Raw genomic sequence first — 115343 nt, 5'->3', positions numbered from 1 at the left:
TTATTCAACCCACATTAATTCAAGACATAGCAAGAAACGGCTGCGCCGTCCAAAATTTTCTCGGACGGCGCACCGTTTACGCGAATCTGCCTAACTTATTTCTTGTCGTCAACAACTTCGTAATCAGCGTCAACTACGTTATCTCTGCCTTTTGCTTCGCCTGCTTCAGGACCTGCGCCTTCAGCGCCAGCTTGCTCATACAGCTTCATCGACAGCTGCTGCATAATTTCAGTCAATTCATCCGAAGCGGCTTTGATTTGCTCTACATCGTCTGTTGCCAGCGCTGCAGTAACTTTTTCTTTCGCTTCGTTTGCTTTTGCGATTTCGCCTGCGTCTACTTTGTCGCCAAGATCTTTGATCGTCTTGTCAACTGTGTATACGAGCTGGTCAGCGCTGTTCTTCGCTTCAACAAGTTCACGGCGTTTGCGATCTTCTTCTGCGTTAAGCTCAGCGTCTTTCATCATGCGATCGATCTCTTCTTCAGACAAGCCGCCGGAGGAAGTGATTGTAATCTTCTGACTCTTGCCTGTGCCTTTATCAAGGGCAGATACGTTAACGATACCGTTCGCGTCGATATCGAAAGTAACTTCGATTTGCGGTACGCCACGTGGCGCCAGTGGAATGTCACCCAGCGTGAAGCGTCCAAGTGTTTTGTTGCCAGCAGCCATTTGACGCTCGCCTTGCAGCACGTGAATCTCTACGCTAGGCTGATTGTCCGCATATGTGGAGTACACTTGCGATTTGCTCGTTGGAATCGTCGTGTTGCGGTCGATCATCTTCGTGAACACGCCGCCCGCTGTTTCGATACCAAGGGACAGAGGAGTTACGTCGAGCAATACAACGTCCTTCACATCGCCAGTCAGTACGCCTGCTTGAACCGCTGCACCAAGAGCTACAACCTCATCCGGGTTAACGCCTTTGTGCGGGTCTTTGCCGATCAGCTTCTTAACTGCTTCTTGAACAGCTGGGATACGAGTCGATCCGCCGACAAGAACGACTTTGTCGATGTCGCTTGGGGACATGCCAGCATCGCTAAGCGCTTGGCGAGTTGGTCCAAGTGTACGCTCAACGAGCGCTGCGGACAGCTCTTCAAACTTCGCACGAGTTAGGCTCATTTCCAAATGCTGCGGTACGCCGTCAGCCATTGTGATGAACGGCAGGGAGATCGATGAAGTAACCATACCGGATAGTTCCTTCTTCGCTTTCTCTGCTGCGTCTTTCAGACGTTGTACAGCTGCTTTATCTTTAGAGAGGTCTACGCCTTGCTCTTTTTTGAATTCACTTACGAGGTAGTCGATAACTACTTGGTCGAAGTCATCGCCGCCCAGACGGTTGTCACCGCTAGTTGCTTTTACTTCGAAGAAGCCGTCGCCGAGCTCAAGGATCGACACGTCGAACGTACCACCACCAAGGTCATAAACGAGAATCGTATGATCTTCTGTTTTCTCAAGGCCATATGCAAGCGCTGCTGCAGTCGGCTCGTTGACGATACGAAGTACTTCAAGACCTGCGATCTTGCCGGCATCCTTCGTCGCTTGACGTTGGCTGTCGTTGAAGTAAGCAGGAACAGTAATAACCGCTTGTGTTACCGTTTGACCAAGGTATGCTTCAGCGTCTGATTTCAGCTTTTGCAGGATGATTGCGGAAATTTCTTGCGACGAGTAGTCTTTACCGTCGATTACTTCTTTATGGTTTGTACCCATGTGACGCTTGATGGAGCTAATCGTACGGTCTGGATTCGTGATCGCTTGGCGTTTAGCCGCTTCACCGACCACACGCTCTCCGTCTTTCTTGAAGCCAACAACCGATGGTGTTGTACGATTGCCTTCCGGATTCGGGATTACGACAGCTTCGCCGCCTTCCATTACCGCTACGCATGAGTTTGTTGTTCCAAGGTCAATACCGATTACTTTACTCATAATTGAAATTCCTCCTTAGGCTCTCTATTACATAAAATTTAAGTATATAGGCAACTGAACGTTAACCGCTCACTTTCACCATAGCGGGACGCAGCACTTTATCCTTCAGCACATAACCCTTTTGCACTTCTTCCACAACGATGCCTTCTTCATGCTCATCAGACTCCACTTGCATAATCGCTTGGTGGAAATCAGGATTGAACGGCTCACCCACAACATCCATGGCTTTGAGTCCTTCAGCTTCAAGCACTTGCTCGAATTGGCGGAAGATCATGTCCACGCCTTTGGAGAACGATTCGACGTCGCCGCCGCTCTTCGCAGCTTCTACAGCGCGACCGAAGTTGTCGACAACCGGCAGCAGCTGGCTGATCAGCTTCATCGAAGCATATTGGGCGAGATCTTCCTTCTCCTTCATCGTACGGCGGCGGAAGTTATCGAAATCCGCTTGTGCGCGTAAGTAACGCTGCTGATTCTCATCCGCAAGCTTCGTGAGCTCGGCGATACGGGAATCCTCTGTACTTGCTTCTTCATTCTGAGGAGCTGTCTCCTCTGCTGATACTTCTTGTTCTTCCACAGAAGCACTGTTCACTTCATTGATATGTTCCTCATCTGTATGCTGTTCATTCACAGACACGAGTGCGTGCACCTCCTGAAAATAATCCCTGTCTTACTTTACAGATTACATACGTCACTTGTACCATCGACTGAGCAGTACTGCCATATCCTTCGATAAAAGATCGAGCAGGCCAATTACTTTACCGTAATCCATCCTTGTCGGACCAAGTATGCCTATCGTGCCAAGCTGCTGCCCATGTGCCGAATACGTCGCTGTAATCAAGCTGCAATTGTTTATTGCCTCATGAGTATTCTCTGTCCCAATTCGAACCGCAATACCGCTTGGAAGCGAACTGAACATCTGCATAATCGTAGGCGTCTCATCGAGCAGGTCGAGCAGAGTCTTCACTTTGTCGACATCCTTGAACTCAGGCTGTGTCAGCATGTTCGTCGCACCGCTAAAGAATAAGCGGTGATCGTCTTCACTCTTCAGCGCATCATCCAATACCCCAAGCAGCCGTTCGCATTGGTCCGCATAACGTCCAAGCTCTTGGCCAACCTCAGAATAAAGCTTCGATTTCAGCCTTACCATCGGCACACCGATCAATTTCGCATTCAAAATATTAACAGCCTGCTGCATTTCATCCATGCTCATATCAGCCGGAATGGAAATGGTGCGGTTCTCAACATGGCCGGTGCTCGTCACTATGATCGCCACCGCCGTGTCATCGCTGATCGGCACCAATTGAAAATGCTTCAGCGAATTTGCAAACGTCTCAGGTCCCAGCACAATGCTTGTATAGTTCGTCAAGTTGGACAAAATACTTGCAGCATGCTGAATGATCTGCTCCATCTGGTTCATCTTCTCCGTGAAGAAGGAACGAACCTTCTGTACATCATGATCGTTCACCTCGCCCAACCGGACAAGATGATCAACGTAGTACCGATAACCTTTAATGGATGGGATTCGCCCTGCTGACGTATGGGGCTGCTCCAGAAACCCGAGCTCCTCCAAATCAGCCATCTCATTCCGGATCGTTGCCGGTGAGAAGCTGACGTCGCTTCGTTTCGAAATACTGCGAGAACCTATAGGCTCCGCCGAGCGGATATAATCATCAATAATGACGTTCAATATCATTCGCTGCCGTTCAGTTAACATCGCAGTCCCTCCAATTTCGTTATCGTCACATCGTTAGCACTCGTTATCGTTGAGTGCTAATCATTAATACAAAAATACCAAACCGACTTATCGATTGTCAAGTCAGTTTGGCATTTTCGGGACATCTATAAAACGTACATTTTGTGTACGTTAATCCAGCATCTTCAGTACAGCGATTTCATCACATGCATGCTGTTTCGCGCAGTGGATACAATCCGTCCATACTTTCTCTGGGAAGATCTCTTTATTCACTACCGTAAAGCCGTTTTTCTCGAAAAAGCGGACTTCATAGGTCAGTGCCATTATCTTCGGAATCTGCTGCTCTCTTGCTTCAAAGATCAGCTGATCGACGAGCTTGCTGCCAATACCAAGTCCTTTGTAGCCTTCGGAAATGCCGAGCGAGCGAATTTCAACAAGATCGGCTCCAAGCTGAGTTAGAGAACCGCAGCCGACAACCTCGCTTCCAACTTCAGCTACAACGAATGTATCAATCTGGCGCTTCAGCACATCGCGTGATCGCGGCAGCATAATTCCTTTCTCGGCGTAACCTGCTATTAAACCCACTAACACTTCAACATCGTCTTCGGTCGCCTTTCTGCATACCGCTTGCAACGCTTGCACTCGCACTCGCCTCCACCCTTGCTCCGATATTATATTCCCATCATTAATATGAATAAATATACAACATCACTGTTTGGTTCACAAGTACTAATTGCAACGATATTCACTCATTATTCGCCAATAAAAGCGCCAAAAACTTCATTCCCGAGCGGAATGCCCTTCTTCGACAGGCGGTAACCGCCGCCGCGCTCTTCTGTTCGTTCCAGCAGCTCTTGTGCAAGTACCGCTTCAAGCTGTTGACCAAACTCGCTTTCCATCGTCAGCCCAGGGAATTGGCGCGCAAAATCCTCATTGTTCACGCCTTCCAGCATGCGCAGACCAACCATCATGAAGTCTTCCATCGCTTCACGCTCCGGCACCGGGTTCGTCTCAAGACGCGGTAGCCTGCTTAATGAAGCATCAATGAATGGTTGGACTCCTTTAATGTTTACGTGCCTCTCGCCTCTCGCATAGCCATGCGCGCCTGCGCCTAGTCCGTAATAGGGCTCGTTCCGCCAGTAAGTGATGTTATGCTTGCTCTCATGTCCAGGCTTGGCAAAATTGCTGATCTCATAATGATGGAAGCCTTCCGCCTTCAGTGTGTCTATGAGATGCAAATACATGGCAAGCTCATCATCTTCTGTAGGAAGAGGTAATTCGCTTCGTTCATATAGCGCATGGAACAAGGTGTTCTCTTCGACCTTTAAGCCGTACAAAGAATAATGCGGCAGCTCAAGCTTGAGCGCACGGGCGACGCTGTCCGACAGCTGCTCGACCGTTTGGCCCGGAAGACCGAACATGAGGTCGATCGACAGGTTATTAAAGCCCGCCAATCTCGCGTTCTCAATGCTGCGGTATACGTCATCGACGTTATGAATACGTCCGATACGCTCCAGCAAGCCGTTATCGAACGATTGCACGCCCATGCTGATGCGGTTAACCCCGCCTGCCTTCATGGCATGCAGCTTATCGATGTCAACAGTTCCCGGATTCGCTTCCATCGAGAACTCCGCATCCGGATGAATGGGGAAGTAGCGCTTCACCGACGCGAGGAACCTCTCCATCTGCGGTGGCGTTAGTACCGTCGGCGTACCCCCGCCGACAAACACAGTACGAATTTCTTCCGGCGGCAGCAGCTCTACGGTCACCGCCATCTCACGCTCCAAAGCGTCGAGATAAGCATCGACTGGCTGCCCCTTCAGCACATATGAAGTGAAATCGCAGTAATGGCACTTGTTCGTGCAAAAAGGGATATGAATATAAAGCGCCCGAGGCGCGTGCGTAAGCATAGTTCTTGTCTGTACCTCCAATGCTCCCTTGAAATAAAAACAAGGGAGCTCTTATGCTCCCTTAAAAAAGATTGATCAGGACAGGCCGAAGGGTTGGTAAGGAGATGTAGCAACGGTAGTGGTCGCCTTTGTAATTTGATTCCAACATCTAAATGTCTTATAAAATGAAGGAATCAGAATTACAACAGCGAGCGGAATCCCTTACCAATTCGGAGGCACCTAGTCCTCGTCAATCTTCAACACAGCCATGAATGCTTCCTGTGGAACCTCTACGCTGCCCACCTGCTTCATGCGTTTCTTACCTTCCTTCTGCTTATCAAGCAGCTTCCGTTTACGGCTGATGTCACCGCCGTAACACTTAGCAAGAACGTTCTTCCGCATCGCTTTAACCGTCTCACGCGAAATAACTTTGTTGCCGATCGACGCCTGTATCGGTACCTCGAACATTTGGCGAGGAATCAGCTCTTTCAGCTTCTCGCAAATAATTCGGCCGCGGTTGTACGCGCGGTCGCGGTGAACGATAACAGACAGAGCATCGACCTGCTCGTTGTTGAGCATGATGTCCATCTTCACGAGCTTCGATTGGCGGTAGCCGGACAGCTCATAGTCGAACGACGCGTAGCCCTTCGTGCTCGATTTCAGCTGATCGAAGAAGTCGTATACGATCTCGGACAGCGGCATATCGTACGTGAGCGTAACACGGTTCGTATCGAGATATTCCATGTTCACGAACTCACCGCGCTTGCCTTGGCAAAGCTCCATAATCGCGCCGACATAATCGTTCGGAACGATAATCGCTGCTTTGACATAGGGCTCTTCAACATATTCGATCTTGCCGACTTCCGGATAGTTCGACGGGTTGTCAATATCGATCACTTCGCCGTTCGTCAACGTCACTCGATACACAACGCTTGGCGCAGTGGTGATAAGCGGAATGTTGAACTCGCGTTCGATCCGCTCTTGAATAATTTCCATATGCAGCAGGCCAAGGAAGCCGCAACGGTAGCCAAAGCCAAGCGCCGTAGACGATTCTGCCTCGTAACGAAGCGATGCATCGTTAAGCTCAAGCTTCTCGAGCGCATCGCGCAGATCGTTGTAATCCTGCGTTTCAATCGGATATAAACCGCAGAACACCATCGGGTTAATTCTACGGTAGCCAGGGAGCGCTTCAAGTGCTGGCTTCTTCGCATCGGTAATCGTATCGCCGACACGCGTATCCTTCACGTTCTTAATACCTGCAACGACGAAACCTACATCACCGACAGACAGCTCGCCGACAGTACCCATTCGCGGCATGAACGCGCCGACCTCAATAACCTCGAACTCTGCGCCTGTCGCCATGAAGCGGATTTTCTTGCCTGCTTTAATGTGGCCATCGAGTACACGCACGTAGACGATTACGCCTTTGTACGGATCATAGTGTGAGTCGAAGATAAGCGCCTTCAGCGGCTCGTCCGGATTGCCTGTTGGTGCAGGAACCTTCGATACGACCTGCTCCAAAATCTCTTTAATGCCGATGCCGGCCTTAGCCGACGCCAGCACCGCGTCGCTTGCGTCAAGTCCGATAACGTCCTCGATCTCTTGCTTCACGCGCTCAGGCTCTGCGCTTGGCAGGTCGATCTTGTTAAGCACCGGAATAATTTCCAGGTTGTTGTCGAGTGCGAGGTAAACGTTCGCAAGCGTCTGCGCTTCGATTCCCTGCGCTGCGTCAACGACGAGTAGCGCGCCTTCACATGCGGCAAGACTGCGCGAAACTTCATAGGTGAAATCGACATGTCCTGGCGTATCAATCAAGTTCAGGATATATTCTTCGCCGTCATCGGCCTTGTATCCCAGTCGTACTGCTTGCAGCTTTATCGTAATCCCGCGTTCGCGCTCCAGATCCATCTGGTCGAGCACCTGCTCTTGCATTTCACGCGAGGAGAGCGCACCAGTAAATTCAAGAATCCGGTCTGCTAATGTTGATTTCCCATGATCAATATGGGCGATAATTGAAAAATTTCTAATTTTCTTTTGCCGTTCACGTACATCCGACATGCTAAACCCCCAGAGGAACTCTATTGCTAATCATTCTTGTTATTATATCAGTTTGCCGGAATACCATCAATCCGTTACCGATTCGAAAAATGAAACGACCATTCGGATGCCCTTCGACGATACCGATTGCAGCACTCCAGCCGTGCCGTCTGCGACCTTGTTGACCGTCGATTCGCTCTTCAAATCCGGTACACCAGGCAGTCGTTTGTTCAATTCCTCCTGCAGCTTTCGCTCATAAGCGCGGCGTACCTCTTCATCCGTTCGTCCATGCTGCGCATCCGCCACCGTGCGGCGCTCCGGTACGATATAGATTTGATTTTCCGGCAGCTGCTCCTGCTCCGTCACTGTGCTGGATGTATCCGCAGGCAGCTGCTTCGATGTCATGCTTGTCTGCGGATTCACAGCTGTCGCGCCATTGCCGCCGTCAACCGGTCCATAGATTCGCTCGATCCCACTCGAAGCAAGATCGATACCGAACATAATCACAAGCGCTGCTGTCGCCCCGACGATAACCATTTTCATCGAATTTTTGCGCATACTCCATTCGCACCTTTCCAGTTACATTCCTAGTTTTATTTTGAAGCGGATACTTTCTCAGCATCCCAATAAATGTCCGAGATGACCTTTGCCAGAACATCAATGGTGCGGTACGACTCCTTGAGCGTGTTGTCCACACCGCCGACTTCTATAAGCACGCTGTGAGGCGACAGCGATTGGTTGTACTCCCCGTTCCCGCTCGCCTTCGTCTTGCCGAGCACGCCGCGCGAGAGACCGGGATATTTCTTCTCCAGCGCTTCATGAATCTTATTGGCGAGAGCCTCGTTCTCACTCCAATGCGGATTCGCCAGACCAATGACGAGGAACACTTGAGCATACGTGACACCGTCAATCGTAATCGTCGTATTCTTGCGGCGGAGCGAGTCACGGTGGATATCGAAGAAATAGCTAAGCTCTTTGTCTTTAGCTATCGCACTCACGACCGTTTGTTTCGAATATTTATAGGATAGGAGCCAATTGTAGTTTTTAACCGTGGAAGCATAATCTGTGCCAGAAGAAATCGAGCCGATTCCGGATTCCTTGAGCTGTGAGGCGAGCCGTTTGCCGAGCAGCGTAACGTTCTTCACCGGCGATTCTGCGTATTTCTTGCTATTGACCTCGGGAAACCACGATTCTCTACTATGCGAGCTGTAGATGAAGACGACGTTGCGATCGCCTGTTGTTGGTTTAGCAGGCTCTTGCGTGCTTGGCGTATTGTCCGTATCGGACTCCGTACCTTTGTCAGGCACAGCTGGCGTATCGGTACTCGTGCTATCTGGCAACGATGTTGAATCAGAATCATCTGCTGGATTGTCTGAAGTGTTATCTGAAGTGTTATCTGCATCGTCATCTCCAGTGCCCGTTGATGTGTCCAAATCCCCCGCCGGGTGATCTGGCCGATCCGAATCGCCTACAACGCTGCTTGGATTCTCATCGCCTTCCGGTGGAACCGTATCGTGATCCTCAGAAGCGATACTCTCACCAGTACCGGATCCCGATCTGAGAATGACGGTACTGTCTCCTCCTAGCCCCGGGTATTGGCTCGACAGCAAGCTAAGCGGGTCAGCAGGATTAATATTCGTCAGCATGCGGAGAAGAAATGTACTAGCCTGCTTGCCGGTAATCGACCACTTCTTACCCGCTTCACCTGTGCCCGGCATCTCCATCGCAAGCATGTCTGAGAACAAGCCGCTGGACACCGAGGATGCGAAGCCTTTCATCGACGAGATCGGAGAGCTTGCCGTTTTCTCATGTACAATGACGCCAATTCCAACCACAAGGACAAGGATCATCGATCCTAGGGACAGCAGGGCAAAGGTACGGGCCGTGACGAGCAGCTGACGCAGACGTTGGCTGCTCTTACCAAGGTTAAATGTCATGATTAATCGTTTCATTGCGATTTTCTTACCTCCTAAGCTCCATTATTGCGGGGATTCCCTTTTGCACGAGGCTAGTATCACTTTATGAAGACGGTGGAATTAATAGAACCGAAAGTTTAATAGAGTTCATTTGTAAAAAAATAGAATCGCTAGTTTCATAGATACCCGCTAGCAGAAAAAGCAAAAAAACTCCGCCCGCAGAAAATAGCAGGAGGAGCTTAATTGCAAATATTCACTGATTACGAATGCACGTTAGTCCTCGGTTCGGTATCCCAGACAAGCTAGTGCGTGTAAGCCGCAACGTTGTCATGGTCAACCGCTTCATGGAGTGCAGCATTCAGTCCGCTGGCAACAATATTCCCGATATCCTCGATGAATTGGTCAACCTCTTTCGGCGTCACGAGAAGATCATGCCCGAGCGGACCGAGGGCCTCCCGTATGAGCTGAAGCCGCTCATTCTCGTCTATCGAATCGAGCAATCCGAGGAAGTTGTCGGCATTGTTCGCGTGCTTCTTCAAATGCTCCCGCATCAGATCAATGCTGTTGCTAACGATTGTAGATGCGTAGAGCACGGTAGGAACGCCGATCGCAATAACTGGCACGCCTAATATTTCCTTCGTCAGCCCTCTCCGCTTATTCCCGATGCCAGAGCCAGGATGAATACCAGTATCGGCAATCTGAATCGTCGTGTTGACACGCTCTAACGCCTTCGAAGCAAGCGCGTCAATAGCGATAATAAGATCCGGCTTTGAGCGGTCGACAATGCCTTGCACGATATCGCTCGATTCGATGCCCGTAATGCCAAGCACACCCGGCGCAACAGCGCTCACGTTACGGTAGCCCGGGGCCACCTCATTAGGCATCAGCTCGAAGAAATGCCGCGTCACAAGCGCGTTCTCCACAACGATTGGCCCAAGCGCATCGGGCGTCACGTTCCAGTTGCCCAAGCCGACGATCAGCACCTTCGCCGTCTTGCTGATGCCGATCCGATCCAGGAATGTTGCAAATTCCTGCGCTAGCTTCGTTGCGACGCGGTCTTGCAGGCCAGTATCCTGTTTGCGCAGCTCGGGCACCTCGAAGGTGACGTAATGCCCGATCATTTTGCCCATAAGCCTTGAGCCTTCCTCTGTCGTCACTTCCAGCCTCGTTATCGTAATGCCGTCATCCTCGGAGATGTCTGTCAGGACGCCTGGGATAGGTCCCTTCCCCCCGGCTTCGGCCAATTCTTTTGCTTCAAGCGCCAAGTCAATACCTGGGTTAAACTGCTGCAGATCAAGCTCGCTCATTGTATAAGGGCGCTCCTTCCATCGGTTTGTCATTAGTTTGCGATGGGTCAGGATGAATTATGCGGTAACTACAGTCTACCTGACTAACGGATTCATCCTTCTTGTGCTATTGCTTTTTGTGCTTGCCCATGATACACTGTGTCAAGTTGTGTTGTTACAAAGGGATTTCCCTTTTTACAGGAGGTGAATGCAATGCCAAACATTAAGTCTGCTGTCAAACGCGTTAAGACAATCGAGAAACGCCGCGCTTTGAACGCTTCGCAAAAATCAGCTCTTCGCACGGCCGTTAAAGCTGCTGACCTAGCTGTGGTTGCAACTGATGTAGATGCTGCTAAAGCGGCTCTGATCAATGCTACTAAGAAGCTGGATAAAGCTGTAACTAAAGGCCTGATTCATAAAAATGCAGCTGCTCGCAAGAAGTCGCGCCTGGCTAAAAAACTGAACGCACTTAGCGCTCAAGCATAATCAACAAAACAAATGAAAGGCCTGCTCCTCGCTTCTGGCGAGTAGCAGGCCTTTTTTTATTGTTCTTATTACCGCTTATACAGCAAGCGATAATAAGAACAGCTCAAGGCCAAGCGTCTTATCCACGCGGCCGGTCTTCATGTTGTAATCGAGCTCAGCAAGCCGGCTCAAATGCTTGCCGAGCGTCTGCGCACTGAACCGCTTCGCCTTCTCAGCAGCCAGCTTCACAGCGTACGGGTGCAAGCCGATCTGCCCGGCCATCTGCTGCTGCGAGTAGTTGTGCTGCTCTAGCTCCTTCACCTGCAACATAATGCGGAACTGCCTAGCAATGAGCGCAGCGATCTTAATCGGCTCCTCGCGGCGCAGGAGCAGCTCACCGTACAGCTTCAGCGCGCGCTCGACCTGCAGCGAAGCCATCGCATCAATAAGCGCGAATACATCTTCTTCGACTGTGGAGGCGATCAGCTGCTCCACATCCTCGCCGCTAATGCCGCCACCGCTCCCTGCATGCAGACAGAGCTTGTCCACTTCATGCGCAAGCTGCTGCATGCTGGTGCCCGTTCTGGCGAGCAGCAGCTGCGCTGCATCACGGCTCATCGTACGCCCTTGCTCTTCCGCCCGCTTGATCGTCCATTGCAGCAGCTCATTCTCCTGCAGCTCCTGAAACGGCATAAGCGCGTCTTGCTCCTTGAGCAGCTTGACCACCTTGCGGCGCTCGTCGAGCTTCTCCGCCATCACTTGAAAGACGATAACGCTCGTCTCACAGGGCTGCTTCAAGTAAGCGATTAGTGAATCCGTACTATGCTCAAGCTTCGCTTCTTTCCCTTGCGCTGTGGCAAGCACCGAGCTGTCCCGTACAAGGACCAGCTTGCGAGAAGCAAAGAACGGCAAGGTGTCCGCTTCTGCGACAACTTCCTCAATTGCTGTCTCCGATGTATCAAATTTAACGATACCAAGCTCCTGCTCGTCCGGCGGCAGCAGCATCGAAGTGAGTGCTGCTACGAACTGCCGCATCCGATATCGGTCTTTCCCATACAGCACATAGACGGGGCGGAACTGCCCAGCTTTCCATTCCTTCTGTGCATCCTTTAGCTCCATCACGAATTCCCCCTTTAAACCACCAACACTACGATAGCGCCATTCCGGCAAAAACGCAACAAAGGGATGAATGCTGTTTCAGCTTCATCCCTTTGTCCCCGAGCATCTATATAAACAGCCGATCACATACGGTCCATGGTACCGGTGTCGGATGGTCATACGATCGTCTTGGGAGCGTATTTGTTTGACTGCTTCCCTGCTTCTACACCATACGCGAACATCACGTCATGTGTGCATGAGCCGGATTATTTATTACTAGATTGTTGTTGCTCGGAAGCGGACTTCATTTCAATGGCGAATACTTTCTTCGCGCCACCCTCGCCAGATGTTTCGTAAGTCAGCTCCTTGCTGTCCTGCGACCACTTCAAATTCGCAATACCAATGCGTTTATTTCCTTGGAAGACAAGAGCACTATCCTGCACCGTATAGATTTCGATTCGATCCTCCACAATAAAAGCTTGATACTGGCCATTCGGCGATATCGGCGATGCAATGACAGTATTGTTAGTGAAATTCTGATTGGCATTCCTGTCGTCCTTCGTCGTGTCGGTCATCGCAATCGTTCCACCAGTTTCTTTGTTGATGCCATTATTGCTTGCAGCACTGTCATCCGCAGCTTTGGAGTCCCCTGCTTTGGTGTTCGACGCTTTAGTAGTCAAATCGTTTGCGGCAGCAGTCGAATCTGCGGAAGTCCCACCATCGGCTTTGCTGTCCGAACCAGCGTCAGCAGTATCGTCCGAGCCGCTTACTTCAACATTAGGCGCATTCGCGCCTGCCGCAGGAGCATCTTTAGCCGAATCTCCCGTTGCGAGCGGCGGCATAATTTCGCCATCCGGATCGACATTAAGTGCTTGTGGATCCGCGCTCTTCTTCACGGCGTTCGACGAAGCAGATTTGTTCGAAGACGTATCGGACGAACTTGAATCTGCAGCGGAATCCGTGCTTTCTGTCATAAGCGTCTTCTGTTCGATCGCGCTCGTATCCGCAGCGTTGTCGCTTGTACTCATATTGGTACTATTAGCCGCCGCCGAATCTGCAACAGCGGCATTGTCATCAGAGCCGCCTCTCAGAGGATTCGAGCTATAGTTGAACAGGATGAATACAATGACTACAGCCGCGGCTGCAACGCCTGCAAATGCGCCGACCGTATATCGCTCGGTCCACTTGCGCTTGCCGGAGCCACTCTTCGTTGCTCCATCGAATGGAATCACGTTGGCTGGCTCTACCTTCACTTCATCTTCAGCGCCTTCGCCGCTAACATCGAGCTCAGCAAGGCGTGGCAGAATAGCATCCACCAGACTGTAGCTTGGCGTCACTTTAGGTAAATTTTCAAGACCCTCGTTCAGCAATTGAAGCCGCTCCATCATAGCTGCACACTCGGGGCATTGCCGTGTATGAGTCATCAAGATTTCGGTTTCTTCACCATTCAAGTCATGATCTAGCTGACGCTGCATATATTCTGTCACCTCTTGACAATTCATCCTCGGACCCCCCCTCTCTGATAGTCATGCAAGTACGTTTGCAGCTGTTGCCTTGCCCGGAATAAATAGGATTTGACCGTATTTAGCGGCAGATTCAGCGAATCTGCAATCTCATTATAAGAAAAGTCCTGCAAGTACCGCAGCACGACGACCGCTCGATGATGCTCGGGCAGCTTGTCAATCGCCATACGAATATCTTGAGCCGCATAAGAAGTGAGCACTTCCTCCTCGACGGACGTGTGATCCTGGAACACCATATCGTGCTCATCGATAGAGACGGTCGGCTTGTTGCGCCGGAACTTGTCGATGCAAATATTCGTAACGATCCGCTGCACCCAGGTTTTAAATTGCGCCTTCTCTTCATAAGTACCGATCTTCGTATAAATCCGAATAAGCGCTTCTTGCGCAGCATCCATTGCATCCTGCTCATTGCCAACAATATAGTAGGCTGTCCGATAGACGTGATTCTCAATCTCGCGCAATAGAGTAATCAGAGCGTCGCCATCGCCGGCTTGTGCGGCTTTAATAAGGCCTTGCTCTACCACGGAGGATCCCCCCTCATGCAACCTTTCAGACGGAAAGGTTCGTAATAATGTTGCAGCAATCTTATAAATTCTTTATAGATTCTTTATAGAAATTTTAATTCACATAAATTCACATAAATTCTCAGTAAAATTGCGATTAGATGCATGTATGCAAACTACCTCAAAATCATAGCAGAAAACAGAACAGCCGTACACCCTGCTAGGAATTCCCAGTCGATGTACGGCGCTTATCCTATTTGCTCAAACCTGAATCAATACTGGGCCTGCAAGTCTACGATATTTCTTACAACCGATCCGTGTTCACTATAATGTGCCAAATTGTCCAAAATAATCTCAAGCGCCCGGTCCATGTAAGATGCAGTATCACCAGCAATATGGGGCGTTACGATTACCTGCTCCATCTTCCACAGCGGATGGTCTTCTGGCAGCGGCTCTTGCTCGAATACGTCAAGACCCGCTCCAGCAATGATTCCGTTCTGCAGCGCCTCGATGAGCGCAGCCGTGTCGGTCGTTGCGCCTCTTCCAATATTAATGTAGCAAGCTGTGTCTTTCATCGCAGCGAACTCTGCCCCACCGATCAAATGGCGCGTGTCGCTTGTTAGCGGCAGGCAGTTCACAACATAATCGCTTTGCGCAAGCACATCATGGAGTTCATCCATGGTGTACATGCGGTCCACCAAATCAGCTGGTTCGCCGGATTTGCGGATACCCAGCACGTTCATGCTAAACGCTTTGGCAATCTTCGCTGTCTCGAGGCCAATCGCGCCGACACCGAGAATCGCAATCGTCTTGTGATGCGCTTCGCCCATTCCGGGCTCACTACGCCAAACGCCTGATTGCTGATTACGCACGTAAGCATGAACTTGGCGAGTCAGCGAGAGCAGCATCGCGAAGATCGATTCCGAAATCTGATACGGATGAACGCCGGATGCGTTCGTTAGCGTAATGCCGCGCTCCTTGATTCTGTCGAGCGGAATGTGATCGACGCCAGCGCCGAGATTTTGCACCCATTTGAGCGGCGTTCCGTCGGAATAAACGATTTTGAGGACATCGCGGTTAAATCCCAAAATAATTTCAGCACTCGCGAGCTGCGCTCTTGCATCTGCCTGTTCAGAGCCACTGACATCTATGTAAGTAAATCCCGGAGCGGTTGCTTCTATTGCTTTGACCTGTGCTTCCTCGAATGGATGTACCGAAACAATTGTAGCCATCTTGTACTGCTCCCTCCTCTATCGTGCCCAAAGATTACCATCCACCGCCAGACGGTGTCAAACACCTTTTTGTGAGAGATACAATAAAAACAATTGGACAACTTTTTAAACCCGAGTATAATACTAGGTATAACGCCATCGAAAGGGGTTGGGCCATCATGAATCAGAACAGTCAACAAGGAAACCAGCGATGGGTAGACGATTATTTGGATATGTACAATTATGCAGGGCAGATCGGCGATGTCATGTGGCAGCAGCAAATTCTTGCCGATATTCGCAATCGAGAACAGATCATGCGCGAGGAAGCGTTGAATGTAGCCAAGGAAGAACTGTGGGAGCAATTCAACACCGTTAACCATCAAGTGATGGAACTGATCGCTCGGCGAAAATATTGCGAGAACGTAGAGGAAGATATGACAATCAAGGAGCTTATCGAAAACTTGAAGCAGCAACGGGTCGAGCTGGCCAAGCAGATTAAGAAGATTTGCTCATAGGATAAATAGATTACATAGATCAAAAGATTACATAGATTATTAGATTTCCATAGATCCCATAGATTTCAAGCACCAGTTGTCCGGATTCACATTGCACAGACTAGACACCAGCTTTCCCAGCCACGTTGCATAGCTTACATCATCGGCTTCCCCGTTCACGAGTTGTGAACGGGGATTTTTTGCTTGGCTGTGATCATGCCATCCGGATTTACGCGGAATTGGATCTCACCTCCCCAATCGGTGCGCTTTACTGGGATGCCCGCAGCATCGAGTCGATTGATTACGTTATTGGCCGGATGACCGTAAATGTTATTGCGGCCAACTGAGATGACAGCTGTGTGGGGCTGCCAGTAGGAGATCCATTGCTCGGAGGTGGATGTTTTACTGCCGTGATGGGATATTTTCATAACGTCGATGGGTGAAGAATTGGTGGAGGAAGCAAGGGCATGTTGCTGAAGCTCCGTTATTATTTGCTGCTCTTCCGCGATATCGGCATCGCCTGTGAACAGAAACTGGCGATCGTATAGGCGAAGACAGAGTGCGACACTATGTCCGTTCTGCTCCTCTTCTTCTGGAATGGTGCTCGCTTGTGGTGCGCTAGCTGAAGTTGGCGTGTGCAGTATAGAAATTCTCGTGTGTTTGTCTATCGTCCACTCGAGCCCGGCATGAGCAGGGTAGAGAGGAATTTCTTTGTTAAGTGCTGTTCGAAGCAATGTAATGGCATCCTCTGAGCCCTTCCACGTTCCGTTCCACAGTATCGCTTTCACGGGAATGCTTGTAAGGATCGCTTGAAGGCCTTTGATGTGGTCGCTGTCCAAATGGGATAGGACGAGCAGATCAATGTGGTGGACGCCTCGCTGCTGAAGCAACGGTAAAAGTAGCTTCTGCCCCACCTCATACGGATCCATTCTCTGCCGCCATGCCTCGCGATTGCCGAATTGAACAGTACCCCCGCCATCAATGAGAATATGTTTTCCTGCAGCGGATCGAATCAGAATCGAATCGCCCTGCCCCACGTCGATGAACTGCACGTAACCGCGATGATTAAGTGCATCTGGGTTATATGCCCATATGAGTAGAACAACTAATGTTAGTGAGCTAAGCAGAAGCTGCAGCCGATTTAGTCGCTTGCTGAACCTTGAGCCAATGCCATCAAGCTGAATGAACGGCGTTGTTTGGCTAGCTTGCAAGGGTTGAGTATCGTCCTCGCCCCTAACCTCATCTGACCGACCCCAAAAGATTCGATTAAGTGCCGAGAAGACTACCATTAATGCTACATAGCAGGTAATTACCCACCATAGCGGCGGTGTCGCCCAAATAAGCCGGAAGCTATTCCAGCTGCTAAGCTTGGCAACGAAAGCAAACGTAAGCTCATTGCCCATGGCCGTCACATGCGCCGAAAGCACGCCTATGGGATGCCACATGCTGTCAAGAAGCATGGATGCGCCGCCGAGCGGCATTATAATGAAGCTGATGAACGGCACCAGTATGAGGTTCGCCAGCAAGGATAAGAGATGCTGCTGGTTAAAATAGTACAAGGTGAGCGGCAACGATACTGCCTGCGCGACTAAAGTGACAGCGAGCAGGTCGAGCAGCGAAGCTTGCCATTTGTGCTTGCCGCGAGGTAGGCAGCGGCGGATCGGCGTGACGCCGAGAATGAGACCCGCCGTTACAAGAAACGACAGCTGGAAGCCGACGTTTCCTAGCATATACGGGTCCCACACGAGCATCGCGAGGGCAGCGGCTGCGAGTAGATGCAGCCCGTCCTTCAGCTTGTGCATGCGTGCCGCTGCGAGACCGAGCATCGCCATAATGCCGGAGCGTACAACCGACGGCGATCCTCCAGCGAGGAGCACATAAAGCGGCACAGCCGCAATGAGCAGCAGGAGCATGCGCTCCCGAGTCATGCGAAGCAGGCGCAGCAGGCCGCCGAGCACGTAGAGAAAGACGGCGACGTGCAGGCCGGAGATGGCCAGTATATGCGTAAGCCCCAGCTGCGCGAATTGGCGGTATACAGTGGGATCGAGATCATCGGTTATGCCGATGACGAGGCCTTTCATGTAGCCGGCTTGGATGCCTGGGTACAAGGCGTCCATACGCTTGCCGAGCGCTTCGCGCGCGGCATCCATGCCCCCCAGCAGCGCCGCAGCACTGTAGCGCGGCCCGGCGCTTGTCGTTAGCGCAGCTGCGCCGTCTGCGCTGAACAGCCAGTGGATTCGCTGGCTGTTCAAATATCGGCGGTAATCGAAGCCGCCGAAATTGGTTGCAGCAGCAGGCGCAGCCAGCTCGCCTACAGCAGTAATTCGCTGTCCTCGCCGCCAATTGGCAGCAACGGCAAGCTCGCTCTCCTCTGCTAGCCGTACCTGCAGCTGCATCCGCTCTCCACGGAGGGCTTGCGGCTGCGACTCACGCGCTAGCTTCACTGTATCAACTTTCACGACCATTTGCACGAGGTCGCCATCTACTTCCGGCGGCTCAGTGAGAACGCCGGTTATCTTCGCTGGATACGTTATTGCACCCATCGGAACAGCTACTTGTGCGGCGACAAGCTCCGCAGGAAGTCCCGTCACATTGCGTGCATCCTCCCACATCCGCTGCCCTGCCGCAAGCGTGAATGCCGCCAAACAAGCAGCTGCCAGCTGCCACGATGCTTGTTTCATCAACGTCAGCGTGAGCAGCATCACAAATACCGCCACGCCTGCCAAATATGTGCCTGGATTCGTTAGCCCCGCAGCCGCACTGCTGCCGAGTACCCAGCACACTGTAAACCATATAAGCGGCCTTCTCGCCACAAACAGCCCCTCCTTTTGTCGCTGAATCATATAAAGAGAGGTACGACTTGCTCCTCTTCAAGGAAATCCAGCCTTTCTTCTGTGTAGCACCCAGTTCCCCTCTTGACCTGATTCTCGCGCTTTCTCGCCATTGTAGGGTAACCACTCCCGCCACTTGATTGGAGTGCCATCATGTCTCTAGTTCACCAGACCAGCTCCTTTCCCCCATTTCGCCGGATTTCCACCAATGTGGTCCACCAGTCCAGCTTCCTCTCCTGCAACCACATCATTTCAGCGAAAAACAAAAAACCTCTTCCCACACCTGTTACACGCCGGGCAACTGCCGATCAATCGGCAGTGCTTGCGGAAATGTCCAGATGCAGCAAGAGGTTCTTCCTCATTGAAGCTGCTTATATAGCTATGAAATGATATCCATGCCTGCTTGAGCCGGGGGCTCGTACGAAGCGAGATTACGAAAAATGATTCCTTTTAACTCCATGAGCGCATTTACTTTGTCGCTGTCCTTGGAATAGGCCCGGTGATAGACGATTTCGATGACGCCGCTATTGGCCAGCATGTTGGCGCATGTCCAGCATGGCTGATCCGTCACATAAACGGTCGAGCCCTCCCGGTCGATCCGATCCGTGAAGAGCAGCAAGTTCTGCTCCGCATGAATCGTACGTATGCAGCGCTGCTTCTTGATCATTTGTTCCTGTTCGCCATCTACCTGCATTTCATATTCCTCTACAATCATGCAGCCGTCTTCGGAGCAATCCGAGACCCCCATCGGCGCGCCGTTATATGCCGTACCGAGCAGCTTCTTCCCTTGCACCAACACAGTTCCTACATGTCTGCGCGGGCATCTGGAACGAGTCGATACCATATACGCGATGTCCATAAAATAGGTGTCCCAGTCTTTACGTACGTTATCCTGCATGTTCCCTGCCATTTCTACTCGTCTGCCTCCCTAAGCGATTTGTGCGTAACTACCTGAATATGCATCTAGCAAGCACAAAAGCGCACTTCGAAAGCATCTGCTTTTGCACATGTACGGGCTCCAAAACGTATGATCATTAGTAAGCTAATTCTTTCTATTGTCGCATAATCAGGGCTGCAGAACAATGAAAGCCTTCAGCTTCGCAAGCAGCTTTGGTCCAATTCCCTTCACTCGGAGCAAATCGTCAGCACTATGATACACTCCGTTTTGTTCCCGATCAGCTACAATTGCCTTCGCCTTCGAAGCTCCGATTCCCGGAAGCGTGTCCAGCTGTTCCACAGTAGCATGATTAATATCGACCTTGCCATCCATAACCGGAGGCGGTTTTGTCGTATTTTCCGACTTCCCTACATCCGACGCACTAGCGCTTGCACTTGTATCTCTGCTTGCACTTGTATCTCCGCTTGCTCCTGTTCCTATCTCTGCTCCCGCTCCTGCACCAGCACTCGAGCCTGCTCCTACATTTGTTCTAACACTCTCACCTGACCCATTCTTCGTCTCACCTACACCAGCTCCACCAGACGCCGCTTTCTCCGCCTCCTGATCCTGCTCTTTCACTGCTTCCTCCGCTCCCAGCGCACGTTCAACCTGGTTATTTACCGCCTCCCAGCCAGGCTGCCCGCTGCTCTCAGGTTGATACAACGCGGTGCACACCAGCACGACAGCAGCAACGAGCAGCACAATGATAAGCAGCTTCTGTGATTTAATCTTATTACTTCTCGGTTTCATCCCCATAAAGTAAGCTCCTTTCAACTGACAAAATCTTTTTTATGCTCCATTCGGTCATGTTGGCCTTGCCGCCTTGCATACCGTAGTAAGAGCGATCGATCGAAATACTTATGTTTTGCCTTGAGGAGGGATTGCGATGAATGTCGGGTTTATCGGGATTGGGAGCATGGGCAGCTTGCTCGTCGATACGTTTATCGGTTCGGGAGCGCTGAAGCCATCGCAAATCACTGCCAGCAACCGCACTTACTCAAAAGCAATTGCGCTCGCCGACCGCCATCCCGGCCTGCAAGCTGTCCCTTCGAATCGTGATGCGGTCATCGATCAAGATGTTATCTTTCTATGTATCAAGCCGATGGAGTTCAAGGCGGTGCTGGACCAAATTCTCGATGTCGTTCTGCCTCACCAGCTCGTCATCTCCATAACAAGTCCCGTGCTGTTGGAACAGCTCGAAGATGCACTCAATTGCAAAATCGCCAAAGTCATTCCGAGCATCACCAACAACATGTGCAGCGGCGTCACCTTGTGCATGTACGGCAACCGGATGACCGATGCCGACATCATTCGTCTGAACGGACTGCTCTCTTATATCAGCGAGCCGCTACCGATTGATGAACAGCATCAGCGCGTTGTCTCGGATCTCTCGAGCTGCGGCCCCGCCATTATGGCCTTCCTGCTGCAGCGTTTTATCGACGCAGCGGTTGAGGAAACCGGTCTCCCTCGCGATCAGGCGAGAGTCGTCGCCTCCGAAATGCTCCTTGGCACAGGCCAGCTGCTCACAGCAGGCGGCATGACGCCTGAGGAGCTGCAGAGCCGCGTATGTGTGCCGGGCGGCATCACGGCACAAGCAATTGCCCTGCTGAACAACGAACTCGATTGTGTGTTCAACAGACTCATCCGCGTCACGCATGCCAAATATGAAGAGGATCTCGATCGCGTATCTGTCTCTTTATACGGCAAAGAGGTGAACGGCCCTTAGCGCATGCTTTGCGCCAAGAGGTCGTTCACCTCTTTTTTATGTCAACCTTTCATCAGCCGTTTAACCGACAACGATGTTAACAAGCTTGCCTTTAACAACGATCAGCTTGCGGACTGTTTTGCCGGCAATCGCTTCAGCGACCTTCTCCGACTCCTTCGCAATCCGTTCCATCTCTGCTTCATCTGTATCAGCAGCAATCGAGATCCGATCTATGATTTTACCGTTCACCTGCACGACGATTTCAACCTCTTGATCAACTGTAAACTTCTCTTCATAAGTTGGCCAAGCTGCGTATGAGAGCGAATCAGTAGACCCAAGCTTCGACCACAGCTCTTCCGTGATATGCGGCGCAAGCGGCGACAGCATCTGTACGAAGCTCACCATCGCTTCACGCGGCAGCGATTCTGCTTTGTACGCATCGTTGACGAAGATCATCAATTGGCTGATCGCAGTATTAAAGCGCAGATTCTCGTAATCGTCTGTCACTTTCTTCACTGTGCGGTGCCAAGTACGCTTGAACGCTTCGGAGCCTTCAACATTCGCGATCTTCTCAGACAGCTCGCCATTCTCTCCAATGAACAAACGCCATACACGGCTAAGGAAACGGTACATACCCTCTACGCCATTCGTATTCCAAGGCTTCGTCGCCTCGAGTGGACCCATGAACATTTCGTACATACGCAGTGTATCTGCACCGTACACGTTCACGATATCGTCCGGGTTGATGACGTTACCGCGGGATTTACTCATCTTCTCATTGTTCATGCCGAGGATCATACCTTGGTTCACGAGCTTGTAGAACGGCTCCTTCGTATCGACTACGCCGATATCGTAGAGCACTTTATGCCAGAAGCGCGCATACAGCAAATGAAGCACCGCATGCTCGGCGCCGCCGATGTACAAGTCAACCGGCAACCATTCCTTCTGCTTCTCTTTGGAGCACAGCTCCTTATCGTTATGCGGATCAATGAAACGCAGGTAATACCAGCAGCTACCAGCCCATTGCGGCATCGTGTTCGTCTCGCGGCGAGCTTTCATACCCGTCTCAGGATCCACCGTCTCAACCCACTCCGTTACGTTCGCAAGTGGAGATTCTCCCGTTCCGGAAGGCTTGATTTGTTCCACGTCCGGCAGTAAGAGCGGCAATTGATCGTCTGGAACCGGCTTCATTGTGCCATCCTCCAAGTGGAGAATTGGAATTGGCTCGCCCCAGTAACGTTGACGGCTGAACAGCCAGTCGCGCAGACGGTATGTCACTTTACCTTGGCCTTTACCTTCTGCTTCAAGCCATTCGATGGCACGTGCAATCGCTTCTTCGTTGCTAAGCCCGTTCAAGAAACCGGAGTTCACGTGTGCACCATCGCCAGCATAAGCGGCTTCGCTCACGTCGCCGCCGGAAACGACTTCGACGATCGGCAGATTGAACTGATTCGCAAATTCCCAATCGCGCTCGTCATGACCTGGAACTGCCATAATCGCGCCTGTTCCGTAGCCTGCAAGCACATAATCGGCAATCCAGATCGGCACAAGTGCGCCGTTAACCGGATTAACCGCGTAAGCACCTGTGAATACGCCGCTCTTATCTTTATTCAGGTCAGTACGCTCCAGATCGCTCTTGCGTGCAGCTGTCTCTTGATAGTCCTTCACAGCAGCGCGCTGCGCCTCAGTCGTAATCACATCAACCAACTCGTGCTCAGGAGCAAGTACGCAGTACGAAGCACCAAACAGCGTATCCGGGCGCGTTGTGAATACAACGAGCGAAGCATCGTGACCGTCAATCGCGAAAGTCACTTCTGCACCCTTCGATTTGCCGATCCAGTTGCGCTGCATATCTTTGATGCTTTCAGTCCAGTCCAGCTCTTCCAAATCTTCAAGCAGACGCTCTGCATATTCCGTAATGCGAAGCACCCATTGGCGCATCGGCTTGCGAATAACCGGATGGTTGCCGCGCTCGCTGAGGCCGTTAATAACCTCTTCGTTCGCAAGAACCGTTCCAAGCGCCGGGCACCAGTTGACTGGCACTTCAGCTACATAAGCAAGACCTTTATTAAACAGCTGGATGAAGATCCATTGTGTCCATTTATAGTAATCCGGGTCTGTTGTGCTGAACTCGCGATCCCAATCGTACGAGAAGCCGAGCGACTTGATCTGGCGGCGGAAATTGTTAATGTTCTTGACTGTAATTTCACGTGGATGCTCGCCTGTATCCAGAGCGTGCTGCTCTGCCGGCAAGCCGAACGCGTCCCAGCCCATCGGGTGAAGGACATTGTAGCCGCGCATTCTTTTGTAACGCGATACGATGTCTGTAGCGGTGTAGCCTTCCGGATGGCCAACGTGTAAGCCTGCACCGGACGGATAAGGGAACATGTCGAGTGCGTAAAACTTCGGCTTCCCTGCATCCTCTGTCGTTTTGAACGTTTTGAACTCATCCCAATGACGCTGCCATTTCGGTTCAATTACGAGCGGGTTATAACCCTGTTGCTCTTGGCGCTCCTGTGTCATAAATATGCCTCCCATTTCTCTAAACAAACTAGTCTTGCCGAGAAAATAAAAAAACTCCCGCCCCTAGCGTAATCGCTAGGGACGAGAGGAATATGCTCCCGTGGTACCACCCTAGTTAGCAAACGGTATGCTTTACCGTTGCTCACTCTATGCCTTTAACGCAGGCGACACGGCACGCTTAGCAGCAAACAAAGCTGTTCACGTGCGGCTCCAAGGCGAGTTCACTTCACGCTGGTCCGGCTTGCACCTACCGCCGGCTCTCTGATCCAGACGCTGCTGAAGCTACTGCTCCTCTTCAACACCATATAAGCAAAAACGACACATCGACTAATGCTTAGACGAAATTCGTTTTGTGCAGGGAAAAATAGATAGTTCGATTATAAATAATCCTATCTTACCATGTCAAGGAAAAGCGCCTAAAACTGACAGCATGATCACTTGACCGCTGCAAAAAACAGCCGCTCTGCATCGCCCTTTGCCGGCTCTAGCTTGAAATCAGCAAATAGCTCGACATGAGAAAAGCCTGCACCTTGTAGCACTTCCCGCAGCCACGCGGCATCGTAGGCACGCTGCACATGTGTTTCTTCAATGCGAGCGAAGCTGCCACCTTTCGAATCCTCACTAGCGAAAATCGTCAATTGATGCTCGATTTCGACCCGCTCTTCATCAAGCTCGCACGTCCATATGTACGCTACATCCGGCTCATCAAGAACAAAAGGCTGCTCGCTCGCATAGCGCGCAAGCGTAGCCTGCGAATGAACATCGAAGAGGAATACACCGCCCGGTTTCAGCGCCCGATAAGTCGCTTCTATCGCGGCAACGACATCCTCTTCTTCCGTTAAGTAGTTCACGCAATCACAGAAGGAGATGACCGAATCGACTTGTTCGCCAAGCTCCCACTCCGTCATATCCTGCTGCAGCCACGTAACCGTCCCTCGCGCAGGTCCGCCGCTGCGAACTGAATCTTCCCACTTGCTCTGGCCGATCGTCAGCATATCCGAGGACAAATCAATCCCATAGACTTGATAGCCTTGTCTTGCGAGCGGGATCGAGATGCTGCCTGTCCCGCAGCCGAGATCAACAACCGTACGCGGTGTCCCATATCGCTGCCAGCAGCTTTGCGCAAACTTCAGCCACTCTGGATACGGCATATCCGCCATCAGCCGATCATAGACGGTGGCAAACTGCCGATAGGCTTCCATGTTAGCCCTCCTGCTTTTCAGCCACAGCTGCTTGTTCAGTCAGCTTCGTCCAGTTGCCTTCTTGCGTTATAATACCGTCACGCATGAGCTTGCCTAGTGCGCGCTTAAAGGCGCTCTTGCTAATGCCGAATTTCTGCTTGATAATGTCCGCGGTAGTAGCATCAGAGTAAGGCATTGCGCCGTTCGGACGCTCTTTCAAGAATGCTAGAAGCCGGTCGGAATCTTCCATGCGGCCTACTTCCTTGCGCTGCTGCATCGACAGATTGACGCGACCGTCCTCACGAACGAATGTTACCCTTGCATGGACGCGCTCTCCGAGACGAAGCAATCTTGTCCGATCGTCAGCTGGAATTAACCCGTACGCACCGAAGCCGAGCACGCCTCCGTCAATCATGACGAACGAGCCAATCTTCAATGTCTTCGTTACCCAGCCTTCAACCCAAGTGTTATGCCAGGAGGATGGCGCGTGAAAAGCAAGCTCAGCCAGCTCTTCCTCGAAAGCTATCTTTGCAACGAGGCGGCCAATCTTGTCGTGCGCGAGTATAACATGCACCTCATCGCCGACTTTTGGACGCAATTCCTTCAGCTCAGGCTGCTCGGACAACGGCAGCAGCAGCTGCCGGCCAAGTCCCATCTCAAGGAATGAGCCAATCCGCGGATGAATATCCGCCACTTTAAGACGAGCCACTTCTCCTAGCTGGATAAGCGGCTTCTTCATCGTTGCAGCGATGCGGTCCTCGGAATCGAAGAATAGAAATACATCATAGGATTGCCCGATCTGCGGGCGGTGGCCGACGAGCTCGGTATAATGCATAAGCACTTCATTCTCGCCGTCTGTCATGAAGTAGCCGTAAGGAGAAACCTCGCGGGCCAGCTTCAAATTCTGTGTTGTGCCTGCTACGAGACTCATGCTAATTCCACAACCTTCGCATCGGACCACAGACGTTCGATGTTGTAATATTCGCGCTCTTCGCGATGGAATACGTGAACAACAACATCGCCGATGTCTACAAGCACCCATCTGCATGTATCGGCACCTTCGATGCCGCGCACCCGTACGCCTCGCGCTTCCGCCTGCTTGCGGATTTCGGTTGTGATTGCCTGCACCTGCGTATCCGAATTACCATGACAGATGACAAAATAGTCTGCGACGAGCGAAATGTTCTTCAAATCCAGCGCCACCACGTTATGCGCTTTCTTATCTTCCGCCGCTGTTACGACGGCTTTCAGAAGTTCCTCTGGATTTACTGTCATTACTCAGCCTCCCTTAATTGAAGTATTAAATCATTCCGTGCTGCAACGGTTAGCGGATAAATCCGCTTTCCCTGCTGAAGCAAGTAAGAAATCGTAGAATCAAACCCTGCAATAAGTGCTTTTTCCACACTATGCTTGGCTATTTCTCTTATTTTATGCACACCTGGAAAATCACGACCGGGTTCCATATAATCGGCGAGACATACGATTTTGTCCATCAACGTCATTCGCTCGCGACCGGAGGTGTGGTATCTGATCGCATCAAGCACTTCAATATCTTCGATGCCGTAATCACGTGCTGCAACGAAAGCGCCGACCGGCGCATGCCACAGCTCTTTGTCATATTCGAGCAGATCGCTCGGAAGACCTTCCTCCCGAATAATCGTCTCCATCCGCGAGGTTGGCCAATATTTCGCGACATCGTGCAGAATTGCAGCCAACTCCGCGCGAACCGGATCACAGCTGAACCGCTCCGCGAGCAGAACCGACGTCTCCATCACGCCGAGCGTATGCGTCCATCTTCGCTCAGGCATTTCCGCTTTGACCGAAGCCATCAGCTCATCACGATTCATAGAGTTCATTCCTTCGAATAAACGAATAGACTTTCTCCGGTACGAGGAACCGAATCGAACGGCCCGCTGCGATACGCTCCTTGATAACCGTCGATGACAGCTCGAACAGCGGCATCTTCACGACAGTTAGCCTGTCCTTGAGGTAATCCGGCAGCTCATTAACTTCCATGTCTTCACCGCCGCGCGTTACGCCGATGAAGCGCACCAGCTGCGCCAGCTCCTGAATGTTATGCCACTTCGGTAGATCGTTCACGCGATCCGAGCCAATTATAATGCTGAACTCTCGCCCCGGATACAGAGCACTCAACTCTTTAATCGTATCAATCGTGTAGCTGGTGCCTTCTCGCTCCAGCTCCGTATCCATAGCGCGAAAATGCGGCTGAAAATCAATCGCCCGATACACCATCTCAAGTCTGGTAGCCCCGTCAGCAAGAGGTTCGTTTTCCTTAAGCGGCGGATGGCCGGCAGGAACAAACCAAACTTCGTCTAGACCGCATGCTTCACGCGCCGATTCGGCAGCGAGCAGATGGCCATAATGAATGGGGTCGAACGTGCCGCCCATAAAACCGACTTTAATCAACGTCATGTCTCCTCTCGCTAGCTAGACCTTTTTATTCTAAAGTAATGCTGCTTCGATCCGGGCATGTCCCTTACGGCTGCTGTTGATTCGGTGTTCTTACGGCAGTTCAATCGTTTTATGATCTTTACTCTCTTTGTAGAGGACAATTGTTTTACCGATCACTTGAACAAGCTCGGATCCGGATTCTGCTGCAACCCACTCGCCTACTTCTTTTGGGTCTTCGATGCTGTTGTTGAGCACAGAAATTTTGATCAGCTCGCGCGTTTCGATCGCTTCTTCGATATGGCGGATCAGATTCTCGTTCTTGCCTTCTTTGCCCACTTGGAAAATCGGGTTCAAATGGTGCGCCAGTGAGCGCAGATGACTCTTTTGTTTACCTGTTAGCATGTGAAATTTCCTTCTCTCGTCAATTTAGCTTTTGGACTGCTGCAGCGCTTCAAGCACTGTCTCTCGCATCGCTTCTACCGGTGCAGGCTGTCCCGTCCAATATTCAAAGGCATAAGCGCCTTGATAAATAAACATTCCAAGTCCGCCGTGAATCCGGCAGCCTCGCTCTTGTGCTTCCGTGAGGAAACGCGTTGTAAGCGGGTTATAGATAAGATCGCTCGCTACCGTGTCCGGCTTCAGCCACGAGCTGTCAATCGGCGTCTCCTCCACATTCGGGAACATGCCGAGCGATGTTGTATTAATAATAATATCACTATGCCCGCAAGCCGCTTGCAGTTCATCCTGGCCGATAGCCCTGATTACAGGAACAAGTCCACGGAAGGCGGCAGCCAGCTCTTCTGCGCGGGCAACTGTACGGTTCGAGATCGTAATGGACGCGACACCTTCGCGAGCTAGCGCATAGAGAATGCCTCTTGTCGCTCCGCCGGCGCCGATGATGAGCACATGAGAGCCTGCAAGATCAGACTTCGCTTCTTCTTTAAGCGACCGGACATAGCCGATGCCGTCTGTATTGTAGCCTTTCAAGTGACCGTCCGTGTTCACGATCGTGTTGACTGCTCCAATCACTTGCGCGCTTTCGTCGATTTCGTCCAGCAGCGGCATAATGTCGAGCTTATGCGGAATGGTGACGTTCACGCCGCGGATGCCCATCGCACGGACGCCAGCTACGAAATCACCAAGCCGATCAGCAGTTATATGAAAAGCGGTGTAGATCCCATTAATCCCGCGTTCCCGGAACGCCCGGTTCATCATAATCGGCGATTTGGAATGCCGAATCGGATCGCCGATGACGCTGAATAACACCGTATGGCTGTCTACCTTGTTGCCCATCCTTTACGTTCACTCTCCCTTAAACATATGGATGATCTTTTCTCCGATTAAATCAGTGCATCGCGCATTAACACTCGAATGCCCTTCGGCACATGAATGTCGATGAGTGCGCCGCTTGCGCCGTTCACGTGGATCCAACCAAGGCCGGAGATGAACAAGTCGGTCTCTGCATTTGGGCGTACTGTCAGACGGTGACGCGTCCACGCCGGCATCTCTTCCAGTTGCTCCTTCGATGGAGGCGCCAGCAGCTCGCCTTTATGATCGGCGTACAGCTCATCCGCTCGCTCCAGCTTCGTCCGGTGCACCTGCAATGCATTGGACACATACAGGGTGAACGATTGACGATCCCCTTCGATAAAATCAAACCGCGCAAGCGCGCCGACAAACAGCGTCTGACCGCTGTTCAGCTGATACACGAGCGACTTGATCGGCTTATCCGGCAGTAATGCGCCTAGCACATCGCGCGGAACGATCTCCGTCATCCGATGTGAGTAGACGATCCCCGGCGTATCAATAATATCTTTGCCGTCATCAAGCGGAATGTGTACCGCATCAAGCGTCGTTCCCGGGTAACGCGACGTCGTCAGCTCACGCTCCAAGTCGCTGTAGTCGCGAATAAGGCGATTGATTAGCGTCGACTTGCCGACATTCGTCGCACCGACGACATACACATCGCGGTCGCCGCGGTGTTCGCCGATGGCCTCAATTACACGCTCGAAGCCGATATTGCGTTTCGCCGAGCAGAGCACAATATCGACGACGCGCAAGCCTTGCGCCTTCGTCTGCTTCTGCACCCAGTTCAGCAGCCGGTTCGGGTTAATGCCCTTCGGCAACAGATCGATCTTGTTCACGACAAGCAGCACCGGATTGTTGCCTACGAAGCGCTGCAAGCCGGAGATCAGGCTGCCTTCGAAGTCGAACAAATCGACAATATGGACGACTAGGCTGTTCGTCGCGGCAATGCCGCCGAGCAGCTTCAGGAAGTCGTCCTGATCGATGGCGACCGAAGCCGCTTCGTTATAGTTTTTAATACGGAAGCAACGCTGGCAAATCGCCGGCTCCTTCGCAAGCGCCGCTTGCGGGATGTAACCGGGCTTGTCCACCGACTCCGTCTGCAGCTTGATGCCGCAGCCCGCACACGAGGTCCCTTGTTCTAGCTGATTGGTCATGATCTTCTTTGTTCCTCCTCGGGCCACAGCCCTTTTTTGCGGAGACTTCTTAGGGCAATCTTCTCCAGCATACGGTTAAATTTCGTCATAATGCCCTCTTCATGAGGTGCAATCGGCGCGACGAGAATGGTGAACAGCCCCATCCGTCTACCCCCGAGCACATCAGTCATCATTTGATCGCCGATGACGGCTGTCTTCTCAGCCGGCAGCTCAAGCACTTCAAGCGCCCGATGAAAAGCTCGGTTCGCCGGCTTGCGTGCCGCATGAACATACTTAATATTTAGCGGGTCAGCGAATTTGGACACACGCGTCCGATTATTATTCGAGACAATGACAACTTTAAAGCCGAGATCGCGCACATCATCAAGCCATTTCACAAGCTCCGGCGTGGCGAGTGGCACTCTCGCTCCTACAAGCGTATTGTCAAGATCTGTAATAATACCGCGAATTCCTTGGTCTTTTAACTTATGCAAATCGATATCATAAATGGTATTGACGCGCATTTGCGGCAACAGCCGTTCAAACATAGTTTCGACTCCCCTGCTATCGCTATCACGCAAACTATACCATAATTAATGAATTTGTTGCAAAGAAAGCCAGCGTAGATGCAAGGCACACCTACGCTGGCTCCTTCAGACAATCGTTACCCTAAATGTTCACGGATTTTTTTCATCGTAACCGACACTTGATCAAGCTCAGCCTGTGTCACCTGACTACTGCTGTACATCGCCTTCTCGAAGGCGTGCTGCACTTCGCGGAATTGCGGCTGCAAGGATGATAGCCGAACTGACCAGCGGCCCATCGTTTCGCGTACCGTGTCGTTTTCGTTATAATCCAGCCCCTTCTTCCGGCAGAACCGGATGAGACGATTCGTCTCACGTACAACACGTTCATTAACCGTGCCGGACCTGCCTTTGAACCATTGTCTGATCAGCGAAAGGAAGCGGTACCTGAGAATAATGAAGAGTAGAATGAGTACGAGCGACGTAAGTGCCGTCGTCCAGATGATCCATGGTTGCAGCTGATAGCCCCTAGGCGATTCGGTTTGAGGAATGGATTCCGGTTCTACGTCCGGCGCAAGAACTGGCTCTGGCGCTGGTTTGTCCTTCGGCAGTGCATAAGGGTAAGCAAAACCTGACGTTGCTTCGAACGGCAGCCAACCATATCCGTTAAAATAAATCTCAACCCAAGAGTGCGCATCTGCGTTACGTACCGTATACGTGCCCGCACCGCTAGGATTTGTTTCGACACCGGTCATGCCTTGCTGCTGCAGCATATCAGCCTCATTCGGGATCGAGCCGGGGGAATAGCCCTTCACCCAGCGGGAAGGTATCCCGATCTCACGTGCCATTACAGCAAGCGCGGTGGAGAAATAATCGCAGTAGCCTTCGCGAACCTCGAACAAGAAGGAATCGACGAAATCCTCGCTCACCCGCTTCGTAACATCCGGCGTATTCGTATAGTTGTACGTCGTCTGTAAATAGGCGACGAGCAGCTGCATTTTGTCGTATGGCGTTGCGCCTGTCTTCGTAATCGCCTCGGTAAGCGCCTTGACGCGCTCCGGTATGGTAGGAGGTAGCTCCAGATACATCGGATCGATGTCTGTGCTCTTCTGAACAGCCGCACCAGTTCGCAGCTTCTCTTCATCAAGGATCGGCACTTTCGACTTAATCGTATATTTCTTCGGATAAGTGGCCGCGCCAAACTTCATCAGACGCAGCTCCCACGCTTGCGAGAACCAGCTTAAACCTGGCAAACTGGTCTTTCCGTCTACCGAGACGACGGAAGAGATCGGCCCCGCGCCGAACAGAACCGGATACTTCGTCTTGCTAATCATTTCCACCGTCTGCTCTACGAGTTCGGTTCCCGTTTTCGCTTCCGTGTACAGCGCTTTAAATGACTGGCCGCTAGCAACGGGGCCGTTGCCCTTCTCCAGCTTCTCCGGCACAGCCTCTAACCAGCCGTTTCTGTTATAATACGATCTCGTTTCCCCTCGCCAATAACTCTTCTGTGAGGTTGTCACCATCATGACAGGCGTATAATCGAACTCAAATCCGCCGCCTAGCGACGCATCGCTTCGGCTGTAACCGGACTGGCTGTTGTTGCTGTCCTTCGATGCGGGTATTGTGATAGCTTTGTCGCCTATGAAGGAAGGCACCGTCTCGTTGCGCGCTTCTTTCCACGCCGTGTAAGGGTCGGTCAGTATCGGATTGATCGCCGGTACGAACAGCCCTGCGCCCATGACGAGCATAATGATAATCGAGATTGGCAGGAAAAGGCTCAGCGGATATTCGAGCAGCTGCGACCAATTCTCGGGATGCCGCTTCTGAAAGCTGGCAAAGTGGCTCGCAACGAGCCAGCCAAGCCCAATGAATACGATCCAAGCGATCTCATCCCACAAATGAATGGGTGTGAATAAGGAATCCGCTGTTGCCAGTGATAGTACAGCAGCGAGAATGACAAATATAATAAAGAGCCGTTTATGGCGCAGAAGCACGATGCCGTGGAAAACCACCCATACCCCAAGACTGATCCAAATGAAAGGCTGGAGCTGATCGAGCTGCGTACCAAGCCAGTTCATCCAATCCAGCAGCTTCCTCTTCTCACCGGTGAAAGGGATCCATGTATACCCCGAGTAAACGGCGTTAAGCAACACAATGATGAAGAGCTGAATCGAGCCCGACCAAATCTTGGACGAGATCAGCAGATTGGCAGCGACGGCGGCGAACAGTACGCCGTTTACAATCGTAAACGTCTCTTCCCACCAATAATCGCCTAGACATCGGATCCATTCATAGATCAGTAGGGCGGATAACACAGCCGACAGCTTGCGATACACATCAGCAGACAACCATTTGAACGCTGCACGACTTACTGCTGTCATCCTTTACCACCCTCCAATACGTCCGGCAGTTCTTGCAGTGTACTAATCATATGGACCGCAATGCCGTTTCGGCGCAGCAGCCGCATCCACTCGCCGGTGCGGATATCACTGACATTGTTCCGCTCAGTGCCCCCCGGCTTCAAATGCACGAGCACCGGTACAACTCCAGTCCGGTTCAGCCATTCCATGGCGCGAACCGTGTCTTCGCCAGTCTGCGGGCTGACGACAACGACGAACGAGCCCGCCTGCGTAATCGCACTGGATTGGCGCAGCGCACGGTAAAGCGGCTGATCGCCGTCCGCCTGTACGCGAACGAGATGCTTCATCATTAGCTCCCGCTGATCGGGCGAAGCCGTTGGCGCGAAGCCATCGGTCCGCGAGCCGATCGAGACGAGGCCGACAGCCGTTCCTCGGCGGAAGCCGAATTCGAGCATCGAGGCTGCTGTAGATACAGCAAGCTCGAATTGCTCCGGCTTCTCATAGGCGCCTACGTACCGGTCAAGCACAACAATCGTTCGAGGCAGCGACTCACGCTCAAATTCCTTAGACTTCCATTGCCCGGTCTTGGCAGTCGCATTCCAATGGATGCGTGACAGCCGATCGCCGTAGATATACTCGCGAACGCCGTTAATTTGCGTTGTTTCTTTAGCTGCAAGCCGCGACGCGGATGTGGAATACGGACCTTTGGCACCGCGTTTCAGTTGCTTCCATTGCCGAATCGCTACCGTACGCGGATAGACGCTGAACGGTACAGACGACTCGAAGCTGCCCTTGTGCTCGAACAAGCCGAAGATGTCGCGAGTCGAGCATTCCGTCGATTCGAACCGATACACTCCGCGTTCCAGCGGCGGTGTTGTGTAACTAATGGAACCGGCTCTGCGGTAACTCGGCACGAAGGACGCTTCGAATGGCACGGTTTTGCCGCTATGCGAGGTGAGACGGTCGCGAACGAGCACGTAGGGAATAGGCCAAACGCCTGGAATTTGGACGGATATTTGCACATCAAGCCGCGAACCTGCCGACAGGGACTGCTCGGCAATCGAAGCTGTCCCACTCCCAAGCTTGCGGATACCGGTCACCCCCGCGATGCCGCTCCATCTGCCGAACACCAAATAAATGAGAAGCACATTGAAGATACAGAACAGCATGAATGAGGTTTTCCCGCCTTGAAAGAGCAGGAACAAGAGTGAGGTAATATAGACAAGGCCGATTAACCGCCATCTGAGCAACGTCGCTTTAGCCGTAAGCATAGCATTTAACGCTCCATGCGGACTGGCACTTGCGTATCGCGGACGACAGCCCGGACGACATCCTCTGTCGACAATCCGTTCATGCGAGACTCGGTATGCAAAATCATTCGGTGCGCCAGAACAGTGGAAGCCAGCTGCTTCACGTCGTCTGGAATGACATAATCACGCTCTTGCAGGAAGGCGTTCGCCTTCGCCGCTGCCGTGAGTGAGATCGCTGCGCGCGGACTTGCGCCGAGCTGTACGCCGCTGTGCGTCCGTGTGCCGCGGATAATACGTATAATATAATCAGCAACCGCTTCATCAAGGTGAACGCTTTTGGCGGCTTCCATCATTTGCGCGACCTGCTCAATGGAAATCACAGCCTCAAGCTTATCGGCTGGCGACGACGCATTCGGTGAAATAATCATCTGTCGCTCTGTTGCTGCATCCGGATAACCAAGTGAAATCTTCATCATAAACCGGTCGAGCTGCGCCTCTGGCAGCGTATACGTACCATCGAATTCGATAGGGTTCTGCGTCGCGATTAAAGTAAAAGGAATCGGCAGCTCATAGGAATCGCCGTCTACCGTCACATGGCGCTCTTCCATCGCTTCGAGCAGCGCGGATTGCGTCTTCGTCGTGGCACGGTTAATCTCGTCGACAAGGAGTAAATTCGCCATGACCGGGCCAGGCCGGAAAATAAAGGCTTCATTCTTCGGATGATAGATGGCAACGCCAGTAATATCGGTTGGGAGCAGATCGGGATTACATTGAATCCGGCGGAATTGGCCGCCAATCGTACGAGCAAGCGCTTTCACAAGCTGCGTCTTGCCAGTGCCTGGAACATCCTCGATCAGAACGTGACCGCCTGCAAACAAGGCGGTTAGCAGCAATTCGATTTCGGCTTCTTTACCCAGGATGCAGCTGGCGAGGTTGCGGCGAATTTCAGTAGATAAGCGATAGTTGGCTGTTCGATTGTCCATGACAATCCCTCCCGGATGGTAGTGGTAGAATCAAGCTTCATGTTCTATTATTTTACAGAATATACAACTGCACGTATAGCCGTATATCCGCCAAAAAAAATTGGAGAATCCCACAGGGACGCTCCAATAAAGTGACTATAGCGGTTTAATCTGGAAAGTAGACATGACCGCGGCATGGTCAGACGGCCACTCGTTCTGTTCATGACTGCCGAAGCCCTGCGGTTCACCGTGCACGACGACTTCGGAAGCTGTTACAACTACCCTGCTTCCGTGGTAATAGAGAAAGTCAATTCGGTCTTGCGGCTCGAACGGATTGTCGCCCCAAGGATGTTCAGGCGTATGCACCGTCGACCATGTGTGGCCCGGCGTCGCTGCTGGGTCGGGATGAATAACACGGTACGAATCGTGGAATCCCGCTTCCTCCACTATACGGCTGACCGGCCATTCAATGATATAATCGTTATGCGCCGCTTGCGTTACTTCCGTCCAATCCAGATGCGACGGAGCGTTGAAATCGCCCATGAGGAACAGCGGCGTGTCCGATGCCACAAGCGGCTCAAGTGCCTTCAGCACGGCTGCAATCTCTTTGCCGCGAACTTCCGTCTCCATCGCGATAATCTCTTCAGCGGACTTCCCATCGAAGAGCGCCCAGTATGGCCCATACGGATCATAATAGAGGTGCGTGCTTACCGCGATGACGCGCTGGCCGGAAGGAAGCTCGATATGAGCTGCGACAGCGCTTACTTCTTCAAGATAGAACGACTCCACAATCGGAAATTTGCTAATGATGCTGCAATTGCCGCAGCCTTCGTTATTTTGGCAGAAGTGCCAGCCTAGCTGCTTCGCAACTGCCTCCGCAGGGTCCGGCGTTTCCTGGAAGCCGACGATATCGGCGCCAGAGAACGATACAGCCCGAGCTAGCTTGGGAACACCTTCATGGACAGCTTCTCCGCCGAGCCATGTGTTAAGCGTCATGATTTTAACCTGATCCATCATCATCGTGCTCCTATCATACGAATGTACTTGCCACTAGTATAATGACAAGCCTATTGTGCCGTAAAGGGGAGATAGATGCATGAAAGTTGGAATTGCACGACAAATAGCTTCTGAGTGGTTTCATACTCATGCCAGTACAGCCCCGGAATTCATAGGCGCTTATTTCAGCGGCTCAACCGTCGAAATGCCAGATGACGCCTTGCTGCCCGCAGCCTCCGACATCGATCTCATCGTAGTGACGGAAGAGGCAGAGCCTCCGCTCAAGCTTGGCAAATTCATCTCTAACGGTGCGCTTCTCGAAGTGACCTACCTCGCCTGGCGCCAGCTCTCCTCCTATGAGGAGGTACTGACCAACTATCATCTGGCAGGCAGTTTCCGAGTGAACACCATCATCGCCGATCCAAGCGGTAACCTGCGTGAATTGCAAAAACAAGTAGCCTCCAGGTTCGCAGATGAGTACTGGGTACGAAAGCGGTGCGAGGATGTCCTCAGCAAGATCAGGAATGGTCTGCAGCAAAATCTCCCCTCGTCCGCTCCCCTTGAGACTCGTGTGAATAGTTGGTTATTTCCGACAGGAGTAATGACGCATCTGCTGCTAGTGGCTGCACTTCGCAATCCGACCGTGCGTTGCCGCTATGCTGCTGTCCGTGAAGTGTTGGAGACAAATGATTGTTTGAGCGTTCATGAGGAGCTACTCGCTCTATTAGGATGCGGGCAGCTGTCTGCCGCGCGTATCCAACAGCATGTCTTAGCGCTCGCCGACACCTTCGACATCGCAGCATCCATTGCGAAGACGCCTTTCTTCTTCAGCAGCGATATTACGCCAGCATCCCGCCATATTGCAATTGATGGCTCGCTCGAGCTCATAGAGTCCGGCTTGCACCGCGAAGCCGTGTTCTGGATTGCTGCTACCTTTGCTCGCTGCCATGCGATACTAAGCGCCGATGCACCTCAGGAGCTGCTGCAGCGGTGTTTGCCAGCTTTCGAAGCGCTGCTAGCTGATCTTGGCGCTCGTACAGACGTAGAGCGTCGAAGCCGCGCTGATGCTGCGCTTAGGTATTTGCCCAAGCTGCAAAGGACGGCGGAGCGCATCATGACTGCAATAAAAAAGACACCGGGGCAGCAGTTGTAGCTCGCTTGCTCCAGTGTCTTCATGATCAGCCCTTCGGTCTTACGGCGACTGACGCCAAGAAGGAGAATATTATCGCAGCGGAGATACCCGCGCTCGTAATGCTGAAGATCCCTGTTATGATCCCGATCCACCCGTCTTTCTGCAGCTCGGTCAGTGCCCCGTGCACAAGCGCATTGCCAAAGCTCGTAATCGGCACGGTCGCCCCCGCCCCGGCAAACTTGATCAGCGGATCGTAGACTCCGACTCCATCAAGCACCGCCCCAATCACGACAAGTGTTGCCATCGTGTGCGCTGGGGTTAGCTTGAGCACGTCGAACATTAGCTGTCCGATGACACATATTCCGCCACCGACGATAAATGCCCACAAATAAATCATCGCTCTTATGCTCCTTTCCTACGCTTATCCATGCAATGGGCTCTCCAATGCGACGGCATGCGCGATGCATGGAATCGACTCGCCTTGCTGGAATGACAGCGGAGAGAGCAGCGCACCGGTCGCGCAGACAAGTATCCGCTTCAGCTCTCCTTGCTTCAACCGCTTGAGCAGATGGCCGTAAGTGACGACAGCCGAGCAGCCGCAGCCGCTCCCGCCCGCTTGTACCTTCTGCTTTGCCACATCATAGATCATCAAGCCACAATCGCCGAACACGGTGTCCTCCATCGGCACGCCGTCTCGGTGAAGCAGATCTTTTGCAATCGCATGCCCTACTGTCGCGAGGTCTCCTGTTACAATGAGGTCGTAATCGCCCGGAGTCCTGCCTGTATCGTTAAAATGCATCGTCAGCGTATCGACCGCCGCCGGCGCCATCGCTGCCCCCATATTAAACGGGTCGGTGATGCCTAGATCGACGATCTTGCCAATTGTCGCACATTCAACGATTGGCCCGTCACCATCAGCGGCGACGACGACCGCACCGGCTCCAGTAACGGTATACTGCGCTGTCGGCGGCTTCTGCGAGCCATATTCGGTCGGATAGCGGAACTGCTTCTCTGCGGTGCAGTTATGACTGCATGTGCCCGCAAGCACATAATCGCCAGACTTGGAATTGACGATCAACGATGCGATCGCAAGCGACTCCATCGACGTGGAGCACGCGCCGAAGACGCCGAGATACGGCGCCCCGATCGTGCGGGCGGCGAAGCTGTTGCTGATGATCTGATTCATGAGATCACCGCCAACGTAGAACTGCAGCTGTTGCTTGTTCACTTTGGCATATTGGAGTGCCATTTCCGACGCCTGCTCTAGTAGGAGCCGTTCCGCCTTTTCCCAGCTTTTCTGCTGCATATCCAGTTCAGGATGGACAAGGTCAAAGTCCGCTGCGAGCGGTCCTTCCCCTTCATCCGGACCTACGACTGTCGCTGCGCCGATAATGACCGGACGCTGCTCGAACCACCATGTTTGTTTGCCGCGCAGCATCTTTAGTGTCCTCCCATTCCGATACCAAACACAAAGTAGACGATACCTACAAAAAATGCTGCGACGACGCCAAATACGATAACCGAGCCAGCAAGTTTGAACATGTTCGCGCCTACGCCGAGCACGAGCCCTTCACTGCGATGCTCAAGAGCTGCGGAGCACATCGAATTGGCAAAGCCCGTTACAGGCACCGCCGTCCCTGCCCCCGCCCACTGGGCGATCTTATCGTAGACGCCGAAGCAGGTCAGAATGACAGAGAGTAGAATAAGCACAGCAACGGTAGGGTTGCTCGCTTCCTGTCGAGTCATATTCATCCCGTACATGAACACTTCCTGTATGGCTTGTCCAAGCACGCACAGCAGCCCGCCAACGAGAAACGCTCTCACGCAATTGGCTAAAATCGAGCGGCTGGGCTCTCGTGATTTTGCGAAATTTTGATACTCTTTAGGTGACATCGTCATCTTCTTATATTTGTTCGTGCCTGCGCTCTTAGTTGCGATGATGTACGCCTCCTCTTGGATTGTCTTCATGGAGTATGCGTCGATTCCGGCACAATTATGCCATTGTTAGGAAGGCGCAGCCAAGCATGACAAATAAACCTCTGGCAGCTGCTGCCGAAGGTTTATTCGGTTTGACATTTATGGCAGCATTGCAACGACGAGCAGAACGACAAGGAGGACGAAAATAACAAGCGCCAGTAGCATAAAAACGCCACGGGCCGATTGTACATTCAGCATAGGAGAAGCTCCTCTCAGACAGGTAGGCTCTTGTGCTATCCTATGCGGGCTTGTGCGGAATTGAGATTGTCCTGTTGGAATTTGCTCGGTCCTATCACTAGCCGGATTCCCTGACCACTAGCTGTGCTCGGAGAATGATTTTCTCAGGCAAGCTTGATGGCTGCTTTAGCTTCCGGGCGAATGCTTCAACGGCTCTGATGCCGAGCCATTCCTTCGCCAGATCGACCGTTGTGAGCGGCACAACCGCGGACAAGCTTGGCGCTGTATTATCAATGCCGACAACGCGCACCTGTTCTTGCAGTCCACGCTGCCTTAGCAGCTGCAGTAAGTGCAGCGCAATGTCATCATTAGCGCAAATGAAACCGTCCGGCAGCTCCACTGAGGAAGCCGAAGCCGCCGCGTCAAGTCGCCGCTCCAGTGCGGTCTCCCATCCTCTAGAGAGAGGAACGCTATCTCCACCGTAGGGGACTGTCCATTTCTTGAGCTGGAAGCTCTCGCTGCGGGCAGCCGCTCTTGCTTCATCCATCGCGAGACGGCAGCCCCACCACCGTTCCTTGAAGCTGACGGCGAAGCTGTCGCGTCCAATAAACGCAAGCGAGCGGCAGCCTTGCGACAGCAGATGATGACAGGCCATCCGTCCCGCTTCTGTGTTCGCATGAAGCACCGCATCCGCTCCGATCATCGGCTCTTCGTGGTCTACGAGAACGATCGGCTGACCGAGCCGATTCAAGGCGAGCAATGTGCTGAGCGGACATTTGCCGGCAATAATAAAACCAGCTGTGTGGGCGGGGAGACGATCTTCTGACGTAGGCCATGAGCTGGGCTCCTCTTGACCGAAGGTGAAAAACTCTGGCAGAAAGCCCTGCATCCGGCAGCCTGCTTCCAGCCCCTCCTTCACACGCAGCCAGAAATACGGCTCCTGCTCATGACGGATGTCGAGACCGATGTAGATGATGGGAAGCGGCGCTTCGGGTTCGGGTCCGGCTGCAGTTCCAGGTCCAGTTCCTGCTTCAACACCTGCTCCGTGTATAGCATCAGCATCACCTTGATCTTCTGCCCCAGTGTCTGAAGCAGCCTGACCCTTGCCCGAACTTGTCCGAATGGTATAGCCTAGCGCAGCGGCGAGCGCCAGCACTTCTCTACGTGTCGCAGCGCTTACTCCCGGCTTGCCAGCGAGCGCTTGCGATACGGTATATTTGGATACGCCGAGCCGGTCGGCGATTTGCTGCATCGATATTTTGCGAGCCATTGTCTCCCCCTTCTTCCTCATGCTGCTTAAACGCTTGACTTTCTACTATTTTATCTCTAAAGTGTGCCTCAAATAAAGCAATCATGTACCTAACAAACCTAACAAAATACAATTCATATTCATGACGAGAGGCTGTGGCAAAACGAATGAGCAATTTGGTACTGTTTTATGATGAGAACTTCCCCTACGCAGGTGAACGTCCCGATGCCGGTGTGCTTGCACGTTTAAGCGAAACCTTCCGCATTGTCGGTGCTGGCGAATTGGCTTCACAGCTGCAGGATGCCGCAGTTTATGTGCATTTGCACGGCTCTTACTTTCCGAAGGACGCATGGCCGGCGGTTATGGCTCATGTGAACGCAGGCAAAGGCCTAATCACAGCAGGCGGCGCTCCATTCAAGACGCCAGTTTACAACAATGGCAGCGAGTGGATTGCTGAGCCGAACCAAACGGCTTACCATCAGCAGCTGCATATTAATGAAGCGCTCGTGGTCTCTGAGAACGGCGTGAGCAGCTTGCAGCATCTGCGCGACATTCCGCTCTTCGCAGGCTATGAATCGCTATTTACAATTGAACCGACGTTCGGACTCGCGCTGCATATAACGCATGCTGACGACTGTCCTGGCGAAGGCGGAACGTCAGGTCCGATTGACGCCCATATCTATCCGCTCCTGCGCGGCATTAGCGGTGACGGGCTCGCACGCGAGCTGTCTGCGCCAGCAGTGCTGCTCGAGCACACGAAAGGCGCATTCAGCGGCGGACGCTGGATGCTGATTAACCAACCACTGCGCAGTGCATTCTGGTCAGGCTCCGGCGCAGAAGCGCTCGCGAAATGGGCAACGTTTACGGCACAAGGCGTAACCGAGCTATGGCTGAAGCCAAATTACGGCTCCTATGAGCTTGGTGAACGACCTGTGTTCATGCTCCAAGGCCAACAGCTGCTAACATCTCGCAGCGGCGAGAAGAGCGCTTGGTCGTTCAAGCTGCGCGTGCTGAGGTCAAACAGCAGCACCGTTAGCGAGCCTGCTCCGAACTTTATCTATAATGAAGCCGACTTCACAGAAGTATGGCGTTCAGAGGTTGAACTAAACATCAGCCGCGAGCTGACCATTCAGCGTCTTGTTGCACCGCAGCCGGTTGATGCTGGTTTCTATGTCGTTGAGTGTGTGGCAACTGCCGCTTCCGGTGAACAGCGTCTGCTCCGTCAAGGCTTCTGGGGCATGGATCAAGAGCTTCTCACTTCGGGCGAAATGATTACATGTGACCGCGATTACTTCTGGAAAAACGGTCGTCCGCTTCCAATTGTCGGCATGACCTATATGACGAGCGATGTTGCGCGTAAATACCTGTTCCTCCCGAATGCAGCCGTATGGGATCGCGATATGGCGCAGATGAAACGCGCTGGCATCAACTCGATTCGGACCGGAATTTGGACAGCGTTTCGCTATGTCATGTACGTCGACGGGCATCCGTACGAGGAAGTGCTTCGCGCCATCGATGCGTTCTTCCTCACTGCGAAGCGCCATGATCTCGAGGTGACGTTCAACTTCTTCGCATTCACACCGGAAGCTTGGGAAGGCGTCAATCCATATTTGGACCCGCGCAGCGTAGAAGCGCAGAAGCGTTTCATCGCCGCAATCGTATCCAGACATGCCGATTCGAAGCATGTACATTGGGACTTGATCAACGAGCCGTCGATGTTCGATCCGAAGCGGATCTTCAGCGGTCCGCGCTCTGCGCAGGACAAGTTCGAGAAAGCACACTATATGAAATGGCTGCAGCAGCGTCACAGCTCGATCCGCGAGCTGCAAGAGCGCTGGAACATGACGCCTGCCGAGCTGCCTTCCTTCGAAGCGGTGAAGCTTCCGGAAGCGGACGAGATCAGCTTCGGCACGACGCAAGTCTCGGTGAAACGCGGCGCTCCTTGGCTTGATTACACGCTGTTCACAATGGATATGCATAACCTGTGGGCTTCGCAGCTCATTGAGACGATCCGTTCCATCCAGCCGAAGCAGCTTGTTACGGTTGGTCAAGACGAAGGACTTGGCGCACAGCGCCCATCACCGTTCTTCTATGCCGAAGAGGTCGACTATACAACGGTTCACTCGTGGTGGCTCATGGACGATCTCGTGTGGGATGGCATCTTCGCCAAAGCGCCGAATAAGCCGAACCTCATTCAGGAAACAGGCATTATGCACGTAGAAACACCAGACGGTCGCTCCAAGCGGAGCGAGGAAGAGCTGCGCAACATCCTTGAGCGCAAGTATGCTTATGCATTCTCGACAGGCGGCGCTGGTGCGGTGCAATGGATATGGAACATCAATTTCTATATGAACAACATCAATGAATCACACATCGGCGCACTTCGCGCAGACGGCACTGAGAAGCCGGAAGCAAACGTATCGTATGATTTCGGCGCTTTCATGGGCCAAATCCGCGACCTGTTCATTGGCCGCAAGCTGGAAGATGTTGCAGTTATCTTCCCTTACTCCAACGACTTCTCGAATCGCAAGCTCGCGTATGCGGCTACGACTCGCGCCATTCGGACGCTCTCGTACACGATGAATGTCCACGCCTTCGGCCTTGGCGAGTATCATCTTGAGGCGCTCGCAGAGACGAAGCCGAAGCTCATCATCGTGCCGAGCGCACATAACTTCAGCAGCGAAGCGCTCGAGACACTTACTTCGCATGTGAAGACGCATGGCGGTACTCTGCTGTTCACTGGCCCGCTTGGCCTTGATGAGTACTGGCGTCCAGTTAGCGGACGCCTCGCTGAAGTCGGCGAGCACAGCGTGAGTAACCTGCTTCGCGAGGAGCTGCTTGAGCTGGACGGCAAGCTGCTGCCGGTATCGTTCGGCGGCGCACGCATCGCCGATAGCAACAAAGGCGTGCTTGCCGAATCGGGTAGCGGCGCTGCGAAGCTGACCGAAGTTGCGCTAGGTGCAGGACGCTTGCTCTGGTGCCCGCTGCCTCTTGAGCTGAACGAACGCCTCACACCGCTGCAAGCAGTATATGAAGCGGCGCTGCAGCAAGCTGGCGTTGAAACGGAGCTGGATTGGCTGCACGGCGGCGAGCTCCCTGGCGTTTACGGGCGCAAGCTTGCTTTCAACTCCGGCTCGCTGTACATCTTCGTCTCCGAATTCGGCTGCGACACGGCGATCGAAATCCGCGATCCGAAGACGGGCAAACAATACGCGTTCACGCTGCCGCAAGAGCGCACAGTAATGTTCGCTGCTGACGCGAATGGCGAGCTGCTCGCTATATACCGTCCGCACGAAGTTGCAATTGAAGTGAAATAATAGCAAAGAGGCAAGCATCCGGCTCCAGTAGAGCCGATTGCTTGCCTCTTTTTTCGCGCATGCTGCATGTTGCACGCAGCACGCTCGCCTAAGCGTCAATCCACGTCGTTTTGCTCGCTGCATCTGACCGCTTGCCTTGCGTCGGTGTCATATCTGGCGCGCCGAGATAGATGAAACCTAGCATTTTATCCTGTGGACGAAGGTCAAATGCCTCATTCATATAGGGATGGTAGCACGGCTCACCTGTACGCCATACAGCGCCGAGGCCAAGTGCATGCGTTGTGAGCAGCATGTTCTGGATCGCTGCGTGAACAGCGCCGATTTCTTCTATCTCGAGGATGTCGTGGCGATCTGATGGAGCTGCTGCCACAGCAATGATTACCGGCGAGCGGAGCGCTTTCTTCCGCGCACCTTCCGCTTTCTCCGCGTGCTCAGGAGAATTGGGATCTTCTACGCCTGCTAGCGCTATCCGCGCGAGTGCATCGCCAAGCTTGCTGCGTCCCTCACCGCTAAGCACGAAGAAACGCCATGGCTCGGTCAGCCGGTGGTTCGGCGCCCATACAGCCGATTCGATAATTTGCTCGAGAGTCTCTTTTGCAATTGGCTCCTGCGTTACTTTACCAATACTTCTTCTTGTGCGAATCGCTTCTTGTATATTCATAATCGTCCTCCGCTTTGAGAATTATTATCATAGATTAATAGTACCACAACTTGGCCAAAAAAGTGATCAGCTAGTGCCACGGATCACTCGGAAGCCTTGATCAGGACCATAGCCATTCGCTTCAAACTTTCCCCTAAAGGACGGCTCGTCATTCGTAATGTCACCGATCCAGCCGCCGCCTTTTACAACTCGGTAGGAGCCTCCCGTATTATCCATGCTCTCGTCTCCGTACCAGTTCCAGCACCATTCTCTTACATTTCCTGACATATCATAAAGACCTAACTCATTCGGTTTCTTGAGCCCGATCGATTTGGTTTGATTGTGGTTATTCTCGATAATTGGCCAATTCCACGTGCCTGACAGCAATTTATCGCCTGCGTTGCGCCAATACCATGCGACATCGTCTGCACGATTGCTCCCGCTGTAGATGTAATTTTGGCTGAACTGACCTCCGCCTGCAGCATACTCCCACTCTGCTTCGGTTGGTAGCCTGTAACCGTTTGCTCCCTCATTGACCGTTACGATCCATTTTACATGATCTTGCTCGCTCTTATTATTCGGATCTATCGTATTCTTATCAATATTGTAAAAGGCAGCTAAGCCTTCTTTCTCACTTCTAGCATTACAATACTCAATCGCATCATACCAGCTGATCGTCTCAACCGGCTGCTTGTTGCTCTTGTATTCCGAAGGATTGCCTCCCATCACCTCGATCCACTCTTGCTGAGAAACCTCGTATTTGCCCATATAAAAGTCAGGTATCGTCACACTTTTTCCATAATAGTTAGAATGCGTATTGATAAAATTACCGCCTTTAACAAGCACAAAGCTATCATTCCCCGCAGGGCTAACATTGTTCGCAGGCTCTCCTTGCCCACAAGCGCTGACAACGCCTGTTATTGCTAGTAGAAGGCCGAATAATAGCTTTCTCATCGATAAGCTCTCCTTTGAAATTGAAGGCCGGCTAGCCGGATGACCAGACCAGGCGGCCCTTAACCTATTAATAGACTTGTCTAGCTACCATACCGTTACGTTCGAGCTGCCGCTCGATTGATAGCCTTCTGTCGCAAAAATCTGATAGGCCCAGCTGCTGCCGAGATTCATGCCTTTGCTCTTCCATGCATTCACGTGGTTGTTGAACGTAATCGCGACGTTGCTTCCCGTTGGCCTCTTCGACTGTCTTACGCTCCAGAACTGAGTGAATGTCTGTGTGCCGTCAATGGAAGGCGCATTCGTTCTCGTCGTTGTATAGATATCATATGTACCGCCATCGCTTGTCACAGTGCCTTTGAACGTGCCAGTCGGTCTATACGTGCCCCATGTATCTACGACGTAATATTCGATGAGTGAGTTGCGAGTCCAGCCATAGAGTGACAAATAACCGTTGCCTGATGGCGACCATACACCTGCATTGTAATTGATTGTCCGCGTTGCCGAACCGGTATTCCAGCCTTTGCCGACTACGAAGTTGCCGCTGTTTGTCCAGTTTACGCTGTAATTGCCGCCAGACCCGTTCGTCGCATTAACGGTACCGCCGCCATCCGTCCAGTTCTGCCAGTAGTCCGTTGCTGCTGCATCGGAAGTAGCTGCGAACATGCCTAAGCTCATCGAAGCTGCAACGATGGTTAAGCCGATTTTACGATTCCATTTCACCATAAGAAAAACCTCCTGATAAATGAATTTGGATTGGCCTTACATAAGAAAATTATAGAAAGTAAGCGCATACAAGAGCAACGGAGTAAACTATAGAAGAATCCCGACATTATTAAGAAAGCGCATATCATTTTGAAAATAATCATCGGTTAAATAAAAAAATCCCGCAGAACCGATTATCAATCGGTCCTACGGGATGATCTCTTACTATGCCAGCCCAGCAGCTGTATACACTTTATCATAACCGGCTTTGGAGCGTGCAAGCAGCTCTTCCGGCGAACCCACTGGCGGTTCAGATGATAGAATCTCTTGCGTCACCGAGCCTTTGTAGCCGATACTGTTCAGCGCGGCCAAGAAGCCTGCCAGGTCGATAACACCTTCACCTGGATATATTCTGCCGTTGTCGAGTGCCGCTTCAAAAGGCACATCCGGTGCGTCATTAATGTGGACGTGCGCGATCTGCTCCGGCTTCAGCGCTTCGATGCCTGCAATCGTATGACCGTTCGTGTACCAGTGGTACGAATCGAGCAGCAATCCGACATTTGGCTCGCCAATCGCGGCGATCCAGTCCAACGTCTCGTCCATTGACCAGAGGAACGGATTCGCCCATAACGTGCGAAGGTGATGCGGCCCAACGAATTCGAGGCCAAGGCTGATGCCGTAAGCGCCGAGAATTTGCGCGCAAGTGCGCAATCTGCGAGTCGCTATGACAGCAAAATGCGCTGCTTTATAATCCGTCGCTGGCAACACATACGTGCAGCATACCTTGCTGCCGAGCGCTGCTGCTGCTGCTGCATCGTCAGCGAGCTTCGCCAGCCCTTCACGGAACTTCTCTTCCGTGCTGCGCCATTCCACAGACAGGCCGATCGCGCCAACGCTTACTCCACTCTTCTTCAGCAGCTCTTGAGCGCCTTCCAAGCCATTGCGCTCAATTAATCCGCGAGCATCAATGTCAACCGTTTGAAAACCGTATTGCTGCGCGAGCGCAATCATTTGCTCGTCGCTGCCGATATTGCCTAGCCCTGCACGACTTAGTCCTCTTAACATCTCTTTGGTCGCCTCCAGTAACTAATAATATAGCCAGGTGGATCACACCTGAGCTGAAACGCTTTCAATTCGGCTTGCCCACTACTGCATACAAGTCTATGATAAAGTAGTAGATAGAAAAATGCCCCACTCATATTTCGATAAACGTCTCATATCTTCGGAGGCAATGAAACGAACATGACTTATTTTCCTGATTATTTGAAAACGTATCCAAATATGGATTCCGCATTTCCGCTGCATATTGGCATTCATCAGCTCGAACGCGGATTTAGGGCACATCGTCACGATTTTCTCGAATTCTCTTATGTCATTGAGGGCGAGGGCTGGGAGAGCATTAACAATGTGAAGCACATCATGCGTCCTGGCACATTCACATTCGTGCAGCCCTACCAAGTGCATGAGCTGTTCACCGAACCCGGCAGCAAGCTTGTGCTGTACAACTGTATGTTCAGCATGGATTTACTCATGGAGCATGGAGCCGGCGACAGCCTTGCCGAGCTGATTGAACAGCGCCAGCTCGATCCATTCACGCATTTCGGCGGTGCAACGCAGCATCAGATGGAAGGTCTTATGCGAGATATGCTGCAGGAGTACGAGGGCAACGACCCATGGCGCTTAACGATGCTCGCCTCTCGATTAAAAGAGCTTCTCGTGCGCTTCGACCGCGAGCGACGCAAGCATGCGCCAGCAGACATGGAGCTCGCCGAGGCAGCAGTTTTGCCAAAGAGAGGCACTTCCGTCTGGCCGATTATTCGCTATATTCATCGCAGCTATCAGGACAATCTCACCTTATCGGACCTATCGCAGCGCTTCGGAATGAGCGTCTCGCGAATTAGCGAAGTCATCAAAGAAACGACAGGCCAGACGTTCGTCCATTTCGTTCACGATCTGCGTCTAAGGCATGCGAGCAGCCTGCTCGTCTCCACCGACAACAGCGTCGTCGATGTCGCGCTTGAGGTTGGGTTCGGCTCGTATAAGACGTTTGCGCGAATCTTCCGCGAACGAAAAGGCATGGTTCCGCTGGCATATCGCAAAGCGAAGCGAACTGGCATCAGTACGGAAAAATAGGCGACCGCATGATGCGGTCGCCTATTACCGCTCTCCGATCCGATCGCGATAATCCTGCGGCGTCTTATCCGAATACCCTTTGAACAGTTTGATGAAATGCGGAACGGCCTGATAACCGACCGCTTGCGCGATTTCGTATATTCGCTTATCACTGCTGCGCAGCATGTATGCAGCCAGCTCCATCCGGTAGCGCTGGATATAATCGCTCAGATTGGTCCCTGTCTCCGCTCTATATACTCTGGACAAGTAAGCCGGATGCAGGCCGACATGAGCCGCAATCGTCTGCAGCGACAGGTTGTCATTAAGGTTGCCCTCAATAAAAGCATGGACCTTATCAACAAGCCCCGCCTTCTGCTTCTCCCCGGCCTCCTCCGACTGCTCACGCAGCGAGCGGAATACATGGAATGCCCACTTCTCCAGCTGCTTCAAGGATGGCGCCGCTGGCATCAGCCCTAGAGAGGCACCCCCGCCTAGCTCGCTCAGCAGCTTTCCCCTCTTATGCGCCATATATTGATAGGCATTGGCAATGGAGAAATAAGCTTCATTCGCATGCTCCGGCGGATAGTGTGCATGCTGCAGCTCTTCGAATATTTCGATTAGCTTCTTCTCCGCCACGACCCAGTTGCCCGTATCCAGCAGATGAAGGAGCATCGGCGGCCGATACAGAGAGGTCAGCGTTTCGATCCGATTCTGATCCCGATTGTCAGCAATCCGCATGAAGACGCCCCGCTTCTCATCCGCGTCCTCCCTCATCCCTTTGATCGTCGACCGGTATAAGCCGGGCAAGCCCTCCGGGAAGCTCGCTCCGTTCTTAGCGATGAATACAGACAGGTTCTCATGCAGAAGCGCTTCCGCCTTCTTCTTAAACGTTGCCGCATAATTGTCCATCAGATGCAAATCGAGCCCAAGCCCCGCTGACATGCCAACATTCCCTTCTCTATTCGATGCCACGAGGAAAACAAGATATTCGTTCGAGTCGCGACTATGCCATACATGAAAGGCGTCGTTAAACACTTCTTCCGCCATATTCGAGACGGCATATTCAATCAGCTCACGGTCCTTGTTCTCGTATTCCTGCAGCCTGCCATCCAAGCGTACGATAAAAAGTCCGACCTGATGCTGCAAAGAGAACGGCAAGGCTAGCAAATTCAGCTTTCGAGCAAGCTCCGCAAACGGCACTCCGTTATCCCGCAGCAGTCTTGTCAGAAGCTCGCTTCGCAGAGCAGGTAAATTCTCCCTGAACGCATAAACGTCACGCTGCTGCTGCCTTTGCTGCTTCATTTCGGAAGCGATTTCCTCGGTCAGCTTGCTAAGCTTATCCCGCAGATGCTCCGAATTTACTGGCTTCATCAAATAGCCAGAAGTATTGTACGGCACGACGCTCTGTGCATATTCGAAATCCGCATAGCCGGACAACACGATAATTTTGACAGTTCGATCTATCTCTCGAATTTGTTTAATGAGTTCGATACCGCTCATCTCCGGCATGCGAATATCTGTAATCACAATCTGAATGCTGTGCTCACGGAAAAGACTAAGTGCTTCTTCACCCGAAAATGCTTTATGAATGCACGCAATGCCAAGTTCCTCCTTCGGCACAGTCGCAACGATGCTGTCGACTTGCGAAGGAATGTCGTCGACGATCAACAGTTGAAGCATCCTTAGTTGCCCCCTTCCTTAATGACCAGCGTCACCTTCAGTCCGCCAAGCGGAGACTGACCGATCGATAAACCCGAAGCATCTCCGAAATAATGCTTCAGCCGCTGATGTACATTCCGCAGCCCCAGACTGCCATTCTCGCTCGCCTGTATATTCAAGCTGTACCGAAGCAGCGATAATCGCTCCTCCTGCATACCGATGCCGTTATCCTCGACTGCAATTTCGCAGCCATCCTCTGTGTGGTGACCGGTAATTAGAACGCGAAACTCCCCTTTTTTACTCTCCATGCCATGCACAACCGCGTTCTCGACAAGGGGCTGCAGCAGCAACCGGGGCATTAACATTTTGAACAAGTGATCTTCCATATCCTCCTCGTATTGCAGCCGTTCAGACTGCATCCGATGAATTTCCAAGTAATTTCGAATTAATTCCATTTCATCCGCTAGCGAGGTCAACTGCTGCTCCGTTCGTGTCGTATAGCGGTAATATTGGCTCAAATGCTGCGTGAAAGCGATAATCGCCTTCGTCCGATCAAGCTGCGCCATACTTTGGATATAGGCAAAATTGTTATATAGAAAGTGCGGGTTAATTTGCGCTTGAAGATGTTTAAGTGACGACTCCTTCGCACGGAGCTGCTCCGTATACACTTTATCGATCAACGTTTGTATATCGTTCGACATGAGATTAAACTGCTCGATTAAATAAGCAAACTCGTTGTTCGGCCAGCGCTTTATCCGATGACCGTATTGACCCCTTCGGAGCGATTTGACAGCTCCTATTAAATCATAGATAGGCTTCTGCACATTGCGATACAACAGTGCCGCCGATGCAACGCCAAGAACAAGCAGGAGAATACCAGCTTCATAGAACTTGCGTTTACTATGCGCGATAGGCTCGAGCACCTTCTTCATCGGTTGAAAATCAACCAAGTACCACCCGAGTGTGGAGGAAAGCACATAATTGACAAGGTAAGGCTCATTATGATAATTCATCTTCACGGAGCCATCCGCAGGCTCAGGATCGCTCGCCTGAATTCGATTAAACTGCTCGGACATCGCCTTGATTAACTCGGGTTCGGATCCATGCGGAATGATTGGCGAGAGGCCCGGATGGTACAGAAACGGCTGACCGACGCTGCCCTGCATGAAGCGGTCAAGCATATTCACCAGGTTTTCCGATGCGAACGTAACTTCCACGAACATATTGGGCTCTGTGGACCGATTGGGCGACTCGAATGGAGTGGTCAAATGACGCACGAATGCTTGTTCCACACCGCGTTCCGTAAAGATGTGACGGTAGTCCCAGCGCTCCTGAGATAGATGATCGTTGAAGTAGGCCAAGTCATACTGCTGTTTCGAATTCGTAGATACCGCAAGATTCGCAAGTGGAGAATAGACCGTGAATTCATTGTCCCATTCGAAGGTGGTGGATTGCATATCGAGCTTCTGCAGCAGCAGCCGTTTCGATTCCAATATGGAGTAGGTGGGTTCGGTGGATGAACGGAACTGGAGCTGTACCGCATCCGGGTCCGTAGCAATGACGAAAGCGGCCCGCCATAAGCGGTCCGCCTCTACATTCATTTGCTCCACAAAAAACCGGATCCGATTCAGGTTAACCTGCAGTAGCTCCTGCTCGACGACGTCGGTACTTGTCTTATTCGACGAATTGTACATCAAGAAGATCGGAACGAGCATCAGAACGATAACGATCATAATTCTCGTAAATATGTTTACCCTGTTTCTCACTCGATTCAATCCCGTCCTTTTGAAGCATTTTCGCCTACGATTTCACGGAGCCTAGCACAATTCCTTTAACGAAGTATTTTTGCAGGAATGGATACACAAGCAGAATCGGCAGCGCGCCGATAAAGATTTGGGCAGTCTTGATCGTTCGGCTTGAGAAATTCGCTACACTATCCGATGTTACTCCGATACGTGATAGATTGTCACTTACGATCATGGAGTGCAAATAACTAGAAAGCGGATAGCCATCGGGATTCGTCATATAGATGACACCGTCAAACCATGAGTTCCAGTGGAAGACCATCGTGAACAAAGACAACGTTGCAATGGAGGCCATCGAAACCGGTAAATATACGCTCCACAGCACTCTTAAGTGACCAGCTCCATCAATATAAGCCGCTTCTTCCAGATCGACTGGAATCGTGCGAAAGAAGTTGAGCATCAGAATTATATTCCATACGCTGACGGCCGAAGGCAATACTAGCGACCAAATGGAATCGATCAGATGAAGCTTCGTGATCAGAATATAGGAAGGAATCAAACCTCCCGAGAAGAGCATCGTAAACACGAATAGCCACATATAAATTTGGCGCCCTGGAAATTTGTTGCTCGTCTTGGACAAGCTATATGCGGCCATTGTGACGACAATCATGGAAACAATCGTCCCTAAGATTGTCCGCTCTGCACCGATCCATAAGGATCTGAGAAACTTCTCATTGCCTAGCGTCTTGACATAAGCGTCCGTCGTGAAGCCCACCGGCCAGAAGTTGACGATATTCGCTGTTGCCGCGGCCCGCGAACTGAAAGAAACAGCAAAGATATGGATAAGCGGCATAATGCACAGCAAGCCGAGCAGGCATAGAAATATCGTGTTTGCAATCGTAAATAACTTATAGCTCCGAGAGCGGTAAAGCATATTTCAACCTCCTTAGAAAATCCGGTAGTTCGCCAATTTGTAGGCCAATCTGTAGCTGATGATAATCAGAATAAGGCCGACGACAGACTTGAACACGCCAACCGCTGTTCCGAAGCTGAATTGAGAGTTGTTTAACCCTTCCCGATATGCGAACGTATCAATAATATCTCCGTGTGAGAATACAAGCGGGTTGTAAATGTTTAAGATCTGATCAAAGCCCGCATCCAATATCCGACCGAGCGACAGCGTCGCTACAACGATTACGATTGGCAGCATAAGTGGAATTGTGATCGACTTCACTTGCTGCCAGCGGGTAGCGCCATCAATTTCAGCCGCTTCATACAGCGACGGATTTATGCCGACTAACGTTGCTAGGAAAATAATCGCGGAGAACCCGAATTCTTTCCATACATCGCTAATAATGACCGTAAATCGGAACCAAGGACCATTTCCGAGGAAAAAGATCTTCTCCATGCCAACTGTAGCGAGAACGCGGTTTACAATCCCGCCCTCCGTTGAGAGGATATCGATCAAGATGCCCCCTAGAATAACCCAAGACAAGAAGTGAGGCAAATAGACAAGTGTTTGCACAACTCGCTTGAACACGACTTTTCTGACTTCATTAAGCAAGAGCGCGAAAACAATCGGAATAATCAAGTTAAAAAGCAATTTAAATGCGGCAATAATTAACGTATTCATTATGATCTGCTTGCCGTCGGGATAGGTAAACAGATAATGGAAATGGTCAAGGCCCACCCAAGGCGAATTTTTCATCCCAACCCACGGCTGATAATCTTCGAAAGCTATGATTATCCCAACCATAGGAATGTAAGAAAATATGATGCATAATACGATTGCCGGCAGCAAAAGCATATGGAACGGCCACGTTTTTTTCCAATACGATAGCACCTTGCACCCTTCCTTTCATAAGAAAAACAGAGGAGTAGCTGCAGCTTTAGACTACCGCGGTCCCTCTGTCTCTCATTCATGCGGTTTTTCCATCCTTACTGGTTCTTCGCATACCAATCATTAACTTCTTCCGTAATCTTCTCTCCGCCGTTCGCGAGCCATTCCTTGACGAATTCATCAAAATACTCGATCGGCTTATCGCCATAAATGATCTTCAGATAAGCCTCTGTAGCGAGCTTCTGAAGCAATTGACCTTTGGATTTCATCGTCGGCGTCACAGGTCCGGTGAAGTAGTTTTTACCTTCGGTGATGCCTTGGTTAATCCGTACGCCTGCAGCTTCGATCTGCTTACGCTTCATCGCTTTCACATCGACTTCTCTGGAAGTGAGAGCGTCTGCGTTCGGATCAGCCAGGAACTTCTTAACCGGCTCGTCATTGGAGAACGGAATCGTCGTTACGCCGCCTGCAAGAATATTCGTGGTCATGAATCGCATATCCATCTTGCTGCCGTCTTTGAGCGGCCATTTGTCTTCCGGTACACCGTTTTCCTTGAAATCAGCCTTTATGACTTTGCCGTCAACGGTAACATAGTCATAACCTTCCATGAAGCCGTTCTTCCAGCTTGGGTCGTAGTACGGGTCGCCGTCTTGCTCCAAGCCCTTCGCGAACATCTTATTGAAGTATGCGAACCATGCTTCGATATTTTTGAAGTCTTTGTTGAATACAGTGAAGCCTGCAGTGAGCGGCTTCTCTGCGCGGCCTACTTTGCCGTCAGGACTGGCAGGGAGCGCATAAGGCTCGAAGTCTGCTTTAGCATCAACCTTTGCAGCATCGCTAAGCGGCCAGTCGCCCATCCAGAATGGTCCGAAGATAACGCCTGCCTTACCGCTTGCAACCAGCTCCGACGTTTTCATCGGATCCTTAATGCCTGCTTCTTTATCAATATAGCCTTTGTTCATCCAGTCTTTCATCGTTTCCAGGTACTTCTTCGCATCCGGATGGATTGCGCCGTAGCTGAGCTTACCGTCTGCGCCTTTGTTCCAGAAGCTGCGGACATCGTAGGTGTTGATCATTTGATCAGTAAGCGCTCCAACGATTGCATCCGTCTGCCCCATCCACGTCCAAGGTCCTTCTTTGAGCGGTACAGCGAGACCGACTGTGTCATTCTTTCCGTTCTTATCCGGATCGTTCTCCGTGAACTGCTTAATAACTTCTTCAAATTCAGCCAGCGTAGTCGGTGCTTTCAGACCGAGATTATCGAGCCAATCCTTGCGCACCCACATGACCGTTCCTTCGTCGCCCATGAAGAAGGCAGGAATACCGTAAATATGGCCGTCCTTCTTCACTTCGCCCATCGTATACGCTAGCTTCTCCAGCATCTTCTTGTACTCTGGATGCGCGTATTTCTCGATCGCTTCATCAAGCGGCATCAGCTTATTCGCTTGAAGCATACTTTGCAGGATTTCTCCGGAGGTTCCGAATACATCAGGCAGTTTGCCGCCGCTCGAGAGCAGTAGGCGCAGCTTCGTATCGTAGTCTTCCGGCTTCGTTACGATAAAATCATATTTAACCTCGATACCGATATTGTCTTTCATCCAAGTAAGTATTGCATTGTTTTCCATCGACTCCCCTGGTTTAAAGGCATTGCCACGGGAAGCACCGTCATCCGTAACAGCAGATGTAATGGTAACCGGCGGATCGAATTTCTGTTTCCAGACCTCAGTTGGCTTCGCATCGTTAGTGGAAGCTGGAGCGTTCTGAACCGCTGCCTGATTGTTGTTAGCCGCAGCCCCTTCGTTGTTACTCGTGTTATTGTTGTTCGAACAGGCGGCTAACGTCGGCAGCATGCTAATCACAAGAGAAAGCGTTGCCAACTTTGTGTACTTTGCATAACGTTTCATGTTTTACCCCTTTTCTATTTGATCGTGGTACAACTTGATTATAGGGGGAGAAACAGGGAGATGAAATAGACCGTTTTTTACATTATTCGTAAATTGTACATTTTTGGTTTACGTTTTTGATATTTGTATCTTATTTCATGCGTTTAAATGCACAAAACGTAAACCAATTTGTCAAAAATACATATCTACTGTCAGCATACCGTTCAACGTTTACAAGTAAAAAAAGCGCCGCGTTATACGCGGCACTTGGCTTTTTACATCCTATTCGATTATTTATTAGACCCGGTGTAGGCTCTTGCCCTTCTGCTCTTTCACTTCCCGCCACATTCGGCGCCATGCTTCGCTATCGGTCAGCACGCTTTCCGGCTCTAACCGGCTGCGCACGACGAACGAAGGATGCACATCGCGACCGGATGCCGCGCCTGTCTTATGATAACGCAGGTCGACCGACCATCTGACAATGTCCGATCGATTCGCGATGCCCCGGTGCGGCGTATATTTGCTCATGATGACGAGGCTGCCCTTCGTGCATTCGGCAAGAACAGGCGACACCTGCGGCAGCATCTCCGGTACAATCGAAGTGCCGCCTTCGGCGCGATGATTGATATACCCCTGCTTGAACACATGGGGCATTACTTCCATACAACCGGTCTCCGCGGTCGCATCGACGAGCGGCAGCCAGAACGTAATGATCTCCGACGCTTCGGAGTCAGGCGCGGTAACGGCGCAATCCTGATGCCAAGGGACATTTTGAAAATAATCCGGATCCTCCGAGCCCACACTGGAAGCTGGCAGCTTCGCGCGGATATGCTGGATCGGATTGCAGCTCAGCTCGGTGCCGAGGAGGCATTCGACGACATCCAGCAGATTCGGATTGGCAAGAAATCGGAACATCGCTTCGCCAAGATACCCATTAATGTCGAAGCCTCGGCCAATCTCCCGGCACTGAGCATGCAGCAGCATATACCGCCGCTCGAACGGCTCGTCCTCGTAGAGTTCCTGTAGCTTGCCTTCTGCATGGAGCGCACCAGCTCGCGCATCAATTTCCGCTGACAATTCATTGATGACTGGCTGAAGATCCTCGCTTGTGAATACATTCGGTACGATAAGATAGCCTTCTGTCTGATAACTGATGATTTGCTCGATGGATAATCGCATGCCCACGCACCCGCCTTTTCTCCAGCAAACTATTCGATTTTCGCTACTTGTACGCGCCCTGAGAAGAACGTCGCACCTTTCCCCATATCTGCCACGCGGTCCGGCGTCAGCGCATTGACAAGCGCCTTGCCATCCTTGCCGTCTGCCCATAATCCCTGCATAACGACAACGCCTGAGAGCACATCATCGCCGACAGCCGCTGTCAGTTCGCAGTCTCCACGATCGTTCCACACTTTAATCGCGTCACCGTCTTCTATGCTCAACCCCGATGCATCGGAGCGGTTCATATACAGCCTCGGCGTCTTCTCCAGCTTTACATGCTTCTCATTGTTCGAGAACGTCGAGTTGAGGAAATTATGATTCGCCGTCGGGATGAACAGGAATGGGTACGGACCGTCATCGACAAGCGGCGTGTAGGTCGGCATCGGCGGAAAGCCCTTGCGCTCCATTCGTGCCGAATATAGCTCAATTCGTCCGCTCGGCGTACGCAGCTTGCCTGGAAACAATGGCTTCACGTCAGCCTTGATTGAACCGTGCTCCTTCAGCCCTTCAAGCGTAATCGCTGCGATATTGCGATTGTTCGGATTGTTAAGCGCCTGCTCGATCATCTTATCATCCGAGTCACGAAACGCTTCTTCCTCGTAGCCCATCCCTGCAGCAAGCAGTCGGAACACATCGCTGTTCGATTTGCTCTCGCCATACGGCGCTGCGACCGGCTGCTGCAAATGCACATAATGATGCCAGTAAGACAGGTATAGATCGGTATTCTCAAAAGCAGATGTAGCCGGCAGCACAATATCCGCGTATGTCGCCGTTTCCGTCAAGAACAGATCATGCACAACGGTAAACAAGTCTTCGCGTGACAGTCCCTCTCTTACCTTGCTAGCGTTCGGCGCCACAACTGCTGGGTTCGCGTTAAAGACGTAGAGCGAGGAAAGCTTCTGGCCCTCTGGCTCCATCAACGCAATGCCAAGCAAGTTCATATTGATCTCTTGCGCACCGCTCTCCGCTCGGAGATCAGGACGTTCCAAGGCCGGCTTATTGATCATCAAATAGCCGCCGTTGCCTTTAATAGCGCCGCCTCCGCGTTTCAGCCACTGCCCAGTGAGCGCCGGTAAGCAAGCAATCGCGCGAGTCGTCATACCGCCGTTGTCATGATGCTGCGGCCCGTTGCCGATCCGGATGAACGCGGATTCCGCTTCGCCGTACATACGCGCGAGCTTGTAGATATCGTCTACAGGCACACCTGTAATCGACGATACCAGCTCCGGTGTGTACGACTTCACATGCTCCCGCAGCTGCTCATGTCCGGTCGTAAACTCAGCCATAAATGCTTCATCGGCGTAGCCTTCCGCGAACAAAATATGCATCACACCAAGTGCCAGTGCTGCATCCGTACCTGGCAGAATCGGAATGAACCAATCCGCCCATCTAGCTGTCCGGTTGCGGTGCACATCAATGACGACGACTTGCGCCCCTTGCTTGCGCGCTTTCTCGGAGATCGTCACTTGATGCATATTGGTGCTGACGGCGTTAATGCCCCACATGATGTGAAGCTTCGCGTGAACGGTTTCCTCTGGGTCCGTCCCGTAGCTGCCGCCCATCGTATAGCCGTAGCCCTCCGTGCCCGCTGCTTCGCAGATGGAATAGATGAGCTTGCTTGCGCCCATACGGTTGAACATGCGCCGGCCCATGCCTTCCGTGCCGATCCGACCCATATTACCGTAGAAGCTATAAGGGAGAATGGCTTCCGGTCCTTCCTCTTCGATCAACTGCTTCCATTTCGCAGTGATCGTGCCAATCGCTTCGTCCCAAGTGATGCGCTCGAACTGGCCGCTTCCCTTGGGACCTACCCGCTTCAGCGGATATTGCAAACGGTCCTTGTCATATATACGCTCCGTCATATTGCGGACTTTATTGCAGATTGCCCCTTGTGTTACAGGGTGGTCCGGGTCGCCTTCAATGCGAACAATACGCCCGTTCTCCTTGTGAACAAGCAGTCCGCACTGATCCGGACAATCGAGTGAACAAACCGATGGAAAAACGCCATTCTGCTCGGTTGTATAAGCCATAACCTTCGTACGCTCCTTCCAAAACAAAACCATCTTCATCTATTATACAGGGGAGCGCCCAATTACGCGATGTCACCGAACTGAATTTCCACCGTCCACAACGAGCACCTGCCCGGTAATTTGCCGGCTCATATCCGACGCCATGAAGAGCACCGCATCGGCGATATCCTCGCCTGTCTGCATCCGCCCAAGCCCCATACGGCTCATATGTGCGGTAATATTCGCTTCATCCATGCCTGCCGTTTTCCAGCGGGCCATCTCACCTTCGGATGCGATCCATCCAGGCTGCACACAATTGACCCGTATGCGGTGCTGCGCCAATGCTTTGGCGAGATTACGGGTTAAGGTGACGATCCCCCCCTTTGAGACAGCATAGGCGAGAGTCGCCGGTTCTCCGGCATTCGCGTGGTTCGAGCCGATATTAATGATCGCACCGCTGCTACGTTCAATCATGCTAGGCACGACAGTTTGGCAAAGCATGAACGTGCCTTTGAGATTAACGTCCAGCACATGATCCCAGAAAGCCTCATCCATCTGCAGCATGTCGCAGCGCGGGAAGATACCCGCGTTGTTCACTAGCACGTCAACAGTTCCGAAATGGCCTGTCGTCTCGGCAACGAGCGCCTCGATATCTGATCGCTTCGAGACATCGCACCTGACAAAATGAACCTTCGACGCGTACCCATCCTCCGACAACTCCCTCGCTGTCGCCACACCGCTCTCATCCACATCAGCAATGACGACATGCGCACCGCATTGCAAGAACCGAAGGGCGATCGCTCTGCCGATGCCCCTTGCCCCACCAGTAACGATGACGCTCTTCTGCTGAATATCGCGAAGCGGCGCTGTCATGACAGCAGCGATTCCTTGCGTGCTGCCGCTTCATAAGCAGTCGCTGGCATTTGCGTTGCAAGCTTGCCGCCGCTAATGTCGATCATCGTCCCCGTAATGTAGCCTGCGAGGTCCGATGCCAAGAAACAGATCAAGTTCGCGATGTCATCCTTGTTGCCCCAGCGGCGCAAAGTGAGCGTATCCAGCAGCCGATTCTGACGCTCCTCCGTCTGCTCGGCAAAATGATTCATTTCCGTTGGAATCATGCCAGGTGAGTAGCAGTTCGCCGTAACATTGTAGGGACCCAGCTCCCCGGCTAGAACCCGGGTAAACTGCTTAACGGCTGCCTTCGAAGAAGCGTACGCTGCACTGCCATAGGAAGGGACAATCGCGGCAAAAGAAGCCGCATTCAAGATACGCCCTGACCGCTGCTCCCTCATAATCGGCGCAACTGCCTGACACATCAGAAACGTGCCCTTCATGTTAATGTCCATATTGGCATCCCATATCTCTTCCTTCAGCTCTTCCACGATGCCGCCGCTTGCCACGCCTGCATTGTTGACCAGAATATCTATGCGGCCGAAGCGGCTGCGCACCTCTTCGACGACTTCTGCAATCTGCTTCGCATCGCGTACGTCACATACGAACTGAGCTCCAGACAGCTGCTGTTCGGCGAACGCATGCCCAAGGTCCCCGAGCAGTTCTGCCCGAATATCCGTGCCGATTGTGACAACACCTTCCTGTGCGAGCGTCATGGCGATATGCCTTCCAATACCTCTGCCAGCACCTGTGACAATGGCTACCTTGCCCCTAAGATCGATAATCATGAGACCGCCTCCGATTGTTAGAGAATGCGCTTTCATGTTACCATTCGGGTAGTTAGTATGGATTTACATAAAGGTGATTGTTTTTTGGACTTTTCCGAAAATAATTCATGGGGGCGGTGTTCATCTATTGGCCACTTCGATCTCTCCAGCCGCAAGACCAACGACACTTCGCGAGCTATCGCCTGTCATCCACTGGGCGCAGCCGCATAACCGAGCGCCCGCGTTCAAATGGAGCCGCCGCATCTACGATTTCCAGCTGCTGTACGTGAAGCATGGCGAGCTGCGTGCCACAATTGAAGGGGAAGCATCGCTGAAGGTACGGGCCGGCAGTCTCCTCATTCTGCCTCCGTGGCTCCACCACCGGATTGAGGTGCTATCGGAGCCGTATGCGGAGCTGCTTGGGGTTCATTTTGACTTTTTCGAAACATCCGAGGTTACGTATTCGATCCTAGTAGACGAGCAAGCGCCGAATGTGGAGCTGCTTTGCCATATCCCGTATTTGCAGGACAAACCGATCTTCATGGAGCTTCTCTTCAATACGGTATCGCCTCGAATCATCTCTTTGCTCGAAAATATCATTCAGGAGTGGAATGAAAAGCAGCAAGGGTACGAGGTCATCTGCAGCGGGCTGATGGTTCATCTCATTACGCTGCTCGTACGGCATCAGAACGAGCGCCGCGGCCTCTCGCATCCGAAATACGAGAAGCAGCTGCTTCAGCTCGCAGAGGAAATTCGGTCTGACTTCAGTCGCAGATGGACAAGCGCGGAGATGGCGAAGTATTTGAACGTGCACGAGGATTATATGAGCAGGCAGTTCAAGTCGATGATGGGCATCGGGCCGAAAAAATTCGTGCAGTCGGTGCGCCACCAGGAGGCGAAGCGGCTGCTGCGGGAGACGGACCAGACCATCGAGTCCATCTCCGCGGCAGTCGGCTACGAGGACTTTCATTATTTCAGCCGTATCTTCAAGCGGTGGGAGGGCATGTCGGCAATGCAATTTCGGAAGCTATCGCGGATGATATGAGAAATGTCGGCTGCTACCGTTTCCATTAATGCTTCGGCTCTGCTACCGGATAGCCGATCAGTTCTTTACGCAGCAGGCGCTGAGCTTTCGCGGAGAGCTCGTCATACGTCTCCTGCGGAATTTGAATCGTGCCTGCGCTCGGTCCGTTCGCTGAATAGATCAGCGCGATGTTCGGACGGTGTTTGTCCGAGTGGTTCGGCGTGCCGCGGTGCCACACTCTGTCATCTCGAATGAGGATGGAGCCTGCTGGCATTAACATTTTAATATAATGCATATGCTCTGCGAGCTTCGGCTTACTGAACGCATTCGACGCATACCAGCTGTCCGGATGCAGATGCGTCCCGCCTGGCCACACTTCCATCGGCCCGTTGTTCTCTGTCACATCAACGAGCGGATAGTTGACCACTAGGTTCGCGATCGGCAAATTCGCATCATACCGGTCACCATAACGTGACGATGTATCCGCATGGACAGGCTGCTTCGTCTTACCTCCCGGCATCGAAGTGTTTGTTGCAAAATACGTCATAAAGCAGTCTTTACCCAGAATTTGATCCGCGATCTCCGTGACGAACGGATTTGCAATGACCGCCTCATCGCAGAATGGCTTGATGAATGGCAGGTAGAGCCTCACATGGTTCGTGCCGTCGTTAAACCCGTTGCCCGGATTCAGAATTTCTTCGCGATGCTGCTCAAAGTAAGGGTCCAGAATGGACACATAGCTGTTAAACAACTCCTCGATCTGCGCTCTTGGCAGGACTTCCTCAAACAACACATACCCATTCACCTTAATCAATTGCACAGCCAGTTCCAGCGTCTCAGGCGATAACCGCCCACTTGCTAATTCTTCAGCGCTAAGTCTCATCCTCGTACATCCTCCCATATCGGTTTGATTGCGTTGATTTCACTTAAACGTTTTGGGTAATTTATATCCAATTGTGAGCGGGATCTGGCTGCTTTTTTACCGTAATTTCTTGGTGCTCTCCCGAACGATCAGCTCATTATTCAGCACCACGTTATGATCGATTTGCTTGCCTTCGAGCATCTCGATGAGCAGCTTCGCCGCTGCCCAGCCCATGTCGTATTTGTTTTGATGAATCGTCGTCAGCTTCGGCACGCAGTAAGAGGACAGAATAATATCGTCGTAGCCGACAACGGATACCGAGTCCGGCACTTTTCTGCCCCGCTTCTCGAGCGCGCGCATGGCGCCAAGTGCCATCAGATCACTGGAACAGAACACCGCCGTAACACCCGGATGCTCGTCCAAAATCCGCTGCATTACCTGCTCGCCGCCATCCTCAGAGAACTCACCATCCCATATTTTGGACTCATCATACGCAATCCCGTTGTCCGAAAGCGCTTTCTTAAAACCTTTCAAACGCTGCTCGCTCACATGCGCCGCCGGGTACCCGTTAATCATCGCAATATTGGTATGGCCCCCGTCAATCAAATGCTGAACAGCTTTGCGAACGCCATCGATATTATCGGTCGTTACATTGCCTAGATGCTCGTTCGAGAACGGTATATCAATGAGCACACAAGGGAATTTCGACTTCTGGATGACTTCCTCTAGGTACGGATCATCCACTCTAAGCCCGAAGATGATGGCCCCGTCGACGTTGCGCTCCTTGCACAAATTGTAATACGACTTGATCCGCTGCTTAGACGGACTCGTGCTGAAGAGCAATATATCGTAATTCATCTCGTTCGCCCGTTCATTGATGCCTATCAGAATGTCAAATGCGAGAGTGTCTTTCCCGCCCGTATATTTCAGTTCTGAGAAAATAACGCCGATCGTGTTCGTCTTGCTCGATACTAGGCTACGCGCAACCGCATTCGGCGAATAGTCCAGCTCATCGGCAATCGTCTTGATCTTCTGCTTCGTTTCCTTACTTACATCGTCATAGCCGTTCAGCGCCCTGGACACCGTTGTTATCGATACTCCGGCAATCTTCGCAATATCTTTAATCGTCGCCATACGATCCACCTGCCAAAGTATGTAGTGTTCTTCCTCTCTCTAGATTAGCCTTTTACACCGCCGCTGACTACACTTTGTTGTACTTGCTCCTGCGCCAGCATATACAAGATAATGCTCGGCAACGTGACCAGCGTCAATGCTGCGAACAGCTGTGTGTAGTTATAGGAGAACTGCTCGGTGAAGAACTGCAGCGCAACCGGAAGCGTCCGATTCTCCGCTGAGGATGTCAACATAAAGCCGTAGAAAAATTCGTTCCAATTGCCGAGGAACATCAAGATGCCCGCCGTCGACAGCCCTGCCTTCGCAAGCGGTAAATTGATATAGAAGAACACTTGCCAGAAGCTCGCCGATTCCATATAAGCGGCTTCGTCCAGCTCCCTCGGAATGGACAGAAACGTTGCACGCAGAATGAACAGCGATACCGCCAGGCCAGCTGAGATATAGACGACAATGAGCGCAAGTCTCGTATCGTACAGCCCTGTCAAATTAATAAAAGAGAAGATTGGCTGTGCGGTCGCATGTCCCGGGATAAGAAGTGTCACCGAGAACAAGATGAACAGTACTCTTTTGCCGACAAAATCGAACTTCGCGAACGAATACGCCGCAAGTGCATAGAACAATAACGCAACCAGCGTCGACGTGACGGAGATCAACACCGAGTTGAACGTATTGCTTAAGAAATTGTTCATCTGCAGCACGGAATAATAAGCATGGAAGTTAATCTCTGTCGGAAGAGCGAATGGCTTATTCAATATTGCTTTGTTCGATTTGAAGGAGGAGACGACAATCCAGAGAAGAGGCACAAGCGAGATACAAACTGTAAATAGAAGCACCAAGTAATTGAAAAATTGGATCACACCGCGTTTCAAATAGTCAGCACTCATCAGCAGGCACCACCCATCAGTTGTAGACGCTTTTGTTCATTCGGAACACTTTCGTCGTAATGGCAAGAACACCGATGCCGAGTATAATCATGATCGTCGCGACCGCATTGGCATAACCGAATTGATAATTAATAATGCCGTCATAGAGCATGACCGAAATATTATAAGTCGAGTTGCCCGGTCCACCTTTCGTCGTCAAGAAGATCGCTTCGAACATTGTAATCCGCGCAATGACAGACAAAATGACGGAAGTGCCGAGCGAGCCGCGAATGAGAGGAAGGTTGATGCGCCAGTGGATCTGGGCTTCTGTCGCGCCGTCGATCTTCGCTGCTTCATGCAATTCCTTCGGAATCGCCATCAAATCGGACAGGACAAGCAGCGTCACGATGACGGCATAGAACACCCATGTTAAGCTGATCGCCGAGAACGCATATTGCGTGTCGAAGAACCAGTTCGTATGGAAGTTTGAGAAACCAAGCTTGCGGATGAAGTTATTCAACAGACCCATCTGGTCGTTGAAAATAAACCTGTATATAATCGCCCATGCTGATACCGCGATGACATTCGGAATCATAAACACGCCACGAACAAACCGCCAGCCAACCGGTCGCTTGAAAATAATGAATGCCACGAGCGCGCCGAAGGGCACGTGAATGAAGGCGGCGATAATCGACCATTTGAACAGGTTGATCAAGGAAACCGTTAGCGAGTTGTCATCCGTGAAGATCATCTTGTAGTTATCGAATCCTACAAGCTTCGGTGCATTAAATCCGTTCCACTCGGTAAACCCGGTCGTAAACACAGTTAGTATCGGCACGAAGTAGAACGTCAGAAACACCAGCAAGGTCGGTACAATAAATAGGTACACCCATAATTTATTGTATTTGTACATGACTGAACCCCTTTCCATACGCGAGCGGTAGGTAGGTGAAACATGTATGTACAAGAAGCGCATTAGCGACTGCTGCTATGCGCTTCTTGTGGATATGGCTGTTATTTCTTGAACTTCTCCGCCGTGTCGGTCATAGCTTTACAGAACTGTTCTGGCGTCATATCGTTCGTTGCTAGAAGCGGCAAGTTCTTCGCGAACAGATCGGATACGGATTGGGGCACGATGTCATAGATCAAACGATTCAGTGTCTTCATTTTCGCGCCGACTTCGTCATTCAGCTGTCTCATAATCGGGTTCAGCTTCGCTTTGGACTCCTCTGGCATCGGCATTTTCGGTGCGAAGCCGCCTTCCGCGACGAGAAACGCATTCAGCTCTTCAGGCGAGTAGATGAACTTGAAGTACTCGATCAAACCGTCGATCTCCTCTTGCGGAGTGCCTGTAGGGATTGAGTACCAATAGCCGTCTGCAGAGCCAAGCGCAACACCGCCAGGATAAATGGTTGCTCCTACTTTGTCAGCGAAGCCTTCTGCTACTTTATCCGTGTTGCCGAAATCACCGACCATCCATGGGCCGTTCGCAATTGCTGCCGTATTCTCGCTGAAGAATTCATTCGCAGCGATCGAATACGTCGCGCCAAGAGCGGACTTCGTCGTATAATCTTGGAGCAGCTTCTGCACCTTCGTGAATGTATTGATCCAGAGCGGCGAATTGAAGTTTGTTACAATATCGCCCTTCGTCAGAATCTGCTGACCCTCCGGATCGGATGCGATCATTGCAGATGCGAGCAGCATTGTCGTCCAGCCGTTCTCTCCTGTCATCAACGAAAGAGGTGTAACGCCTGCAGCTTTCAGCTTATCCAGGTCGCTGAAGAAGCCGTCCCATGTATCAGAGAAGCCAGTGAGGCCTGCTTTTTGCAGCAGCTCCTTATTGTAGTACATGCCGATTGGACGCTCAAATGCAAGCGGAAGCGATATGATCTTGCCGTTCTTATCCGTGTTATATTTAACAGAATCATCAATGAGTACATCCTTGATTTCTGGGCTGTTATCGATGTAAGGCTTAAGGTCAGCGAGGTCACCGTTGTTAATCATGATGTCGGCAAGCTCTTTGTCGACTTCAATGAGTGGTGGAAGTTTCTTCTGCTGGTAGAGCAGCTTGATCTTCTTCGAGTATTCGTCTTGGACGATTTCTTCAATCTCGATCTTGTATTTGCCAGCGAATTTCTTGTTGAAGCGTTCGATCTGAGGAAGGAAGAAGATTGCGCCAACGTTATTGCCAGTTTTGTAGCTTGGAAACTTGATGACGACTTCTTTGCCGCTGGCTGCATTGTTCGAGCCGGTATTGGAAGAATCCGAGCTGCTGTCATTCGCTGCGTTGCCGCTGTTGCCGCTGTTGCTGCTATTGTTGCCATTATTACTGCCGCATGCCGCGAGCGAGAGAATAAGAAAAATCGCTACGAGTAAGAAACTAATTTTTTTCACAGTTAAACCTCCCCAATTGGTTAGCTGTCTCTTCAAGCGCAACCTGAAGTGTGACTGATATTATGGTAGCGGTTACATTACTATGAACAAAAATAGTGGAACGGTTCACTGTCCCTCCTTTACACGATGAATGGCTACAACCCCTATTTCCCGAAACGTTTAAGTCCGACAGCGACTTCATTATAATTTCATCTGATAGCGAAAACAAGGCGGTTTTTGTAGGTGATGTAAACTGATTCTGGAGCCCTATCCACTCGACGAAAAAGACGCTCCTGCGGCGAGGAACGTCTTTTAATTGCATTATTTGCGGGTCGCTTAAGTAAGCCCGGTGCTACCGAAGTACGATCTTCACATCGTACTAAGCCTTAGTTCATAAAAATACTGCACGATGGGATGCTTTAACTTTATCCTATCGCCCATGTTCAAAACGCGTTTTTTTCCAACACGTCTGTCAACCAATGCCAAAATATTCAACAAAATATCCTGGCTCTCCATACTCACCTCTATAGATTGGGATAAAAATTTAGTAGCTATAACATTAAAGTTTGATTTACTTAATGATGACTGTGCTAACATGAGCTCCTTTGCAAATTCAGATATTTTTCTACCTCTTGCAATTACTTTTAGGCGCTCCTCCGGAACTTGCCCCTTGGTTTCTTTTCTGATCGCTTCCAATTCATCATTATGGATAGGAATTTGGATCGTTGGATCATTCTTAATTTCCAGCTCCGTCTGATACCATCGGATTAATGTCGTTGCATCACTCATATTGAGTACATTCTTTTTATCAACGGCAATATAACAAAGTCCTGCTTTATCGGGTAAATAACGGTAGCTGGTTGAAAGATATTGGACCCTACCCAATAACGCAGGGCTGAGAAAACTCTCCAGTTGTTGCTTCAATTTGCTCCAGGACATGTGATCCTCCTATGTTCAATACGATGCATACCTATTATGGCAGTCATTCTGCTATCCATCATACAATAAACGGGCACATCAAACCTACTTCGTACTGCTTTCCAATATGTTCGCATGAAAAAAAACCAAACGGAAACTCTACCGTTTGGCTTCTTCTTATATACTGCAAGCACTCATCATCCGACCGTATTATTACCTTTTTGCTTTATAAAACTCATGATACAGCTTCATCAGCGCCCGCTTCTCAATGCGCGACACATAGCTCCGTGAGATACCAAGCTCCTTCGCAATTTCCCGCTGCGTCCGCTCTTCCCCACCTGCAATCAGCCCGAACCGGCCGACGACGACTTCCTTCTCGCGGTCATCCAGTATATCTAGATTTTTATAGATTTTGCTCTTCTCAATCTTCAGCTGAACCTTCTCCGCCACATCATCGGCTTCGGTGCCGAGAATATCGATCAAAGTAATTTCGTTGCCCTCTTTATCCGTCCCAATCGGATCATGCAAGGATACGTCCTTGCGTGTCTTCTTGAGCGATCTCAAATGCATAAGTATCTCGTTCTCTATACAACGAGCCGCGAACGTCGCTAGCTTCGTGCCTTTGCCGGTTTGGAAGCTCTCAATTGCTTTAATGAGCCCGATCGTGCCGATTGAGATCAAGTCCTCCAAATCTTCGCCAGTGTTGTCGAATTTTTTGACGTTGTGTACACAACCCGATGTCAGACTGCTTTCATCAAATATGACATAGAGCAATACCTTATGGTAGAAATTCAATAAAAAGTAAAGGTGTTCTCTGACCTTTCATCGTGTCTTACGACCAGCTCGTTTTTCCTTTGCCTCTATCGTTGTCCAGAAAGTAAATCCAAGATGGAGCTGTTTATCATCATCGATTCCTGAATTAATTACTTTATATATACCATTGTTACTATAACCATTAAATTGCTCAAGTCCTCGTAGAAACCTAAAGCATTCTTGTAGATTTACAAATTCACTTTCTGGTCGACCATCTTCTTTTAGATACACAGGTATCCAACTTGTATTTTTCTTAATTGCAGCAGTCTCCATTCAACTCTTCCCCACATTTCTAAAATCAAAGTCAAATAACTTAATTTTCATTCATTCCAAAATTTATACTTAGAAGTTTTCTCTTGTAGAGATTTTCAATTCCAATTACTTCTTCAGCGGTCAGGGTTTTAGGCAGCACCTGTAAGATAGTAAACTGAAAATTTTCAAATCGATTTGGAAAATCTCTTAATACAGAAATCATACCTTTATTACCGCCATGTTTTGTCTCTATGTAGTTCTTCCACCTGTTCAACAGTCCGCCAGAACCATATGCAGACCCTACATATAATTTACCACTCGTCTTATCGGAAATTAGATAAATAGCATATATCGAGGATAATGCGGCATGCCAATTTTCGTACAGGGTTGAATCTTTTACAATCTCGAGTAACTCTCCCGTAACTCAATAACACCTCTTCAAAACCATTAAAGGCTAACCTAGGGTTCTCCTGTATCGCAAGTATTGCCTTCTCATTTGTTGCCCATTGATGCCACGAAATTGTTGACTTGCCCCAATCTATAATAAGTCTTTCTATTAAGTCACTTAGAAGGTCAGACTTATTCAAATCAAAATAATGACCAGAATTGAACATTTCGGGGGCCGGAAAATCTTTCGGTATAAGTGCTGGTGTACAGAGTTGAGCCAAACCTACCGAAAAACAGCCCATGAACTTAGCACTTGTACCTGGTTCACTAATAAAAGATGAAATGTAGTCGTATCCATTAAAAAATCGTTCATTTTGTAATTTCTGATACTCCTCCATAAATCCATTTTTATAACATAATCTAAAGTTTTTGTCTTTAAGAGAATGACGAATCAGTTTAACTTTTGATGGGTCTAATACATTTCTGTCTTATTAAATTTATCTTGATTCGGTGTTAGCAACAACATCACTATCCCTTTACTATTGCCGGCGATTCTTACAGTTTCGACAAGTACGACTACTGTAGTTTTCGACAAAAAGGAAGAAAATACCTCTTTTCAATCGAAATTTGCTTTCGATTTGATTCAACAGCTCTTCCAAGCAACTTCACCCATCATGAGAATGTACATTTCTTCTCTTTGTGGATACTATTAGTTGTCCTGTAATAATCGATTGCAGTCCGTTATTTTGAGCATCCGTAAGGAATCTAAATGACCAACAGCAGTGATATGGACGTTCGATTCCTTACATCTGATCAGTAATTCATCAACAAGTGATTGGATGATATGTCTCTTGTCCTCGAACGTTAAACTTTCTCCCTTTCTCACAATGAACTCGTTTATTTTATCTAGGACCAGCTGATCCTCTTTCATTGAATTCGCTTCTAGCTTTATTAAACCCATTTGCTCTTGGCAAGATTCATACCGCTGCTGCAGTTCAGTCATTTCAGCCTTTATCGCTCTAAACTCCAACTCCATTTCATGTTCATCAATTAGGTCTTTTTTGAACATAATTTTTATTTTGTCCGCTTCCTTCTCCTTTGACGAAAGCAGCTTTTGAAGTGAATCTGACGTTAATACTAACTCGCTAATTACAGACTCCTTATTGGTATGTAACCTCCCCATATACTCCATCGGGTCAGATACCACCTCCATAACTAAGCCCCATACATATTCATCAAGGAGTTCGGCTCTTATGGAGAGGGTTGGGCACGGCCCAATCTCTAGTCCATATCTTCTCGGATTTCTGTTCGGACACCGATAACATGTATATTTCCCCCTTTTACCCGTGACCTTGTTCATTCGTCCTGAATATGTTGTGCCCTCCCATTTACGGCTACAATGCTCACACCTTAATAGCGAACGTAGCAAGAACTCACGCTTTTGATTGCCGGCATTCGTTCTGTTCTTCACTCGTTGCTCTTGAGCCAACTGAAATAAACTGTCATCAATTATCGCTGGCACTTCGACAAGAATCCAATCGCTCTCATGGCGATAGGTATAGGTCTTCTTAGGTGCCCCTTTCTTCGTCCGCTCTCCTTTAACCTTCTGAGTACATCTGCGGTTATAGTAATACTTACCTACATAGATCTCACTTTGTAAAACTCGTTGTATCGAGCTGGCATTCCATACTTTACTTTCTGCCCTTTTGGGTTCAGCTCCCATCTCTACTAACCTATTTCCAATCTCCCTCATCGTGAGGTTGTCATGCACATACCATTGATAAATAAGTTTCACAAAGCTTGCTTCATTCTCGTTTATCACCAGACTGCTGCCAACTAAATCATAACCATACGGTGGGACACGCATCGGCATAATCTTCTTATCTTTCTCAACAGCTTTTAGCCGTCCACGAACAGTTCTCTTCTTTATCAATGACAGCTCATACTGTGCGATTACACTGATTAAGTTAAAGAAGAGCTGACCTTCCGGCGTATTCTTATACTCCGTGTCCACGAATATCAATTGCACATGTTTAGCCTCGAACTCGCGACAGACGAATAACTTGTCAGTGAGATCGCGTGACAATCTGTCAGGATGAGTAATTATGATCTGTGAAATCAGCCCTACCCGTATATCTTGTCTAAGCTGGTTCATAGCAGGGCGATCGATATCCTCACCGCTAACCCCCTCTTCCTTATACACTTTGATACTAGAAGCACCGACATTGAGTTCCTTGGCTTTCTTTACACAAAGCTCCACTTGGCCGTCCAAACTCGTTCCTTCTAGAGCTTGCATGCCTGTCGATACCCTTACATAAACCGCAGTATACATCAGATACACCTCCTTTCTAGCAGTGACTCAAGCTCTACACACCGTCAAAAAAAGAACACTTGTTCGTATGTTGTTGGCGTGTCCTTTTCCTAAAAAAATAAACCGCCTGAACATACTTCAGCCGGTTTTTATCAAGATCTGTTTTAGAATGTAGTCGATGACGCGCCATTTGGCTTCAACTGCAGCTACTTCGACGTTCGATGGTTCATCGCTTTGCTCACTTTCTTCAGTTTTGGCCGAGGGTACATACGTGAACACATACGTCTTCTCCATCAAACCACCTCAATACTGATGTATTCGGATTGTGGCTTGACTTAGTCCGGTTCACCTGGCGGCTGTTGATTATTTTGATTAGCCTTTTTATTCGCTGGAGCTTGTTGTTCCTTTTCTTGTTCTATTCGCAATTCCTCATCCCTCATCCATTTTTCTATTAGTTTAAGTGTCCGCTTTCGATTTTCGTCCAACAAAAAAACCTCCTAACATGACTTTGTTAGAAGGTTTTCCTCTAGAATGCTACCGTTAGCTGACCAGGCTTTTTTTAACGTTTATATTGCGGATTGTGTGATACTGAACGACTACATTACGCACCGGAAGCCAATATTTCCCGTTGAGCTATCAGGCGTGTTTCGACTCCGGGCCGCCACGCGATAACGGTTGCAATACGATTTGTGGCACAGGTATGATCCTCCGCGAAGGACGCGGACGTCTCCAGCAGGGGGACCCTGTGGGTTTTCGCGAGGTCCGTTCACGTGAAAACTTGCGCTAAACCAGTCCGAACACCATTCCCACACGTTGCCGGACATATTGTACAGACCGTAACCATTCGGGGCAAAAGCACGGATCGGAGCTGTTCCGACATAGCCGTCGCTTGCATTGTTTTTGTCCGGGAATTTCCCCTGCCAAATGTTGCAGCGATGCTCGCCGTCCGGTTTAAGCAGATCGCCCCACGGGTATCGTTTCTGCACGAGCCCGCCTCGCGCCGCATACTCCCACTCCGCTTCCGTTGGCAGCCGTTTCCCGCTCCACTTGCAGTAAGCCATGGCATCGTTCCAAGAAATGTGGGTAACCGGATGATCCATACGGTCTTCGATTCCCGTACCCGGTCCTTCAGGATCTCTCCAGCTTGCTCCTTCAACATTCCACCACCAAGGCGTATGCTGCACCGCTTGCCGCACTTTGTCTACTACCTCGCGTGGAACGAGCAGATGAAACACGAAGGACGAGCCGAAAACCTCCGCCTCCGTCGCGTAACCTGTCGCATCCGCGAAGGCTTTGAATTCGGCATTGCTGACCGCACATGGATCTATATAGAACGGGTCTATCACTACCCGCCTGACGGGACGCTCTCCATCGCCGGGAAATCCTTCTTGATCGTCCGATCCCATCAGAAACTCCCCGCCCTGCAAAAATATCATTCCCTCTGACAATTCCAAAGTCGCTTTCTGACTTGAAGTCGATGCATCACGTTCATTCCGCGCGGGTAACGTATCGCGGACTGCCATACAACTGCAACTTGGCTTTACATATTCCACGGGATCACCTCGGTTCATTTAACGAAATTCCGCCGGATGCCGGCGCTCCAGCTCAGGGATTGCGTATGCTCTTCCCGTCTCTTGCAGCCTGCCGACATACTTTTTCAGATGGCCTTTGGCGTGGTAAGGTCCGCCTTCTTTCATCACTGTCCAAAGGGGGTCCGTGTCGAACGGCATCGTGCTCATCATCGCGTCATGCCACTCGTTTAAGCAGTACACCGCTTCTTTGCACAGATTTCGTTCCGTCTGCGCCAAATTATGCTGCTCATGCGGATCTTCCTTCAAGTTAAAGAGCATTTCCTTATCGAACAAATGATAGCCGTCATGGTATGTCCGAATGTACAAATAATCGCCGATGCGAACGCTTCGCTGGCAGACGTGCGCACATTGCGATACAACCAAATAGTCCCGTCCGCAATCGTCGCCCGACGTCAATGCTGGCGCATAACTAGCGCCGTCCCACGACGGAGACTTCGCTTTACCGAGCAGCTCTGCCATCGTCGGAACCAAATCAAGATGATAATGCAATCCGTTATCGACATGGTTCTTCATCATGCCCGGCCAGCGGATAATCATCGGAATCCGGCAGGTGCCTTGGTCAGCGGTTCCGTGTTCGCCATATATCCCAAGCTCCCCCATGTTCTCCCCGTGATCGGCCGTAATAATAACGACGAGGTCGTCCATCACGCCTTGCTCCTCCAAATCGCGGAAGATCATGCCAATGTGCTCGTCCATATAACGGATGCCGCAATCGTAGCCATCGATGACCGTGCGCAAGCCTTCGCGGTCAGTGAATTCACCCGGATGACGCGGGTATTTCGGATCCGTTCTATTATCATACATGTTAATTTCGCGGGCGCTGTGCGGTCCGACTTTACGGGTGGTATGCTCCTGTAGTACGTCATCCGTAATCCACTCCGGCAACGGATCGTTCGCAAACGGATTGCCGAACTCCTCCGGAGCACGGTACGGCGTGTGTGGATCCCAATAATTCACGTAAAGGAACCAGTCATCCTTCTTTGCATTTTGCCGAATCCAGTCCTGTACGACAGGCGTGACTTCCTCCGCCGATTCTCCGCCGCCCTTGCCGGTGTTATGAATTTCGTTGAAGCCGGCATAGAACGTCCAAGCCGAGTGCCTTTCTCCGAAAGGGCTGACGAGTGCAGTCTTCATGCCTGCCGAACGGAACAAGGCAGGAAAAGACTCGCGATTTAATCGACTGTGGAAATCACGGTCAGCGCCTTCGTGACGAACGTCGGCGGCTGTGCCGCCATGGCCGACGACACCGTTGTGTATGCCGAAGCGTCCCGTCATCAGCGCCGTCCTCGAAGGGAAGCAGGGAGCGTCGGATGTATAATAATTCGTGAATCGAACGCCTTCTTCCGCCATTCTGTCGATGTTTGGCGAAGTGTTCCGCCCATATCCGTAACAGCCCAAATGGTCCGGTCTGGTCGCATCTAAATCTAACAGCAATATTCTCATCATTCAACTCTCCCTTTATATGGCTCTTATTCATTAATCGTACTGAATGATAGGGAGATTCGTCCATGCACATTTCATCACTCATGTGTATGATTCTCTTATTACTAATCGCGAAGATATATATTTATCAAAGAATAATTGAAATTCTCCATGTACACCGCTACAGTCTTGTTATACTTCCAAAAAAAGGACCAACGTACAAATGCTGACCTTTACTTCCGTACACTTTGACAACCGGATCCCAAATTGGCGCAATACGTTGACGGTCTTGGATCATAACGTAATCGCGTTGATATTGGACGGCAAAGTCAAATATACCCTTAACGATCATCCTGTAATTGCAGAAAAAGGTGACCTGCTGATTATCCCGATTGGCACGATGCGGGCCAGCGAAAATATGGAAGGCGAACATCAAAAAATGACCGTCTTATTTCAACATTCAAAAGCGGATACCGAGGTGCTTCCAGTGCTTGGAAGTGCTCGCTTCAGCAAATGTAAAATCCGAAACTTCGAGTATATGAAGCAGCGATTCGAGAGGCTTTATCTCGAAGCATTAAGCAAGGGCAAGGGCAAATTCAATCCTTACGTTATAACTGGCATTTTACTGGAGCTTGTCGGAATGGCAGCCCGTGAATTCGAGCAAGTCGAAGTCACGCCTATCAAACTGAAGCTGGCAAATGAAATTCAAAACTATTTGGTTAGCCACTATCGCGAACCCACGCATATCGATCAGCTTGCGGCCCTAATCCATCGTTCAGCCAACTATACAATCTCTATCTTTCGCGAAGTAACGGGGGTATCTCCGATTCAGTATGTTCACTCCCTGCGCATGAAAGAGGCTTGCAATCTGCTCACGAACTCCGATTTATCGGTGACCGAGATTTCCAATTATTTGGGTTATTATGACCATTCGTATTTCTTCCGTATTTTCAAAAAGTTCACCTCGCTCTCTCCGACAGAATACAAGCATTCAGAATCGCTATGAAAGTGATTCGCCTAAACAGAACAGCGCCCATTCCGAATGGGCGCTGTCCTTGTCTTAACTGCCAAGCTTCGCTTACTTGAATCGGTAGCCTTGACCTTCAATAAACCCGTGCAAGTGCTCGCGCAACAGCCCTTTGTGGAAACGCGATGCCATCTCTTTGGACCAATACGTATCCTTGCTGCCGCCGGCACGGGATGAATAATACGCCTTAGTTGTCTCGTCATAGTCTTTTATGCTGGATACTAGCGCTTCATCTCCGTAAATTTCTTCGTGATAAATGGCAGCCACTGGGAGTCTGGGACGAATGCCTGGCTCCTGGTCAGGCACGCCAAGGCACATGCCGAACACCGGATAAACGAACTGAGGCAGCTTCAAGAGCTCCGCCGCCCGTTTCGGATCGTTGCGAATGCCGCCGATGTAGACTATACCAAGTCCGAGCGATTCTGCAGCAACAGCCGCATTCTGGGCCGCAAGAGTAGTGTCGATGGTCGCCAGCAGAAACGTTTCCACATTTTGCACTAACTCTCTGTCATCATCACCTTCGTGCAGTTGGACCGCTGTCTGCAGGCGATTCAAATCCGCGCACCACACTAGGAAGAGAGGCGCCTCCTCTATATGCTTCTGGCCGCCGGCTAGCTCGGCGAATTGGCGTTTGGTCCCCTTATTGCGCACGCCTACAACGCTGTAAGCTTGGATATTGGACGATGTCGATGCCGCTTGCGCGGATGCAAGTATCGAAGCCAACTGCTCGTCCGTCACCGGATCCGGCTTAAACTTGCGAATCGAGCGATGCGCTTGCAGCTGCTTAATAATGTCGTTCAATCTATTCCCTCCTCGCGAGATAAAAAAAACCAGAGATGCACAATGCGCATTCTCCGGTTTTCCGGTAGATATACAAATTCCTACTATTCAAACTGGTAATATCGAATTTATCATCTAACCTGTATGCTGTCAACACACGTCAGACGAGGTGGCAGGCGACTATACAGTCGCTGCCAACATCACTGAATTGCAGTGCTGACTTGTATGCTTTACCATACTCAGACAAGCTCTATATTTGATCACGCCAAGCATACCCTTGCTCGACAAAATGTTTTACCGCCTATTCACCCAGCATTCCGCTTCCGCCAGTAACGACTACTTTGAATATGTTCTACTTCTCCTTTATAGGCCGTTATGCCAGTATACTTTCAATGCGCTCGATCATGTCGGAGCTCAGTAGAACGCCGGCTGCCTTTACGTTCTCTTCTACTTGCTCAGGCCGGCTTGCGCCTACCAAGGCGCTGCTTACATTCGTCTGCCGCAGAATCCATGCCAAGGCTAACTGTCCAACTGTCAAGTTCAGCTCGGCCGCCGCTTCACTCAGTTGCTTCACCTTGGCGATTTTTTCTTCGGTGAGACCCTTTCGCATCCCATCTAGTTTGGATGCCCGGCTATCTGCTGGCAGGTCCTGCACAGAGATATACTTGCCTGTAAGCAAGCCTTGAGCGAGAGGGGAGAAAACAACTTGTCCGATCCCGCCACGTTCCCCGTAAGGGATGACTTCCTTCTCAATATATCGATTGAACATATTGTAAACCGGTTGATTTGCAACTATGCGATCTAGAAGATAACGATCAGCAATTGCATGTGCTTCAGACATCTGCGATGCCGTCCATTCGCTGACCCCCACATACAGCACTTTACCCTGTCTTACCAGATCATCCAATGCTCGTAGTGTTTCTTCCATTGGCGTTTGTGGATCGAAACGGTGGCAATAGTACAGATCGATATATTCGGCTCCCAACCGCTTCAGGCTTGCATGACATTGCTCTATGATGTGCTTGCGTGAAAGCCCACGGTCGTTAGGACCGTCGCCCATCTGCCCGAACACCTTGGTCGCTAGCACGTACGATTCGCGAGGAAATGCCCGCAGCGTTTCTCCCATAAGCTTCTCAGCTGCTCCCCGCTCGTAAACATTCGCCGTATCGAAAAAATTGACTCCAAGCCCATAGGCGGTTTCTATGGATTTGACCGCATTCTCACGCTCGACATATCCTCCATAAGTCAGCCAACTGCCCAGACTAATCTCGCTAACTTTGACTCCACTCTTACCTAATCTCCGAAATTGCATGGTCTGCCATCTCTCTTCTACTCGAATTTGTCCTCTTCTCGACTCTTTAATTATTATAAAGAAGTAATATTTATTACGTAAGAAGTGAATATATTATCACTATATTATACGAAATATATCTACTATACTTGAGTTAACTACCTTTAAAGCGTGGTATGCTTCATGACGGTTGCACCGACACAACCCACAACTTCCACAAAAAAAAACCGGCCGAAATGACTTCAGCTGGCGTCCATGAAATAAAACCATCCCTTATAGCAGGGAATTGGAACCGAGATTGAACCTTCTCCAGTTTTAATTGTCTGTCATCCCTTTGGCAGGGGGATTGGTGTCCGGGAGTATCCCGGTTCCTTTGAATACATGCTTTATTCGTTTTACTAGCATCGTTTTACGCGCCAAGCCTTTACGCCTAGCCCCGTTGATCAGAATATGGGGGTCACCGATAAGAACTAGCTCTTTCCGGGCTCTCGTCAGCGCCGTATATAATGAATTTTTATACCACATGGTTTGTCGATGCGGGATTTCAAGGCCGATGTCTGTTAACGGAATAATGACTCCTTCGTACTGACTACCTTGTGTCTTAGCCGTTGTGATGGCATATGCAAGCTCCATCTCACTCATTAGCTCCGGAAATGTATAGAGAACTTCTTTATCCGGTTCAAAAAAAATACAGCTGCTTTGGGTTGGATTAAAGAACCGAATCATTCCTACTTCACCATTGTCTGCTCTTGACGTATTAGTCATTTGAATGACCGGATCTCCTGCTCCCATTCCTTCAGCCATGTGCACCGGGTTGATTCGCTGCTTCATATATTCGTTCAGACGGTCCGTGCCGAGACTGTATTGTTCCCTGTACATCGTAATGACCGGATACTGCTTCGCATTATCCTGATACATCCGGACGATGGTTTCTTTGGTTTCCTCTACGGTTTCAGTAGGAATCATCCTGATGCCTGCCACTTCCAATTGCGAGTAATCTACTTCACCCAGAAGGACGGCTCGTGCCAATGAGAGGATCGCGCTGTCGTTCCTGTAATTTCGTTTTAATGTGACTGTCGGGAATCCGAGAGAAATCATATCCAGGAACGGCCGTCCCGGACCGATCGGTTCCAACTGGTTCGGATCGCCTACAAAGACCAACCGCGTCCCCCGCTCCACAGACCATAGCAAGTCGCGCCATAGATATTCGTTGACCATGCTGGCTTCGTCAATAATTAACACGTCCGCATTCAGCGGATTCCTCTTATAGTGATACCAAATACGGCTGTTTTTCTCTCTTCCCTTCCCCAGCAGCGAATGAATAGTCTGCGCCGGATAACCGGTCACCACTTCCAACTGTCTCGCAGCTTTTCCTGTAGGCGCAGCCAGCTTGATCTGAATCCCCGGCAGCAGGATCTGTAATACAATAAGCAGATACGCAATCCAACTGCTTTTCCCCGTGCCTGCTTCTCCGCGTACCAGTAGAACCGGATGATCGAAAAATTGTTCGATCCCCCTATGTTGATCCCGATCCAGATCAGGAAGTCGGCCTTCGCTAATCAAGGACCGAATCGTGCTGCTTAAACTTCCCGGCTTCGACGTAGGGCACGAAATCAAGTCGGCTAAACGCTGTGCAATTTGAATTTCCGCAAAGTATAAGTGCCGGTCAAAATATAGATTCCCTCTGCAAATGAGCTCATGATCCTGCTCCTGCGCGAATCGTTCGATTTCGAGGCGGATTTTATCCTTCGGCAATGACTTCCCCAATAACGCATTGACTCTATTCTCGAATTCGGCCGCGTTAATGTAGCTGTTTCCACCGTTTAAATACTGCATATACACATACTGGACGGCTGCGCCGATCCGGTAGGGGCTGTTCGCCGCGATTCCCGCTTCCAGCGCAAGCATATCGGCAACCCGGAAGGGAATGGATGGGACGCGGTTCAATAAGTACGGCTGCCCTTCGATCAAATCAATGGCCGTAAAGCCCAATAATTCGCAGATCTCGTGAAGCATTTTACGTGAAAGCTCGAACCGTTGCAGAAAATTAAGAAGATTCGGCACGGTGTATTGCACAATCAGAGTATTCTTTATAAGATCACATGCCTGTTTGTCACCGACCGTCCATCGGTCCAACAACTCCGGTTGCTCGATCAGTGTCCGGATATTTTCGTCAAGATGAGATTGCATGCGTTGAAAAGCAGTGGGATGTCGAGAGGCGAAATGACTTGGGAGCAACTCGGAGATAGATGCAAGGAGACGGTAACGAGTGATGATAAATGTATGCTCCGTTGTGTACAGTCCCTCTATGGAAAGATTCTGGAAAACAGTCGGAAGCGCTCTTGCACGGATACGGAACGGCGAACCCTGATCGGGCTGAAACCAGCCTGCCTTCTCCTGCCCCCTGGATTTGATCTTCATCAGACGTCCTGAGTAGCTATGGTTATCCTTCATTCTGTGCTCCGTTCATGCCAAATAGTTCGCAAACTTTTCTTTTTCTTAAAGGATGCGGAACCTCTTGATTCTGCATGCTGCTTTCCTTGCACCATACCGCTGTCAGCGGCAATGCTCAGCCATGAACTCGGGCGCGGCAAGTAACAAACTTCCTTTAATTCCGGAGCAAAACCTGGGGGAATCGGCGATGTAAATGCGTAATACCAATGGTGTAATTTGTCCTCGTAATACCGGATGGGAATTGCCCTCATCGGTTCATTTCGATAAATCCAGCTCTTGTCCTCCTTGATTTCTTCAACATGCACGCGTGCCACCTTTCCATACCCTTGTGAGCGTTTCGCTCCTAAAGCAGGGATAAAGCCAGTCAGTTCCTGGATCGCAGACGGTACTCCCCGGCAATAGAACGTGACTTCCACTTGGCAAGCCAGTGTATAGATGTTTCGGTGGTACGCCTTGAAATAGCCTCCGCTCAAATCAAGGTCATGGGGAAGGTCGCCAGAATAGCGTTTCGTATAAAATTGAACATTTCGCCCCTCTGAACGAATGAACCCTACGCTGGCCAAATACAAGGAAGAGCCTTGATGACGTTCAATCGGCAGTTCCGGCGAATGGGAAATCCCCTTGCCTTGTTCTAGCGAGAGGTTCTCCTTCAAAGTTAATGCCTTCATTAGCAGCGCATCAAATCCAATCGGGTAGTCGGGAATAATCATTTCCGAGCATAACGTAAATGTAATCTGAAGGTTTTTGTAGCTGATCATAGAAACAGCCTCCTCCCCCCGAATGCTTGCTTCAGCGAGTGAGGGGCCAGATTCACGCGTCCCATACCGAATGAACATTTCCAGCCGACACCGGAATAGTGCGAAAAAAGAAGCAGTTGATTAAGAACTCCCCTCAGGTCGCCAACCTGATGCACATTACGAAATACCGCTTTTCCGGAAAAGGTGTTCAAGCTAACTTCCTTGCGGATCGGATAGGACACGGAATGAATGTGATGGGAGGTAATCAACAGGCCGGATGCCAGGCGCTTTCTATACTCCATGGTCGATTCGATCGATTCAGGTGCGGCTTCATTCCATTTGCTCAGCAGACTGTTCACGATTTTGTCCGGGAACGGCAGCGTCACCGTTTGGCGTCCGCTGTTGAAAGCCGTATATTGAAAGTTTATCTCTATACTTTCGGCAATAGGAAGGCTGTAAAAGATATCATAGCTGACAACTCCCGCCTTCGGGTGATCGTCATGGTGCAAGACGACGTCATCCACCATATAATAGTCCTGGCCTAACCGAACTTCCTTCCCCTTCTCAACATGACGAAAGAATATCAGCATCACCTTTATATCAAAAAAAACGAAATGGATCATCAGCGAACCATTGCGATTCATCTGAATCTCCTTAATCGCGAACGGGGATTTCTGCGCTTCATGATAGTAACGGCCGACCGGAGTATGGCTGATTTCGTTGTACACCCATCCATGAATGTAGTTTGGATAGACGTTGCGGTCCATGCAACCCCGCCTGTTTCTCAACAGCAAGATCGTATTCGCGATCAAGACAACACATCCTTAGCTGCCATATCAGCATCTGTATCACCTTAAGGATATGTAATCCGTTCCCAGTTCTTGAACGCCAACACATATGCTATTTGCCGTAAAAAATTTGCGCTCCTGCATACATGCACCGCAAGTCCATCACCGCAAGTCCAAATCGGAGATCAGCCCCAGCCGTTGCGCTTCCGCGATGGCTTCCCCTCTGGAGCTGACATTCAACTTCTCGAATATGCGCGTCAAATGATATTCGATCGTACGCTGGCTCATGAAAAAAACCTCGGCCAACTCCTTATTGCTTTTTCCACTGCAGACTTCATTTAGGATGCTTTGTTCTTTGGAGCTGATCGATATTCGATCAAGCGACTTCTCCCCTCTGGCATGCATCATCTGGATGCCAGTCCTTCGAAGCTGCTTGAGAAGCTTGATCGGGAGCATCGCTTCCCCGTTCACCGCGCACCGGAGCGATTGGATCATTTGTTCTCGCGACGACAGTTTGCTGATAAAACCCGAAACACCGTTTTCTACCAACAGATTAAAATGGGGTTCAATATCATAACCGGTATAGATGATGATTCTTACATCCAGATTTAGTTCGCAGATGCTTCGAGCGACCTCAAGACCATTCATGCCTGGCATAATCAAATCGAGGAGTAAGATGTCATAGGTTTCCCGCTTTAACTTCTCCAGTACCTCCGCACCCGTAGATACGGCAGTAATAGACATATCGCTTTCTCTCTCAAGCATATGAATGGTTCCTTCTCGAACCGACGGATGGTCATCTGCAAGCAATATGCTGATCATGAGGCACTCCTTTCATTGATCTTAGGCTGATATTCATTCTACGATTGGAAGCATCCTAGGAAGTCTGATCCTGACAACGGTCTCTTTGCTCCCGCTGAATTGGATTCTACCTTCAAGACTGGCCACACGTTCTTTAATGCCGGTAAGTCCGATACGACGGTTTAACTCGCCTTGCTCCGTGGCATTGCCTATACCAACTCCATCGTCCCTATAAAATAATGATACTTCATGGGGCATGATAGAAATGTAAACCTTGACTTTCGATGCATGGGCATGTTTCCCCGCGTTTCCGAGAAGCTCTTGCAAAATGCGATACATCGCAATCGTGTATTCATAGTCCAATTCCGTATCAAATTCATCGTAATCGAACTCAATGGTAAAATTCTCGCGCAGCTGAATCGTATGGAACAACTGTTTTAACGATTCAATGAGCCCGATCTCCTTCAGTAAAGATGGCCTAAGCTCATTACAGGTTGAACGAGTTTCATGAATGACATCCAGCAGTCCTTCCCTGATGGCAAACAGCTCCTTCTGCAGAACATCCGTCATTTCAAAGTCAGTCGTTGTTTCTCCGAGTCTTCTATACCAGTACAGTTGATTTTGCAAGACCGAATCATGCAGATCCAGCGCAAACCGGCTTCTTTCATTTTCCTGTAAATTAAAAATGAATCGCATCAGCCAAGGCGGCGTATTCTTCTCGGTCTGTTTCTTTATCGTATCCTTGAACTCATCGGTAAGTCCTTGAATGAGGTATAGATTTTCAAAAACGATACTGACGTATCGAGATAAAGTTTGAAGCCATATCATTTCGTCGATGTTCAGCGAGGTGCCGTTTTGTTTGTCACCGATCCATACGACATACTTGTTCTCCCTACTCTCCCCGGCTGATAGGATTGCTCCATTACTTAATACTTTGATCACTCCAGCAGGCAGCGGTTTTTTAAACATTACGTCCGTCAATAATTCGGTCGGATACTCCTCGTAACCCATAATTAACCGCATCGAAAATGTCTGCCAGTCAACCTCCAATAATGAAACGGCATTAATGCCCAGCACCTGTTTGATTTCCCGAATGAATCGTTCTTCCAAATCATTAACCTTCATCACTTTGGAGATATGTGATGCAAATTGGTCCAATTTTAATTGATAATCGTTTGTCATCGTTAAGAGCCTGGACCGGAAGCGGTAATCCAGCATTTCCTTGATATACAACAATAGCATTACAATGATGGGGAAGAAGATCAGCGACTCGATTTCCAGATCCGGTGAATGGCTCAGAACCGAATCCAGAAGCCAGTGAATGAACGACAAAATGAAGGCTAGTCCGGCATTATAACGAAATCGACCGATATAAAAATCAATATCAAGCAGCCGTTTGGCAGAAATCAAATAGATAAACGTTGTAGGGAGCAATACAATGTATATCGCTGTGTGTCCCACCGCTACCCATCCGGAGCCGATAACTAGTTTCGGGATAGCGTATAGAACGATAAACGGACCAAACGAAAAAAATAAGCCGAGAAACATAATTTTTATTTCGGTCTTTTGTAGTAGATATCTATCCCTCTGGCCAGCAATAAACAAAACCAGTACGCACGCGGCGCATTCGAGTATGAACCAGACCAGCAGGGAACACGAAACGATGTCATAGGAAGAACCTACACGCATAAATACGACAACGGCTTCGAAGACGATCTGAAGCCCATTGACCAAAGCGAATACTTGTAGAATCAAGGGATGAACGATGCCCACTCGGCCGATAGATTGGATGTATCTGTTCAAAAAAACCAATAAAAAGTATGGAATGAACAAGAAAGCTACGCCGCTGAATAACTCAGGCAAAACATATCCTTGGGCGGACGCCCCACCGCAAACATAACTCAAGCCAACCGAAACGTTAAAGAAAAAAAGATTGTAATAGCAAGGTATGTCGGGCTTTTTCAACACGATAAAACCAGAAACAACCATTATAATAAGGAAAATAATACCAGGATACAAAATGAATAATTTGAACTGCTCTTCCGTCAGCCCACTTGGGATCCTGAAGGACATGGCAGTCCCGTTTCGTTCAATTGTGATGCTGTGCGCCTGCTCAAGAATACCGTAGGTTGTAACAGTAAACGAAAGTTCCGGGTCGTTTCCATCGACCAGAATTACATAATCTCCCTCCCTAATATCATGCATATGTGCCCAACCATCCGCATCGATATCGGCTACTTGCCATTCACCGTTCTCCGTATCCTGAAGCTTGATACCGATATAAGGATTTTGTATGGTCAGGATAAATATAAATGCCACAAAAATAAGAATGGATATGACCAAATATTTAATATGAAAACGGACCATCACGGGTATCCCTCTTTTCAAGTCTAGCTATCCCCGCTACTCCAATTCGACTGCAGAAACGCGAGTATCTTATTTTTGTTTTTTTCTATATAGCTGATGTAGGGATCTGCTGAACGGTTTGCCTCCAATGAATAATGGAACTCGACTTTACCGTGACCTTGCGCTATTTTACCGCCGACCCTACCGTATCGGTTCAGCTCCTCCAATAGATGATAGAACAAGGCCGTCTCCACGCTGCTTGCCCCCATTAAAGTGAAAGCATGCATGAATGTCATGTTCGGTACGATATATTCGGTTTTATAGATCATTTGATTCCGCTCCGTCTTCGGAGCATCCGAATGGTCTTGCCTTGTATAGAATAGCCAGTCGGTAATTTCGGCGGCGCGAATGCCTGGTTTCGGTTGCCCATATAGCTCAGCCACTTCGTCTACGATCGGTACTAAGAAGTCGGCAATCAATTTACCGCTTATCAGCTGCCGCTTAAATGAACAACCCATTAAGGAAGCAAGCGGGATATGCTCGCGGAGATCCTCTACGAATGGCCTATTCACTTCCTTCTTTTCTTTCTGCCGCCCTTTCGCCGCACCTGTCTCGAGCGATCCTCCAGAAAATAGCAGATAGTGCAATTTCCGCCCGATCCTGTCCGGATCAAGTTCTAGCATCTCCAGATAGGTTTGTGCACCTAACCGGCGCATAATGCCGCGGATACTGTTTCCACTGATTACGGGTATATGTACTGCCTTGCCTTCATACCACACTTTCATTTTCCGGTGGAAACGCTCATTCCCTTGAGCAGCCACGCCTTCATCAGGCATGTCAGCTCCATGAACAATCGGCTGAAGTGATTTTACCGTGCCTTGAATCGTTACTATGGCTGACATGCCGATCCCCCCTGCCCCTCCGAATTCGCTTGGCTCGACTTCGTTAATTCCAGTACAAGCGATAATAAAGGCGATGGTCGAATTGACGAAAGGAAGGATTCGTTGTTTTGAAGATAACATTGTGCATAGGTGCCTCTTTCAATTTGAACGGCGGATATGCCGGCTTGCTTGAGCAGCCTTACCGACTCATATACGTTTCGGTGTAAATCCGGTATTAGCAAAACGGATTGTTCGCCGAATTGCACGTAAAACTGTGACCGATCATAGTTCAGCTTTGCGCGCAGCATAATGTGTTTCCGGTAGTCGGATGGAATACTGATTGCAAAAGGTGTGGATGGGGGCGAATAAAAAAGCGACTGGATGAGCGACTCTCTGTCGCGAGGCTCTGCCATTGTCAAGAATTGGACCGCTCGCGCTTCGGCAATGACAGCTTTCCGCCGGAAATCGTCCGTTCGGAGAACGGTTATGCAAGGCAGGCAAAACGATTCGCTTGTTCGGACTTGATGCAGATGCCAATCGGTATAACGTGACAGCTCCAACTGCTTCATTGGCACCATGAAATCAAAACGGTTTCCACAATAAGCGCATACTTCTTCTTCATGAGGAGATGTCAGACGCAGCCGCCGCTCCAAGTCCGCATTTCTGAAGATGTCAAATACGAGGCGGGATAAGCAAGTTGGAGTCTCATTATCCATTCGAGAATCCCTCCCGTATAGAATACTCGGGATAAAAACTTAACATGACATTAATTCGCCGTCCTCAATTCAATCTTGAGAACGTTCCGTTTATAGAATAAAACAACCGGCGACCGAATACAGACCGGTGTCGGCCGGCAGCAAGGCTTACATTTCCAAGAGTTTAGCTAATTCTACTTGTGTTGAGAGCCACTCCTCCCCTTCGATTTGGCCGGTGATTAACGTTTCCATGCCTTGGCCGAGATCAAACGCAACTTTTCCTAGTTCTCGTGCTATATACGGAGCTAAAATGACTGCACTAGTACCGGCAGCAAGCAAACACAAATCAAATTCGCATGCGCTTATCTCTTGCTTTACCCTGGGAATATCCTCATATCTCTCGATTTTGATCATACCCGTAATTTGAAAATTCAACGTAGCTTGCAACTGGTTTTCCAAGGCTTTCTTTACTTCGTCCGCGTAGCCGCACACGATGGCGATCTTTCTGTTTTTTAACATGTCATGGAATTTCTGTTGCCTAGAAATCATCATGACTCGTCTGGTATAAGCTTCAAATACGAACTGCGGAGCTATGCCATAGAAATCGAATACTTTTCTGGTGAACTCCCCTGACCTTGATACCCGAATGTTGATTCCGACTATATCCGCATTTTCCACCGCTTCTAACGTGGCATCGCGAGCCTCTATGTTTGGAAACGTGATCCCGCGATGCTGATGTCCTCTCGTTACTTTAGAGTAATTCGCAACATGTGCTTCCGGATGGTTCATAAATTGTTCTTCCGAATAAACCTCATATTGAGCGAGTACATGCGTTTCAGTCACCCCTACGGAGACGACGGAGAGCGGCAACCGCCTGTCAAGCGAATAGAGGATTCGATCCAAGACTTGCCCGGTAGTCAGTTCTTGATATGCCAATCATTTGCCCCCCTCACGATGCATATCCTCCAGGATTGAGGGACTGCCAGCGCCAAGCGTCTGCGCACATCGCCTCCAAATCCTTCTCAGCCTTCCAGCCGAGTTCTTGTTCGGCCTTCCGCGGGTCCGCATAACTGACAGCCACATCGCCAGGCCGACGGTCCACCAACTGATAAGGCACATTGCAGCCTGCAATCTTCTCAAACGTATGCACGAGCTGGAGTACGCTATACCCTGTTCCCGTCCCCAGGTTATACGCCGCTATTCCTTCCGTATGCAGCGAACGTTCCAAAGCTTTCAAATGGCCCCGGGCAAGATCAACCACATGGATATAATCCCTGACCCCCGTGCCGTCCGCAGTCGGATAATCACAGCCGAACACGCGCAGTGTTTGAAGCTTGCCTACCGCAACTTGGGTAAGATACGGCATGATATTATTAGGTACGCCTCTTGGATCCTCTCCTATATACCCGCTTGGGTGAGCTCCTACCGGATTAAAGTAACGAAGCAAAGAGATGCTCCAAGATGGATCGGCAGCTGATAGATCCCTTAACAGGGCTTCAATCATCTGCTTGGTCCGCCCATAAGGGTTAGTAGCCTTAAGAGACTCTTCCTCTTTGATCGGTATCTGCTCCGGATACCCATACACGGTAGCCGAAGAACTGAATACTAATTTCTTTACATTGTGCTTCAGCATGGTATCCGTAAGAATCAGCGTCCCGGTAATATTGTTAATGTAATAGCTCAGAGGATTCCTTATAGATTCTTCCACAGACTTAAATCCGGCAAAATGGATCACCGCTTCAATTTCATGCTCGGCGAACACTTTGCCTAGCTCCTCACTGTCCAGTAAATCGACATTGTAAAATCGCAGCGGCTTGCCTGCGATTTCCTGTACGCGGTTTAGAGATTCCGGATTACTATTGGACAAGTTGTCAACCACAATGACGTCGTAGCCTGCATGCAGAAGCTCCACACAAGTGTGACTCCCAATAAAGCCTGCTCCCCCGGTCAGAAGGATCGACATGATATCCCCTCCTTTTCCTTTCAATTGCTTAACGATTTGTGCTGCAAGTCGACGATTTTGATCCAACCGTTATGTCTTAAGAACACAGGCTCAAATTCATCTCCCCAGCGCTTCAGAGCATCGCGTATATTCCATTCCGTAATCTCGCGGTAGATATCGACTAAATTCGTTTGATTGTGGTGATGCCGGCGGTGAATATAAAGCGGAACGTCAATCCAATGGAAATGACTAACCTCGATCAATCGCATCAGTACCCGTTTGTCTTCCATATACCTGCCTTCATAAGGGTCATCCGTTGGCCAGCCGCCAATTGCTTTCAACGTGGAAGTCCTGTAAAACCGGGGCCATTGCGACATATTGGATAGCAGAAAATCATACTTATCCCGGAAGGAGCGATTCTTCGTTACGATATTAAAAAATAAGCCGCCGCTCGGATTAATCGAAATGGAGTTGATGTTTCCGCTGATCAATCCGACATACTCTGGCTGCTTACAGGCTTCGGCGAGCAAAACCTCAAGCGTGTATGGAAAGAACCAGTCGTCCGCATCCAGCTGGATGACATAAGGCGTTGTGACGGCTGCCAAACCGACATTCATCGTTTTCGATTGACCGACGTTCCGTTCGTTGCACATGTACGTAACGCGAGGATCCGCAAGATACGGCTTTGCGAGCGCAATGCTTTCATCCGTTGATGCATCATCAACCACAATGAGCTTCCAATGCTCGTAGGTCTGTCTAAATACGGTTAATATCGCTTCCTTCAAGAAACCTCCTGCGTTATACGTAGGGATAATTATCGTCACTTCCGACTCCATTCGCATTCACCTCAAGTTCCTGACTAAAGCTTCAAAATCAAATCCGTCCTGGCCATCGATAAGCAAATCCAGCGCATGACCGAAATCCAGTGCTACCTTGCCGGTATTGCTCGCCAAGCGCGGAGCCAGAATCGTCGCAGGAATGCCTGCCGCGATAAGCGCGATCTGCCACTCCTTGTTGTCTCGCAGCTGCTCATACGCCGTCTCCAACTGTTCGTAGCCTTCCAAGTTCACGGTATCGACAACCGTCACGCCATTGCTTTGAAATACTGTCGCAGCCTCCGCGGCTCTACGGCCAACCAGTATGACACGGTACTGCTGCATCCACTGCCAGAAATAAGGGAGTCTTGTCATATGATGCGTAACCCAGGCCGAGCAAATGGTATAGAAGCCCAGGCCAAGATCCAGAAACGCCCTTTTTGAATATTCCGCACCTGAGGCGTTCTCGCCGGTTGGGAGAATGCCTGCTGTCGTCGCGGAAGTAAAAGCCTTGATCAGCTCCGAGCGAATGTTCTGGCCGGCAAGGCCGTTATACCTGCGATAATAGGTCATTCCATTATAAAAATCGGGAAAAATCCGCAGCTCGGCAATTTCGGCGTGACCGAAACGGGACAGCGAATACGGTTTGCCATCCCTTACCGCGTCATCGATGCAGCCCATGACTTCTTCCGTCGTAAGAAGATAACGTTCGTAGCTGAAATCATTCGAAAAATATCGATTATCCCTGTACTCCATGGCCATCTTCCTTTCATTCAATGACTTCGAGCGGAATGCGCGGGAACCCGTTCTGAATATAGGGCAATAAATAATGACCTTGGCGTGATCCGAGCAGAAAAATGCGGTCTATCCCGCGAGTAACGATAAGTTTGGAAATTAATCTCTCCATGATGTCAAGCTTCAGTTCAATTTTGGGGACGTACAGCGAAAGATGAAAAACATCGCTCGTCAACCAGCTAAACTCATCCACATCCGAATCCGTTATATATTCGGTAGCAACCATGGTGACCGAATAGTAGTCGGCATGCAGACCGTCTATAAAATTCAAGCATCGGGCGGACAGGCGGTCTCTTCTTGTCTGAGGCACGATCAGCATCCACTTCGGCAGCCTTGCGGACACCGGTTTGGTCGAATAAATATGCCAGGAGCTTCCCTTCAAGATACGCGGGCTCATATCCAGCAGCGGTGAGAGCTCCCACTTCCGTTTCAGCGCTTTCATATAATCCTCTTGATACAGCATCGGATGACGTGCCTTGATTTGCTCGACCAGCTGATCATGGTGATCGATCGCTTCATGGACCATGGACCGTCCATGCCTTCGATACAAGAAAAGCCTTTCGAAAATTTGATAGCCGTGCCAACCCTTTTCGCCGAGCGAAATCCAGAAATCCCAGTCCTCGTAGCCCATGACCACAAACCCGGATTTATAACCTCCTGCTTGAATACAGGCTTCCTTACGAAACAAGGACGTTCCGCACGTGATATTGTGAGACAGCTGGGTATAGAAATTGTATTGAGGGGCGTCATGGACCCAATTCTCCGTACCGAAAGCCTTAACCCATGGAGATACAAAGCCGACCTTCGGAAAGAGCTCCATAATCCAGAATGCTTTCTCCAAGAACGTCGGGTGAATCAAATCGTCTGAATCAAGCGGCAAAATATAAGTGCCTCTCGCTGCTAAAACACCGCTATTTCTAGCCGCAGCCACTCCTTGATTCTTCTGCTTGATGACACGGGTTTTCGGCTTCGTTAAGACGGATAACATGGCAATCGTTGCCGGATCGGTCGAACCGTCATCGACCACAATGATTTCAACGTCTTGGAACGTCGAATTCAATACAGAATCAATCGTTTCTCCCAAAAATTGTCCGTAGTTATAGCATGGAATGACGACGCTAATGAGCGGAACATCAGGCATGGCTGCATTTAAACCTCCCTTAGGACAGACAGCTTGTGATGGTTATTCGCTTCCATGCCCTTGGGACCAGCGAATCGTCCGCTCGAGCCCCTCTTCCAAGGAGACGAACGAAGAGAATCCCAAAACAGAGCCTGAACGTGTTAAATCAGGGATCCGGGCCGGCATGTCTTCGAAGCCCTTTCCATAGGCTTCGTCATACGACATGAATTGAAGCATTGAATCCGAGTCCGTCATTTTTACGATCATGCGTGCTAATCGGAGCACCGTGGTCGGTCGATTCGATCCGATATTGAATGCGAGCCCATCCGCCTGCCGGCTCAGAGCGCTTATGGTGCCTCTCACCATATCGTCCACATAAGTGAAGCAGCGGGATTGCGATCCGTCTCCATAGACGAGGAGAGGCTCTCCTCTAAGTGCCGCATGAATGAACCTAGGGACGACCATTCCGTACTGCGAATTCGTTTGCCTGGGGCCATAAGCGTTAAAGTATCGAAGTACGGTGACGGGCAATCCCTTATCGGCGTAAGCAAAGCATAAGTGCTCGTCAATGGATTTGGCCGTCGCATAGCACCACCGATGGATGGACGGAGCTCCATACACCCGATCCGAGATTTCCGAGAACGGGAGACTTGTATTCTTGCCGTATATTTCCGACGTAGAAGCAAAAACAACCTTGATCCCTCTTTTAAAGGCCAACTCTAAGACATGCCTCGTTCCGTCTATATTTCCTTCTATGACCTTAATGGGGTCTTCTACCGTATTCTTCACGCCTAGCGTTGCCGCCAAATGGAACACGGCTTCCACTTGATCTATACATTGCTTAATCAAGCGGCGATTCAGAACGGACCCCTGGATAAAGGTATGGTTCTCATGAGAAAGTACTTCCTGCAGAAACGACTCCCTGCCCGATGACAGATCATCAAGCGTGATAACCTTGTGTCCCTGCAGCAGCAAAGCCTGCACCAGATGGGATCCTATGAACCCCGCACCTCCGGTTACAAGAATATTCATGGTTGGAAATCCCCTCCCGACTCCGCTTCAGAGTAAGACGATTCTCGATTTGTCTCTCACGCCTTCCGTCGCATTTCGCGTATCCACGATTAACTTGGCGCGCTTGGCGAGCTCATCGTATCGAATCGATGAATGATCCGTTAGAATCAGCAGACAGTCCTTCCGCTTCACATTTCGAATCGTAAGCGGAGTCCGTACAAATGTTGTTCCCGCTATTTGAAGATCGGCTATATACGGGTCGTAGAAGCTCATTTGGGCCCCCTGCTTCATCAGCAGCTCAAACACTTTCAATGCCATGGATTCGCGCAGGTCGTTGACATCTTTCTTGTACGTTACGCCAACCACCATAATGCTGCTCTGGTCCAGCGTAAGCGGGTAAAGGCTCTTCGCAGTCCGGTCCATGATATAACCTGGCATTTCTTCATTCACTTGATGACTTAACTCGATGAAAGGCAGAGAGATGTTAAATTGCTTTGCCTTCCATAGCAAATACATCGGATCAACGGGAATGCAGTGTCCTCCTACCCCTGGTCCAGGGTAATACGGCATGAAGCCATAAGGCTTGGTACGCGCTGCTCTAATAACCTCCCAAATGCTGATCTCCATGGCCTCGCATAACTTAACCAAATCGTTCATAAATGAGATATTCACGAAACGCTGACAGTTTTCAACCAGCTTCGTCATCTCCGCCGTTCTTGCATTAGAAACGGTGACCACTTCATCAAAGACCTTTCCATAAATCCGCGCCGCGTACTGGGTGCAGGCGGCAGTTACGCCTCCGACCACTTTGGGAATCGATTGTAAAACTGATTGCTTCTGGCCAGGGTCGATTCGTTCCGGTGAATATGCCAGGAATACATCGAATCCGACCCGAAACCCTCGCTGTTCAATGAATGGTTTCAGCTCCTCCTCCGTCGTGCCTGGATAGGTGGAGCTTTCCAATACCAATAAATGTCCCGGACGCAAATGGGGTACCGCCTGTCTCATGGCTTGAAACACAAAGGACAAGTCGGGCATCGCCGCTTCATTGGTCGGAGTCGGCACGCAGAGAATGATACAGTCAGCCTCAGCAATGGCTTCGTATGAAACGCCTACATGAAAACGACCGCCGCCAAACATTTCTTTGAGTTCTTTGCGGGTTAAATCGGATAAGTAGGGCTGCATCATCTGAAGCTGCTTGATTTTACTCTGATCTGTATCAACGCCTATGACGGCGTGGCCTTTTTCCAAAAAAAGCCTGGCCAGCGGCAGCCCAACGTATCCGAGCCCGATGATGGCGATCTTATAGCGTTCATTAGGCTGCATGAATAAGTCCCTCCCAGCTAGAATACTCCTGCCATCATCGTACGCATCTTGAACTAGCAAAGCGCTAGATAGCTGCCTCTCTTTATGAAAATAGGAAATTGTCCCAGGTCTAATATTTTTGAAAACGGGTTTTTGTCCCTTTCGGAAAGCCAAGATGACACATACACATGTAAGGACTTGAGACCAGAAAGGCAGGTTACCTATGCGCATTCTGCTTGCCACCTATTGGGGGCTTCCTTCTGTGGGAGGATTGGAGAAATATGTGCTGCAGCTGAAGAGGGGATTGGAAGCATGGGGACATGAAGTGGATATCTTCTGCAGAATGCCTGATGACACCGGTTTTCATATTCTAAACAGGGGCTGGGGTTTGGCTAAAAGCAGCATTCGGCCCATGATCTCGGCCAAAGCAGATACTTACTTCGCGAACCACCTCCCCGGGCTTGATCACGAAGTCGAATCTATGGAAATCGATAAATATTGCTTTGAGGCTGCCGCAGCTTATTTCCGCCCCGCAACCTATGACATTATCCATACGCAGGACGTCATTTCCGCCAGGGCATTCGCTCGGATCCGCCACGCGCATACAGCACTCGTTTCTACGATCCACGGATGCCTCTCGACCGAAAGCCTTGCCAGACATCAAGCGGATGGCGTTGCGAACGACGTTTTTCGTAAAACTCCGCTCTGGTATTACTACGGTCTAATCGAGCACTTCGGTATTATGCAGAACCATGAAACTATAATGCCGACGGAGTGGCTTAAAGAGATCATGACCCGGGACTTTCGCGTCCCGGATGATCGGATGACAACGGTCCCGAACGGAATGGATATTGAGGAGTTTTTGCTTAAAATGAATGCACCTGCCACTATGCCCGACGCCGGCGGAAAGAAAGTCATTCTATGCTCAGCCCGCTTCGACCCGGTCAAAGGACATTTCCATTTACTACGGGCACTAGTCCGCTTAAAGCAGGCCAGAAACGATTGGGTGTGCTGGCTGGCGGGGAATGGGCAATTGGAAGGAAGGATACGAGAGCAAGCTGCAGCCTACGGACTTCATAACGAAGTCGTATTCCTGGGAAACCGCGAGGACATTCCGGCTCTCTTGAATAAGTCGGATATTTTCGTGCTTCCGAGCTTGCAGGATAATCACCCCTACGCCATTATGGAAGCTCATGTTGCCGGGAAAGCGGTGGTCGTTTCCAATGCCGGCGGCATACCGGAAATGGTGGCGCATGAGAAAACCGGTCTGATCTTTCCTGCAGGGAACGATCAGGATCTATATGGCAACCTCCTTGCGGTTCTCAGCGAAGACGATCTTAGGCGCCGGCTCGGGGAACAGTCAAAAGCATTTGGTCTGCAGCACTGGTCTCTTCCAGCGATGACCGAGAGAATATTAGCGATCTACGAAAGAGCACTCCAAAAGAGATGGAGGTAACCTTCATGGCCGAGCGGAAAAAATTAAAACTCGGGATATCGAATAAAAGAGTACCTCGAGGACGACGACGTAAGAGCAAGAGCAGGAAAAACCAGCGTACCTTGCGTCTAGGAAAGAAGAAGCTGAGGAGGAAGCACCGCTTCGTCTCCCTCGTCTCCGCTAACAGATATAATCGTTTCTTTCTCACGCCACACCGAACGATTCGTTTAAAAGTGGAACGCCGGATTTGGGATCGTATCGCTGCCGAACTCCCCCCGTCTTACCTGGCGCCTGATATCGATTTCGTGCATCATATGAAACAGTATTCTCCCAGTCTCTAAATCTCCCTGATCGGTCCCGGGTGCGCTCCTCGCGTACGATTCGGAACCGGTCAGTTTTTATTTCAGAGGCTTGTCCATCCTGCATCATCAATCGTCCTGGCGCCCCCCTAGTAATAGGAGGGTGCAAGATTAGACGGATCTTCGCAGCCTTTTGCGCGTTTTGAATCTTCGTGCAGGTTTCCCATTGTGAATCTTTTTCCCCCTTCTCTTCCCTCGCTTCTTCCTTATTACACGGCCCAAAGGGGGATAGGATAGTCGGTCTTGCCGGATTTCCGTCCCGACGGGGTATGCGTAGAGACTTCGCTCAGGCACAACATATACATCGGATAGCCGGAAGCCGTAGCGCCTGAAGGCCTCCGGCGAAGTGAAAGGCCGTTTCCTTCCCAGCTCCAGCAGATAGACAGACGGGGTTAGATTGCCCCGATATAATCGGCCTGTCTTCAAAGGCCTTATATGTGCGGCAGCTCTTTGCATATTAGCCCTCGCCGCCAACAGACCGAGCATGCTCAAGAAAGAGGCTAATCTGACCCGATAGGCTTGCATTCCGAAGATCCGTGTCACAAGGTCGACATCCACATCTGCGGGCTGCGTAAGAAGCCCTTCTTTTACTTTGGCGGCTAGCCCACCGATATCTCCCTTATCAACAAGCATGCTCTCCTGGCCTGCCGCCGTTAAAACTTCTTCCAACCCTCCTGAACGATAGACAACCGTCTTTATTCCGAATAACAAAGCCTCCAGAGCGATCATGCCGAAGCCTTCATCGATTAAACTCGGAACGACAACTACATCCATTAAAGGGTACATGCTCTCGATGTCGGGCTGGAATCCCAACAACCGGAAGCGATCTCGGAATTCCGACTGTTCCACCAGTGATCGGCAGTAACGTTCATAATCGGCATCGCCGGCAGGACTTGCGATACCTATGAAACAAAGGTCCTGCTGCTCAGCGCAAAGCTGTAAGGCCATGAGCAGAAAATGCTCCAATCCTTTCTCCCGCTGCACGCCTGCCGAAATATAACCAATCAGATGCTTGTGATCAGGGAATCGGAATCTCTTCTTTAACTCCTCATTCGCTTGCGGCAACGAGCTGGACTCACAAACCGAGGAGGACGGGGGAAGAAGCATAAGCTTCCCATCCGGCACGAATTCTCGGAACAGGATGAGTGAATGATTGGAGACCCCTACGATAAGGTCGGAATACCGATTTATCATATGAGCGGATTGCTGGGCTGCAGAATGCTCATGAATCTTCTCCATCATCAGCCAAACAACAGGTATACCTAGCGACTTGGCTGCCATGGCGGGCAGCGCATTCACGCAGCTGTTCACAATGACGATGTCAGGTCTGTAAAGCTGCAGCAATTGAATGAGCATTGCATGCTTTCCTTCGGCTAAGATGGAGGCTTCCGTCCGCTCAAGCTCTCCATCGGGACGATAGATTGACCATAGTAAAAAGAATGGTTCGATCACAGTTCGGATCCCGTTTGTCTCCGCTTCCCTCTTCAAGATACCGTCCTCAGGCACGACCAAGGTGCAATCCGCGTGAGGAGACAGCTCCTTTGCCAGCAAAGACAAATATTTCTCCGCGCCGGTAATGAATCGCCCGCCGCAGATGTGCGAGAATAGCATAACCTTCAAGCGGGTTGATCCGGCTTCTTGTCCTAGAGGAGCAGGAATTGAGTAACGTTTCTTTTTTGCGAATTTCTTTCTGTGCTTACGCCTACGCCACCCGACTCTATTCGCATCCGCCGTTTTCCCGCTCATGAGCTCCACTCCTGATGCCGGCTAGCCGCAAGCGCCATCTCGTATACCGCATCCATCCTGGACATCATGACCTCCAGCGACCATCGTTCGTTACTGACATGCCTCGCCTGCGAAGAGAGATGATGGCGCAGCTGTTCATCGCTCAAGAGCGAACGCAAATATTGATAAAGCTGCTCGTCATTGCCTACCGGAAATACCAAACCCGTTTCTCCGTGAGCGACCATTTCGGGCATGCCTCCTGCATCGGACACGATGACAGCTTTGCCAGCCACTTGCGCTTCCATGACCGCGTACGGATGATTATCCTGCAAGCTCGGAAGGACAAATATATCAGATTGCTTGAGCAGTGCCGGCACATCTCTGCGCGTCCCCAGAAACGCGACGTCTGCCTCGATACCATGCAGCTTCACGAGCTCGCGCAAATTGAATTCCAGCCCGCCGCTGCCAACTAGCCAGCATACCCAGTCGTCTCTCTCCCGTCTTAATTTGGCGAGCGCCCGTATGAGATACTTATGCCCTTTGATTACATCAAAGCGTGCCGGACAAATGATGACCTTCTTCCCAGAAGAAGAATGCATATCGCTTCCGCCATGCAGCTGTTCCGTGAATCCTCTAATATCAATACCGTTAGGAACGACAGTTAACTTATCCATGGGAATGGCAAATTCGTGGGCCAACATCCGTTTCATCCACTGTGTCGGCAAAGTAGCGGCATCTGCGCTATTCAATCCAAGCTGTTCACGCAGCACCGCATATTGCCACAGCCGCTCCTTGCGTTCCGGGTTCTCCAAGTCCCCCTGTCTGAGCAAAGATAGAAACCATTCGCCTGCCAAATGCCCGTGGATCGTGGTAACCAGCGCGGTTTGCGGCCTCTTAATCCGAAACAATGCCCGTGCGGAGATGACATCCTGCGCATGGATGAGGTCATAAGAATCCACGCCCAAATAAGCCGCCCCCAGCTCATAGCAATACTGCTCCATCTCGGCATCCTGAATGATCGGATCCAAGCCGGATAGGCTCTCCTTGAAATACGTCTTTATCTTCGACTCCACTAAGGAATAAATCGATTTTCTCGGCAAATGCCGACGTTTGTTTAGGATCGAATATCCGCTTCCATCAGGATACCGGCACAAAATATCCACCTGGTGGCCATGCTGTTCAAGTCCCAGCTTCAACTGCCGAATATAGAGATCCACTCCCCCAACATGAGGCAGACCCCAGAAAGTGGCTAGGAGTATTTTCATAGCTTTCTTGTCTTCCTTTCCGGTACGGATTCTCTATAAGCCCATCTGTTTACAAAGATGCTTAAGGTCAGGGATGGAAACGAATATGTTGTCAAGACCCGCCCAGTACCACGGAATCCCTTCATAGCTAGGAGGTCGGGAGCCGATTCCCGTGTAGGCAACATGCTGCAGCCCTCCGTAATCGCATATTCGCTTAATATCATGGACAATAAAATTTGGAGAAAAAAATTCAAGCACCTTGGTCTGCGAGCTGCAGAAGGTCAGATTCGTCAACGCGCTTCCGGTAGGTGATATCACGTATGCGGCCTCCGAGAAGAGCTTGATTTGTTCCTTTACCGGCAAGTGCTCCGGATAGACGGTCTCAAACCCATACGATTGCAAGACCCGGATGACCTCGTCTTCATTCGTTAAGGTCCTTCCGAGGGAGTGTCCGCGGCTTATATACAATCTTCTTGAAGGTCTTGGCTCCTGAGGGAGAAATTCACTTCTTAAGAAATGATAGACCCATTTCTGTCCGAAGCCGATTGATGGCGCGATTAGCCGTTCAGCCTCAAAATGAGATTGCTTATTGCTATAGATCAAACGATCAGCCGAAATGCCAAGCATCCCCAGCGTTTCATGCTGAAAGGGCTGCAAATCTTGACACACGATGTATTTATCTACAGGTATCCTGCTGCAGGAGAGCAGATAGATACGGGGTAGGACGTCATACATCCAGTGATAGTAGTTGGAGGAGCCGATTTTTGTTAGGACAGCAATATTTCCGGGCATATATTCGACCGGCGGTAACGTTTGAGTGAGAAAAATGGGATGTTTGTGAGGATCATTGCTCCAATCATAGGAGACTTCCCAAATCAACACATTATTAGGAGAAATCACGGTTCCGCTGTCACCGTACACCCTGCCCCGGGGAATCGTAGCTACAAAGGTTGGGAACTGATCATTGATGGCGACCTCGCAGTATACATCCGATAAAGCGTAGCCCGAGCTGACGGCCCAATCCTTCATCCAATAATAATAATCCGTTGGCCTGTTCATCTAACAGAACACCCCCTCTCAGATTTGCACAGATCCCGTCCGTTCGAAAATGCCGCTATTGGAAACCTGGTAGGTTCCATACCGCTCCGTCGTAATTAACCGTCCGATGTACTCCGCTAAGTCAAACCTAAGCGCAGGGGAGCCTACTTGATTGTCAACCGCCTTAATCATCTCCAGATTCCCGGCGAGCGAGCGTACAATGAAATGCCGGGGACAAACCGCTTTCACGAACTGTTCCCCTAGCAGGTTCGATTTTCCATAGATATTGAGATTGGTCCGCTCCATATCGTTATTTAGCGCTCCCTTGGTAATACCGTCAAATCTATAATCCGTACTGACATGCACCAGCTTCGCACCGGCTGACTCCGCGGCAATTGCCAAATTGCTGACTCCGAGCGCATTGATCCGGTAAGCCTCCTCAGCAACTTCCTCAGCCTGATCCACATTGGAGTAAGTCATCGCATTGATAACGACGTCGGGCTTCACATCACCAACCATCTTCTGAACTGCCCGCAGATCGCAGATGTCGAGTTCCTGCCAGCTAAAAGCCGTACATGTAAACGTGGGCCCCAGCACACGGAGCAGATCTCGTCCGAGATGCCCACCGGCACCCGTAATAAAGATGTTCATGCGTCCCTTTCCTCCTTCAATCGGAAACTAATCATTACCTAACTACTTACTCTCACGAGATTCAATCTCAGATAATGCCATGCTGCTATGATATGCATCCTCATCGGATGACTAGTGGACGATTACCTTCACCTTCCAAAATTGGCTCTTGCCCGTATCGAAAACGCACGAAAAAACGGCTGCCGTGTGGCAGCCGTTTCATCGCCGGGAGTTAGATTCCGTTCCCGATTCCGATATCGTCATACAGCTCAACGATATATTGAAGACCTGCAGGGTCAATAGTACTGCTGCTCGGTGAATAGTTTACGGCTTCGAAGGACACGACGAAGAAGTACTCGGTTAGAAGCGGAATAGTAACGGGAAGTATAGTCGTGTAAGTTTCGGAGAATTTGGAAATCGTTTGCCAAGGAAATGGAGCGGTGCTCGTTTGACCAGCATCATTTAACGATCCATTAATGGTGCCGCTCACAACACTATTCACAATAGTAAGATTGATAACACCTAATACACTGACAGCAAAGACCTCATCAATGTAAAGGGCAGCGGCGTTATCGCTAAAAACTTCGGCTGTGGCCAGATGGTTAAGGGCCAAGTTGGGTAACAAAGATCCTCCTATTTCGTGTACTTGAGCAAAAAATAACGTACCTGGAGCATTTGACGACGCATCGGGAGGCTGTTCAACACTCCAGACATATTCAGGGTTCGACCCGCCTACTGCAGGATAGAAACGTAGCTCAGGCCAAAAAGGATATAGTCTGGAAAAGCTTTCGACCGTGTTTCTTGTTGTGGTTGGAATTCCGGTAATCGCTCCTAAAATCGCGTCTGATCTGCTAGTCGTCGAGTACCAGGTTGTCCCGGAATTGCTCACCAATGTTGCTAGTTTATTAATCGGCAATCGCATCACTCATTTCTTTTAAAAGTGAAATCCTGGAAGTCATAAATTTGCAATGATTACCAAGAATTTATTTTCATAGTATTCAATCTCTCTATCACTGCTTGGACACTTGCGGAACTTTCAGATCCGAAGTGAAGATAACCTACTAAATGCGACCATTACCCAATCCATTTCTGTGTGAAATGAGTAAAGTAAATCATCTGTTTTTAGAGCTGCAAGAGAAGGGGGATCACTTGTGTCATCCGGGCTGACCGTTCTATGTCATTATTATAACGAGAGTTACATGCTGCAGTGGTGGCTCAAGCACCATTATACGTTGTTTGATCACGGAATCATGATCGACTATGGATCTACAGACCGGTCCAATGCCCTCATTCGCACGCTCGCTCCGATGTGGGAAATACGCAAGTCGCGAAACAAAGATTTCGATCTGGTTGGATGCGATCAAGAGGTGATGGAAATTGAACGTGAGATTCACGGCTGGAAAATGGTATTGAATACGACTGAATTTCTATGTGTTCAAGATAAAGCTGCATTCGTGAAGCAATTGGATCATATGGGCCTTTCCATATATAGAACGACCGGGATTACGATGCTTGACCCGCTCGGGAACTGCTATCCGGAACCGGATGCGAATGTAGCTCTTTTTAGACAAAGACATCATGGCATCATTCAATTGGAAACGTTCCATAGAGATCGCTTCATCCATAGGCATCCGGATGGTGCTTACGAAATAGGGAGGCATCGTTCCGCACATTTACTTGGACAGGACATCTATTTGAAGGATGCCTATACGCTACACTTTCAATTTAGCCCTTGGAATGAAGAGATGATCAAACGTAAGCTGTTCATACAATCTAGAATTCCACAGAAATACAGAGAAACCGGATTAGGCTGGCAGCACTACGTAGACAGACGCGGGTTGGAAGAGATGTACCGCGAACGCTCGATGAATACAAAAGATTTACGCATGGATTTATCTTGCGGCTGGATTTTTAATTGAAGTCTGGAGGAACATCGTTATGCTTAAAGTCAGCTGTATCTTAACCAGCTATAACCGTCCCGTAATGATCAGGGATGCCATTGCTAGCGTATTGAATCAGTCGTATCCGAATTGGGAGCTGCTGATCGTGGATGATCATTCTAACCGAGAAACGCAAGAAGTGCTCCACGCTTTTGCAAGCGCGGATTCCAGAATTCATATCATCCAAACGGGTGTTAGCGGTCAAGACAGGAGAAATACGACACGCTATGCGACCTGCATAAATATGGCTATCCCACACATAACTGGCGAGTTAGTTACGTACCTTACGGACGACGATATTTATTACCCTGAACGATTCGAGAAGATGATTGAAGTGTTTGAATCCAATGAACACATTCATATTGTCTATGGCAAACAATGCTTTGCCGTCTTGGCAGATGATGGTCAGATTCATAAAAGCGGAATTAGACCTCTGGTAGGCATAACAAGAGAGCCCGCCGAAAAAATAGATCATAATTCAATTATGCACAGAACATCATGCTTTGAGCTTGTACCTCGTTGGAATGACGACCCTTCAATTTGGGCTTGGGCCGATGCCGTATTTTTTCAGCAACTGGCTGCTCACTGGAACTTTCATCCCGTAGATTATGTATCCGACGAACATCGGTATCATGCCAATTCCATTCAAGCTAAACACAACCGGCAAGAAAAGGTGTATTTAGGCATCACGGAATTTTCGAAAACCAATTCAAAAAAAAGGAATCGTTTTGACGAGCTTATAGACCTGCTGTTTCGCAAAAAGGAGTAAGATTCCATGCCTCTCCAATCTTTTGGAGAGGCTTTATTCATACCGGATATTCATCAGCGCTTAGCCCATTCTCTAGTAAATGGGTATGAAACGCTAACATCTGATAGATTCGCTACATATAATATATAGATTCTAATAGAAAGGGGTTAATTTTATATGGCAGATTCAAGAGGCAGCAATGGTTCCCGCGGCTCTAACGGCTCACGTGGCTCCAATGGTTCCCGCGGCTCTAACGGTTCACGCGGTTCTAACGGCTCACGTGGCTCCAATGGTTCGCGCGGTTCTAACGGCTCACGTGGCTCCAATGGTTCCCGCGGTTCTAACGGCTCACGTGGCTCCAATGGTTCCCGCGGCTCTAACGGCTCACGTGGCTCCAATGGTTCCCGCGGCTCTAACGGCTCACGTGGCTCCAACGGTTCCCGCAGTTCTAACGGTTCGCGCGGAAACTAAATGATTGAAGTTATCTAAATACAAAGGGCCCATTATATGGGCCTCTTGTATTTCATAAATTATCGCTTCACCTTATAAAACTCATGATATAACTTCATCAATGCCCGCTTCTCGATACGCGAAACATACGACCGTGATATTCCAAGGTCTTTGGCGATTTCTCTTTGAGTCCTTTCCTCCCCGCCAGTCTCCAAGCCAAACCGGGCAACAATAACTTCCTTCTCGCGATCGTCCAGTATATCCAGGTTCTTATAAATCTTCGATTTCTCGATTTGCAGCTGCACTTTCTCAACCACATCATCATGATCCGTTCCGAGAATATCAATCAAGGATATTTCATTGCCTTCTTTATCGGTACCGATCGGATCGTGCAAGGAAACATCCTTATTCGATTTCTTCTTGGAGCGCAGGTGCATCAGAATTTCATTCTCAATACATCGAGCTGCAAAAGTGGCAAGCTTCGTCCCTTTTCCAGGTGAATACGATTCAATGGCTTTAATCAATCCGATCGTGCCGATCGAAATCAAGTCCTCTGTATCTTCTTTCGTATTATCGAACTTCTTTACCACGTGAGCGACCAACCGCAGATTGTGCTCAATGAGGATATTTCTAGAGTTTTGATTACCACTCATGTGCAACTGTATATGCTTTGCTTCATCCTCCTCCTGCAGTGGCTGAGGAAACGCATTATTTTTGACGTAAGAAACAAGAAGTGTCAGCTGTTTAATAAATAAGGCAATCGCTGCGAAGAAACCGGGCATAAGGACCATTCCCTCCTTCAATGACCATGGATGACATCGGGTTGTGTTCACAACGTCTTGACAATATGTGCGACCAAACGTAAGTTATGCTCGATGAGCAGATTGCGCGAAACTTGGTTGCCCTCTGCCATGAGCTGCAAGTGCTTGAGCTCATCTTCTTCATGCAGCGGCTGAGGGAATGCGTTATTTTTGACATAGGAAACAAGGAGCGACAGCTGCTTGATAAACAATGCGATCGCCGCAAACAATCCAGGCATCGGAAAGCCACCTCCATGCAATATTGCCACCTGCCAAGGAGCTTCCTCCTTACGCGTAATGACTAGTGAAGACTGTTCTACAGTGTATGTAGGCAGCGGCCTAGAAGTGCATGTACCCTAAAAACACCCCTTACCAGATCACTAAAGATAAAGTTCTCTAGTGTGTCAATAAGGGGTGTAAACTCCGTACGATTGGATTAGCTCACAATCTCTGACTGGTAAATATAAATTTATTATAGGAAACCGCTTCCTAGCAGTGGACACTTATAGTACGATAACAACTAACTACTGCCAAAAGGAAGCGAAGAGATGCCTGTCAATTTAACTTATTTCCTGTTCTTCTACTTCTTTCTGTACATGGGTAATGCCGTCTATGGAACGTTCATTCCGCTTTACTTTCAGCATGTCGGATTTACCCAATCGCAGATTGGGACGCTTCTTAGCCTAGGTCCGCTCGTTGCAATCATGGCACAGCCGGTCTGGGGCCTGCTCAGCGACCGAGCTCGGACGAAGAACAGCATTCTACTGATGCTCATCGCCGGTACCGGCGTGAGCGTTCTGCTTTTCCCGCTCACCAACATGTTTCTGCTGCTGCTGCTTTTCATTTGTATTTTCACTTTCTTCCAGTCATCCATTTTCACGATTAGCGATGCCGTTACACTAGAGGTGCTGGACAAGCGTGGATCAGGCAACTTTAGCCTCATTCGGATGGGCGGGACATTCGGGTTCGCGATTATGTCGATTCTGTTCGGGCTGCTCGCGCAGAAGAGGATCGACCTGCTGTTCATCGTCTACACGCTCATACTTGTCGCTTGTCTGCTGCTCGCGCTTCGTTTTCCTAAGATCGAAGGCCATCAGAAGCGAGGCAACAAGGTATCCGTCTGGATTCTCTTCCGCAACCGGAAGCTAATGCTCTACATCGGCGCAAACTTCGTGTTCCAAATTACACTCGGCTACTATTACGCCTTCTTCCCGCTCTACTTCAAAGAGCTTGGCGGCGACAGTGCTTGGCTTGGCTGGTCAATGGTCATTTCCTCGCTGAGCGAGGTTCCGTTCCTGCTGCTGTCGAGCCGCATCTTCAAGCGCGTACCGGTGTCGTTCATTCTGCTTGGCGCCGGCGCTGCTGCCGCGCTTCGCTGGTACTTGAATTCAGTTGTGCATCATGCTTACTTGCTGCTGCCGATTCAGGCGCTGCACGGTCTGATCTTTATCGTCCTCTCCGTCACGATGGCGATTGTCATCAACAAGGAAGTGCCGAATGAGCTAAAAGCAAGCGGTCAAACGCTGAACGGCCTGCTCTCCATGGGCGTTGCTCGAATTATCGGAAGCTTCTTCGGCGGTATTACGAGCGAAGCCATTGGCATGCGTCAGACATTTTTCTACAGCTCGGTTATTGCGACGATCTGCATTGTTATCTTCGCATGCGCCTTCTGGTACCAACACGCACAGGATAAAATAAAAAGGCCGCCAGGCATTCGCCAGCAGCCTCAATAATGCTATGAATTCGTGGAGTCAGCGGGAATATCCGCTGGCTTTATTTGTTCGGTCTGCTTCAGTTCAAGGACGCGACTCTTCGCATCATAGACGAAATGATAGACATTGATATATTCCTGACCGGCACCGTATCCTCCTGTAAGGATCAGCTCATCTCGCTCATCGTCCACTTTGAAATTGTGATATGGCAGCTGGCCGATGTTTGGCCAAGTCAGATCATCCTGCACATGCAATGGCACCGGGAACGCTTCACCATCCTCCACTCCGAAGAAGTATGTCTCCTGAGCGTGGCAGTCTGTATACCTTGGAACGAACGTGATAAGCTCCGTATATCCGAGCTTGAATGACTGCATCATTATTGGAGCTTCGGTTCGCTGAATGATTTCAAAATCACTTGGGAATGTGAACACTGCAGCCGATTCCTCTGCACTGCCTTTCCCCTTCGTCGCCCAGTATGCTTCGTAATCCCCCTGCCACTTTATATCCGATTCCAGTCCATAGCAGCTAGGCGCCCCTAGCGGCACAGCAGTTGCATGGGATGCCGGTTTCACAATCAACTGTCCCCCAGCAGCCTCACCAATCGCCCGCACGGAATTATCATCTTTTTCGATTTGCTGAACAGGCTGCTCATCTTGCTCACTTTCCTCTGCCTGTTCAGCTTGATCACTTTGTTGTACCCGCTCATCCGACACCGCTTGTACATTCTCTGTCGCTTTTACTTTATCTGTCGCTGTTGTATTCGTGTTCTCGGTGTTATTGCCCACGCAGCCGCAGCATAACAAGACGATCAGAATGCCAGCCAACAACAGATGCCCACGAAACCTCATCCTCGACTTCACTCCATGTCCCTCCCCATTCTCGCTGCTACTACTGACGATATGATGAAGCTCAATGTTACAGCCATAATGCCATATTTTTCAAAATAAAAAGGGAGAGCTTAACGCTCTCCCTTCCCTTTTACAGCGATGACGGTACTTTACCCGCAATTTCCGCAAGCGTGACCGGACGATTCTCCTCCATCGAGAGGTAGGCTCCGAACACCATTTGCATCGTCTTCAAGTTATCCTCAACGCTGTTCTCCGGCTCGCGATTCTCTTCAACCGCACGCATCAGCTCGCCCATCGTTCCCATGAACGCATGCGGGAACCATTTGCCATGTAGCCTTGGCGAGAACCAGTAATCCTCGTGAATCGCTTTCGTATGGAAGCTGATCGTATCTTCACGTCCGACTGGATAGTTGTACAACGATCCATTCGTCCCTTTAATAATACCTTCAGTTCCTTCGAATCGGTACGTGGCGTACCAATCATCCTCAGACCCGATATGATTATGATTGTCATGAATAATGCCGCGTGCTTCGCCCGCGAATTTCATATGAAGCATCGTCCTTGTCTCGCCAATTGTCTGCTGACCAGGGAAACGCGCCCCATCCGCATATACATACTCAGGCGTACCGAACAAGAAGCGGATCGCATCCATGTAATGAATGCTATGGTACATGAACTCCAGCGTCGGCATCTCACGCAGCCAGCCCCAGTTAGCAAAGTCCTGCTTCACATTCACTTGAATCGAAGCCTGCAGCAGCTCTCCAAGCCAGCCGCGCTTAATAATTGTATGGCTTGCGCGTATGCTTGGCGACCAGCGCATCTGTTGGTTGACCGCACCTTTCACGCCATACTTGGCGCAAGCATCACGAATGCGCACCGCCTCCGGATACGATTCCGCGAGGGGCTTCTGGCATAGAATATGCTTGCCTGCAGCAGCGGCACGCTCAGCAATCGCTGGCTGGACCTTCGCTGGAACTGCCAGATCTGCGAACTGAACTTCAGGATCGGCAAGCAGCTCATCCAGATCCCGGTACACCTTCGGAATACCAAACTTCGCGGCGAGCTGCTCTGCGCGCTCCTTGTTCAGATCGAAGATGCCCACTACGCGCAGCCCCGCCATCTCATACGCCGGCAGGTGACAAGCCTCGATAATCTCGCCCGCTCCGATGATGCCAATGCCCATCTCTTTATTGGCAGGGAGCTGCGGCTTATATTCCAGATCGAGCCAATCCTTTGTTATCGAATTCATCCCTTGCATACCTCCGCCCTAAAAAGTTTACAAGCTCGGACCGATCCGATTAATACTGAACTCTTGATGGCCCAGCACTTCCGCTTTCGTCCATTTGCCTTCTGCGACATCAGTAATCTCTTGCCAAATTCGATCGCCAGCCTGTTTAAGGCTGCCAGTGCCGTCTAGCATATCGCTTACGTCGACATCCATATTATCTTCCATCTTCTCGAACGTCATCTTGTTGCCTGTAATCTTAATAACAGGAATAACCGCAGCGCCAGTTGGCGTTCCACGACCTGTTGTGAAGCAGACGATATGTGCACCGCCCGCTGCCATACCCGATACGCACTCAATATCATTTCCCGGGGAATCCATGAAGTAGAGACCATGATCCGGAATGTTTTCCGCATACTCAATAACGCCTTTAATTGGTGCCTTACCGCACTTGCTAATGCAGCCAAGCGATTTCTCTTCAATCGTGGACAAGCCCCCTGCAATATTGCCTGGGCTTGGATTGCCACCGCGCATATCGGCGCCCATCCGCTGCACTTCGTCTTCGAAGCGGTTCACGATATGATAGAGCTGATCGGAAATCTCCTCTGTCTCGCAGCGCTCTGCAAGCAAATGCTCTGCACCGATAATTTCCGTCGTCTCACCGATAACGATAGATCCACCCTCAGCAATAAGCGAATCCGCTGCTGCGCCAAGAGCTGGGTTCGAGGATAAGCCTGATGTCGCATCAGAACCGCCGCATTTAACCCCAACCTTTAATTTATTCCATGGCACAGGTACTTTCTCCTGCTTCTCGAGGTCAGCCATCAACCGTTTCGCAAGCTCTGCCCCATGCGATATCGCCTTCACCGAACCGCCTACAGATTGAATATCGAAGAATTCAACCGGTTTGCCGGTCTTACGAATCTCTTCAGCTAACGCAGCAGGATCAACAACCTCACAGCCGAGACTAATAATGAGGACAGCACCTACGTTAGGATTTTTGCCTGTCCCAGCGAGTACGTCGAACGTACGATCCTTGTCAGCGCCGATTTGACTGCAGCCATGCTGATGCGGAATCGCCACCGTGCCAGGCACCATTTGCATAATTCGGTTGCATACTTGGTTGGAGCAAATAACAGTAGGAATAATGAGCAGATGGTTGCGAATACCGATGTCCCCATTTGCCCGTTCATAGCCCATGAATGTTCCATTCATCATTGTGCTGCTGTCTCCTTCGTTCCAAGGTCTCCACGACCGCGAATCCCTTCAATATTGTGCACATGTACATGCTCACCGACAACGATTGATTTCACTGCTCGTCCAATAATTTCTCCATATTTGCGGACATCCGCGCCTTCTTCCACAGCGACAATGGCCACCTTATGGCCGAAAGGAATAGGATCAACTAGTGTTACTCCTCGTAAACCTTCTGAGTTCCGGTACTGAACCGTATCTCCTGCCACCATATCGCGAAGCGCAGTCGCTACATGATCGCGTTCATCCATATAAAGCGCATCAGCGCCAGATTCAATGCGATGCTCCATCGTAAAGTCACCTTCCATATTGAAATAAGATAGACAAACATGCTGTAAGTCCGATATATTTTATTATAGAAACGAAGATACAGAATAGAAATAATCATTTCCGCTGAAAATATACCTTTTTTTGTCCTACCTGCAAATCTTCACAAGGAGCTGAAGCTGCCATGAATCCGCTTCGCAAACATTTTGACGTCGATACCTCGCTTCCGGTCGAGCTCGTCCTGCGCAGCACGAAGAGTACACAGTCCGAGCTGCCGGACCATCTGCATGACTGGTTCGAGATTATATACATCCATAGCGGTTCTGGTTCGATCTTCATTAACCATACATTCTATGAGCTGCAAGCTGGTGATCTCTTTCTAATCCCCGGCAATACGATACACCGGACGCTTCCGAATCCCGAACAGCCGATTACGTCATCAGCGATATTCTTCAGCAGCCAATATGTTCAAGCCACCGTCATTAGCAAGGACGCCTTCTCGTATCTTCGGTGCTTCGAGACAGCTAAGTCGAATCGGCATTATAAGCTCGAACTGCTTCACGATGAGCAGCAGCGACTCGAAGCAACGATTGATGAGCTTCAGGAAGAGCTCCGGCTTCGTCAGTCTGGCTATCGGCAAGCCGTTCTGCTGCTGTTGCAAACTATCCTTCTTCATTTGAACCGTAAAGCCAATCCCGGCGATATTTCGCAGCCCCACAGCGGACATAACAGTCCAACCTGGTTGCAGGCAGCGCTTAACCATATCGACGAGCACTTGACCGACAACCTGCAGCTCACGGCTCTTGCCCGCCACGCAGCTGTAAGTCCGTCTTACTTCTCCAGGACGTTCAAACAGATGACAGGCCTCAGTGTTATCGAATTTATTATCGCCAAGCGGATTACGATGGCCAAGGAGTTACTGCTGACAACCGATCACACCATTGCTGAGATTGCGGTTCAGTGCGGCTTTGAGAGCCTTCCTCACTTCTACCGCATGTTCAAGAAATTCGCTGGCAGTACGCCGAACCACTATAAGCGCTCCATCTAGGCACTCATCACACAAAAAAAAGCTGCGTCCGCTCAAGGTTTACACCTTCAGCAGCGCAGCGTTTTTACTTCCTATTTAAGGTCTGCAGGGAACACAAGCCCTTGCTGACGTCTCGCTTCATCCAGCACGTTCATCACAGCGAGTGAATTTGCATGCGTATTCACAGGAGATTGCCGCTCGCCCGTACGGATCAGCTGCATAAACTGCTCCGCTTCATAGCTCATCGTCGGACGATCATCCGGTCTCGAAATATCCTCGACCCGACCATCGCGGTAACGGATTTGGATATGCTTTGGAATGTTGATGCTATCAATCGTCATCGTACCCTCTTCGCCTTGAATTTCGGCAAGCAGCGAGGAATTCGAGATTTTCGAGTACATAATCGTTGCATCCATGCCAGCATATTTTGCAAGCAATCCACCCTGCCCATCGACACCTGACTCTAGCATAATGCCGCTCGCGCGGATCTCATCCGGCGCACCGAACAGCACGACCATAGGAAAGATACAATACACGCCGAGATCCATCAGTGCACCATTCGAGAATTCTGGCTTGAATGCATTCAATACTTGTCCGTTCTTATAAGCATCGTAACGCGAAGAGTATTGGCAATAGCTTGCAAAATATCTCCGAACCGTCCCAAGCTTCGGCAGATTATCCACAACCGCTTGGAAGCCAGGCAGCAGCGTGCTTTTCAACGCTTCCATGAACACGACATCGTGCTCCTTCGCCGTTTCAATCATCTGCGCCAGCTCTCGCGCATTCGATGCAGCAGGCTTCTCACATAGTACATGCTTGCCGCCGCGCATACAGATCATCGCCTGCTCAGCATGGAAGGATGTTGGCGACGCGATATATACCGCATCAAGCTCATCGCTTGCAGCCATGTCAGTCAAATTCGTAAATGTGAATGGAATGCTATGCTTGGCAGCAAACGTATCAGCTTGCTCCTGCGTTCTGGAATATACAGCAGTAAGTGTGAAACCCTCCACCGTTTTAGCTGCCTCAATAAATTGTTCTGTAATCCAATTCGTACCGATAATGCCAAATCTAATCATGTTGTCGTATCCTCCATTTAAAAATTTAACCGATAAATCGCCTTGTTCTCCAGCCCCCGGATCGGTGCCGTCCATGACACATCATCGGGAATTGTAGCAAAAGCATCCTCTATCATTTGGAGCTTCGCATCCATCGAGTCGATATGATGCAAGGCAACTGCCTCTGCCAGCTGCGGCTGCACCGGACTGCCCCATTCGCCCAAATTATGATGGGAGAGGACAAGATGCTGCAGCGCCATAATGCGCTCAGCATCCGGATCAATGCCAAGATGAATCGCCGCTTCCGTGATCCACAGCGATGCCTGCGAAATATGCCCAATTAGCTTACCAGGCGTACTATAATCCGAAACAATACCAAGCTCGGACACCATCTCGACGGGCTTCGCGATATCATGAAGAATGATGCCCGCTTTAATCAAATCCGCATTGAGAAATGGCCGCTGCTTGCACAGAAACGCGCCGATCTCCAGCATTCTTACAATATGATACACCAATCCGGCATAATATGCATGATGATGCGTCTTCGCTGCCGGAGCATGTAGCAGCCGATCACCGATTTTGTCCAAACAATATTGAACGACTTCACGTATATCCTGATCCACAATACTATCCTTGGCGGCGTAGACGGTTGCAAGCAGCACATCCGGCTCTACCGGAGCTGAACGTATAAAATCTATTAAGCTGACGCCATCCGCTTCCGTCGTCCTGCGAATACGAACAATCTTCACCTGCAGCTTGTCCCGGTACAGCTGCGCTGTGCCTTGTACTTTAACAAGCGACATCGCTGTGAAGCTCTCTTTATCCGTCTGTGCGGCATCCCAAATTTTCGCCGAAATCTGCCCGGTTGAATCGGACAGCACCAGATTCATAAAATCCTTCGGCGGCGTCGTATTCGTCTGCTTCACTTCGCTCTCCTTAATGAGATAGAAGCCAACGAACTCCTCGCCATCGCGCATATCGCGCACATTTGTCATAAGTAACTCTTTCATCCTTTAACCTCCAACCCATGCTGCATATCTCCTAACCATTCGAGATGAAGGTCACTTTTCCCTCTAAAATATGACGCAAAAAAACCATACCGCCCGATAAGCATCGGATGCAGTATGGTTTTCTTCGCTTTTAGCGTGTATTGCTCAACATATTTCGAACCATGCGGTCGAGCATATCTTTCGGGAGAAAAGGGGCGAGCTTCGTTACAAGCTCAGTATCGAAAGTAACCGACTCTGCAAGGTTGACCAACTTCTCGACATTCTCCCTCTGTAGAAAAGGAGCTATTGAAACAAGCGTATGCGTATCGATGGATCCTTCTGCCACTCTCTCGATAAGCCGGTTTAAACCCTTCTCGCCCAAGAAGGGAGCGAGCGCTTTCACGACGGACCAGCCCACAATGCCGTTGTCTACTTTCTGCATAAGGCGGTCGAGTTGACTTTGCTCAAGAAAAGGCGCCAATTTCGTGATCTGATTCAGATCCACGACATCGTTCGATGCTTTATCGACTAATTTGCCGATCATCTCTGAGCTTGCGAACGGTGCGAGTCTCTGAACGTACTCTAAGCTGACCTCGTCACTTCCCAAGCGACGATCAAGCATTTCATCGACGAGCTCCGTGCTTAGGAATGGAGCCAGCTTTAGAATCAATTTCAGTTCACGGTTCGTATTCTCGTCCTCATTATGTTCATGGGATTCGTGATCATGATGATGATCATGATGGCCGTGATGGTGGTCATGATGATGGTCGTGATGCTCATGATGATGGTCATCCTCATCTTCATCTTCATGCTCATCTTCGTCTTCATGCTCATCTTCATCTTCATCTTCATGCTCATCTTCGTATTCATGCTCATCTTCTTCTTCATGTTCATCTTCATCTTCATCTTCATCTTCATGCTCATCTTCGTATTCATGCTCATCTTCTTCTTCATGTTCATGTTCATCTTCATGCTCAACTACTTGCTCTTCCTCTGCCGCAGCAACAGGCACTTCTTCTTTTTGAAGCTCTTCTTGCTGAGGCTGGACTACGACAGTTACAGGAGGAACAACCTTCTTCTTCTCTCCGGACAGCAATTCTTCAATCGTTAGGCCGAAGAGCTTACTGATTGGCGACAGCAGACTAATATCCGGCATTGACTCGCCGCGCTCCCATTTGGATACTGCCTGATGGGTAAGACTTAACTGTTCAGCAAACTCAGCCTGCGTCATCCCATGTTCTTTTCTAAGCTTAGCAATGAAAGCCCCGATCTTGTACATATCCATTGTATCTAACGCCTCCGCTTCCGCAATTTGTACAGCGCGCACTGTCTGGATGTAGAATAGCACAGCGACAAGCCTCGGCCTATCAAGCATCAGTTGAACATGTCATTTCAACTGACGGTTGAATCGCTTTTCTACTGCCTTTGGCATACATCACCATCATTGGCACGCTCATAAGAAACGAAATAACAATAAAGATCAGCGGAAACTTCGCATTAATCGTATATGCCCAGCCGCCGATCAACCCAGCAGGGAAAGTGAAGATCAGAATCAACACACCGAGTATTGAGAAAATCTTCGCTCGATTGTCATCGTCAATCGCATTTTGAATGGATGATTCCAAGTATGGGCTCGCGAGAAGTCCTCCAATTGACATTACGACCGTACTGACGATTGTAGCCGTAATGTTGCCTGGACCTGCACCAAGTAGAATGATGAACGAAGCTGCCGAAATCAGGAAGCCCCAGATCATATAACGATTGGCTAGCTTTTCTTTGAGCCGCGGTGTTGCTGTGAGCAAGAATATAATCATTGCTGCAGATGAAATTGCCGGGAATATCGATATAAGCGCATCATTAATATGCAGCGCATCCACCCAATAGACCGACAAGTACGTATTACGAAGTGTCATCTGGAAGTTGAACAGAATGTAGACGCCAAAAATAATCATTAATGGCCTATTCGTTACAATGAGCTTTAACACGGCCTTGTACTCAACCAGCGTATCCGAAAAGCTGATCTTCGAGCTCTCCTGCATTTTTTTGATCCCAATTTCCGTCTCATGTGTGTTGAAATGCCGCAAAATCATCATAAGCGTCATCCCAATGAAAGCGATGAAATACATGATTCGCATTCCAGGAACAAGTGAATAATGGCGCACAAGCAAACCGCCAAGCGGTGCAAACAGTCCGCCCACGACGTTAATAAACATCAAAATCGTAAAGATGATGGAACGGTTCTCAGGCTTCGTATCCTCTACAAGAAGACAGTACCATGCTGTCGTCGGTACACGCTGAAAGCTGTTCACGATCGCTGCGGCCAGGAAGAACCAGAAGTTCTGCGATACTGCCCATATTAATGTTGCGACGCTCCAGCTGAGAACGTCGTATACGATCAGCGCTTTTCTTCGACCCATCTTGTCCGTTAAATGGCCACTAATAAGCGCAGTGAAGATCTGAATCGCCATACCGATGGAAGTGATAAGTCCGATCTGCGTTTCATTAACGCCAAGCTCAAGCATATAGATTGAGGCGTACGTCATGTACATATTGAACGGTAATAAAAAAAGTGGTTCATACAACAAACAGTTTCTTGCATTACCTTGAATCCTATTCCACACAAGCTGCATCTCCTTGGTATACGTGTTGTTATTATTTCAAATCATATTTACGCAGCTCACGGCCGAGTTTGCCTGTCAGCATATAGCCATACATGCGAAAATCAGCCCGCAATGACCAGACCGGGTGACCGAATGTTGCCGGTTTGTTTCCTTCAATGAAGAAATGGCTGATCCATGCAAGTCCGTATGCAATGACCGGCGCAAGCAGGAACGTCCACTATTCGATCAGAAAGCTTGCAGCAATGCAGAGCAGCACAGAGGTTGTCCCGACAAAATGCCATCCCCGCGTCGTTGCTTTGCTGTGCTGGGATAGATAGAATGGCCAAAATTCCTCATAGTCTGAAAAAGAAAGCTTCGATGCTTGGTTCGTCATTTCTTTGTCAGTCCTCCGAGAGTAAGTAAAATCCATAATAGTATATATTCGAAAGCGCTATCACAAAATCCTCTAATAACAAAAAAACCGACCATATCGAATATGGTCGGTTATCTGTGCTTGGCGACGTCCTACTCTTCCAGGACCCTGCGGTCCAAGTACCATCGGCGCTGGAGGGCTTAACGGTCGTGTTCGGGATGGGAACGCGTGGTTCCCCTCCGCCATCGCCACCAAACGTGGTCCGCGTTAGCGAGACTCTATATACAAAGCTTACGCCTTGAAAACTGGATACGAACCTTTGCGAAGGTTTCTTGCTTTAGCTGATTTTCACTTATTTAGGATAAGCCCTCGACCGATTAGTATTCGTCAGCTGCACACGTTGCCGCGCTTCCACCTCGAACCTATCAACCTGATCGTCTTTCAGGGGTCT

105 protein-coding genes, 2 rRNA genes, 2 pseudogenes and 1 other annotated feature are annotated in these 115343 nt (G+C 50.1%); of the genes and pseudogenes, 14 read left to right on the top strand and 95 right to left on the bottom strand.

Annotated elements, in window-relative coordinates; genetic code table 11:
- Positions 1-95: 95 nt before the first annotated feature.
- From dnaK to gpr, 9 genes are all read right to left on the bottom strand, one after another.
- Entirely contained in the window at positions 96-1919 is a 1824-nt protein-coding gene (gene dnaK, locus BMY11_RS06290; protein WP_090573649.1) for a molecular chaperone DnaK, read from the bottom strand.
- Positions 1920-1980: 61 nt separating this feature from the next.
- On the bottom strand, positions 1981-2547 hold the full coding sequence (gene grpE, locus BMY11_RS06285; protein WP_090574377.1) for a nucleotide exchange factor GrpE: 567 nt from the start codon (positions 2545-2547) through the stop codon (positions 1981-1983).
- A 60-nt stretch (positions 2548-2607) separates the two neighbouring features.
- A complete protein-coding gene (hrcA, locus tag BMY11_RS06280) occupies positions 2608-3633 on the bottom strand; it encodes a heat-inducible transcriptional repressor HrcA (RefSeq protein WP_090573648.1) in 1026 nt (341 codons plus the stop codon).
- A 150-nt stretch (positions 3634-3783) separates the two neighbouring features.
- A complete protein-coding gene (locus BMY11_RS06275; RefSeq protein ID WP_090574375.1) occupies positions 3784-4245 on the bottom strand; it encodes an N-acetyltransferase in 462 nt (153 codons plus the stop codon).
- A 119-nt stretch (positions 4246-4364) separates the two neighbouring features.
- Positions 4365-5522: a radical SAM family heme chaperone HemW gene (hemW, locus tag BMY11_RS06270; RefSeq protein ID WP_090573647.1), complete on the bottom strand. Its 1158-nt coding sequence runs from the start codon at positions 5520-5522 to the stop codon at positions 4365-4367.
- A 219-nt stretch (positions 5523-5741) separates the two neighbouring features.
- Complete coding sequence (lepA, locus tag BMY11_RS06265; protein WP_090573646.1) at positions 5742-7559, bottom strand: translation elongation factor 4; 1818 nt, start codon at positions 7557-7559, stop codon at positions 5742-5744.
- 66 nt (positions 7560-7625) lie between these two features.
- On the bottom strand, positions 7626-8096 hold the full coding sequence (locus BMY11_RS06260) for a hypothetical protein (protein WP_090573645.1): 471 nt from the start codon (positions 8094-8096) through the stop codon (positions 7626-7628).
- A 35-nt stretch (positions 8097-8131) separates the two neighbouring features.
- The gene (spoIIP, locus tag BMY11_RS06255) at positions 8132-9490 is read right to left on the bottom strand and encodes a stage II sporulation protein P (RefSeq protein ID WP_090573644.1); all 1359 of its coding nucleotides are present in this window, start codon (positions 9488-9490) and stop codon (positions 8132-8134) included.
- Between the two features lie 266 nt (positions 9491-9756).
- Positions 9757-10761 carry a GPR endopeptidase gene (gene gpr, locus BMY11_RS06250; RefSeq protein ID WP_090573643.1) on the bottom strand — a complete coding sequence of 335 codons (1005 nt, stop codon included), beginning with the start codon at positions 10759-10761 and terminating at the stop codon, positions 9757-9759.
- Between the two features lie 192 nt (positions 10762-10953).
- Between gpr and rpsT the strand changes: the two genes are divergently transcribed.
- Positions 10954-11226, top strand: a complete 273-nt coding sequence (rpsT, locus tag BMY11_RS06245) for a 30S ribosomal protein S20 (protein WP_090573642.1) — start codon at positions 10954-10956, stop codon at positions 11224-11226.
- 75 nt (positions 11227-11301) lie between these two features.
- Here rpsT and holA read toward each other — a convergent pair whose 3' ends face one another.
- The 4 genes from holA to BMY11_RS06225 all read right to left on the bottom strand — a co-directional run bounded on the left by holA (position 11302) and on the right by BMY11_RS06225 (position 15561).
- A complete protein-coding gene (holA, locus tag BMY11_RS06240) occupies positions 11302-12324 on the bottom strand; it encodes a DNA polymerase III subunit delta (RefSeq protein ID WP_090573641.1) in 1023 nt (340 codons plus the stop codon).
- Between the two features lie 245 nt (positions 12325-12569).
- A complete protein-coding gene (locus tag BMY11_RS06235; RefSeq protein ID WP_090573640.1) occupies positions 12570-13805 on the bottom strand; it encodes an anti-sigma factor family protein in 1236 nt (411 codons plus the stop codon).
- Entirely contained in the window at positions 13802-14350 is a 549-nt protein-coding gene (locus BMY11_RS06230) for an RNA polymerase sigma factor (protein ID WP_090573639.1), read from the bottom strand. The genes BMY11_RS06235 and BMY11_RS06230 overlap by 4 nt, the downstream gene beginning before the upstream one ends.
- A gap of 251 nt (positions 14351-14601) precedes the next feature.
- Positions 14602-15561, bottom strand: coding sequence for a D-2-hydroxyacid dehydrogenase (locus BMY11_RS06225; RefSeq protein ID WP_090573638.1), 960 nt, complete (start codon positions 15559-15561; stop codon positions 14602-14604).
- A 158-nt stretch (positions 15562-15719) separates the two neighbouring features.
- On the opposite strand from BMY11_RS06225, the gene BMY11_RS06220 reads away from it, so the two are divergent.
- Positions 15720-16055, top strand: coding sequence for a hypothetical protein (locus tag BMY11_RS06220; protein WP_090573637.1), 336 nt, complete (start codon positions 15720-15722; stop codon positions 16053-16055).
- 155 nt (positions 16056-16210) lie between these two features.
- Here BMY11_RS06220 and BMY11_RS06215 read toward each other — a convergent pair whose 3' ends face one another.
- From BMY11_RS06215 to BMY11_RS06205, 3 genes are all read right to left on the bottom strand, one after another.
- Entirely contained in the window at positions 16211-18847 is a 2637-nt protein-coding gene (locus tag BMY11_RS06215; RefSeq protein ID WP_177182528.1) for a DNA internalization-related competence protein ComEC/Rec2, read from the bottom strand.
- 397 nt (positions 18848-19244) lie between these two features.
- On the bottom strand, positions 19245-19763 hold the full coding sequence (locus BMY11_RS06210) for a deoxycytidylate deaminase (protein ID WP_090574373.1): 519 nt from the start codon (positions 19761-19763) through the stop codon (positions 19245-19247).
- 168 nt (positions 19764-19931) lie between these two features.
- Positions 19932-20558 (bottom strand): ComEA family DNA-binding protein, encoded by a 627-nt coding sequence (locus BMY11_RS06205; protein WP_090573635.1) that lies wholly within the window; start codon positions 20556-20558, stop codon positions 19932-19934.
- Between the two features lie 130 nt (positions 20559-20688).
- Between BMY11_RS06205 and comER the strand changes: the two genes are divergently transcribed.
- On the top strand, positions 20689-21528 hold the full coding sequence (gene comER / locus BMY11_RS06200; protein ID WP_090573634.1) for a late competence protein ComER: 840 nt from the start codon (positions 20689-20691) through the stop codon (positions 21526-21528).
- Positions 21529-21588: 60 nt separating this feature from the next.
- Here the strand turns inward: comER and leuS are convergent, their stop codons facing one another.
- The 14 genes from leuS to BMY11_RS06130 form a co-directional block, all read right to left on the bottom strand.
- A complete protein-coding gene (gene leuS / locus BMY11_RS06195; protein ID WP_090573633.1) occupies positions 21589-24030 on the bottom strand; it encodes a leucine--tRNA ligase in 2442 nt (813 codons plus the stop codon).
- Positions 24031-24104: 74 nt separating this feature from the next.
- Positions 24105-24338: a binding site (T-box leader), on the bottom strand.
- 126 nt (positions 24339-24464) lie between these two features.
- Entirely contained in the window at positions 24465-25232 is a 768-nt protein-coding gene (locus BMY11_RS06190; RefSeq protein WP_090573632.1) for a class I SAM-dependent DNA methyltransferase, read from the bottom strand.
- A gap of 1 nt (position 25233) precedes the next feature.
- Positions 25234-26142 carry a CvfB family protein gene (locus BMY11_RS06185; protein ID WP_090573631.1) on the bottom strand — a complete coding sequence of 303 codons (909 nt, stop codon included), beginning with the start codon at positions 26140-26142 and terminating at the stop codon, positions 25234-25236.
- Entirely contained in the window at positions 26139-26486 is a 348-nt protein-coding gene (rsfS, locus tag BMY11_RS06180) for a ribosome silencing factor (RefSeq protein ID WP_090573630.1), read from the bottom strand. Before rsfS ends, BMY11_RS06185 begins: the two co-directional genes overlap by 4 nt.
- Positions 26486-27058 (bottom strand): bis(5'-nucleosyl)-tetraphosphatase (symmetrical) YqeK, encoded by a 573-nt coding sequence (gene yqeK, locus BMY11_RS06175; protein WP_090573629.1) that lies wholly within the window; start codon positions 27056-27058, stop codon positions 26486-26488. The genes rsfS and yqeK overlap by 1 nt, the downstream gene beginning before the upstream one ends.
- Positions 27048-27635 carry a nicotinate-nucleotide adenylyltransferase gene (gene nadD, locus BMY11_RS06170; RefSeq protein ID WP_090574371.1) on the bottom strand — a complete coding sequence of 196 codons (588 nt, stop codon included), beginning with the start codon at positions 27633-27635 and terminating at the stop codon, positions 27048-27050. The genes yqeK and nadD overlap by 11 nt, the downstream gene beginning before the upstream one ends.
- Positions 27636-27734: 99 nt before the next feature.
- Positions 27735-28025, bottom strand: coding sequence for a ribosome assembly RNA-binding protein YhbY (yhbY, locus tag BMY11_RS06165; RefSeq protein ID WP_090573628.1), 291 nt, complete (start codon positions 28023-28025; stop codon positions 27735-27737).
- 24 nt (positions 28026-28049) lie between these two features.
- Positions 28050-28916: a shikimate dehydrogenase gene (gene aroE / locus BMY11_RS06160; protein ID WP_090573627.1), complete on the bottom strand. Its 867-nt coding sequence runs from the start codon at positions 28914-28916 to the stop codon at positions 28050-28052.
- A gap of 47 nt (positions 28917-28963) precedes the next feature.
- Entirely contained in the window at positions 28964-30085 is a 1122-nt protein-coding gene (gene yqeH, locus BMY11_RS06155) for a ribosome biogenesis GTPase YqeH (RefSeq protein WP_090573626.1), read from the bottom strand.
- On the bottom strand, positions 30082-30612 hold the full coding sequence (locus tag BMY11_RS06150) for a YqeG family HAD IIIA-type phosphatase (RefSeq protein ID WP_090573625.1): 531 nt from the start codon (positions 30610-30612) through the stop codon (positions 30082-30084). Before BMY11_RS06150 ends, yqeH begins: the two co-directional genes overlap by 4 nt.
- 116 nt (positions 30613-30728) lie before the next feature.
- Entirely contained in the window at positions 30729-32969 is a 2241-nt protein-coding gene (locus BMY11_RS06145) for a DUF4129 domain-containing transglutaminase family protein (protein WP_090573624.1), read from the bottom strand.
- Positions 32966-34219, bottom strand: a complete 1254-nt coding sequence (locus BMY11_RS06140) for a DUF58 domain-containing protein (protein ID WP_090573623.1) — start codon at positions 34217-34219, stop codon at positions 32966-32968. The genes BMY11_RS06145 and BMY11_RS06140 overlap by 4 nt, the downstream gene beginning before the upstream one ends.
- Positions 34220-34224: 5 nt before the next feature.
- Positions 34225-35181 (bottom strand): AAA family ATPase, encoded by a 957-nt coding sequence (locus BMY11_RS06135; RefSeq protein ID WP_090573622.1) that lies wholly within the window; start codon positions 35179-35181, stop codon positions 34225-34227.
- 135 nt (positions 35182-35316) lie between these two features.
- A complete protein-coding gene (locus BMY11_RS06130) occupies positions 35317-36180 on the bottom strand; it encodes an endonuclease/exonuclease/phosphatase family protein (RefSeq protein WP_090573621.1) in 864 nt (287 codons plus the stop codon).
- A gap of 76 nt (positions 36181-36256) precedes the next feature.
- Here BMY11_RS06130 and BMY11_RS06125 point away from each other — a divergent pair, with 76 nt between their 5' ends.
- Complete coding sequence (locus BMY11_RS06125; protein ID WP_090573620.1) at positions 36257-37309, top strand: hypothetical protein; 1053 nt, start codon at positions 36257-36259, stop codon at positions 37307-37309.
- A 25-nt stretch (positions 37310-37334) separates the two neighbouring features.
- Here BMY11_RS06125 and spoVAE read toward each other — a convergent pair whose 3' ends face one another.
- The 4 genes from spoVAE to BMY11_RS06105 all read right to left on the bottom strand — a co-directional run bounded on the left by spoVAE (position 37335) and on the right by BMY11_RS06105 (position 40712).
- Positions 37335-37685, bottom strand: a complete 351-nt coding sequence (gene spoVAE, locus BMY11_RS06120; protein WP_090573619.1) for a stage V sporulation protein AE — start codon at positions 37683-37685, stop codon at positions 37335-37337.
- Between the two features lie 24 nt (positions 37686-37709).
- The gene (gene spoVAD / locus BMY11_RS06115) at positions 37710-38726 is read right to left on the bottom strand and encodes a stage V sporulation protein AD (protein WP_090573618.1); all 1017 of its coding nucleotides are present in this window, start codon (positions 38724-38726) and stop codon (positions 37710-37712) included.
- A 2-nt stretch (positions 38727-38728) separates the two neighbouring features.
- Entirely contained in the window at positions 38729-39187 is a 459-nt protein-coding gene (spoVAC, locus tag BMY11_RS06110; RefSeq protein ID WP_256217373.1) for a stage V sporulation protein AC, read from the bottom strand.
- Positions 39188-39560: 373 nt separating this feature from the next.
- The gene (locus tag BMY11_RS06105) at positions 39561-40712 is read right to left on the bottom strand and encodes a LacI family DNA-binding transcriptional regulator (RefSeq protein WP_143069220.1); all 1152 of its coding nucleotides are present in this window, start codon (positions 40710-40712) and stop codon (positions 39561-39563) included.
- A gap of 146 nt (positions 40713-40858) precedes the next feature.
- Here BMY11_RS06105 and BMY11_RS06100 point away from each other — a divergent pair, with 146 nt between their 5' ends.
- A complete protein-coding gene (locus BMY11_RS06100; RefSeq protein WP_090573615.1) occupies positions 40859-44008 on the top strand; it encodes an alpha-amylase family protein in 3150 nt (1049 codons plus the stop codon).
- Between the two features lie 88 nt (positions 44009-44096).
- On the opposite strand, the gene BMY11_RS06095 is transcribed toward BMY11_RS06100, so the two are convergent.
- From BMY11_RS06095 to BMY11_RS06080, 4 genes are all read right to left on the bottom strand, one after another.
- On the bottom strand, positions 44097-44669 hold the full coding sequence (locus tag BMY11_RS06095) for a nitroreductase family protein (RefSeq protein WP_090573614.1): 573 nt from the start codon (positions 44667-44669) through the stop codon (positions 44097-44099).
- Positions 44670-44735: 66 nt separating this feature from the next.
- On the bottom strand, positions 44736-45602 hold the full coding sequence (locus BMY11_RS06090; protein ID WP_090573613.1) for a formylglycine-generating enzyme family protein: 867 nt from the start codon (positions 45600-45602) through the stop codon (positions 44736-44738).
- Positions 45603-45686: 84 nt separating this feature from the next.
- Positions 45687-46325, bottom strand: coding sequence for a glycoside hydrolase family 11 protein (locus BMY11_RS06085; protein ID WP_090573612.1), 639 nt, complete (start codon positions 46323-46325; stop codon positions 45687-45689).
- A 204-nt stretch (positions 46326-46529) separates the two neighbouring features.
- Positions 46530-47369 (bottom strand): sugar phosphate isomerase/epimerase family protein, encoded by an 840-nt coding sequence (locus BMY11_RS06080; RefSeq protein ID WP_090573611.1) that lies wholly within the window; start codon positions 47367-47369, stop codon positions 46530-46532.
- Positions 47370-47546: 177 nt separating this feature from the next.
- On the opposite strand from BMY11_RS06080, the gene BMY11_RS06075 reads away from it, so the two are divergent.
- Positions 47547-48437 (top strand): AraC family transcriptional regulator, encoded by an 891-nt coding sequence (locus BMY11_RS06075; RefSeq protein ID WP_090573610.1) that lies wholly within the window; start codon positions 47547-47549, stop codon positions 48435-48437.
- 24 nt (positions 48438-48461) lie between these two features.
- Here the strand turns inward: BMY11_RS06075 and BMY11_RS06070 are convergent, their stop codons facing one another.
- From BMY11_RS06070 to BMY11_RS06030, 9 genes are all read right to left on the bottom strand, one after another.
- The gene (locus tag BMY11_RS06070; protein ID WP_090573609.1) at positions 48462-50096 is read right to left on the bottom strand and encodes a response regulator; all 1635 of its coding nucleotides are present in this window, start codon (positions 50094-50096) and stop codon (positions 48462-48464) included.
- Between the two features lie 2 nt (positions 50097-50098).
- The gene (locus BMY11_RS06065) at positions 50099-51841 is read right to left on the bottom strand and encodes a sensor histidine kinase (RefSeq protein ID WP_143069219.1); all 1743 of its coding nucleotides are present in this window, start codon (positions 51839-51841) and stop codon (positions 50099-50101) included.
- A gap of 34 nt (positions 51842-51875) precedes the next feature.
- Positions 51876-52754, bottom strand: a complete 879-nt coding sequence (locus tag BMY11_RS06060) for a carbohydrate ABC transporter permease (RefSeq protein ID WP_090573607.1) — start codon at positions 52752-52754, stop codon at positions 51876-51878.
- Between the two features lie 12 nt (positions 52755-52766).
- Positions 52767-53627, bottom strand: a complete 861-nt coding sequence (locus BMY11_RS06055; RefSeq protein ID WP_090574369.1) for an ABC transporter permease — start codon at positions 53625-53627, stop codon at positions 52767-52769.
- A gap of 131 nt (positions 53628-53758) precedes the next feature.
- Positions 53759-55564 carry an extracellular solute-binding protein gene (locus BMY11_RS06050; RefSeq protein WP_090573606.1) on the bottom strand — a complete coding sequence of 602 codons (1806 nt, stop codon included), beginning with the start codon at positions 55562-55564 and terminating at the stop codon, positions 53759-53761.
- A gap of 276 nt (positions 55565-55840) precedes the next feature.
- On the bottom strand, positions 55841-56722 hold the full coding sequence (locus BMY11_RS06045; protein WP_090574367.1) for a phytanoyl-CoA dioxygenase family protein: 882 nt from the start codon (positions 56720-56722) through the stop codon (positions 55841-55843).
- A 29-nt stretch (positions 56723-56751) separates the two neighbouring features.
- Positions 56752-58794 carry a molybdopterin-containing oxidoreductase family protein gene (locus tag BMY11_RS06040; RefSeq protein WP_090573605.1) on the bottom strand — a complete coding sequence of 681 codons (2043 nt, stop codon included), beginning with the start codon at positions 58792-58794 and terminating at the stop codon, positions 56752-56754.
- Between the two features lie 72 nt (positions 58795-58866).
- Positions 58867-59646, bottom strand: a complete 780-nt coding sequence (locus tag BMY11_RS06035; protein ID WP_090573604.1) for an SDR family NAD(P)-dependent oxidoreductase — start codon at positions 59644-59646, stop codon at positions 58867-58869.
- Entirely contained in the window at positions 59643-60452 is an 810-nt protein-coding gene (locus BMY11_RS06030; protein ID WP_090573603.1) for an SDR family NAD(P)-dependent oxidoreductase, read from the bottom strand. Before BMY11_RS06030 ends, BMY11_RS06035 begins: the two co-directional genes overlap by 4 nt.
- Before the next feature lie 127 nt (positions 60453-60579).
- Between BMY11_RS06030 and BMY11_RS06025 the strand changes: the two genes are divergently transcribed.
- Positions 60580-61476, top strand: coding sequence for a helix-turn-helix transcriptional regulator (locus BMY11_RS06025; protein WP_090573602.1), 897 nt, complete (start codon positions 60580-60582; stop codon positions 61474-61476).
- A 25-nt stretch (positions 61477-61501) separates the two neighbouring features.
- Here BMY11_RS06025 and BMY11_RS06020 read toward each other — a convergent pair whose 3' ends face one another.
- From BMY11_RS06020 to BMY11_RS05965, 14 genes are all read right to left on the bottom strand, one after another.
- The gene (locus BMY11_RS06020) at positions 61502-62338 is read right to left on the bottom strand and encodes a phytanoyl-CoA dioxygenase family protein (RefSeq protein WP_177182527.1); all 837 of its coding nucleotides are present in this window, start codon (positions 62336-62338) and stop codon (positions 61502-61504) included.
- 96 nt (positions 62339-62434) lie between these two features.
- Positions 62435-63451, bottom strand: a complete 1017-nt coding sequence (locus BMY11_RS06015) for a LacI family DNA-binding transcriptional regulator (RefSeq protein WP_090573600.1) — start codon at positions 63449-63451, stop codon at positions 62435-62437.
- A 44-nt stretch (positions 63452-63495) separates the two neighbouring features.
- Positions 63496-64335, bottom strand: coding sequence for a carbohydrate ABC transporter permease (locus BMY11_RS06010; protein WP_090573599.1), 840 nt, complete (start codon positions 64333-64335; stop codon positions 63496-63498).
- Between the two features lie 16 nt (positions 64336-64351).
- Positions 64352-65227: a carbohydrate ABC transporter permease gene (locus BMY11_RS06005; protein WP_218150167.1), complete on the bottom strand. Its 876-nt coding sequence runs from the start codon at positions 65225-65227 to the stop codon at positions 64352-64354.
- Between the two features lie 101 nt (positions 65228-65328).
- Complete coding sequence (locus BMY11_RS06000; RefSeq protein WP_177182526.1) at positions 65329-66708, bottom strand: ABC transporter substrate-binding protein; 1380 nt, start codon at positions 66706-66708, stop codon at positions 65329-65331.
- 348 nt (positions 66709-67056) lie between these two features.
- Positions 67057-67626 carry an SF0329 family protein gene (locus BMY11_RS05995; protein ID WP_090573597.1) on the bottom strand — a complete coding sequence of 190 codons (570 nt, stop codon included), beginning with the start codon at positions 67624-67626 and terminating at the stop codon, positions 67057-67059.
- A gap of 192 nt (positions 67627-67818) precedes the next feature.
- Positions 67819-68379 (bottom strand): RNA polymerase sporulation sigma factor SigK, encoded by a 561-nt coding sequence (gene sigK, locus BMY11_RS05990; RefSeq protein WP_090574363.1) that lies wholly within the window; start codon positions 68377-68379, stop codon positions 67819-67821.
- Positions 68380-68427: 48 nt separating this feature from the next.
- The gene (locus BMY11_RS05985) at positions 68428-68691 is read right to left on the bottom strand and encodes a hypothetical protein (protein ID WP_090573596.1); all 264 of its coding nucleotides are present in this window, start codon (positions 68689-68691) and stop codon (positions 68428-68430) included.
- Positions 68692-68731: 40 nt separating this feature from the next.
- Positions 68732-69004 carry a GIY-YIG nuclease family protein gene (locus BMY11_RS29670; protein ID WP_371262784.1) on the bottom strand — a complete coding sequence of 91 codons (273 nt, stop codon included), beginning with the start codon at positions 69002-69004 and terminating at the stop codon, positions 68732-68734.
- Between the two features lie 762 nt (positions 69005-69766).
- Positions 69767-71389: a recombinase family protein gene (locus BMY11_RS05975; protein ID WP_090573595.1), complete on the bottom strand. Its 1623-nt coding sequence runs from the start codon at positions 71387-71389 to the stop codon at positions 69767-69769.
- Between the two features lie 117 nt (positions 71390-71506).
- On the bottom strand, positions 71507-71662 hold the full coding sequence (locus BMY11_RS28760; RefSeq protein ID WP_177182525.1) for a hypothetical protein: 156 nt from the start codon (positions 71660-71662) through the stop codon (positions 71507-71509).
- Between the two features lie 41 nt (positions 71663-71703).
- Positions 71704-71853, bottom strand: a complete 150-nt coding sequence (locus BMY11_RS28755) for a hypothetical protein (protein WP_177182524.1) — start codon at positions 71851-71853, stop codon at positions 71704-71706.
- Between the two features lie 111 nt (positions 71854-71964).
- The gene (locus BMY11_RS05970; RefSeq protein ID WP_256217330.1) at positions 71965-72891 is read right to left on the bottom strand and encodes a formylglycine-generating enzyme family protein; all 927 of its coding nucleotides are present in this window, start codon (positions 72889-72891) and stop codon (positions 71965-71967) included.
- A gap of 48 nt (positions 72892-72939) precedes the next feature.
- Positions 72940-74403, bottom strand: a complete 1464-nt coding sequence (locus tag BMY11_RS05965) for a sulfatase family protein (RefSeq protein WP_090573593.1) — start codon at positions 74401-74403, stop codon at positions 72940-72942.
- A gap of 202 nt (positions 74404-74605) precedes the next feature.
- Between BMY11_RS05965 and BMY11_RS05960 the strand changes: the two genes are divergently transcribed.
- Entirely contained in the window at positions 74606-75388 is a 783-nt protein-coding gene (locus BMY11_RS05960; RefSeq protein WP_090573592.1) for a helix-turn-helix domain-containing protein, read from the top strand.
- 72 nt (positions 75389-75460) lie between these two features.
- On the opposite strand, the gene nfsA is transcribed toward BMY11_RS05960, so the two are convergent.
- The 16 genes from nfsA to BMY11_RS05880 form a co-directional block, all read right to left on the bottom strand.
- The gene (nfsA, locus tag BMY11_RS05955) at positions 75461-76210 is read right to left on the bottom strand and encodes an oxygen-insensitive NADPH nitroreductase (protein WP_090573591.1); all 750 of its coding nucleotides are present in this window, start codon (positions 76208-76210) and stop codon (positions 75461-75463) included.
- 352 nt (positions 76211-76562) lie between these two features.
- Positions 76563-77501: an aldo/keto reductase family protein gene (locus BMY11_RS05950; RefSeq protein ID WP_090573590.1), complete on the bottom strand. Its 939-nt coding sequence runs from the start codon at positions 77499-77501 to the stop codon at positions 76563-76565.
- 294 nt (positions 77502-77795) lie between these two features.
- Positions 77796-79934: an AAA family ATPase gene (locus tag BMY11_RS05945; protein WP_090573589.1), complete on the bottom strand. Its 2139-nt coding sequence runs from the start codon at positions 79932-79934 to the stop codon at positions 77796-77798.
- Positions 79931-80692: a hypothetical protein gene (locus BMY11_RS05940; RefSeq protein ID WP_090573588.1), complete on the bottom strand. Its 762-nt coding sequence runs from the start codon at positions 80690-80692 to the stop codon at positions 79931-79933. The genes BMY11_RS05945 and BMY11_RS05940 overlap by 4 nt, the downstream gene beginning before the upstream one ends.
- A complete protein-coding gene (gene cas6 / locus BMY11_RS05935; RefSeq protein ID WP_090573587.1) occupies positions 80689-81438 on the bottom strand; it encodes a CRISPR system precrRNA processing endoribonuclease RAMP protein Cas6 in 750 nt (249 codons plus the stop codon). The genes BMY11_RS05940 and cas6 overlap by 4 nt, the downstream gene beginning before the upstream one ends.
- A gap of 183 nt (positions 81439-81621) precedes the next feature.
- Positions 81622-82281: a response regulator transcription factor gene (locus tag BMY11_RS05930; protein ID WP_090573586.1), complete on the bottom strand. Its 660-nt coding sequence runs from the start codon at positions 82279-82281 to the stop codon at positions 81622-81624.
- A gap of 33 nt (positions 82282-82314) precedes the next feature.
- On the bottom strand, positions 82315-84627 hold the full coding sequence (locus BMY11_RS05925; protein ID WP_090573585.1) for a sensor histidine kinase: 2313 nt from the start codon (positions 84625-84627) through the stop codon (positions 82315-82317).
- 23 nt (positions 84628-84650) lie between these two features.
- Positions 84651-85508, bottom strand: coding sequence for a hypothetical protein (locus BMY11_RS05920; protein ID WP_090573584.1), 858 nt, complete (start codon positions 85506-85508; stop codon positions 84651-84653).
- Positions 85496-86203 (bottom strand): hypothetical protein, encoded by a 708-nt coding sequence (locus tag BMY11_RS28750; protein WP_090573583.1) that lies wholly within the window; start codon positions 86201-86203, stop codon positions 85496-85498. The genes BMY11_RS05920 and BMY11_RS28750 overlap by 13 nt, the downstream gene beginning before the upstream one ends.
- Before the next feature lie 147 nt (positions 86204-86350).
- Positions 86351-87118, bottom strand: coding sequence for a GT-D fold domain-containing glycosyltransferase (locus BMY11_RS05910; RefSeq protein ID WP_090573582.1), 768 nt, complete (start codon positions 87116-87118; stop codon positions 86351-86353).
- Positions 87119-87131: 13 nt separating this feature from the next.
- Positions 87132-88145, bottom strand: a complete 1014-nt coding sequence (gene galE, locus BMY11_RS05905; RefSeq protein ID WP_090573581.1) for a UDP-glucose 4-epimerase GalE — start codon at positions 88143-88145, stop codon at positions 87132-87134.
- Positions 88146-88165: 20 nt separating this feature from the next.
- Positions 88166-88966 carry a glycosyltransferase family 2 protein gene (locus tag BMY11_RS05900; RefSeq protein ID WP_090573580.1) on the bottom strand — a complete coding sequence of 267 codons (801 nt, stop codon included), beginning with the start codon at positions 88964-88966 and terminating at the stop codon, positions 88166-88168.
- Complete coding sequence (locus tag BMY11_RS05895) at positions 88967-89695, bottom strand: GT-D fold domain-containing protein (protein ID WP_090573579.1); 729 nt, start codon at positions 89693-89695, stop codon at positions 88967-88969.
- Positions 89696-89708: 13 nt separating this feature from the next.
- Complete coding sequence (locus BMY11_RS05890) at positions 89709-90875, bottom strand: glycosyltransferase family 2 protein (protein ID WP_090573578.1); 1167 nt, start codon at positions 90873-90875, stop codon at positions 89709-89711.
- Between the two features lie 42 nt (positions 90876-90917).
- Positions 90918-91886, bottom strand: coding sequence for an NAD-dependent epimerase/dehydratase family protein (locus tag BMY11_RS05885; protein WP_090573577.1), 969 nt, complete (start codon positions 91884-91886; stop codon positions 90918-90920).
- 27 nt (positions 91887-91913) lie between these two features.
- Positions 91914-93191, bottom strand: coding sequence for a nucleotide sugar dehydrogenase (locus BMY11_RS05880; RefSeq protein WP_090573576.1), 1278 nt, complete (start codon positions 93189-93191; stop codon positions 91914-91916).
- Between the two features lie 202 nt (positions 93192-93393).
- Here BMY11_RS05880 and BMY11_RS05875 point away from each other — a divergent pair, with 202 nt between their 5' ends.
- Positions 93394-94626 carry a glycosyltransferase family 4 protein gene (locus BMY11_RS05875; RefSeq protein ID WP_090573575.1) on the top strand — a complete coding sequence of 411 codons (1233 nt, stop codon included), beginning with the start codon at positions 93394-93396 and terminating at the stop codon, positions 94624-94626.
- Between the two features lie 5 nt (positions 94627-94631).
- Positions 94632-94946: a hypothetical protein gene (locus tag BMY11_RS05870; protein ID WP_090573574.1), complete on the top strand. Its 315-nt coding sequence runs from the start codon at positions 94632-94634 to the stop codon at positions 94944-94946.
- A 129-nt stretch (positions 94947-95075) separates the two neighbouring features.
- On the opposite strand, the gene BMY11_RS05865 is transcribed toward BMY11_RS05870, so the two are convergent.
- From BMY11_RS05865 to BMY11_RS28430, 5 genes are all read right to left on the bottom strand, one after another.
- Complete coding sequence (locus BMY11_RS05865; RefSeq protein WP_090573573.1) at positions 95076-96710, bottom strand: glycosyltransferase; 1635 nt, start codon at positions 96708-96710, stop codon at positions 95076-95078.
- On the bottom strand, positions 96707-97954 hold the full coding sequence (locus tag BMY11_RS05860) for a glycosyltransferase family 4 protein (protein ID WP_090573572.1): 1248 nt from the start codon (positions 97952-97954) through the stop codon (positions 96707-96709). Before BMY11_RS05860 ends, BMY11_RS05865 begins: the two co-directional genes overlap by 4 nt.
- A 33-nt stretch (positions 97955-97987) precedes the next feature.
- Positions 97988-98992 (bottom strand): glycosyltransferase family 61 protein, encoded by a 1005-nt coding sequence (locus tag BMY11_RS05855; RefSeq protein ID WP_090573571.1) that lies wholly within the window; start codon positions 98990-98992, stop codon positions 97988-97990.
- Positions 98993-99010: 18 nt separating this feature from the next.
- Positions 99011-99622 (bottom strand): SDR family oxidoreductase, encoded by a 612-nt coding sequence (locus tag BMY11_RS05850; RefSeq protein ID WP_090573570.1) that lies wholly within the window; start codon positions 99620-99622, stop codon positions 99011-99013.
- 211 nt (positions 99623-99833) lie between these two features.
- Positions 99834-100517: a hypothetical protein gene (locus BMY11_RS28430; protein WP_143069217.1), complete on the bottom strand. Its 684-nt coding sequence runs from the start codon at positions 100515-100517 to the stop codon at positions 99834-99836.
- A 235-nt stretch (positions 100518-100752) separates the two neighbouring features.
- On the opposite strand from BMY11_RS28430, the gene BMY11_RS05840 reads away from it, so the two are divergent.
- Entirely contained in the window at positions 100753-101520 is a 768-nt protein-coding gene (locus BMY11_RS05840; RefSeq protein ID WP_090573568.1) for a glycosyltransferase family protein, read from the top strand.
- A 19-nt stretch (positions 101521-101539) separates the two neighbouring features.
- The gene (locus BMY11_RS05835; protein WP_090573567.1) at positions 101540-102310 is read left to right on the top strand and encodes a glycosyltransferase family 2 protein; all 771 of its coding nucleotides are present in this window, start codon (positions 101540-101542) and stop codon (positions 102308-102310) included.
- A gap of 509 nt (positions 102311-102819) precedes the next feature.
- On the opposite strand, the gene sigK (BMY11_RS05825) is transcribed toward BMY11_RS05835, so the two are convergent.
- Positions 102820-103521 carry an RNA polymerase sporulation sigma factor SigK gene (gene sigK, locus BMY11_RS05825; protein WP_090573565.1) on the bottom strand — a complete coding sequence of 234 codons (702 nt, stop codon included), beginning with the start codon at positions 103519-103521 and terminating at the stop codon, positions 102820-102822.
- Between the two features lie 62 nt (positions 103522-103583).
- A pseudogene (locus BMY11_RS05820) lies at positions 103584-103778 on the bottom strand (RNA polymerase subunit sigma-70); the annotation flags it as partial.
- A 309-nt stretch (positions 103779-104087) separates the two neighbouring features.
- Between BMY11_RS05820 and BMY11_RS05815 the strand changes: the two are divergent.
- Positions 104088-105272, top strand: a complete 1185-nt coding sequence (locus BMY11_RS05815) for an MFS transporter (RefSeq protein ID WP_090573564.1) — start codon at positions 104088-104090, stop codon at positions 105270-105272.
- Positions 105273-105274: 2 nt separating this feature from the next.
- Here BMY11_RS05815 and BMY11_RS05810 read toward each other — a convergent pair whose 3' ends face one another.
- The 4 genes from BMY11_RS05810 to BMY11_RS05795 form a co-directional block, all read right to left on the bottom strand.
- Entirely contained in the window at positions 105275-106111 is an 837-nt protein-coding gene (locus tag BMY11_RS05810; protein WP_143069216.1) for a hypothetical protein, read from the bottom strand.
- A 118-nt stretch (positions 106112-106229) separates the two neighbouring features.
- A complete protein-coding gene (locus tag BMY11_RS05805) occupies positions 106230-107348 on the bottom strand; it encodes a Gfo/Idh/MocA family protein (protein ID WP_090573562.1) in 1119 nt (372 codons plus the stop codon).
- Positions 107349-107375: 27 nt separating this feature from the next.
- Positions 107376-108539, bottom strand: a complete 1164-nt coding sequence (locus BMY11_RS05800) for a UxaA family hydrolase (RefSeq protein WP_090574361.1) — start codon at positions 108537-108539, stop codon at positions 107376-107378.
- Positions 108539-108868, bottom strand: a complete 330-nt coding sequence (locus tag BMY11_RS05795) for a UxaA family hydrolase (RefSeq protein ID WP_090573561.1) — start codon at positions 108866-108868, stop codon at positions 108539-108541. The genes BMY11_RS05800 and BMY11_RS05795 overlap by 1 nt, the downstream gene beginning before the upstream one ends.
- A 161-nt stretch (positions 108869-109029) precedes the next feature.
- Here BMY11_RS05795 and BMY11_RS05790 point away from each other — a divergent pair, with 161 nt between their 5' ends.
- A complete protein-coding gene (locus BMY11_RS05790; RefSeq protein WP_090573560.1) occupies positions 109030-109893 on the top strand; it encodes an AraC family transcriptional regulator in 864 nt (287 codons plus the stop codon).
- Positions 109894-109964: 71 nt separating this feature from the next.
- On the opposite strand, the gene BMY11_RS05785 is transcribed toward BMY11_RS05790, so the two are convergent.
- From BMY11_RS05785 to BMY11_RS05755, 7 genes and pseudogenes are all read right to left on the bottom strand, one after another.
- Positions 109965-110951, bottom strand: coding sequence for a Gfo/Idh/MocA family protein (locus tag BMY11_RS05785; RefSeq protein ID WP_090573559.1), 987 nt, complete (start codon positions 110949-110951; stop codon positions 109965-109967).
- A 17-nt stretch (positions 110952-110968) separates the two neighbouring features.
- Positions 110969-111925 (bottom strand): 3'-5' exoribonuclease YhaM family protein, encoded by a 957-nt coding sequence (locus tag BMY11_RS05780; protein ID WP_090574359.1) that lies wholly within the window; start codon positions 111923-111925, stop codon positions 110969-110971.
- A gap of 145 nt (positions 111926-112070) precedes the next feature.
- Positions 112071-113267 carry a helix-turn-helix domain-containing protein gene (locus BMY11_RS05775; protein WP_177182523.1) on the bottom strand — a complete coding sequence of 399 codons (1197 nt, stop codon included), beginning with the start codon at positions 113265-113267 and terminating at the stop codon, positions 112071-112073.
- A gap of 19 nt (positions 113268-113286) precedes the next feature.
- On the bottom strand, positions 113287-114540 hold the full coding sequence (locus BMY11_RS05770; protein WP_256217328.1) for an MFS transporter: 1254 nt from the start codon (positions 114538-114540) through the stop codon (positions 113287-113289).
- Between the two features lie 31 nt (positions 114541-114571).
- Positions 114572-114913, bottom strand: a pseudogene (locus BMY11_RS05765) (Mpo1-like protein).
- 118 nt (positions 114914-115031) lie between these two features.
- Positions 115032-115148 (bottom strand): 5S ribosomal RNA (rrf, locus tag BMY11_RS05760).
- 101 nt (positions 115149-115249) lie between these two features.
- Positions 115250-115343, bottom strand: a 23S ribosomal RNA gene (locus BMY11_RS05755); the annotation flags it as partial.

It is taken from the genome of Paenibacillus sp. OV219 (assembly GCF_900110075.1).
Lineage (GTDB): Bacteria > Bacillota > Bacilli > Paenibacillales > Paenibacillaceae > Paenibacillus_Z.
Note: the sequence above shows the minus strand (reverse complement) of the source record. Positions and strands in the feature narration are given on the sequence as shown.

Bases quoted from the DNA above. Each gene is read 5' to 3' on its own strand.
- dnaK (WP_090573649.1), bottom strand. From the start codon at position 1,919: ATGAGTAAAGTAATCGGTATTGACCTTGGAACAACAAACTCATGCGTA.
- hrcA (WP_090573648.1), bottom strand. From the start codon at position 3,633: ATGTTAACTGAACGGCAGCGAATGATATTGAACGTCATTATTGATGAT.
- hemW (WP_090573647.1), bottom strand. From the start codon at position 5,522: ATGCTTACGCACGCGCCTCGGGCGCTTTATATTCATATCCCTTTTTGC.
- lepA (WP_090573646.1), bottom strand. From the start codon at position 7,559: ATGTCGGATGTACGTGAACGGCAAAAGAAAATTAGAAATTTTTCAATT.
- BMY11_RS06260 (WP_090573645.1), bottom strand. From the start codon at position 8,096: ATGCGCAAAAATTCGATGAAAATGGTTATCGTCGGGGCGACAGCAGCG.
- spoIIP (WP_090573644.1), bottom strand. From the start codon at position 9,490: ATGAAACGATTAATCATGACATTTAACCTTGGTAAGAGCAGCCAACGT.
- gpr (WP_090573643.1), bottom strand. From the start codon at position 10,761: ATGAGCGAGCTTGATCTGCAGCAGTTTAACCCAGGTATTGACTTGGCG.
- rpsT (WP_090573642.1), top strand. From the start codon at position 10,954: ATGCCAAACATTAAGTCTGCTGTCAAACGCGTTAAGACAATCGAGAAA.
- holA (WP_090573641.1), bottom strand. From the start codon at position 12,324: ATGGAGCTAAAGGATGCACAGAAGGAATGGAAAGCTGGGCAGTTCCGC.
- BMY11_RS06235 (WP_090573640.1), bottom strand. From the start codon at position 13,805: ATGAATTGTCAAGAGGTGACAGAATATATGCAGCGTCAGCTAGATCAT.
- BMY11_RS06225 (WP_090573638.1), bottom strand. From the start codon at position 15,561: ATGGCTACAATTGTTTCGGTACATCCATTCGAGGAAGCACAGGTCAAA.
- BMY11_RS06220 (WP_090573637.1), top strand. From the start codon at position 15,720: ATGAATCAGAACAGTCAACAAGGAAACCAGCGATGGGTAGACGATTAT.
- BMY11_RS06210 (WP_090574373.1), bottom strand. From the start codon at position 19,763: ATGCAGGATAACGTACGTAAAGACTGGGACACCTATTTTATGGACATC.
- BMY11_RS06205 (WP_090573635.1), bottom strand. From the start codon at position 20,558: ATGGGGATGAAACCGAGAAGTAATAAGATTAAATCACAGAAGCTGCTT.
- comER (WP_090573634.1), top strand. From the start codon at position 20,689: ATGAATGTCGGGTTTATCGGGATTGGGAGCATGGGCAGCTTGCTCGTC.
- leuS (WP_090573633.1), bottom strand. From the start codon at position 24,030: ATGACACAGGAGCGCCAAGAGCAACAGGGTTATAACCCGCTCGTAATT.
- BMY11_RS06190 (WP_090573632.1), bottom strand. From the start codon at position 25,232: ATGGAAGCCTATCGGCAGTTTGCCACCGTCTATGATCGGCTGATGGCG.
- BMY11_RS06185 (WP_090573631.1), bottom strand. From the start codon at position 26,142: ATGAGTCTCGTAGCAGGCACAACACAGAATTTGAAGCTGGCCCGCGAG.
- rsfS (WP_090573630.1), bottom strand. From the start codon at position 26,486: ATGACAGTAAATCCAGAGGAACTTCTGAAAGCCGTCGTAACAGCGGCG.
- yqeK (WP_090573629.1), bottom strand. From the start codon at position 27,058: ATGAATCGTGATGAGCTGATGGCTTCGGTCAAAGCGGAAATGCCTGAG.
- yhbY (WP_090573628.1), bottom strand. From the start codon at position 28,025: ATGCTAACAGGTAAACAAAAGAGTCATCTGCGCTCACTGGCGCACCAT.
- aroE (WP_090573627.1), bottom strand. From the start codon at position 28,916: ATGGGCAACAAGGTAGACAGCCATACGGTGTTATTCAGCGTCATCGGC.
- yqeH (WP_090573626.1), bottom strand. From the start codon at position 30,085: ATGACCAATCAGCTAGAACAAGGGACCTCGTGTGCGGGCTGCGGCATC.
- BMY11_RS06150 (WP_090573625.1), bottom strand. From the start codon at position 30,612: ATGTTTGAACGGCTGTTGCCGCAAATGCGCGTCAATACCATTTATGAT.
- BMY11_RS06145 (WP_090573624.1), bottom strand. From the start codon at position 32,969: ATGACAGCAGTAAGTCGTGCAGCGTTCAAATGGTTGTCTGCTGATGTG.
- BMY11_RS06140 (WP_090573623.1), bottom strand. From the start codon at position 34,219: ATGCTTACGGCTAAAGCGACGTTGCTCAGATGGCGGTTAATCGGCCTT.
- BMY11_RS06135 (WP_090573622.1), bottom strand. From the start codon at position 35,181: ATGGACAATCGAACAGCCAACTATCGCTTATCTACTGAAATTCGCCGC.
- BMY11_RS06130 (WP_090573621.1), bottom strand. From the start codon at position 36,180: ATGATGATGGATCAGGTTAAAATCATGACGCTTAACACATGGCTCGGC.
- BMY11_RS06125 (WP_090573620.1), top strand. From the start codon at position 36,257: ATGAAAGTTGGAATTGCACGACAAATAGCTTCTGAGTGGTTTCATACT.
- spoVAE (WP_090573619.1), bottom strand. From the start codon at position 37,685: ATGATTTATTTGTGGGCATTTATCGTCGGTGGCGGAATATGTGTCATC.
- spoVAD (WP_090573618.1), bottom strand. From the start codon at position 38,726: ATGCTGCGCGGCAAACAAACATGGTGGTTCGAGCAGCGTCCGGTCATT.
- spoVAC (WP_256217373.1), bottom strand. From the start codon at position 39,187: ATGACGATGTCACCTAAAGAGTATCAAAATTTCGCAAAATCACGAGAG.
- BMY11_RS06105 (WP_143069220.1), bottom strand. From the start codon at position 40,712: ATGGCTCGCAAAATATCGATGCAGCAAATCGCCGACCGGCTCGGCGTA.
- BMY11_RS06100 (WP_090573615.1), top strand. From the start codon at position 40,859: ATGAGCAATTTGGTACTGTTTTATGATGAGAACTTCCCCTACGCAGGT.
- BMY11_RS06095 (WP_090573614.1), bottom strand. From the start codon at position 44,669: ATGAATATACAAGAAGCGATTCGCACAAGAAGAAGTATTGGTAAAGTA.
- BMY11_RS06090 (WP_090573613.1), bottom strand. From the start codon at position 45,602: ATGAGAAAGCTATTATTCGGCCTTCTACTAGCAATAACAGGCGTTGTC.
- BMY11_RS06085 (WP_090573612.1), bottom strand. From the start codon at position 46,325: ATGGTGAAATGGAATCGTAAAATCGGCTTAACCATCGTTGCAGCTTCG.
- BMY11_RS06080 (WP_090573611.1), bottom strand. From the start codon at position 47,369: ATGTTAAGAGGACTAAGTCGTGCAGGGCTAGGCAATATCGGCAGCGAC.
- BMY11_RS06075 (WP_090573610.1), top strand. From the start codon at position 47,547: ATGACTTATTTTCCTGATTATTTGAAAACGTATCCAAATATGGATTCC.
- BMY11_RS06070 (WP_090573609.1), bottom strand. From the start codon at position 50,096: ATGCTTCAACTGTTGATCGTCGACGACATTCCTTCGCAAGTCGACAGC.
- BMY11_RS06060 (WP_090573607.1), bottom strand. From the start codon at position 52,754: ATGCTTTACCGCTCTCGGAGCTATAAGTTATTTACGATTGCAAACACG.
- BMY11_RS06055 (WP_090574369.1), bottom strand. From the start codon at position 53,627: ATGCTTTTGCTGCCGGCAATCGTATTATGCATCATATTTTCTTACATT.
- BMY11_RS06050 (WP_090573606.1), bottom strand. From the start codon at position 55,564: ATGAAACGTTATGCAAAGTACACAAAGTTGGCAACGCTTTCTCTTGTG.
- BMY11_RS06045 (WP_090574367.1), bottom strand. From the start codon at position 56,722: ATGCGATTATCCATCGAGCAAATCATCAGTTATCAGACAGAAGGCTAT.
- BMY11_RS06040 (WP_090573605.1), bottom strand. From the start codon at position 58,794: ATGGCTTATACAACCGAGCAGAATGGCGTTTTTCCATCGGTTTGTTCA.
- BMY11_RS06035 (WP_090573604.1), bottom strand. From the start codon at position 59,646: ATGACAGCGCCGCTTCGCGATATTCAGCAGAAGAGCGTCATCGTTACT.
- BMY11_RS06030 (WP_090573603.1), bottom strand. From the start codon at position 60,452: ATGATTATCGATCTTAGGGGCAAGGTAGCCATTGTCACAGGTGCTGGC.
- BMY11_RS06020 (WP_177182527.1), bottom strand. From the start codon at position 62,338: ATGAGACTTAGCGCTGAAGAATTAGCAAGTGGGCGGTTATCGCCTGAG.
- BMY11_RS06015 (WP_090573600.1), bottom strand. From the start codon at position 63,451: ATGGCGACGATTAAAGATATTGCGAAGATTGCCGGAGTATCGATAACA.
- BMY11_RS06010 (WP_090573599.1), bottom strand. From the start codon at position 64,335: ATGAGTGCTGACTATTTGAAACGCGGTGTGATCCAATTTTTCAATTAC.
- BMY11_RS06005 (WP_218150167.1), bottom strand. From the start codon at position 65,227: ATGTACAAATACAATAAATTATGGGTGTACCTATTTATTGTACCGACC.
- BMY11_RS05995 (WP_090573597.1), bottom strand. From the start codon at position 67,626: ATGTCCTGGAGCAAATTGAAGCAACAACTGGAGAGTTTTCTCAGCCCT.
- BMY11_RS05985 (WP_090573596.1), bottom strand. From the start codon at position 68,691: ATGGAGACTGCTGCAATTAAGAAAAATACAAGTTGGATACCTGTGTAT.
- BMY11_RS05975 (WP_090573595.1), bottom strand. From the start codon at position 71,389: ATGTATACTGCGGTTTATGTAAGGGTATCGACAGGCATGCAAGCTCTA.
- BMY11_RS28760 (WP_177182525.1), bottom strand. From the start codon at position 71,662: ATGGAGAAGACGTATGTGTTCACGTATGTACCCTCGGCCAAAACTGAA.
- BMY11_RS05970 (WP_256217330.1), bottom strand. From the start codon at position 72,891: ATGGCAGTCCGCGATACGTTACCCGCGCGGAATGAACGTGATGCATCG.
- BMY11_RS05965 (WP_090573593.1), bottom strand. From the start codon at position 74,403: ATGAGAATATTGCTGTTAGATTTAGATGCGACCAGACCGGACCATTTG.
- BMY11_RS05960 (WP_090573592.1), top strand. From the start codon at position 74,606: ATGCTGACCTTTACTTCCGTACACTTTGACAACCGGATCCCAAATTGG.
- BMY11_RS05950 (WP_090573590.1), bottom strand. From the start codon at position 77,501: ATGCAATTTCGGAGATTAGGTAAGAGTGGAGTCAAAGTTAGCGAGATT.
- BMY11_RS05945 (WP_090573589.1), bottom strand. From the start codon at position 79,934: ATGAAGGATAACCATAGCTACTCAGGACGTCTGATGAAGATCAAATCC.
- BMY11_RS05940 (WP_090573588.1), bottom strand. From the start codon at position 80,692: ATGATCAGCTACAAAAACCTTCAGATTACATTTACGTTATGCTCGGAA.
- cas6 (WP_090573587.1), bottom strand. From the start codon at position 81,438: ATGGACCGCAACGTCTATCCAAACTACATTCATGGATGGGTGTACAAC.
- BMY11_RS05930 (WP_090573586.1), bottom strand. From the start codon at position 82,281: ATGATCAGCATATTGCTTGCAGATGACCATCCGTCGGTTCGAGAAGGA.
- BMY11_RS05925 (WP_090573585.1), bottom strand. From the start codon at position 84,627: ATGGTCCGTTTTCATATTAAATATTTGGTCATATCCATTCTTATTTTT.
- BMY11_RS05920 (WP_090573584.1), bottom strand. From the start codon at position 85,508: ATGTCAGCCATAGTAACGATTCAAGGCACGGTAAAATCACTTCAGCCG.
- BMY11_RS28750 (WP_090573583.1), bottom strand. From the start codon at position 86,203: ATGGATAATGAGACTCCAACTTGCTTATCCCGCCTCGTATTTGACATC.
- galE (WP_090573581.1), bottom strand. From the start codon at position 88,145: ATGTCGATCCTTCTGACCGGGGGAGCAGGCTTTATTGGGAGTCACACT.
- BMY11_RS05900 (WP_090573580.1), bottom strand. From the start codon at position 88,966: ATGCGAATGGAGTCGGAAGTGACGATAATTATCCCTACGTATAACGCA.
- BMY11_RS05895 (WP_090573579.1), bottom strand. From the start codon at position 89,695: ATGGAGTACAGGGATAATCGATATTTTTCGAATGATTTCAGCTACGAA.
- BMY11_RS05890 (WP_090573578.1), bottom strand. From the start codon at position 90,875: ATGCCTGATGTTCCGCTCATTAGCGTCGTCATTCCATGCTATAACTAC.
- BMY11_RS05885 (WP_090573577.1), bottom strand. From the start codon at position 91,886: ATGAATATTCTTGTAACCGGAGGTGCGGGGTTCATAGGATCCCATCTG.
- BMY11_RS05880 (WP_090573576.1), bottom strand. From the start codon at position 93,191: ATGCAGCCTAATGAACGCTATAAGATCGCCATCATCGGGCTCGGATAC.
- BMY11_RS05875 (WP_090573575.1), top strand. From the start codon at position 93,394: ATGCGCATTCTGCTTGCCACCTATTGGGGGCTTCCTTCTGTGGGAGGA.
- BMY11_RS05870 (WP_090573574.1), top strand. From the start codon at position 94,632: ATGGCCGAGCGGAAAAAATTAAAACTCGGGATATCGAATAAAAGAGTA.
- BMY11_RS05865 (WP_090573573.1), bottom strand. From the start codon at position 96,710: ATGAGCGGGAAAACGGCGGATGCGAATAGAGTCGGGTGGCGTAGGCGT.
- BMY11_RS05860 (WP_090573572.1), bottom strand. From the start codon at position 97,954: ATGAAAATACTCCTAGCCACTTTCTGGGGTCTGCCTCATGTTGGGGGA.
- BMY11_RS05855 (WP_090573571.1), bottom strand. From the start codon at position 98,992: ATGAACAGGCCAACGGATTATTATTATTGGATGAAGGATTGGGCCGTC.
- BMY11_RS05850 (WP_090573570.1), bottom strand. From the start codon at position 99,622: ATGAACATCTTTATTACGGGTGCCGGTGGGCATCTCGGACGAGATCTG.
- BMY11_RS05835 (WP_090573567.1), top strand. From the start codon at position 101,540: ATGCTTAAAGTCAGCTGTATCTTAACCAGCTATAACCGTCCCGTAATG.
- sigK (WP_090573565.1), bottom strand. From the start codon at position 103,521: ATGCCCGGTTTCTTCGCAGCGATTGCCTTATTTATTAAACAGCTGACA.
- BMY11_RS05815 (WP_090573564.1), top strand. From the start codon at position 104,088: ATGCCTGTCAATTTAACTTATTTCCTGTTCTTCTACTTCTTTCTGTAC.
- BMY11_RS05805 (WP_090573562.1), bottom strand. From the start codon at position 107,348: ATGAATTCGATAACAAAGGATTGGCTCGATCTGGAATATAAGCCGCAG.
- BMY11_RS05800 (WP_090574361.1), bottom strand. From the start codon at position 108,539: ATGAATGGAACATTCATGGGCTATGAACGGGCAAATGGGGACATCGGT.
- BMY11_RS05795 (WP_090573561.1), bottom strand. From the start codon at position 108,868: ATGGAGCATCGCATTGAATCTGGCGCTGATGCGCTTTATATGGATGAA.
- BMY11_RS05790 (WP_090573560.1), top strand. From the start codon at position 109,030: ATGAATCCGCTTCGCAAACATTTTGACGTCGATACCTCGCTTCCGGTC.
- BMY11_RS05785 (WP_090573559.1), bottom strand. From the start codon at position 110,951: ATGATTAGATTTGGCATTATCGGTACGAATTGGATTACAGAACAATTT.
- BMY11_RS05780 (WP_090574359.1), bottom strand. From the start codon at position 111,925: ATGACAAATGTGCGCGATATGCGCGATGGCGAGGAGTTCGTTGGCTTC.